The sequence below is a fragment of the Faecalibacterium prausnitzii genome (assembly GCF_003287405.1).
In the GTDB taxonomy this organism is placed as follows: Bacteria; Bacillota; Clostridia; order Oscillospirales; family Ruminococcaceae; genus Faecalibacterium; species Faecalibacterium intestinale.
In genome coordinates this window covers 115344-227765 of the sequence record NZ_PRLD01000001.1, presented here as the reverse complement: position 1 = coordinate 227765, position 112422 = coordinate 115344, and the positions used below count along the sequence as shown (strand labels likewise).

At 54.0% G+C, this 112422-nt stretch carries 132 protein-coding genes, 3 tRNA genes, 1 pseudogene and 1 other annotated feature (2 of these 137 running past the window's edge); of the genes and pseudogenes, 100 read left to right on the top strand and 36 right to left on the bottom strand.

Going from position 1 to position 112422, the window contains the following annotated elements; all coding sequences use genetic code 11:
* The 61 genes from C4N24_RS01170 to C4N24_RS00895 all read left to right on the top strand — a co-directional run.
* Nucleotides 1–31, top strand: the 3' portion of a protein-coding gene (locus C4N24_RS01170; protein WP_112089968.1) for a DUF7694 domain-containing protein. It extends 524 nt beyond the left edge of the window; the window shows 31 of its 555 coding nt (coding positions 525–555); its start codon lies beyond the left edge, outside the window; it ends in the stop codon at nt 29–31.
* A gap of 6 nt (nt 32–37) precedes the next feature.
* Nucleotides 38–184, top strand: coding sequence for a hypothetical protein (locus tag C4N24_RS15230; protein WP_022257359.1), 147 nt, complete (start codon nt 38–40; stop codon nt 182–184).
* A complete protein-coding gene (locus C4N24_RS01165; RefSeq protein WP_112089967.1) occupies nt 171–356 on the top strand; it encodes a hypothetical protein in 186 nt (61 codons plus the stop codon). Before C4N24_RS15230 ends, C4N24_RS01165 begins: the two co-directional genes overlap by 14 nt.
* The gene (locus tag C4N24_RS01160) at nt 349–600 is read left to right on the top strand and encodes a hypothetical protein (protein WP_022257357.1); all 252 of its coding nucleotides are present in this window, start codon (nt 349–351) and stop codon (nt 598–600) included. The genes C4N24_RS01165 and C4N24_RS01160 overlap by 8 nt, the downstream gene beginning before the upstream one ends.
* Nucleotides 593–1072, top strand: a complete 480-nt coding sequence (locus C4N24_RS01155; RefSeq protein ID WP_112089966.1) for a hypothetical protein — start codon at nt 593–595, stop codon at nt 1070–1072. The genes C4N24_RS01160 and C4N24_RS01155 overlap by 8 nt, the downstream gene beginning before the upstream one ends.
* Entirely contained in the window at nt 1059–1586 is a 528-nt protein-coding gene (locus C4N24_RS01150; RefSeq protein WP_112089965.1) for an HNH endonuclease, read from the top strand. Before C4N24_RS01155 ends, C4N24_RS01150 begins: the two co-directional genes overlap by 14 nt.
* Nucleotides 1587–1597: 11 nt before the next feature.
* A complete protein-coding gene (locus tag C4N24_RS01145) occupies nt 1598–2269 on the top strand; it encodes a hypothetical protein (protein WP_112089964.1) in 672 nt (223 codons plus the stop codon).
* Entirely contained in the window at nt 2262–2897 is a 636-nt protein-coding gene (locus C4N24_RS01140) for a hypothetical protein (RefSeq protein WP_112089963.1), read from the top strand. Before C4N24_RS01145 ends, C4N24_RS01140 begins: the two co-directional genes overlap by 8 nt.
* A complete protein-coding gene (locus C4N24_RS01135) occupies nt 2894–3118 on the top strand; it encodes a hypothetical protein (RefSeq protein WP_181573021.1) in 225 nt (74 codons plus the stop codon). The genes C4N24_RS01140 and C4N24_RS01135 overlap by 4 nt, the downstream gene beginning before the upstream one ends.
* 254 nt (nt 3119–3372) lie before the next feature.
* Entirely contained in the window at nt 3373–3525 is a 153-nt protein-coding gene (locus tag C4N24_RS15225) for a hypothetical protein (protein ID WP_181573020.1), read from the top strand.
* Between the two features lie 415 nt (nt 3526–3940).
* Nucleotides 3941–4342: a hypothetical protein gene (locus C4N24_RS15110; protein WP_146746780.1), complete on the top strand. Its 402-nt coding sequence runs from the start codon at nt 3941–3943 to the stop codon at nt 4340–4342.
* Nucleotides 4343–4443: 101 nt separating this feature from the next.
* Nucleotides 4444–5010: a hypothetical protein gene (locus tag C4N24_RS01125; RefSeq protein ID WP_112089960.1), complete on the top strand. Its 567-nt coding sequence runs from the start codon at nt 4444–4446 to the stop codon at nt 5008–5010.
* A gap of 194 nt (nt 5011–5204) precedes the next feature.
* Nucleotides 5205–5792: a ParB N-terminal domain-containing protein gene (locus C4N24_RS01120; protein ID WP_146746779.1), complete on the top strand. Its 588-nt coding sequence runs from the start codon at nt 5205–5207 to the stop codon at nt 5790–5792.
* A 38-nt stretch (nt 5793–5830) separates the two neighbouring features.
* The gene (locus C4N24_RS01115; RefSeq protein WP_146746778.1) at nt 5831–6538 is read left to right on the top strand and encodes a hypothetical protein; all 708 of its coding nucleotides are present in this window, start codon (nt 5831–5833) and stop codon (nt 6536–6538) included.
* On the top strand, nt 6531–7376 hold the full coding sequence (locus C4N24_RS01110; RefSeq protein WP_112089957.1) for a class I SAM-dependent methyltransferase: 846 nt from the start codon (nt 6531–6533) through the stop codon (nt 7374–7376). Before C4N24_RS01115 ends, C4N24_RS01110 begins: the two co-directional genes overlap by 8 nt.
* On the top strand, nt 7369–7680 hold the full coding sequence (locus tag C4N24_RS01105) for a hypothetical protein (protein WP_112089956.1): 312 nt from the start codon (nt 7369–7371) through the stop codon (nt 7678–7680). Before C4N24_RS01110 ends, C4N24_RS01105 begins: the two co-directional genes overlap by 8 nt.
* Before the next feature lie 13 nt (nt 7681–7693).
* Entirely contained in the window at nt 7694–8155 is a 462-nt protein-coding gene (locus C4N24_RS01100; RefSeq protein ID WP_181573019.1) for a QueT transporter family protein, read from the top strand.
* A gap of 112 nt (nt 8156–8267) precedes the next feature.
* A complete protein-coding gene (locus C4N24_RS01095; RefSeq protein WP_112089954.1) occupies nt 8268–9110 on the top strand; it encodes a helix-turn-helix domain-containing protein in 843 nt (280 codons plus the stop codon).
* Nucleotides 9091–10488: a DEAD/DEAH box helicase family protein gene (locus C4N24_RS01090; RefSeq protein WP_242983149.1), complete on the top strand. Its 1398-nt coding sequence runs from the start codon at nt 9091–9093 to the stop codon at nt 10486–10488. The genes C4N24_RS01095 and C4N24_RS01090 overlap by 20 nt, the downstream gene beginning before the upstream one ends.
* Nucleotides 10489–10508: 20 nt before the next feature.
* Nucleotides 10509–12857: a phage portal protein gene (locus tag C4N24_RS01085; RefSeq protein WP_181573018.1), complete on the top strand. Its 2349-nt coding sequence runs from the start codon at nt 10509–10511 to the stop codon at nt 12855–12857.
* Nucleotides 12850–13047 (top strand): CPCC family cysteine-rich protein, encoded by a 198-nt coding sequence (locus C4N24_RS01080; RefSeq protein WP_112089951.1) that lies wholly within the window; start codon nt 12850–12852, stop codon nt 13045–13047. Before C4N24_RS01085 ends, C4N24_RS01080 begins: the two co-directional genes overlap by 8 nt.
* 65 nt (nt 13048–13112) lie before the next feature.
* Nucleotides 13113–13188, top strand: a tRNA-Gly gene (locus C4N24_RS01075).
* Between the two features lie 3 nt (nt 13189–13191).
* Nucleotides 13192–13264: transfer RNA gene (locus tag C4N24_RS01070), tRNA-Gln, on the top strand.
* A gap of 7 nt (nt 13265–13271) precedes the next feature.
* A tRNA-Thr gene (locus C4N24_RS01065) sits at nt 13272–13348 on the top strand.
* 285 nt (nt 13349–13633) lie between these two features.
* On the top strand, nt 13634–14554 hold the full coding sequence (locus C4N24_RS01060) for a phage head morphogenesis protein (protein WP_112089950.1): 921 nt from the start codon (nt 13634–13636) through the stop codon (nt 14552–14554).
* A complete protein-coding gene (locus tag C4N24_RS01055; RefSeq protein ID WP_112089949.1) occupies nt 14551–15924 on the top strand; it encodes a DUF2213 domain-containing protein in 1374 nt (457 codons plus the stop codon). The genes C4N24_RS01060 and C4N24_RS01055 overlap by 4 nt, the downstream gene beginning before the upstream one ends.
* A gap of 3 nt (nt 15925–15927) precedes the next feature.
* Nucleotides 15928–16416 carry a structural cement protein Gp24 gene (locus C4N24_RS01050; RefSeq protein ID WP_112089948.1) on the top strand — a complete coding sequence of 163 codons (489 nt, stop codon included), beginning with the start codon at nt 15928–15930 and terminating at the stop codon, nt 16414–16416.
* Nucleotides 16417–16427: 11 nt separating this feature from the next.
* Nucleotides 16428–17492 (top strand): DUF2184 domain-containing protein, encoded by a 1065-nt coding sequence (locus C4N24_RS01045; RefSeq protein ID WP_112089947.1) that lies wholly within the window; start codon nt 16428–16430, stop codon nt 17490–17492.
* A gap of 17 nt (nt 17493–17509) precedes the next feature.
* Complete coding sequence (locus C4N24_RS01040; RefSeq protein ID WP_112089946.1) at nt 17510–17734, top strand: hypothetical protein; 225 nt, start codon at nt 17510–17512, stop codon at nt 17732–17734.
* Nucleotides 17734–18117 (top strand): DUF4054 domain-containing protein, encoded by a 384-nt coding sequence (locus C4N24_RS01035; protein WP_112089945.1) that lies wholly within the window; start codon nt 17734–17736, stop codon nt 18115–18117. Before C4N24_RS01040 ends, C4N24_RS01035 begins: the two co-directional genes overlap by 1 nt.
* A 12-nt stretch (nt 18118–18129) precedes the next feature.
* Nucleotides 18130–18660 (top strand): hypothetical protein, encoded by a 531-nt coding sequence (locus C4N24_RS01030; RefSeq protein WP_112089944.1) that lies wholly within the window; start codon nt 18130–18132, stop codon nt 18658–18660.
* Nucleotides 18657–19019: a hypothetical protein gene (locus C4N24_RS01025; protein WP_112089943.1), complete on the top strand. Its 363-nt coding sequence runs from the start codon at nt 18657–18659 to the stop codon at nt 19017–19019. The genes C4N24_RS01030 and C4N24_RS01025 overlap by 4 nt, the downstream gene beginning before the upstream one ends.
* 22 nt (nt 19020–19041) lie before the next feature.
* A complete protein-coding gene (locus C4N24_RS01020) occupies nt 19042–19596 on the top strand; it encodes a hypothetical protein (RefSeq protein WP_146746777.1) in 555 nt (184 codons plus the stop codon).
* Nucleotides 19597–19610: 14 nt separating this feature from the next.
* A complete protein-coding gene (locus C4N24_RS01015; RefSeq protein ID WP_112089941.1) occupies nt 19611–20654 on the top strand; it encodes a DUF3383 family protein in 1044 nt (347 codons plus the stop codon).
* Nucleotides 20655–20671: 17 nt separating this feature from the next.
* Nucleotides 20672–21097 (top strand): phage structural protein, encoded by a 426-nt coding sequence (locus C4N24_RS01010; RefSeq protein ID WP_112089940.1) that lies wholly within the window; start codon nt 20672–20674, stop codon nt 21095–21097.
* Between the two features lie 16 nt (nt 21098–21113).
* Nucleotides 21114–21629, top strand: a complete 516-nt coding sequence (locus C4N24_RS01005; RefSeq protein ID WP_112089939.1) for a phage tail assembly chaperone — start codon at nt 21114–21116, stop codon at nt 21627–21629.
* A 17-nt stretch (nt 21630–21646) separates the two neighbouring features.
* Nucleotides 21647–21799: a hypothetical protein gene (locus tag C4N24_RS15220; protein ID WP_181573017.1), complete on the top strand. Its 153-nt coding sequence runs from the start codon at nt 21647–21649 to the stop codon at nt 21797–21799.
* On the top strand, nt 21800–23734 hold the full coding sequence (locus tag C4N24_RS01000) for a tape measure protein (RefSeq protein WP_112089938.1): 1935 nt from the start codon (nt 21800–21802) through the stop codon (nt 23732–23734).
* 6 nt (nt 23735–23740) lie between these two features.
* Nucleotides 23741–24304 carry a phage baseplate protein gene (locus C4N24_RS00995; protein WP_112089937.1) on the top strand — a complete coding sequence of 188 codons (564 nt, stop codon included), beginning with the start codon at nt 23741–23743 and terminating at the stop codon, nt 24302–24304.
* Nucleotides 24305–24320: 16 nt separating this feature from the next.
* Nucleotides 24321–24644, top strand: coding sequence for a phage baseplate plug family protein (locus tag C4N24_RS00990; RefSeq protein WP_181573016.1), 324 nt, complete (start codon nt 24321–24323; stop codon nt 24642–24644).
* A gap of 3 nt (nt 24645–24647) precedes the next feature.
* Nucleotides 24648–25544 carry a hypothetical protein gene (locus tag C4N24_RS00985; RefSeq protein ID WP_112089935.1) on the top strand — a complete coding sequence of 299 codons (897 nt, stop codon included), beginning with the start codon at nt 24648–24650 and terminating at the stop codon, nt 25542–25544.
* A gap of 1 nt (nt 25545) precedes the next feature.
* Nucleotides 25546–26289, top strand: a complete 744-nt coding sequence (locus C4N24_RS00980) for a Gp138 family membrane-puncturing spike protein (protein WP_112089934.1) — start codon at nt 25546–25548, stop codon at nt 26287–26289.
* On the top strand, nt 26289–26669 hold the full coding sequence (locus C4N24_RS00975; RefSeq protein WP_112089933.1) for a hypothetical protein: 381 nt from the start codon (nt 26289–26291) through the stop codon (nt 26667–26669). Before C4N24_RS00980 ends, C4N24_RS00975 begins: the two co-directional genes overlap by 1 nt.
* Nucleotides 26644–28158 carry a hypothetical protein gene (locus C4N24_RS00970; RefSeq protein WP_112089932.1) on the top strand — a complete coding sequence of 505 codons (1515 nt, stop codon included), beginning with the start codon at nt 26644–26646 and terminating at the stop codon, nt 28156–28158. Before C4N24_RS00975 ends, C4N24_RS00970 begins: the two co-directional genes overlap by 26 nt.
* Nucleotides 28155–28388: a hypothetical protein gene (locus tag C4N24_RS00965; protein WP_112089931.1), complete on the top strand. Its 234-nt coding sequence runs from the start codon at nt 28155–28157 to the stop codon at nt 28386–28388. Before C4N24_RS00970 ends, C4N24_RS00965 begins: the two co-directional genes overlap by 4 nt.
* Nucleotides 28388–28969, top strand: coding sequence for a DUF2612 domain-containing protein (locus C4N24_RS00960; RefSeq protein WP_112089930.1), 582 nt, complete (start codon nt 28388–28390; stop codon nt 28967–28969). The genes C4N24_RS00965 and C4N24_RS00960 overlap by 1 nt, the downstream gene beginning before the upstream one ends.
* Before the next feature lie 16 nt (nt 28970–28985).
* The gene (locus tag C4N24_RS00955; protein ID WP_112089929.1) at nt 28986–30017 is read left to right on the top strand and encodes a hypothetical protein; all 1032 of its coding nucleotides are present in this window, start codon (nt 28986–28988) and stop codon (nt 30015–30017) included.
* A 1118-nt stretch (nt 30018–31135) separates the two neighbouring features.
* Nucleotides 31136–31720 carry a hypothetical protein gene (locus C4N24_RS00950; RefSeq protein WP_112089928.1) on the top strand — a complete coding sequence of 195 codons (585 nt, stop codon included), beginning with the start codon at nt 31136–31138 and terminating at the stop codon, nt 31718–31720.
* 14 nt (nt 31721–31734) lie between these two features.
* On the top strand, nt 31735–32025 hold the full coding sequence (locus tag C4N24_RS00945; RefSeq protein WP_112089927.1) for a hypothetical protein: 291 nt from the start codon (nt 31735–31737) through the stop codon (nt 32023–32025).
* Complete coding sequence (locus tag C4N24_RS00940) at nt 31964–33358, top strand: radical SAM protein (RefSeq protein ID WP_112089926.1); 1395 nt, start codon at nt 31964–31966, stop codon at nt 33356–33358. Before C4N24_RS00945 ends, C4N24_RS00940 begins: the two co-directional genes overlap by 62 nt.
* An 11-nt stretch (nt 33359–33369) precedes the next feature.
* Nucleotides 33370–33957, top strand: coding sequence for a hypothetical protein (locus C4N24_RS00935; RefSeq protein WP_112089925.1), 588 nt, complete (start codon nt 33370–33372; stop codon nt 33955–33957).
* Nucleotides 33958–34034: 77 nt separating this feature from the next.
* Nucleotides 34035–34211, top strand: coding sequence for a hypothetical protein (locus C4N24_RS15215; RefSeq protein WP_022257309.1), 177 nt, complete (start codon nt 34035–34037; stop codon nt 34209–34211).
* A gap of 12 nt (nt 34212–34223) precedes the next feature.
* On the top strand, nt 34224–34487 hold the full coding sequence (locus C4N24_RS00930; protein WP_022257308.1) for a hypothetical protein: 264 nt from the start codon (nt 34224–34226) through the stop codon (nt 34485–34487).
* Between the two features lie 15 nt (nt 34488–34502).
* On the top strand, nt 34503–36230 hold the full coding sequence (locus C4N24_RS00925; RefSeq protein ID WP_146746776.1) for a hypothetical protein: 1728 nt from the start codon (nt 34503–34505) through the stop codon (nt 36228–36230).
* Between the two features lie 516 nt (nt 36231–36746).
* On the top strand, nt 36747–37991 hold the full coding sequence (locus C4N24_RS00920; protein ID WP_112089923.1) for a hypothetical protein: 1245 nt from the start codon (nt 36747–36749) through the stop codon (nt 37989–37991).
* Nucleotides 37988–38320, top strand: coding sequence for a hypothetical protein (locus C4N24_RS00915; RefSeq protein ID WP_022257305.1), 333 nt, complete (start codon nt 37988–37990; stop codon nt 38318–38320). The genes C4N24_RS00920 and C4N24_RS00915 overlap by 4 nt, the downstream gene beginning before the upstream one ends.
* Nucleotides 38320–38460, top strand: coding sequence for a hypothetical protein (locus C4N24_RS15210; RefSeq protein ID WP_181573014.1), 141 nt, complete (start codon nt 38320–38322; stop codon nt 38458–38460). Before C4N24_RS00915 ends, C4N24_RS15210 begins: the two co-directional genes overlap by 1 nt.
* Before the next feature lie 168 nt (nt 38461–38628).
* Complete coding sequence (locus C4N24_RS00910; RefSeq protein WP_146746775.1) at nt 38629–39351, top strand: peptidoglycan DD-metalloendopeptidase family protein; 723 nt, start codon at nt 38629–38631, stop codon at nt 39349–39351.
* A 19-nt stretch (nt 39352–39370) separates the two neighbouring features.
* Nucleotides 39371–39679, top strand: coding sequence for a hypothetical protein (locus tag C4N24_RS00905; protein WP_112089921.1), 309 nt, complete (start codon nt 39371–39373; stop codon nt 39677–39679).
* Nucleotides 39680–39768: 89 nt separating this feature from the next.
* Nucleotides 39769–40161, top strand: coding sequence for a hypothetical protein (locus C4N24_RS00900; protein WP_112089920.1), 393 nt, complete (start codon nt 39769–39771; stop codon nt 40159–40161).
* Nucleotides 40162–40320: 159 nt separating this feature from the next.
* A complete protein-coding gene (locus tag C4N24_RS00895) occupies nt 40321–40593 on the top strand; it encodes a helix-turn-helix domain-containing protein (protein WP_112089919.1) in 273 nt (90 codons plus the stop codon).
* 413 nt (nt 40594–41006) lie between these two features.
* Here the strand turns inward: C4N24_RS00895 and C4N24_RS00890 are convergent, their stop codons facing one another.
* Nucleotides 41007–41510 (bottom strand): helix-turn-helix domain-containing protein, encoded by a 504-nt coding sequence (locus C4N24_RS00890; RefSeq protein ID WP_112089918.1) that lies wholly within the window; start codon nt 41508–41510, stop codon nt 41007–41009.
* A gap of 333 nt (nt 41511–41843) precedes the next feature.
* On the opposite strand from C4N24_RS00890, the gene C4N24_RS00885 reads away from it, so the two are divergent.
* From C4N24_RS00885 to C4N24_RS00860, 6 genes and pseudogenes are all read left to right on the top strand, one after another.
* The gene (locus C4N24_RS00885; RefSeq protein ID WP_015538532.1) at nt 41844–42029 is read left to right on the top strand and encodes a hypothetical protein; all 186 of its coding nucleotides are present in this window, start codon (nt 41844–41846) and stop codon (nt 42027–42029) included.
* Between the two features lie 4 nt (nt 42030–42033).
* Nucleotides 42034–43110: pseudogene (locus C4N24_RS00880) on the top strand (tyrosine-type recombinase/integrase).
* Nucleotides 43107–43436, top strand: a complete 330-nt coding sequence (locus tag C4N24_RS00875; protein ID WP_015538530.1) for a plasmid mobilization protein — start codon at nt 43107–43109, stop codon at nt 43434–43436. The pseudogene C4N24_RS00880 and the gene C4N24_RS00875 overlap by 4 nt, the downstream one beginning before the upstream one ends.
* Complete coding sequence (locus tag C4N24_RS00870; RefSeq protein ID WP_112089917.1) at nt 43433–44557, top strand: AAA family ATPase; 1125 nt, start codon at nt 43433–43435, stop codon at nt 44555–44557. Before C4N24_RS00875 ends, C4N24_RS00870 begins: the two co-directional genes overlap by 4 nt.
* A gap of 85 nt (nt 44558–44642) precedes the next feature.
* On the top strand, nt 44643–44876 hold the full coding sequence (locus C4N24_RS00865; RefSeq protein WP_097780362.1) for a complexin-2: 234 nt from the start codon (nt 44643–44645) through the stop codon (nt 44874–44876).
* Between the two features lie 253 nt (nt 44877–45129).
* Nucleotides 45130–46398 carry a plasmid recombination protein gene (locus C4N24_RS00860; protein WP_431733120.1) on the top strand — a complete coding sequence of 423 codons (1269 nt, stop codon included), beginning with the start codon at nt 45130–45132 and terminating at the stop codon, nt 46396–46398.
* Between the two features lie 56 nt (nt 46399–46454).
* Here C4N24_RS00860 and C4N24_RS00855 read toward each other — a convergent pair whose 3' ends face one another.
* Nucleotides 46455–46997 (bottom strand): hypothetical protein, encoded by a 543-nt coding sequence (locus C4N24_RS00855; RefSeq protein ID WP_112089915.1) that lies wholly within the window; start codon nt 46995–46997, stop codon nt 46455–46457.
* A gap of 285 nt (nt 46998–47282) precedes the next feature.
* Between C4N24_RS00855 and C4N24_RS00850 the strand changes: the two genes are divergently transcribed.
* The 12 genes from C4N24_RS00850 to C4N24_RS00800 all read left to right on the top strand — a co-directional run bounded on the left by C4N24_RS00850 (nt 47283) and on the right by C4N24_RS00800 (nt 61403).
* Entirely contained in the window at nt 47283–48845 is a 1563-nt protein-coding gene (locus tag C4N24_RS00850) for a type I restriction-modification system subunit M (RefSeq protein ID WP_112089914.1), read from the top strand.
* A 1-nt stretch (nt 48846) separates the two neighbouring features.
* A complete protein-coding gene (locus C4N24_RS00845; protein WP_112089913.1) occupies nt 48847–49887 on the top strand; it encodes a virulence RhuM family protein in 1041 nt (346 codons plus the stop codon).
* 16 nt (nt 49888–49903) lie between these two features.
* The gene (locus C4N24_RS15105; RefSeq protein ID WP_146746774.1) at nt 49904–50536 is read left to right on the top strand and encodes a hypothetical protein; all 633 of its coding nucleotides are present in this window, start codon (nt 49904–49906) and stop codon (nt 50534–50536) included.
* Between the two features lie 10 nt (nt 50537–50546).
* A complete protein-coding gene (locus C4N24_RS00840; RefSeq protein ID WP_181573013.1) occupies nt 50547–51830 on the top strand; it encodes a restriction endonuclease subunit S in 1284 nt (427 codons plus the stop codon).
* 13 nt (nt 51831–51843) lie between these two features.
* Nucleotides 51844–52404: a restriction endonuclease subunit S gene (locus C4N24_RS00835; protein WP_242983156.1), complete on the top strand. Its 561-nt coding sequence runs from the start codon at nt 51844–51846 to the stop codon at nt 52402–52404.
* Nucleotides 52401–53081: a GIY-YIG nuclease family protein gene (locus tag C4N24_RS00830; protein WP_112089910.1), complete on the top strand. Its 681-nt coding sequence runs from the start codon at nt 52401–52403 to the stop codon at nt 53079–53081. The genes C4N24_RS00835 and C4N24_RS00830 overlap by 4 nt, the downstream gene beginning before the upstream one ends.
* A 15-nt stretch (nt 53082–53096) precedes the next feature.
* Nucleotides 53097–56264, top strand: a complete 3168-nt coding sequence (locus C4N24_RS00825) for a type I restriction endonuclease subunit R (protein WP_112089909.1) — start codon at nt 53097–53099, stop codon at nt 56262–56264.
* Nucleotides 56261–57259, top strand: a complete 999-nt coding sequence (locus C4N24_RS00820) for a hypothetical protein (RefSeq protein ID WP_112089908.1) — start codon at nt 56261–56263, stop codon at nt 57257–57259. The genes C4N24_RS00825 and C4N24_RS00820 overlap by 4 nt, the downstream gene beginning before the upstream one ends.
* A 530-nt stretch (nt 57260–57789) precedes the next feature.
* On the top strand, nt 57790–58566 hold the full coding sequence (locus tag C4N24_RS00815) for an AzlC family ABC transporter permease (protein WP_112089907.1): 777 nt from the start codon (nt 57790–57792) through the stop codon (nt 58564–58566).
* Nucleotides 58556–58861 (top strand): AzlD domain-containing protein, encoded by a 306-nt coding sequence (locus C4N24_RS00810; protein ID WP_005925791.1) that lies wholly within the window; start codon nt 58556–58558, stop codon nt 58859–58861. The genes C4N24_RS00815 and C4N24_RS00810 overlap by 11 nt, the downstream gene beginning before the upstream one ends.
* Before the next feature lie 22 nt (nt 58862–58883).
* Entirely contained in the window at nt 58884–59720 is an 837-nt protein-coding gene (locus C4N24_RS00805) for an SDR family oxidoreductase (protein ID WP_112089906.1), read from the top strand.
* Between the two features lie 333 nt (nt 59721–60053).
* Nucleotides 60054–61403 carry a uracil-xanthine permease family protein gene (locus tag C4N24_RS00800; RefSeq protein ID WP_173015355.1) on the top strand — a complete coding sequence of 450 codons (1350 nt, stop codon included), beginning with the start codon at nt 60054–60056 and terminating at the stop codon, nt 61401–61403.
* A gap of 3 nt (nt 61404–61406) precedes the next feature.
* Here C4N24_RS00800 and C4N24_RS00795 read toward each other — a convergent pair whose 3' ends face one another.
* The gene (locus C4N24_RS00795) at nt 61407–62066 is read right to left on the bottom strand and encodes a nucleotidyltransferase family protein (RefSeq protein ID WP_112089904.1); all 660 of its coding nucleotides are present in this window, start codon (nt 62064–62066) and stop codon (nt 61407–61409) included.
* Between the two features lie 103 nt (nt 62067–62169).
* Here C4N24_RS00795 and C4N24_RS00790 point away from each other — a divergent pair, with 103 nt between their 5' ends.
* Genes C4N24_RS00790 through yqeB form a run of 10 tightly spaced genes read left to right on the top strand, consistent with a single transcriptional unit; the run spans nt 62170 to nt 71353 of the window.
* Entirely contained in the window at nt 62170–62973 is an 804-nt protein-coding gene (locus tag C4N24_RS00790) for an FAD binding domain-containing protein (protein ID WP_112089903.1), read from the top strand.
* A complete protein-coding gene (locus C4N24_RS00785) occupies nt 62974–63444 on the top strand; it encodes a (2Fe-2S)-binding protein (protein WP_112089902.1) in 471 nt (156 codons plus the stop codon).
* A complete protein-coding gene (locus tag C4N24_RS00780) occupies nt 63441–65729 on the top strand; it encodes a xanthine dehydrogenase family protein molybdopterin-binding subunit (protein ID WP_112089901.1) in 2289 nt (762 codons plus the stop codon). Before C4N24_RS00785 ends, C4N24_RS00780 begins: the two co-directional genes overlap by 4 nt.
* 6 nt (nt 65730–65735) lie before the next feature.
* Entirely contained in the window at nt 65736–66437 is a 702-nt protein-coding gene (yqeC, locus tag C4N24_RS00775) for a selenium cofactor biosynthesis protein YqeC (protein ID WP_097783944.1), read from the top strand.
* Nucleotides 66434–67471 carry a selenide, water dikinase SelD gene (gene selD, locus C4N24_RS00770; RefSeq protein WP_097783943.1) on the top strand — a complete coding sequence of 346 codons (1038 nt, stop codon included), beginning with the start codon at nt 66434–66436 and terminating at the stop codon, nt 67469–67471. The genes yqeC and selD overlap by 4 nt, the downstream gene beginning before the upstream one ends.
* Before the next feature lie 14 nt (nt 67472–67485).
* A complete protein-coding gene (gene yedF / locus C4N24_RS00765; RefSeq protein WP_242963220.1) occupies nt 67486–68100 on the top strand; it encodes a sulfurtransferase-like selenium metabolism protein YedF in 615 nt (204 codons plus the stop codon).
* Nucleotides 68097–69245, top strand: a complete 1149-nt coding sequence (locus tag C4N24_RS00760) for an aminotransferase class V-fold PLP-dependent enzyme (RefSeq protein WP_112089900.1) — start codon at nt 68097–68099, stop codon at nt 69243–69245. Before yedF ends, C4N24_RS00760 begins: the two co-directional genes overlap by 4 nt.
* The gene (locus tag C4N24_RS00755; RefSeq protein ID WP_097783940.1) at nt 69236–69466 is read left to right on the top strand and encodes a DUF3343 domain-containing protein; all 231 of its coding nucleotides are present in this window, start codon (nt 69236–69238) and stop codon (nt 69464–69466) included. The genes C4N24_RS00760 and C4N24_RS00755 overlap by 10 nt, the downstream gene beginning before the upstream one ends.
* Before the next feature lie 19 nt (nt 69467–69485).
* Nucleotides 69486–70541, top strand: coding sequence for an XdhC/CoxI family protein (locus C4N24_RS00750; protein WP_097783939.1), 1056 nt, complete (start codon nt 69486–69488; stop codon nt 70539–70541).
* Nucleotides 70538–71353, top strand: a complete 816-nt coding sequence (gene yqeB / locus C4N24_RS00745) for a selenium-dependent molybdenum cofactor biosynthesis protein YqeB (RefSeq protein WP_097783938.1) — start codon at nt 70538–70540, stop codon at nt 71351–71353. Before C4N24_RS00750 ends, yqeB begins: the two co-directional genes overlap by 4 nt.
* A 73-nt stretch (nt 71354–71426) precedes the next feature.
* On the opposite strand, the gene C4N24_RS00740 is transcribed toward yqeB, so the two are convergent.
* The 3 genes from C4N24_RS00740 to C4N24_RS00725 form a co-directional block, all read right to left on the bottom strand.
* A complete protein-coding gene (locus C4N24_RS00740) occupies nt 71427–71621 on the bottom strand; it encodes a DUF3873 family protein (protein WP_015538508.1) in 195 nt (64 codons plus the stop codon).
* A gap of 160 nt (nt 71622–71781) precedes the next feature.
* Nucleotides 71782–72285 carry a DUF2812 domain-containing protein gene (locus C4N24_RS00730; protein WP_112089899.1) on the bottom strand — a complete coding sequence of 168 codons (504 nt, stop codon included), beginning with the start codon at nt 72283–72285 and terminating at the stop codon, nt 71782–71784.
* Nucleotides 72282–72599 carry a PadR family transcriptional regulator gene (locus C4N24_RS00725; protein WP_055184367.1) on the bottom strand — a complete coding sequence of 106 codons (318 nt, stop codon included), beginning with the start codon at nt 72597–72599 and terminating at the stop codon, nt 72282–72284. The genes C4N24_RS00730 and C4N24_RS00725 overlap by 4 nt, the downstream gene beginning before the upstream one ends.
* A 252-nt stretch (nt 72600–72851) precedes the next feature.
* Here C4N24_RS00725 and C4N24_RS00720 point away from each other — a divergent pair, with 252 nt between their 5' ends.
* From C4N24_RS00720 to C4N24_RS00695, 6 genes are all read left to right on the top strand, one after another.
* A complete protein-coding gene (locus C4N24_RS00720; RefSeq protein ID WP_097780335.1) occupies nt 72852–73847 on the top strand; it encodes a PhoH family protein in 996 nt (331 codons plus the stop codon).
* 23 nt (nt 73848–73870) lie between these two features.
* Entirely contained in the window at nt 73871–74362 is a 492-nt protein-coding gene (ybeY, locus tag C4N24_RS00715) for an rRNA maturation RNase YbeY (protein ID WP_112089898.1), read from the top strand.
* A gap of 43 nt (nt 74363–74405) precedes the next feature.
* Nucleotides 74406–75341 carry a GTPase Era gene (gene era / locus C4N24_RS00710; RefSeq protein WP_242983148.1) on the top strand — a complete coding sequence of 312 codons (936 nt, stop codon included), beginning with the start codon at nt 74406–74408 and terminating at the stop codon, nt 75339–75341.
* Between the two features lie 218 nt (nt 75342–75559).
* Entirely contained in the window at nt 75560–76309 is a 750-nt protein-coding gene (recO, locus tag C4N24_RS00705; protein ID WP_112089897.1) for a DNA repair protein RecO, read from the top strand.
* Between the two features lie 15 nt (nt 76310–76324).
* On the top strand, nt 76325–78739 hold the full coding sequence (locus C4N24_RS00700) for an endonuclease MutS2 (RefSeq protein WP_112089896.1): 2415 nt from the start codon (nt 76325–76327) through the stop codon (nt 78737–78739).
* Between the two features lie 197 nt (nt 78740–78936).
* Nucleotides 78937–79713, top strand: coding sequence for an N-acetylmuramoyl-L-alanine amidase family protein (locus tag C4N24_RS00695; protein WP_242983147.1), 777 nt, complete (start codon nt 78937–78939; stop codon nt 79711–79713).
* Between the two features lie 671 nt (nt 79714–80384).
* Here the strand turns inward: C4N24_RS00695 and C4N24_RS00690 are convergent.
* The 7 genes from C4N24_RS00690 to queA form a co-directional block, all read right to left on the bottom strand.
* Nucleotides 80385–81593, bottom strand: a complete 1209-nt coding sequence (locus tag C4N24_RS00690; RefSeq protein ID WP_112089895.1) for a tyrosine-type recombinase/integrase — start codon at nt 81591–81593, stop codon at nt 80385–80387.
* A gap of 15 nt (nt 81594–81608) precedes the next feature.
* A complete protein-coding gene (gene radA / locus C4N24_RS00685; RefSeq protein WP_015538502.1) occupies nt 81609–82955 on the bottom strand; it encodes a DNA repair protein RadA in 1347 nt (448 codons plus the stop codon).
* A 132-nt stretch (nt 82956–83087) separates the two neighbouring features.
* A complete protein-coding gene (locus tag C4N24_RS00680; RefSeq protein WP_112089894.1) occupies nt 83088–83834 on the bottom strand; it encodes a hypothetical protein in 747 nt (248 codons plus the stop codon).
* A gap of 41 nt (nt 83835–83875) precedes the next feature.
* A complete protein-coding gene (locus C4N24_RS00675) occupies nt 83876–84274 on the bottom strand; it encodes a TIGR04086 family membrane protein (RefSeq protein WP_112089893.1) in 399 nt (132 codons plus the stop codon).
* A 66-nt stretch (nt 84275–84340) separates the two neighbouring features.
* Nucleotides 84341–84658 carry a preprotein translocase subunit YajC gene (gene yajC / locus C4N24_RS00670; RefSeq protein ID WP_005925879.1) on the bottom strand — a complete coding sequence of 106 codons (318 nt, stop codon included), beginning with the start codon at nt 84656–84658 and terminating at the stop codon, nt 84341–84343.
* 74 nt (nt 84659–84732) lie between these two features.
* The gene (gene tgt, locus C4N24_RS00665) at nt 84733–85878 is read right to left on the bottom strand and encodes a tRNA guanosine(34) transglycosylase Tgt (RefSeq protein WP_112090165.1); all 1146 of its coding nucleotides are present in this window, start codon (nt 85876–85878) and stop codon (nt 84733–84735) included.
* 110 nt (nt 85879–85988) lie between these two features.
* Nucleotides 85989–87017 carry a tRNA preQ1(34) S-adenosylmethionine ribosyltransferase-isomerase QueA gene (gene queA, locus C4N24_RS00660; RefSeq protein WP_055184386.1) on the bottom strand — a complete coding sequence of 343 codons (1029 nt, stop codon included), beginning with the start codon at nt 87015–87017 and terminating at the stop codon, nt 85989–85991.
* A 166-nt stretch (nt 87018–87183) separates the two neighbouring features.
* Between queA and asd the strand changes: the two genes are divergently transcribed.
* The 5 genes from asd to C4N24_RS00635 all read left to right on the top strand — a co-directional run bounded on the left by asd (nt 87184) and on the right by C4N24_RS00635 (nt 91894).
* On the top strand, nt 87184–88266 hold the full coding sequence (gene asd, locus C4N24_RS00655) for an aspartate-semialdehyde dehydrogenase (protein WP_112089892.1): 1083 nt from the start codon (nt 87184–87186) through the stop codon (nt 88264–88266).
* A 45-nt stretch (nt 88267–88311) separates the two neighbouring features.
* On the top strand, nt 88312–89205 hold the full coding sequence (dapA, locus tag C4N24_RS00650; protein ID WP_112089891.1) for a 4-hydroxy-tetrahydrodipicolinate synthase: 894 nt from the start codon (nt 88312–88314) through the stop codon (nt 89203–89205).
* Between the two features lie 72 nt (nt 89206–89277).
* A complete protein-coding gene (gene dapB / locus C4N24_RS00645) occupies nt 89278–90036 on the top strand; it encodes a 4-hydroxy-tetrahydrodipicolinate reductase (RefSeq protein ID WP_112089890.1) in 759 nt (252 codons plus the stop codon).
* A gap of 42 nt (nt 90037–90078) precedes the next feature.
* Nucleotides 90079–91371, top strand: coding sequence for a CapA family protein (locus C4N24_RS00640; RefSeq protein WP_112089889.1), 1293 nt, complete (start codon nt 90079–90081; stop codon nt 91369–91371).
* Nucleotides 91372–91426: 55 nt separating this feature from the next.
* Nucleotides 91427–91894 carry an ACT domain-containing protein gene (locus C4N24_RS00635; protein ID WP_112089888.1) on the top strand — a complete coding sequence of 156 codons (468 nt, stop codon included), beginning with the start codon at nt 91427–91429 and terminating at the stop codon, nt 91892–91894.
* Between the two features lie 134 nt (nt 91895–92028).
* Here the strand turns inward: C4N24_RS00635 and tyrS are convergent, their stop codons facing one another.
* From tyrS to C4N24_RS00520, 23 genes are all read right to left on the bottom strand, one after another.
* Complete coding sequence (gene tyrS, locus C4N24_RS00630) at nt 92029–93249, bottom strand: tyrosine--tRNA ligase (protein ID WP_112089887.1); 1221 nt, start codon at nt 93247–93249, stop codon at nt 92029–92031.
* Nucleotides 93250–93312: 63 nt separating this feature from the next.
* Nucleotides 93313–93567: a binding site (T-box leader), on the bottom strand.
* A gap of 73 nt (nt 93568–93640) precedes the next feature.
* Complete coding sequence (gene recN / locus C4N24_RS00625; protein WP_112089886.1) at nt 93641–95311, bottom strand: DNA repair protein RecN; 1671 nt, start codon at nt 95309–95311, stop codon at nt 93641–93643.
* 18 nt (nt 95312–95329) lie between these two features.
* Entirely contained in the window at nt 95330–95818 is a 489-nt protein-coding gene (locus tag C4N24_RS00620; RefSeq protein WP_112089885.1) for an arginine repressor, read from the bottom strand.
* A 21-nt stretch (nt 95819–95839) separates the two neighbouring features.
* Nucleotides 95840–96691, bottom strand: coding sequence for an NAD(+)/NADH kinase (locus tag C4N24_RS00615; protein WP_112089884.1), 852 nt, complete (start codon nt 96689–96691; stop codon nt 95840–95842).
* Between the two features lie 30 nt (nt 96692–96721).
* Complete coding sequence (locus tag C4N24_RS00610) at nt 96722–97525, bottom strand: TlyA family RNA methyltransferase (protein WP_112089883.1); 804 nt, start codon at nt 97523–97525, stop codon at nt 96722–96724.
* Entirely contained in the window at nt 97522–99402 is a 1881-nt protein-coding gene (gene dxs, locus C4N24_RS00605) for a 1-deoxy-D-xylulose-5-phosphate synthase (RefSeq protein ID WP_112089882.1), read from the bottom strand. Before dxs ends, C4N24_RS00610 begins: the two co-directional genes overlap by 4 nt.
* A 105-nt stretch (nt 99403–99507) precedes the next feature.
* Nucleotides 99508–99975 (bottom strand): divergent PAP2 family protein, encoded by a 468-nt coding sequence (locus tag C4N24_RS00600; RefSeq protein WP_112089881.1) that lies wholly within the window; start codon nt 99973–99975, stop codon nt 99508–99510.
* A gap of 18 nt (nt 99976–99993) precedes the next feature.
* A complete protein-coding gene (locus tag C4N24_RS00595; protein ID WP_112089880.1) occupies nt 99994–100875 on the bottom strand; it encodes a polyprenyl synthetase family protein in 882 nt (293 codons plus the stop codon).
* Nucleotides 100875–101105, bottom strand: coding sequence for an exodeoxyribonuclease VII small subunit (xseB, locus tag C4N24_RS00590; RefSeq protein ID WP_242983146.1), 231 nt, complete (start codon nt 101103–101105; stop codon nt 100875–100877). The genes C4N24_RS00595 and xseB overlap by 1 nt, the downstream gene beginning before the upstream one ends.
* A complete protein-coding gene (xseA, locus tag C4N24_RS00585) occupies nt 101083–102306 on the bottom strand; it encodes an exodeoxyribonuclease VII large subunit (protein WP_112089878.1) in 1224 nt (407 codons plus the stop codon). The genes xseB and xseA overlap by 23 nt, the downstream gene beginning before the upstream one ends.
* Nucleotides 102294–103235, bottom strand: a complete 942-nt coding sequence (locus tag C4N24_RS00580) for a glycoprotease (RefSeq protein ID WP_112089877.1) — start codon at nt 103233–103235, stop codon at nt 102294–102296. The genes xseA and C4N24_RS00580 overlap by 13 nt, the downstream gene beginning before the upstream one ends.
* Complete coding sequence (gene nusB / locus C4N24_RS00575; protein ID WP_112089876.1) at nt 103232–103678, bottom strand: transcription antitermination factor NusB; 447 nt, start codon at nt 103676–103678, stop codon at nt 103232–103234. Before nusB ends, C4N24_RS00580 begins: the two co-directional genes overlap by 4 nt.
* Before the next feature lie 83 nt (nt 103679–103761).
* The gene (locus tag C4N24_RS00570) at nt 103762–104136 is read right to left on the bottom strand and encodes an Asp23/Gls24 family envelope stress response protein (RefSeq protein ID WP_112089875.1); all 375 of its coding nucleotides are present in this window, start codon (nt 104134–104136) and stop codon (nt 103762–103764) included.
* 274 nt (nt 104137–104410) lie between these two features.
* The gene (locus tag C4N24_RS00565; protein WP_112089874.1) at nt 104411–105034 is read right to left on the bottom strand and encodes a SpoIIIAH-like family protein; all 624 of its coding nucleotides are present in this window, start codon (nt 105032–105034) and stop codon (nt 104411–104413) included.
* A gap of 61 nt (nt 105035–105095) precedes the next feature.
* On the bottom strand, nt 105096–105608 hold the full coding sequence (locus C4N24_RS00560; RefSeq protein WP_112089873.1) for a stage III sporulation protein AG: 513 nt from the start codon (nt 105606–105608) through the stop codon (nt 105096–105098).
* Nucleotides 105605–106084, bottom strand: coding sequence for a hypothetical protein (locus tag C4N24_RS00555; RefSeq protein WP_112089872.1), 480 nt, complete (start codon nt 106082–106084; stop codon nt 105605–105607). Before C4N24_RS00555 ends, C4N24_RS00560 begins: the two co-directional genes overlap by 4 nt.
* Entirely contained in the window at nt 106085–107143 is a 1059-nt protein-coding gene (locus C4N24_RS00550) for a stage III sporulation protein AE (RefSeq protein ID WP_112089871.1), read from the bottom strand.
* Nucleotides 107140–107523 (bottom strand): SpoIIIAC/SpoIIIAD family protein, encoded by a 384-nt coding sequence (locus C4N24_RS00545; RefSeq protein ID WP_112089870.1) that lies wholly within the window; start codon nt 107521–107523, stop codon nt 107140–107142. Before C4N24_RS00545 ends, C4N24_RS00550 begins: the two co-directional genes overlap by 4 nt.
* Entirely contained in the window at nt 107520–107714 is a 195-nt protein-coding gene (gene spoIIIAC / locus C4N24_RS00540) for a stage III sporulation protein AC (RefSeq protein ID WP_005925971.1), read from the bottom strand. Before spoIIIAC ends, C4N24_RS00545 begins: the two co-directional genes overlap by 4 nt.
* Before the next feature lie 27 nt (nt 107715–107741).
* Entirely contained in the window at nt 107742–108206 is a 465-nt protein-coding gene (locus C4N24_RS00535) for a hypothetical protein (protein WP_112089869.1), read from the bottom strand.
* Nucleotides 108203–109093: an ATPase, T2SS/T4P/T4SS family gene (locus C4N24_RS00530; RefSeq protein WP_242983145.1), complete on the bottom strand. Its 891-nt coding sequence runs from the start codon at nt 109091–109093 to the stop codon at nt 108203–108205. The genes C4N24_RS00535 and C4N24_RS00530 overlap by 4 nt, the downstream gene beginning before the upstream one ends.
* A 149-nt stretch (nt 109094–109242) precedes the next feature.
* Nucleotides 109243–111258 (bottom strand): NAD-dependent DNA ligase LigA, encoded by a 2016-nt coding sequence (gene ligA, locus C4N24_RS00525; protein WP_112089867.1) that lies wholly within the window; start codon nt 111256–111258, stop codon nt 109243–109245.
* A gap of 418 nt (nt 111259–111676) precedes the next feature.
* A protein-coding gene (locus C4N24_RS00520; protein ID WP_112089866.1) for a DUF3794 domain-containing protein crosses the window boundary here: on the bottom strand, nt 111677–112422 show its end. It continues 772 nt past the right edge of the window; only the last 746 of its 1518 coding nucleotides appear in the window; the start codon falls outside the window, past its right edge; it ends in the stop codon at nt 111677–111679.

The following is a 112422-nucleotide window of genomic DNA, read 5'->3' as shown; positions in this document are numbered from 1 at the left end:
GTATATGATGAAAAATCTTCTGGGAGGGTGATGCAAAATGTGGCTTTGGATTGTGCTGGTGGTTCTGGCGGTGATGGCTGCACTTCTGATTTATGCGGCGTGCTGCGTGGATGGTGATATAGACCGCCAGAGCGAAGCGCACCCGCCGAAACCAGAGAAAGGACGAGACGATGGCAAAGTATGAGATGCTTATCGCTGCATCCGGGAAACGTGGCTCTGCACTCCTGCCGTGCGTTGTTGTCGATGAAAAGGGCATTAAGCGTGCTGCTGTACGGGCTAAGGCGATGGCTAGAGCTTGCTACCCGGAGTATGAAAAATTCAATGTGGTGAAGATGAAGGTGATTTCAGATGAATGAAAAGGGATTGATGGAACAGTCGAACGCAGCGATTAAAGCGGCGCTGGAGCTGTACGCGGCTGACCATGGGAAGTTGAACGATGGTGACAGCTTTACGACAAAGCTCAATAACTGTGTGCTCACCATTTCGCTGAAAGATGGGAGCTTGGACGTACAGTTTGACCCGGACGCAGACGTCGCGGTGGACACCCCGTACACACTGGACATGAAGCTCGACATTTATGAGGAGGAAGACAATGGATGAGTACATCAATCGTGAGGACGTATTGAAATGCCTGGAGTATAACACGATTCAGAAGCCGAGTGCGAATGATGTTGTTTCTGCGACTCTCCGGGTAGCGCGGGAAAAGGTCGAGAAACTTCCTGTTGCACAGGAAGGAGTGCTACTTTCTTTCTGGCGCGACCCCGACAAGGATCCTCCGAAAGTTGAGACGGAAGTGCTGATTCTGTACCGAAACGAAATTGACGGGTACGGAATAACGACGGCGCACTATGAAGACGGGAGCGTTTTTTTACAAGATAGCGTATGGTATTGGGAAGACCTTCCCGATTGGGGGACATACGACGAGGAGCGGGACGACTACAAAATCCCGAAAGGCTGGTGGGAATACCGCCACTTCAACCCGGACGAGGTTTACAACAACCGGATTGACCGGCCTGTTGTTGGTTGGATGCCTTTGCCACCGAAGGAAGTGACACAGAATGGCAATCAATAAGAAAACCCGTGAGGCGGTATACCGGAAGTACGGAGGTCGCTGCGCATATTGCGGCAGGGCGATTGCCTACAAAGATATGCAAGTAGATCACTTCCGACCGTTGCGGGTGTGGGATGAAGTAGATGGCGCGGCAGATGATATTTCAAACCTTATGCCCGCCTGCCGGATGTGCAACCACTACAAGCGCGCAAACTCCCTGGAAGCATTTCGCCGGTATATTGCCGAGATTCCCCGTAAGCTGCGTGATAACTATATTTATAAAATTGGCGTAGCTTACAGGAATATTATTGAAAACGAAAAGCCGATTAAGTTTTTCTTCGAAACTGAGGAGGCGAAGACCAACCCTGAATATGCTATTACGAGTCCGGAGGAAATGGCCCGTTATTTGATGGGGTTTTGCCGTTGCCGTTTGGCGACCGGAAATGGTTGCCCGGGCTGCCCGTTTGATAAACCGACCAGCGACAACGGGGATGGAGAGTGCCGTTTATATGTCCCCGACGACTGGGATTTTTGAGGAGGTATAGAATGGATAAGCAAAAGATTAAGAGTGTTCCGAGGCTGACGACCAACAACCCGGGGAACAATTTTCAGACTGCCCTCAACTTTACTGACGTCAGCGAGGACGGCTGGGTATGGCTGCGGCAACCCGAAATAGCGCTGACCGAGTACGCGCGGCAGCTCGTCAAGGGCCATGGCAGCAGCATCGATTTGAACTGCAACGATATGGAACTCTCCGAAAGCCTGACCGATCACCTCTTCGATGACCCAAAGCAGAGCATCGATGGACTGATTGCAGAGCATTACACGATTTTGTGGGCCTACGCGACCCTGCGGGAAAAACTCAAATGGTACGAGGATGCAGGAATCCCGGTCATTCCTAATTACGGTCTGAGTACCATCCGGCGGGCGATCAATCGGTACGGCACCGCCCCTCAGCTCCAGATGGCGATCAAGGAAATGTCAGAGCTCACGAAGGCGATCTGCAATCTCCAGCGGGCCGTAACCTTCAACTACCGCAACGGTGCGAAGATCAAGGTCGCCCACGAGAGCGTCAGGGAAGAAATCGCGGATGTTTACATCATGCTGGCGCAGCTCGTTGAGATCGTCGGCAAGCCTGAAGAGGTACAGCAGATCGTGCTCGAAAAGCTCGAACAGCTCAAAGGCGACCTGGACGGCGGGGAGGTGCAAAGTGAGTAAAGCTGTTTTACTGAGCATCCGGCCAAACTGGTGCAAGCTGATTTGGGCTGGAATGAAGACCGTAGAGGTGCGTAGAACTTGCCCGAAGCTGGAGGCGCCGTTCAAAGTGTATATCTATTGCACCGGTCATGATGGCTGGATTATGAAATCGCGCAGGGCTGGAGTGCAGAAGATGGATAGCAGAGTTATCGGCGAGTTTATCTGCGATGAAATTTATAAAATTGACCGAGACTGCAATGGGTTTAACTTCACTGCTCCGAGTCTGGATCTGCCGGTTTACACCCTGCCGGAAAATAACGATGAAGAACGCAACGCCAAGAGAGAAGAACTTATCACTTGCATGACCGATGAACAGCTTTCCGAATATCTCGGCATTCATCCCGGCTACGGTTGGCATATCACGGAACTAAAAATTTACGATGTGCCTAGGCCGATTCGTGACTTTATGTGCCCGTGCGCCAAAAGGTATGCTGATGCAGATGGAAAATGGCGCTGCAAAAATGCTGATAAAATGAAAAATAAAAACGGCAGTTTTGAAAACGACGGGTGTATCTGCACTGACCTTGACAGGCTGAGCCGACCGCCTCAAAGTTGGTGCTATGTGGAGGATGCAGAATGTACGTCATGAACAAAAAATGGGACTCTGTCACGAACATTGCCCAGTGCACCAGCGTGTATGTGAGCCCTGAACACGAAATCAAGGCGGTTCCTACGGGCGGCGGTGCGGTATATCGTCTGGGCCAGTACGAAACGGCAGAAATTGCCCGCGCTGTGCTGAATGACCTGCGACTGGTTGCACCTACCAGATGCCGAATGACCAACGAGCACGGGTGCTGGTCCGCGGCATGAGCGATGAACGGCCTGAAAAGTTTGCTGGGAACGGCAAGAAGCCGGTGCGTAGGGGAGGATCCTGATGGCAAAGAAACATCATTGTGGTCGAAAAGACAGGCCGCAGAGGGCATGTAATCCTGATGCTTGCCCCAATTGTATGTACGTCGGAGAGGGTGACAGCTGGTGCGACAAAATCGGAGAAATCGTTCTTTCTGACTGGGAGCCTACAGAGTATTACATGGGGTGCTGCAAGAAAGGAAAGGAAACGAAAAATGAATCTGATTCGTGAAATTTTCTTTAGCCCGATGGTCGTGGATGCGGCCGGAATTATCCTGATTGTGGCTGCATTGCCTATGGTAGGTTGGTCTTGGGCTGTAAGCCACATGGCTGGACCGAAGGTCAAAAATGCAAAGGAGGGCACATGAAAGCACATCTGTCGTTCCTGTGCAATGGTCAGTGTCGGTGGTGCAAGAACTACTGGGATTGCAGTAAGTACAAAAAAATCCTGGCAAAAATTTTCGGATGCAAAGATTGGAGATGGCAAAACAGATGAAGGACATTCGCCAGCAGTGTGTCGATGAGCAGGACAAGGCCGCACAAATCTTTACTTGGTGCATGGTGGTGGCTATGCATCAGGAAGAAGGCATTGGAGCCACGCGCCTGACCCGGGCTTGTAATGAGATGCGGGCATTTCAAGCCCGCCACAAAAGTAAAATTGACTCTGGGAATCGGAGGAAGGCTACTGAAGCTATGCGGGACGTTTTAAGGGGAATCTGTGATTTCACGGTGCGTCTGCCACAGAATCGCGCTCCGCGTAATTATAGGGAAGAACGGCTTCGTATGGCGCAGGACGAGGGCGCCGAAATCGCATGGCTGGTTATGGCCGCGACGGTGCATCTGACGTTTGGCTTTGGCAAGGAGCGCCTTGCACGGTTGAAGAAAGAAGCCATAGACGGCTATCGACAGTACATCGGCTGGGTCAAGACAGACGGCGAGGACTGCGCCGAGGAATGGCTGAAGCGCTGCGTGGAACAGGCCTTGCAGGAAGAACTTGAAATGAACGACATCCAGAGCGGGAGCCACCCGCCAAAGCTGTACTATTCGTCTGGAGTGAACGTGGAAGATATGATTCGCGTGATGAGTGCTGTGTCTGCGAAGATGGCGGCAGAGCGGGGCATCAAGCGTGTGCCGCTGGCTGTTTTGAGCCAGAGTGAAATTTCTCGTCGCATGAGTGCCATTTGAGTAAACAAAAAGAGGACTGCTTGCGCAATCCCCCGAGAAAAGCAACTCTATTATACCTAAATTGATGGATTTTGGCAACGTAGAACAGGAGGATGCGCAAAATGACTATCCCGGAAGATATGATGGCGTTCATCGAAGAAACTGCCCGCAAAGCTGCCCGCGAGGGTGCAAAGGAAGTTGTGGCCGAGCAGGCCCGTAAAGCCGCAGGCCGGTGTGACCGCCGGTTGCGGAACACGAAGTTGCTCCTGAAGAACTATCGGATGTTCAAAAAACATTGCACGGGTGCGGTCTATACGGACGAGGCTGGCGAACATGATGGTCAGGAGGAAGAAACCGCACTGGAACTGCTGGACATGATGCTCCAGCGGAACAATGCCATTACGGTTGAATCCATCCGCAACAGCTGTCGGCGCACTAAAATCATGATTCGCCATATCGATGCAATGCTTGGCTTGTACGAAACCTACTGCGCCCAGAGCGACAATGAAGCTCTGAAGCGGGGCCTGCGCATCATCAAGGCCATGTACATTGACGAGACCGCCAAGCCTGTGGAGCAGATTGCGATGCAGGAAAACGTGAGCGCCCGGCAGGTTTACCGTGACCATGATGCAGCAGTGGATAAAATCTCAATGCTGATGTTTGGTATCGACGCATTGGAAATGTCTTAGCTCGATGTCAAAAAGATGTCATGGACGCGTCACGGCAAAAGTGGTACAATAATACCGTAAAATTCTAATCATAGCGCATTGCCCGCCCGGTTTCGCCACCGGACGGGTATTTTTATGCCCAGAAAGGAGGAAAGATACCGCCGCTCCCTAATTTGTTCCGCAACGCCAGCGGAAAAGCAAAGAAGGGAGAAAAAATGAATCAGCAAGTAGTGTATCAGGAGATTTCGCAGATCCATCCCTATGAGAACAACCCCAGAAACAACGAAGCAGCCGTTGGTCCGGTAGCCCAAAGCATCAAGGAATTTGGATTCCGGGTGCCCATCTTGATTGATGGAAAAGGCACGATCATTGCCGGACACACCCGCTATGAGGCCGCAAAACGGCTGGGCATGGACAAAGTGCCCTGCATCCGGGTCGATGACCTGACGGACGCGCAGATTAAGGCATACCGCATTGCAGACAACAAGGTGGCAGAGGCATCCTCTTGGAATGATGATGTGCTCCGCGCCGAAATGGATGCACTGCAGGCGCTGGATGTGGATCTGAGCAGCACCGGCTTCAGTGAAGTGGAACTTGATGGCCTGCTCCGGGATGTGGACGATTCCGATTTTGAGGAGTTCTTCACAGAGCCTGTCCAACAGCCGCCCAAAGCGGCCGATACAGGCCCGGGCCCCGAAAGCCAGCAATCTGGACAGCCTGCACCCTTTCAGCCCGCTACGGCGCAACAGAGCGGCTCTAAGCTTATCCAATGTCCGCACTGCGGAGAATGGTTTGAAACATGAGGCTGTGTTTGGCGGGAACCTTCCCGTCGGAGAAGATTGTGCGGGAAAACAGGCCGGAGTACGTTCTGGAGAGCTTTTTCTATATCAAGCCGTGGCAGGTCGAGGAAATGCCAAAATGGAAGATGTTTCTGCTCGACAGCGGGGCATTCACGTTTATGCACGGGGTAGAGGCTTCGTCAAAGCCGGTGGATTGGGACGGGTACCTAAGCAGGTATATCGACTTCATCAACCGCCACGATGTGCAGCACTTCTTCGAGTTGGACGTAGATATCATCGTAGGCTATGATGCCGTAAAGCGCATGAGAGCCCGCCTTGAAGCTGAGACGGGCAAGCAGAGCATTCCAGTCTGGCATCGCTCCCGCGGCCTTGACGAATTTAAAAGCCTGTGCAGGGACTATCCCTATATCGGCATCGGTGGCTTCGCAATCAAGCACATTCAGCCCAGCGAGTACGGCTACATCAAACGGCTGGTGCAGTATGCGAACGCCTGCGGGGTGCGGGTGCACGGTCTGGGCTACACCAAAAAGGACGCGGTTGACTTTGGCTTTTATAGCGTGGACAGCACCACATGGACTACACAGGTCAATTTTGGCGGCTTGTCCTACTTCAACGGCTCAGAAATGGTTGTGGTCAGACCCCCGAAGGGCATGATAGGCGCAGACTACCGGATTCGCCGAGAGTATGCGCTGAAAGAGTGGATCAAATACCAGAAGTACCTTGATACGAAAGGAAAATGGCGTGGATAAAGATATCGTATACCGCGTTGAGGATGGCATGGACAGAGAAAAAATTCTCTGCACCACCTACCAGATGCGGAATTTTTATATGCAGTTCAGAGACGGCTTCTTCACTAATCTGGACGTAATGAACTATATCCAGCACCTTGCCGCCGCCCACATGGCGAAAAAGGGCATGAACGTGCTGGATGTGTGCTGCGGCCGCTCTCTGATGCTCCCGCTGCTGCGCTACTACGCAAAGGATATTGCATCCTATACCGGCGTAGACATCAGCAAAGCGAACATCAAAGAGGCTATGCGCGGCGCAACCGCAAAGAACCTTGAACCTAAAGATCTGACTTCCTACTACCCGTTCCGGGTGGGTTGGAAGCTGGGCAACGTTGCTGAGATGTCGAAAGTCATCCCGGCGGGGTTTGCCGATTTTGTGATTTACACCTCTGCCATTGAGCATATGCACCCTACGGACGGCGCAAAAAGCCTTGCAGAATGCTACAAGGCGATGAAGCCGGGTGCAAAGATGTTTCTCTCCTGTCCGAACACCCCGGGCAATGGGTACCAGACCCAGTACCGCGCTCATGTCTATGAATGGGGCTACGATGAACTGAAAGCTAAGCTGGCCGAAATCGGATTCAACATCGTGCAGGAGGTTGGTCTGGTCACTAGCGTCCGGGAGATGGATGAGTTCTATTCCAAGCAGGAACCGGCGCTGCGGGACTTCTACACCCGTATGAAAGCCTATGTCCCATCTGCATTCCTCACAGCTTTTATGGCAATTCCGTTCCCGCGTGAGGCAAAAGAGCTGCTGTTCATCGTTCAGAAGCCGAAAGGAGAAGAAAACAATGGCTAAGTTTGAAAATCGCTACGGCGTGCGCAAAATCGTCTATAAGCAGAAATGCCGGTGCTTCTGCCCCATCGGAAAGACAGACTACACCAATGAATTTACTGTGACCATGGAGCCGGCAGAGATTATTCCGGACTACTGCGAAATCGACAAGTTCATCCGTGAATGTCTGGAAGGTGAAAATCTCGTCATCGAGGAAGCAGCCAGCAAGCTGAAGAAGAAGCTTGCTGAGGATGTGCACCCCAGCTGGATCATGGTCGAATCTGCGGTGAACGACGCATCCCACGGCAATGTGGTCGTTATGGTATGAGGGGGCATGGAATATGAGAAACACCAAAGCCCTATGCCAGACCGCAGTTGTCGCGGCTCTATATGTCGCATTAACCACCCTGAACCCGCTGTCATGGGGAGTCGTCCAGTTCCGGGTGGCTAATATGCTGTGCGCTCTCCCGTTCAAGGATAAGCGGTACGCCCCGGCGGTTCTGCTGGGGATTGCAATCGCAAATGCAACGAGTCCTTTCGGCCCGGTCGATGTGCTCTTTGGCCTGCTGGCTGAGGGGACTGCATACGCACTGGTGGTCTGGGGACCGTGGAAAAGGCTGGGGATTCTGTGGAAAGCAGTCATCCTCTCCCTGTCCGTGGCTCTGTTCATCGGCGTGGAACTGTCTATGATGGTCGGCGCACCGTTCTGGTTAACAAGCACTGGCCTGTTCGTGGGCACATTCCTGGCCGTGGAACTGGGAAACTTGATGATCTCCAAAACCGCTCTCGCAAAGGTCGTGTGAGAGGGGCGCGGCGCTGGCTCTGCAAAGGGCCGGCGCTTTTTCTTTGGAACAACACAACAGCCCGGGCAGATACCGGGACAGAAAATGAAGAAGGATAGTGGTGGCGATGTAGATGGAAACGCGAGATAAGGCGTTCACCCTTTATAAGAAAGGGATGGGATGCACCGAAATCGCAAAGAAGCTGGGCATATCGCTGAACACTGTGAAATCGTGGAAGAAGCGCTATTGGGATGCACAAAAGGGTGCACCCAAGAAACGCACCCCGCCGCACCCCAAGGGTGCATCTTCCAAGTGCACCCAGAAAGCCCCGCAGGATGGCAAGCCAAAGTCGGGCGCACCGCTTGGTAATGTCAATGCAGTTGGCAACCATGGAGGCGCGCCGCCGGGTAACCAGAATGCCTTGAAACACGGTGGCTGGTCTGCGGTGATGTTTGGCTCTTTTTCAGAGGAAAACCAAAAAGCCATTCAGGACTGCACGAAGGATGTTGATGCAGAAGACCTGTTGATACAGGAACTCCAACTGCTGACCGCCCGGGAGGCTTTTCTACTTCAACGCATTTCCGCTGTTCAAGAGAAAAAACAGCACATTCAGTCGGTGCATACCTCCAAGTCTGGCAGATCGTTTACTCGCTTGGACGAGGATAAGGAAAAAGAAGCCCGCGACAAGGAGGTTTACATTGAGCGGATAGATGCTAAAGTCGATCGGGAAGAAAGGCTCCCCGGCACCACCGTGGAAACATCAACCACCATCGAATCAAGCTACCTTATCGTGGAACGCTTAGAGCGGCTATTGACCGATGTACAGCGCCAGAAGTCCAAGGTGATACAACAGCTTGCCGACCTGCGCAGAATGAGCAACAGCGGCAAGAATGAGCTGGTAGACGATTGGGTTGCGGCGGTCGAGGCGGCAGACACGGAAGCGGAGGATGCGAACGATGGCACTGAGACAACGTGAAGTCTTTGCCAAGCGGATCCCGCTGTACCGTAAAGACCCTTGCTTATTCTTCAAAGAGGTCACTGGCTTCAAGCCTGATCCGTGGCAGAAAGAAGCCGCCACAGCTATTGCACAACACCGCAAGGTTTCGATTCGCTCAGGACAGGGCGTTGGCAAGACTGCCTTTGAAGCAAACCTAGTCCTTTGGTTTCTGTCCTGTTTCCCGTATCCGCGCGTGGTGTGCACGGCTCCGACCCGCCAGCAGTTAAACGATGTCCTCTGGGCTGAAATTGCCAAGTGGCAGGAACGCAGCCCTGTCTTGCAGGCTATGCTTGTGTGGACAAAGACTCGTGTTTACATGAGAGGACATGAGAAACGCTGGTTCGCCGTGGCTCGCACAGCCACCAAGCCGGAGAATATGCAGGGCTTCCACGAAGATAATATGCTTTTCGTGGTGGACGAGGCATCTGGTGTTGCTGACCCCATCATGGAGGCTATACAGGGTACGCTTTCCGGCGATAACAACCGTTTGCTGATGTGCGGAAACCCAACGCAGAACACTGGCACATTCCACGATTCGCATACCGTGGACGCCCAGTCCTACTACTGCATGAAGGTGTCCAGCAGGGACAGCCCCCGCACGAATAAGCAGAATATCGCTGACTTGGAGCGGAAGTTCGGCAAGAACAGCAATGTAGTCCGTGTCCGTGTTGACGGAGAGTTCCCGGAGAATGAGGACGATGTCTTTATTCCGATGGCACTCGCCACAAAGGCTGTCAATACTGAACCTCTGGAACATTGTACTCCAGTCAGGATCGCCATCGGGTGTGACGTTGCCCGCTTTGGCAACGATGATACGGCCATTGCACAGAACATTGATGGAGATATCCAAAAGCTGGTCACACGCCATGGTCAAGACCTGTACGCTACGGCAGACGATATCATTGCGATATATAAAACCCTGCGTGCAGCGTATCCGCAGTACCGCGGTCTTATTTATGCGGTCATTGATGATACCGGCGTTGGTGGAGGCGTGACCGACATACTCAACCGAGAAAAGATTCGGCAGAAGCTAACCAGGCTGATGGTCGTGCCGGTAAACTTCTCCAGCGCTGTGCCGGACAAGGAAGCCGCCGGGCGCTATGCAGATATCGCAACGTGGATGTGGGCGGTCCTACGGGATATGGCCACGGCGGGCACCCTGCACATCCCAAATGATTCAACCCTGATAGGGCAGCTTACCACCCGTAAATATATCTTTAGCGGCGCTCCTGCAAAGTTGAAACTTGAAAGCAAGGATGCCTTGAAGAAGCGTGGCCTGACCAGCCCTGACCGCGCTGATGCGGTAGCCCTTGCGCTATACGAGGGAGGCATCTTTGATGTACGCAGTCTGATATGATAGCCGGAAAGGAGAAAAAGGTGAAAAGAGTTATCCCCGGAAAAATCAAAACGCAGCTTCGCCTCGACGGCTATTACAACGTTCTGAACAAGTATGGCACCCAGCACGACAGCACTGAGTATTACCAGTGGGCAACCGGTGCAGCTGTGACGGATGCGGAATTGGCCGACCTTTATGCAGGAAACGGGCTATTCTCGACCATCATTGATGCCCCGGCAGACGATGCCACCAAGAACGGTATCGACCTTGGCATCAAGGATAAGGATTTGCAGAAGCGTCTTGACGACCATCTGCAGACCATCCATTACCAAAGCAAACTCGCGAAAGCGTTAAAATGGGCACGGCTGTTTGGCGGCTCTGCTGTTGTTATGCTGGTGGATGATGGTAGACTTCTTCAGGATCCGCTGAACTGGCGGGATGTTCATGGCGTGGAAGAACTGCTGGTTTACGGACGGAATGAGGTATTTCCGCTGTGGATCAACGGCTACGAAAACAATCCGGCAGATGAAGATTATCGCAAGGGCGGAACTGGCATCCCGGAGTTTTATCAGATAAACAGCGTGTACGGCAGCTATGTAGTGCATTCCTCGCGATGCTTAGTGTTTCACAACGGAGAAATCCCCGAAGGCTCCACGATGTCAAATCTCTACCGCACATGGGGCATCCCGGAGTATATGCACATCCGCGAAGAACTTCGCAATGCCTGCATCGGTCCGGGCTACTCCATTCGCCTGCTGGAACGGCTGTCAATGGTGACATACAAAATGAAGAACCTCGCAAACGTCCTGTCTACGGTAGACGGTGACGATACGGTTCTTCAGCGTATGGAAATGCTTGACCTTGCTCGTAATCTGTTGAACATGGTCTTCATTGATGCAGATGGCGAGGACGTTGGCATTCAATCCCTGTCCGTGGCGGGAGTCAAGGACATTCTGGACAATGCCTGTGCTATGCTGTCCGCTGTGAGCCATATTCCGCAGACAAGGCTCTTTGGACGCTCCCCGGCTGGCGAAAATGCCACGGGTGAAGGGGATATGGAAAACTATAAGGAGGCCGTGTCCGGCATCCAGTCCGGTGACCTCCGGGACAACACCCGCACGCTGGTCGAACTGATTCTGCGCGGAATGGCGTGGAACGGTGAAATCAATGAGGTGCCAGAGTATACCATTACCTACAAGAGCGCTTGGAGCTTGTCTGACGATGAAAAGGCTACGCAGGATCAGGCGAATGCTGCAGCCCAACTTACCAGAGCACAGACGGCTTCCACATACGTTACTGCTGGCATCTTGGAAACCGACGAGGTTCGCCGGTCTCTGGCACAAGATGAACAGTTTGACCCTGAAAACATCATCACGGAAGTGGATGTCAATCAGGATTGGGGGATGGCTGCAGCTGGGAATCCTCAGAATAAGATTTTCACTACTGGAGATTTTGACCGGTATAAAAAGAACATCGTCACGGATGAAGGTGACTGCGGTTACGTTGCCGGCTTCGTTCTGAATGATGGGAAAATCCTCTGCGGCCAACGCTCCGATGGGCAAGGCTGGTGCGGCCCCGGCGGTCATATTGAACCCGGGGAAACGCCGAGTATGGCATTCCGCCGGGAAGCAAAGGAAGAGTTCAATATTGACGTAGGGGACATTACCTATCTCGGTAACTGCAAGGGCAAGCCGGATGAGGTGCTTCCCGTTCAGATCTATCTCGTCAATGGCTTCGATGGCGTTCCTCGGTGCGACCAAAAGGAGATGTTCACGGCAACATGGATGCCCCCTGAACAGATTTTGAAACAGGACGTGCCCGGTGGTCTGGTGTTTGAACCGTTTCTCAGAAGCGTGAAAGAGTACCTTGACCAGCTGGGCATTACGTTGGATGATTTTGACGAGAGCAAGCACAACCGCGATGAAGATGGAAAGTTCTCCAATTCTGGCGGCTCTACATCATCAAAAGATGCATCGAGCAAGGAAAATTCATCAAAAGACTTGAATGATTCTCGAAGTCATGCTAAAATAAATTCTAACGCAGTTTCGGCAAAAGGCGCGAACACTTTCAAGGTGAAAGGATTCCACAACAAGCAGAAGCTGAACAACCACTGGCAGAATGGCAGAACCCACGCCGCTGAGTACGCTCCCGATGGCATTACGACAAAGGAACAGTACGAAAAACGGGCGGTTCAACTTTTGGAAAGCTCGTGCGGAAACGGCATAAAAGGCTACAAGACAAAAGAGGGCCTTGTGTGCCGGTATGACACGAAGAAAAATGACTTTGCAAAAGGTTCCCCAGAGAAGGGTGTAAGGACGATGTTCAAGCCTGACGATGGGGAAGATTACTATAAACGTCAGCTTGAATTGGAAGGAATCGAAGATGACTGAGAAAATCATCTGCCCGGTATGTGGGCAGCATAGCTTTGATGAAGACAACGATTTTGAGGAATGCCCTGTGTGCGGCTGGGTGAATGATGGCGTACAGAGAGCGGATCCTGATTATCGCGGCGGTTATAACCGCATCAGCTTGAACGAAGCTAAAAAGAAGTTTGCCGAAGGCAAAAAGGTGTTTGACTAAAATATTGGCATTGAGAGCCTTTGCAGGTGACGTGAAAGCGTCCCTCGCAAAGGCTCTTTTTGTTTGCAGTCATAGCTCAGTTGGTAGAGCGCTTGCCCTCCAAGCAGGATGCCGCGGGTTCAAGCCCCGTTGACTGCTCCATATCGAGGGTTGGCCAAGTTGGATAAGGCATGGGCCTTTGACTCCCAGACCGCCGGTTCGAGCCCGGTACCCTCGACTTTTATGCTGGTGTAGCTCAATAGGATAGAGCAGGCGACTTGTAAACGTCAGGCTGTGGGTTCGATCCCCACCCCCAGCACCACCCGCCGTACACCGTAATCGGCACCTCGATGGCATGAGGGGGCACTGACCTTGCTCCCAACAGACCGCTGCGAAGTGTTCTGGCCTGCTCCATGACAGAGCCAGCGCGGAGCCATAAACCGCGTTCCTTCCGCTTCGCGCTTGGACGGATGCGCGCTGTAAGCAAAAGGTCAAAATTCAAGTGCTGCATGCCATAAGAACAAAGACCCTGCATCAAGGTGGAGATGCAGGGTCTTTTTGATGCCTGCAAAGGGAAGATGGTTCCCAGAAAGATAAAGAGGTGGATATGCCTGTGAAGAATAATGGGCCTGGCATGACCGGGCGCTCTTCAATGACGAAAAAATCAAAGATCGAGCCGGAGTATCCGCAGTGGGCAGAAAGCAAGATGCGCGCAATTGAAAATCGGCGGTTGAAAGAACTGCAGAAGGTTGTGCGAGAATCTATGCCTGAAATCCTTGCTATCGTTGCGGAAGAACAAAAAACCGGCTCCGACAGCATCAGACATGATGGATACAGCGACATGGTTCGCCGCATCCAGAACAGGTTCCGCATTATGCGTGACCGGCTCAGTCGGCGGCTGAAAACCGATCCGTTGGAACGGGATGTTCGCCGGTGCGCTGACTACACCGACCGGCGGCAACTTAAAGAATGGCAGCGCAGCGTGCGCGCCACGCTGGGAGTGGATATCCATGATGATTTCTTTCTCGGCGAAAGATATGACCTGATGCTTAAAAGATGGGTTGAGCAAAATATCAGCTTCATTACCAGCATTGAAAGCGACTGCTTCGATGATATGGAGAACGTCATTATTGAGGGTTTTGCAAAAGGCCGCACCCCGGCGGCGATTTCCAATGAAATTCAACGCCGGTTTGATGTGACAAAGTCGAAAGCAAATCTTCTTGCGCGTGACCAAGTGGGCACTCTGAGCGCGAATCTGACCCGTACAAGGCAGGAATCCGCTGGGGTAGAGGAATATATCTGGAGTTCATCAGGCGATGAACGTGTGCGTGAATGCCACCGTGAACTTAACGGTCAGAAATTCCGCTATGATGACCCGCCGGCCATGTGGTACATGACAAAGCACGGCAAAGTGTACAGCGGGCGGCATTGCAATCCCGGAGAGGACTACCAGTGCCGCTGTGTTGCAAAACCTGTCTTTAACTTCGATAGGCTGAATTCTGTAGCCTTTAAGGAGAAAAAACAATGAAACAGAATACCCCGCCGCTAGTCCTTCGGAGCGAAATGCGAACCGACAGTGTACCTGTCGATGAGCATTACAGCGCCGAGGGATATTTTTATGATAACCCCATTCTGACCCGCACGGGCATCTTTAAGTACACGCTGGAAGATGGCTCGGAGCGTCGAGAATTGCGTAGACCGGAAGATGTGTTTGACCCGGAAAGCCTTGCAAGCTATGAGGGAAAGCCCATCATCATAACCCACGATGCGCGAGTGATCGACAAGGACAATGCCCGCCGGGAGAGAGTGGGAACAATCCTGACCCCCGGACAGCAGGACGGAGAAACCGTCCGAGCAAGAATCGTAATTGATGATCCCGATGCCGTAAAGGCATCGGGTCTGCGGGAACTGTCTGTCGGGTACTATCAGGATCTTATCATGGAACCCGGAGAATGGAATGGAGAGCCGTATGATGCAATCCAGACCAATATCCGTGTGAATCACCTTGCGCTGGTCGCTGTCGCCCGCGCAGGTGATGATGCACGCTTGAACATGGACAGCCAAGATAACAATGGAGGTACACCCCCTATGGACGAGAACGAGAAGATGAACAACCCCACGCAGGACGATGATACTACTGTGGAAACCACAAAGCCCACTGCCGATGATGGCGAGACTCCCAGTGCTCCTGCGGCGGCTCCTGCCCTTGACCCGGCAGGCCTTGAAGCAGCACTCAAAGCCTATATCGCGGCCACCAACGGTGCTACCGCTGACGATGAAAACGACCCGGCGGCTGGTGACACCACTGATAAGCCCACCAAGGACGAGGGCGAAGGTGACGACCCTGCGAAGCCGGACGTGCTGGCAGACATTACCGCCCGCCGTGATGCTATGGAAGATGGCCCGGCCAAGGCGGACATCAACACCCTGCTGTCTATGCTGGATGCCGCAAATGCCCGCGCTGATGCTGCAGAGGACGACACCAAGCCTACCGAAGATGAGGATGATACCTCGGACGATTCCAGCAACCAGCTGAACCATGACAGCGCCGCATCCATTGCCGCGCAGGTCAGCCAGCGTGTGGAACTGTGTCGGCTGGGCGATAAGCTGCATCTGGATGGCATGGAATCCATGCCGGTAATGCAGGCAAAGAAAAAGGTCGTTCATGCCGTTATTCCGGGCATGCGTCTGGATGGCAAGAGCAAAGCCTACATCAACGCGGCTTTTGATATCGCAAAGGGTAAAATCAATGGTCGCAAGACTGTGGCAGACCAGCGTCGTCAGGTGTTCAATGCCGATTCCGCAAATGCGGCAGTCCGCAATGTGGGCAAGAAGAACAACCCTGACGAGGCCCGCGATCGTATGATCCAGCGTCATGCTGGCGAGAAGGAGGACTAAGCTATGAGCAATATGGCAGTACAGATGAACTACGGCGAGCCTAGCCGCGGTATGCCCGGCCTGCTTTATGACCGTGCGAATTACGATGCAGTCACCCGCCGGAACAGCGCAGAGGATGGCAAGCTGTTCTTTGGCTGCGGCGTTGTGCAGGGTGCGGAGCCCGGCAAGGACATCACTCTTCCTGCAACCGGCGCGACCGCCGAGAAGTTCGAGGGCGTTGTGATGTACAGCGCCAATACGGAGATGGACGATGATGGTGCTGTGCTCCTGCACAAAGGCCAGATTCTGGATGTCTGCCAGACCGGCAAGATGTGGGTGCAGCTGGCCGATCAGGCGGAACCTGCTTATGGTCAGCCGGTTTATCTTGTGATTACCGGCGACGATGCAGGCAAGTTCACCCCGACCAAGGGCACCAATCTGGCAGTTAAGGCCCGCTTCATCGGTGCGGCCCAGAACGGCATTGCACCCGCCCAGTTCGCAGAGCAGATCTAAGGAGGTTCAATATGGCTAAGTACAATCCTTTCGACCCCGCCAACGGTTACAGCGAGGAAGACCGCCTTGCCTTGAACGGCAAGTGTGCCTCCCTGATTAACCAGGCATATAAGAACCCGTTCCCCGGCACGAAGATTCGTCTGGATGGAGCCGACAATGCAGGCATCTTCTTCGCCAAGCAGCTGGCGCATGTCAAGACCAAGGCGTACGATAAGGACTTCCCGGAACTGTCCGGCCTGAAGATCTTCCCTCAGACCAGCGAAACCGATGAGGGAGCTGCGTATATCGAATACTACAGCTATGAGCCGGTTGGCTTTGCTGATGTTATCGCCAACTACGCCAGCGACCTGCCCCGTGTCGATGTGAAGGGCACTCCCCATCGTGCGGAAATTGTCAACATCGGCGACAGCTACGGCTACAACGTGCAGGAACTGCGTGCCTGCCGCCGCAATGCGGTGCTGGGTATTATGAAGTCTCTGGACTCTGCGCGTGCTGAAGCGGCCCGCCGAGTGTACGATGTCAAGGTGAATCACCTGATTTGGCACGGCGACGAGAAGACGGGAATCATCGGCGTTCTGTCCTCCGGCAATAACATCCCCATCTATACACTGCAGAACGGCGCAGCCGGTAAGGCCGACTGGGCATCCAAGACCGCAGACGAGATTGCGGCCGACATTGCCGGCATCCTGAACTACATCGACACCCTGACCCAGAATGTGGAGCACCCGGACAGCTGGGTCATGCCTAACGACCTGTACACCAGCCTGAACCTGCGCCGCATCGATGGCACCGGCGAATCTGTTCTGTCCTACATCAAGGATCACACTCCCCAGATTAAGAACTGGGAAGTTGCCGGCGAACTGTCCAAGGGCAACAAGGACTATAACAGCACCGGCAAGAACATCGGCCTGCTGTATACCAAAGACCCGGACAAGATGTCCCACGAGGTTCCCATGGCTTTCCTCCAGCACGCGCCGCAGGATCGCAATCTGGAAATCGTTATCAACTGCGAGGGCCGCGATGCAGGCATGATGATTCCTTATCCGCTGTCTGCTTGCCTGGTCTACGGTCTGTAAGAAAGGAGAAACCGACTATGAAGGTCAAAAACATTTCGGTGAAGCCCATCTGCATCGGCTCCATCTCTCTGCTCCCCGGCGAAACTGCGCAGGTCGATGCAACCTATGATGATGCAATGGCATTTTACATCAGCATGGGCCTGCTTCAGGAGGTTCAGGAGAAAAAGGCGCGCGGAAAGAACGCAAAGGCCGATTCCGAAGCTGACGCTCCTGCCGATGCTCCTGCGGGCGGTGAATCTTGATGGATTCTCCTGACGTGACCGCCATTACCAAAATTGTAAAGAAGGTTGGCACCGAGTTCGAATCCGCTTCGGACGAGGACATTTCTTTTTGGATCGACCTGCAAGCGCCGGTCATTTCCAAAAAGAAGTTCGGCGCAGATTACAATCTGGCGGTGGCGTTGCTGGTCTGCCATGCTATGAAAATGGCTGGCAATGGTGACAGTTCTCTCGGAACTATCGCAAACACTGGTCGCTTAGCCAGCGTTTCCGAAGGTGGCGTGAGCATTTCCTTTGCCACCAGCACCGCCGGGACCACCGGAGATGCTGAGTACCAGCTTACTTCCTACGGCTTGCAGTTTATTTCGATTCGGAACCGGCATATCGTGCCTATCATGATTCGATAAGGAGGCCTGCCCATGGCGATAGCCAATGACATCGGCCTTGATCTGACGCCAGAGGGCAGGGCGGCGATGGATCGCCTGAACGAACTGTCCAGTGTGACCATAGAGGTTGGGTATCAGGCAGACCAAAAGGCGGCCGACGATGAAACATCGCTGGCCGAGGTCGCCTACTGGAACCACTACGGAACCCTCCACAAAGACGGTTCGGTGATGATTCCTGCCCGTCCTTTTATGGACACCATCAAAAAGCACTCGGAAGAACTGGCAGAGTTTTCGCAGCAGGCTCTGTCCTCATTGGAAACAGCCGATTCAGTTGTCAATGCGATTGGTTCGCAGGCAAAGTCTATGATTCAGGATGCAATCAAAGATGAGGAATGGGCACCCAATGCGCCCATCACCATCGAGGGCGGCTGGATGATGAACGAATATGGCAAGAAAGGCCCGGTGCCTGTGCATATTAAAGGGAAGAGTTCCACGAAGCCCCTGATTGATACAGGTGCCTTGCGTCAGAATTGCCAGTACGTTATCAAGAAAGGAAAGAAATGAACATCTTTAAGCAGATGTACACCGTGCGCCGCTACAAGGGTACCAGCTGGGATAGTGGTACGTCCGAAACAACTTACTCGGATATGCAGCTTCCACTTGATGTGCAGGCCAAAACGCGCCGCAATCAAGATGATGCTTCCGGCCGCTCTACGACCGGCGTTCTGACTGTGTATAGCGATGCCCAGCTTCTTCCTACGGAACCGGATAAACAGACAACGGGAGATCGTCTGCTTTACATGGGGCAGTGGTACGCCTGCAAATCGTCCATCTACTGGGGAAACACCATCCTGAAGCACTGGATATCAGAGTTTGAAGCTGTTGAGGGCGAGAAAGGGGAGAATGCCAATGACACCAGCTGAGTGCCGCGAGGCGGTTCGGCTCATGTTTGTGGAACTGTACCCCCATTGCACAGTGATTTACAGCTATCCCAATTCCGTTCGTCCACCGCTTCCGTATGTCGTTCTTGACTTTGAACGCATCGAGCCGGTGAACTCGTTTGAGTACGTCAAGAACGGGATTCTTTGGCAGGAAAAATGCAAACGCATTCCGTTTTCTGCTGAACTGGTCACCGAGAGCAAGACGGAGCACGCTGCCGGGGTGAAAAAAGTTAGTTTGTCAACGGTCGTGGACGACCTTGAACAAGCTATTCAGTTTTTTGATAGCCAATACGCAGGTGACAAAATGCGCGCCATGAATATCACGGTATGCACGGAAGGGTCACCTGAACCAATCCATAACAGCGCGCCCGGCGTAGAGAGGGCGCGCTGTTCTTTTTATGTGGATTTTGTGCAGCGTACTAAGGAGTACGCCGCCTTGGCTCCGATTGACGGCGAGTATTCGGAAGACCATGCCAGTGCAGCATCCAAAAAAGTTGCAGACATGGAAGCCGGATGGTTTGACGAAGTCGAAGTCAAAAAAGAAATCCGAAATGAGTAAAGGAGCGAGACCACATGAATATCGACAAAATCGTTGAGGTCAATATCCAGATCTCCGAAGCGATGTCCATTGATGGTGGTTATGACACCATCCTCATTGTCGGCCCTCTGCCTAAAGCCCCCGGCGGTCGCGTTACACCTGATGTTGCCGGTTATGCGAGCTTGCAGGACCTCAAGAGCGCCGGATTCGCAGCGGACGACCCTGTGTACATTGGTGCCAGCAAGGTGTTTGGGCAGTCCCCAAAGCCGCCCGCGGTAATGATCGCAGTGCAGAAGCTGTCCAGCGGCTCCACCGAAAAGGTGGATGTGACTCTTGACCGAGCCATCGGTATGCCGGGCTGGTACTGCATCTGCCCGGCGGGCATCAAGGAGGACTTCTACCAGAGCATTGCCGACTGGACAGAAGCCAATGAAAAGCTGTGTATCTGCGAGACAACCGGCATTTCGTCCTCTCCGGTATCGGATGCAATGCTTCGCACCGCGGTCATTCACGCTACCGCCGAGAACGACTGCGTGAACTGTGCTTACGCCTCCCGGTTCCTCTCCTATGACCCGGGCAGTGAGCAGTGGTGCTTTAAGTCCCTTTCCATGGTGTCTGCACAGGGACTGTCCACCACGGATATTGCAAGTCTGGAAACACGCAATATCTCGTATTACACAACTGTTGGCAGCAAAGCCATGGTGCAAGGTGGCAAGGTGAGCGGCGGCGAGTGGATCGACACCATTCGTTTCCGTGACTGGCTGAAGACCGAAATTCAGTCCAAGGTGCTGAACTTGCTTCTGGGCTTGCCCAAAGTGCCTTATACCGATCAGGGCATTGCGCTGGTGCAGAATGCTGTCATTGATGCGCTGGAAGAGGGCGTGCGTGCTGGTGGCATTGTGCAGGATGCTTCTTCCGATGATGGAGAAGCGTCTCGTGCATATACCGTCACTGTGCCGCGCGCGGCCGATTTGGATGCCGCAACTCGTAAGAGCCGCCGTCTTACCGGTGTGACATGGACAGCACAGCTGGCAGGTGCCCTGATCGCCGCGAAAATTGGCGGCACACTGAATTACTGAGAAAGGAGAACCGCTAAATGCGTGGAGATGTAACCGTTTACTCCCCGAAAAACGTTCTGTGCACCATGGGCATTCACATCGCGTCTGGTTTTACGGAGGATGGCTTTATTACCATTACTCCGCAGGGTGATGGCGTGACGGATGAAGCCGGTGCAGATGGCGAAGTGGTCATTTCGATTCCGGATGATCCTCGTTATGAAATCAAGCTGGTCCTGCAGTACGGCTCCAAAACAAACAACTGGCTGCTGAAGCAGTACAACAATAACAAGCGGATCCCGGGCAGCGGCCTTTTCAATATGCAGATCAAGGATCTGGGCTCTAACCCGGATTTCACGGCGTCCAAGGCATGGGTTTCCAAGCCTGCCCCGTGCGCTTACGGTAAGACCGGCCAGAGTCAGGAGTGGACACTGCGGGCTGTTGGCAAGATGGAACCGAAGAACTGAAAGGAGAAAACCTGATATGAAAATGAAACGCATGGAGATGCGCGACATCACGGTTGGCGAATACCAGTTCAAGGTTCGTCCATTCGGTGCCAAGGATGCCACCTACATTTTTGGCGATGTTGCATCTATCATCCTGCCGATTCTGGGCACCGTGTCGGTTGCTAGCGACGATAAGGATGCTGTCAACATGGAAATGTTTGACGGGATGGACATGGACAAAGACTCGCTGGTCAAGGCACTTGCCCGCATCAATGGCAACGCATTGAGCAAACTGGTGAGTGAGCTCCTGCTGGATCACAGCAACATCCGCGTTTTGGATCCTGAGAAAAACACTTATGAGGTCATGGGCGAGGATGATTTTGATGAAATTTTCTGCCAGTACCTCGCCGGAATGCTCAATCTTTGTGCTGAGGTCATTCGCTTAAACTTCAGCGGTTTTTTCAAAGATGCGAGCACCCTCTTTGGAGGCCTTATCAAAGTGCGCCGGGCGGGCAGCTCGAACAGTACGGAGAGTTCGACAACGACAGAGTAACGAACCTTGAATGGATTATGTATACCCTGATTCGTGAGCGGGTGGCTTCGATGTACGAACTGACCTATGTTTATAATCTGGATGAAATGCTAAAACTCTACGACCTGATTATGATGCAGCGGGACATTGAGTACGCCAAAAGCCAAGAGGACAGAAGGGGGGATACATAAGTGGCGGCGAAGGAAACTGTAATCGGAAAGTTCGTCAATCAAATTCTGTTCAAGGTCGATAAAAGCTCTGTTGATGACGCAAAAAGCGCTATCAGCGAAGTAAAAGGCTTTGCAGCTAAAGCACTTGGAGCAATCGGCATCGGCTTTTCCTTTACTAAGCTTGCTAGTCTTGCAGAGGAATTTGGCAGTATCAACGATACCATCCGCGGGGCAACCCGCGAGATGGGAGATCAAGCGGATATTCAGCAGAAGATTCTGCAAGGGGCTCAGGATTGCCGTGAAGAATACGGAGCCATGGCCGGAGATGTGACAAAGCTGGTGCAGTTGAACAGTAAACTGTTCCCGGTTGATGATGCTGTGAAGTTTGTTTCGCTTGTCGAAAAGCTGGAAAAGGGCTCCGGCAGAGAAGCAAATCTTGACAACACCATGAGTGTACTGCAAAAGGCTATGTCTTCGGGCAAGCTGGACAAATCTGGCTTCTCCAACTTAAAAACAGCTGCCCCGGAGGTGGTGAAAGCCATTTCGTCTGCAATGGGAGTGTCCGAAAAGCAGCTCCAAAATCTGGCAGAGAGCGGAAAACTTTCCGCAAAGCAACTGAAAGAAGCGTTCTTTGCGGCGGAAAGCGACATTCAAAAGAACTTTGATGAACTCGGTTTCGGCATCGGGGACGCTCTTACTTATGTCAGAAATCAGTGGGGGCTTTGGCTTGCAGGCGCAGATGACATGCTTGGCATCACAACCAGTATTGGCAAAACAATAAAAACCATAAGCGATTTCCTGATAGGAAAAGCACAACGGCTGACTTCGTGGCTGAAAAATATTGCCGAGAAACTTGGCGGCGTAGAACAGTTGTTGAAGCTGATTGCGATGGTCGCCGCAGCTCTGTTCCTTGCAACCAACGGAAACAAGATTCTGTCTTTCCTAGTGGGCGCAGTGAAACTCCTGCAAGGATTTAATCTGCAAACTGCCCTTGCGGCCGCAAAATGGCTCTTACTGTTCCTTGTGCTGGAAGATGTTTTTACTTTCCTGCAGGGCGGCGATAGCGTCTTTGGGCGACTCCTGAGCGAGGCTGGTGTTGACGTTGACGCATTGAGAGAGAAAATCAGTGCGTTCTTCGAGGGGGCAAAGCAATTTGGCCGAGACGCTCTTGATTCGCTGGGTCAGTTCTGGGAGGAACACAAAGGTGCGATTTTAGTTGTTCTGCAAGCCCTTTGGCAAGGACTAGTTGACCTGACCGCAGACATCATCACACTGGGCGGGCACCTATTCGACCTTCTGGCTGGCTTGATTACCGGCTTTCAGACCGGTGATTGGACGCAATTCCTGACAGGCTGTAAGGAACTGTGGCAAGATTTCCTCGATATTCTGAATGGTTTGGGACGCGCTGCTTTTGGCGAAACATGGGAGCCACTGAAAGAAAGCGCACAGGCAATTTGGGATTGGCTGAAAGGATTCTTTGACTGGTTCGGCGATAAAATCACCTGGGCTAAGAACCTGTGGAACGGCGTAAAAAATTTCTTTGCCGGTGGAAATGGCGGTGATGTCGATGATTCTGATGGCGGGGACGGTCCTGATAAGAATTCGCCTGGTTTTAGAGGCATGGGAGGCGGAAAATCCTCTGGTGGCAGCGGCCGCACAAGCAATGGTAAATCACCGACAGGGACGCAGACTTCCTCTGGGAGCACTGCCACAAGTAGAAATGCTGCCAGTGCATTTATTTCGGGAGGAAGGCCGGTGTCTACAACAACGGCATCACAGCGGCCGATTGCTCAAACTACGAACACCAAAAACATCACTGTAAAACAGGAAAACCGACAAAGCTACACGTTCCAAGTGTCTGATCGCAATGCCGCATCCAAACTGCAGTCTACCGTGAGTTCGCAGTCCTCGCAATCTACGAAAGATTTGACGCATGCGCTTAATTACGGGAGGTGATGCCTGATGGAAGCGACACAGCCCGCACGCTTGGGAGATTTTGAATTCGATGCTATCATCAAACGCCCGGAAACATTGTCCAGCAAGATCCCGGACTACGCAACGGAAGAAGGGTATAGCGCCAGTGACCACATCTGTCTGGAAGCGGTGACGCTTGATGTCACAGCTGTGATTTCTAACGCGCCGATTACATGGGCGGACCGGCACCCGGCATCATCGAGCCGGGTACAGAGTGCTGTCGAGGAGTTGCGGCAGTTGTGGGAGAAAAGAACACCGATGACCTTTACGGCCGGCGGTGACAGCTATGAGAATGTCTGCATCGAGAGCGTGACGTTCCCCAAAGAGGAAAGTAACTGCGAACGTATTGAACTGAAATTGAAGCAGGTGTCTATCAATTCGACAGAAACTGCAAATATCAGCATAAAGTACGCTCGCGGAGGAACGTCTAAAAAGAATACCGGTGCGAGCCAGAAGAGCACCTCCACGGCAAAATCTTCCAGCAGCGGAAAATCTTCTTCCCGCAGCAGTATTCTTTGTTCTGGGGCAAAAGCCATAGGATTGTTTAAGTGAGGTATAGGCGATGGATTTGGAATACTATGAAATCTCTGTGCCGGACCGAAACGATTCCATCATGCGCGTGAACCTTGATGAAGTGTACTACAATCTCCGGCTGACATGGAACGCATACGGTGGCTTTTGGATGCTCAGTATATATGACGCAGAAATGAATATTATCCTCGGCATGGCGCGGCTCGTGCCGGGGACGATTTGGAATTTCTACTATCAAACCCAAGGAGGTCCACCGGGCGTTCTTGGCGTTGAAACGGAGCAGGAAACAATTGGCCGCAACGATTTTGTGGATGGAAAGGCAAAATTGTTATACCTTCCTGCAAAACAGCTTGGAGTGTAACAGATGGACATCTGGGATAGACAGTACCGAGTAAGAATCGGGAAAAATAATTCTGTTGGCCGCGAAATCGGAAAGCCTAACGAAAAAACGAAGAGGGTTATCCGATGTTCCTTTTCCTGTGAAATTGGCGATAGTTCAAGTTCTAATACAGGGAAAATCACACTTTGGAATCTGGCGGATGAAACCTTGCGCCTTTTGGAGCAGGAAGATTGCCTGATTGAACTGCGTGCTGGATATGGCGATGACCTGCCTGTTATTATGGGCGGTTCTCTGACGTGTTTTGAAACCGAAACAAACGGCGCGGATCGACAGACCACAATTGAGTTTGTGGATAGCTTTACATCCGCACGAGATACAACGGTGAGCCTGAGTTATTCGGGTGTTGTGAACGGAGAAAAAATCGTCAGGGATGTTGCTCAAGAAATGGGGTGCGAAGTTAAGCTTTCTCCCAAGGCTAAAATGATCGACTTTAAGAATTTTGCTTTTGTTGGCACAGGAAAGACGCTTATCGGGCGACTGTGTGATAGAAGCAAGCTTCGTTGGAGCGTTCAAAACGGAATCGTTCAAATATGTGCTCTGGATGAACCTCTAACGATGGCGGCTTATGTCCTTTCGGCTGATTCCGGCATGATTGGTTCACCGAAGCCTTTCTTTGAATCCGCATCGACCAGTAGCAAATCTTCAACGAGCAAGAACGCGAGTTCTAATACGACCAAAAGAAAGGCCAAAAAAGGCATTGAAGTTACATATTGCCTAAATGGCCATATTCAGATTGACGATTATGTGAAAGTGGAATCCAGAGAGTACAAGGGGAACTACCGAGCGTCAAAAATCAGGTTCACCGGCGATACGGAGGGCGACGATTGGCAATGCGTTGGGCAGTTTGTGGAGGTGAAGTAGCGTGGATCAGGACTTCCGCGATGCAGTCGTGAGCACCATCGACCAGTACATGAGGGATAATATCCACACCTCGGCACCTGCTAAGGTCGGTAACGTGTCCGAAAACTTCACTGCTGAATTAACGCCGGATTTGAAAGTAACGACCGATGATGATAGGGAAGTACCCTACCCTAAAATTTCGGGCACGGCCATCCTGATGCCTACCGGAGCAGGCGGCACAATCGGGTTTGCGTTTCCTGTGCATTCCGGGGATGGATGTGTGGCTATTTTCGGAGAGGGCGGCTCTGGAACAGACTTGAAGTGGGACTTATCCAATGCAACCTTGCTGCCGGGCTTGCCTGCATCGTCTAGCGAGCAGGTTAAGCGTGCCGGCAGTGAGGACGCAGCAGTTGTTTTTGCGCCGACTGCGACCATCACCGTCAAGAAAGACAGCATCGAACTAAAGAAGAAAGATACTGTTGTCACGATGAAAGATGACTCTGTCACTGTAAAAAGGGGAGCGTCGGAAATCAAGGTGACCAACGGGAGCATTAAGTCGAAAAACGGAGGCACTTCGGTTGAGAAACTTCCTGCAAGTGTGAAAATCACCACAGCGACCGTTGATGTGACTGGCAATGTGAAAATAAAAGGAAATGTTCAGGTTCAGGGCAATGTGGATATTTCTGGAACGCTGACACTTGGCGGCATCGTGATGAATACGCATACTCATGCGGGTGTGCACGGGTTGACAGGAGGGCCGCAGTAATGGCATTGAAAGACCTTGCGCTTGCGGCTGATGGAGATTTGTTCATCAACGAAACCGGCGATTTTGAAATCATCGATGCCGTTCGGCAGGGTGTGCAAATTCGTCTGCGCTGGATAAAAGGAGAATGGGTGTTCAATACCGCTATGGGCACGCCTTACTTTGAAACAATCCTTGTGAAGGTTCCGAATCGAGCCTTGATCGAGAAGGCCCTGCGAGACCAAATCCTCGCCGTTGATGGCGTAACAGGGGTGGGCACCATCAACCTTATAAAGGATGCAAAGACTAGAACGCTCCGAGCGTCTTTTACCGCGACCACCACTGAAGGAGAAATAGAAAGTGAGGTGGAACTGTCCCATGTCGGACTACGGAGTGACAGATAAGGGCTTTCAAATGCGCCGACTGGATGAAATTTACACCGACATCTGCAAAAGGTTTAAAGACGAGGTTGGAGTTGACCCATCGGAGAACCCACAAAGCGTGATGAACATCCTGTTTACAATTTTTGCGGATGCCCCGGCGGAACTCTGGGAGGCTTATGCTGCTGCATATCAGCAGCTTTTCCCCAATACGGCCTGCGGCGTTGCGTTAGATAACGTGATGCAGGTGGGCGGGGTGAGCCGCATTGGACAGGCCAAAACTAAGTATTTTATCTCTTGTACTGGCCAAGAGGGAACGGTCATTCCAGTTGGCGCTTTGATTCAGTCGAGCAGCCGACCGCAACGTACTTTTCAGGCGGTCAGCGCATCCATAATCTCCAGCGCAAACTGGAGAAAGCTGGCAATTCGTCCAATTGAAAGCATTGCAGGAACATTTACGTTTGATTTTGGCGTTTCTCGCAATGCGACCAGTGGAGAAGTTGGAACCTATGCAGAAAGTTCCAGCGTCACAAAGAAAATGACCGTGTCCTCGTATGACGATGCGTACTCGCAGATGCTTGCGGCTGTCAAGTCTTTTGATGCTTTGGTAAAGCTCGGCATCACTGTTTCGGACGAAACCGACGATCAAGGAGAGCATTCAATTGTTTTGACTGCATCGGGCGCCGCTGACAGCTTTTCGGCAACGTTGTGCAAGTACATTACGGTTACGGAAGTGACCAGCAATATCCAGTTTGAAAGCGCGGAATATGGCAGCTATGTGCTGGCTGAGGGTGTTATCACACAGATTGTTACTACCGTGGACGGTTGGACAGCCTGCACCAATGATATCACGCCGATTAAGGGTCGGCTGACCCAGACAGATGCCGAAGCCAGAACAAGTTATACAAACCGCGTCGCAAGCCGCGGCACCGGCACGGTTGCGAGCATCGTTTCGCTTTTATACAGCGATGTGGAGGGCGTGACCTTTGCAGCCGGATACGAAAACTACAATGATACGACCGATGCAGAGGGTAGACCACCGCACAGCATTGAAATCGTGGTTCAGGGCGGCACTGACGAAGATGTGGCCAATATCATTTGGAAGAACAAGGCGGGTGGCATCCGCGCATACGGAAAGCATTATGCTTACGCTACCGATGTCAACGGCAATCGGCAATATTTGGAATTCACTCGCGTGAATGACGTTTATCTACTGCTTTCTATTACGGTTACGAGTTCTGGCGGGCTGGACGATGATTATGTAGCGAGAATCAAATCTTTGCTGATGGAGGAAAATCTTTCGGCGGGCGCAACGATTCGCTTGCAAAAATTCATTCGTCCCATTATGGAGAACGTGTCCGGTGTTGATTATATCGAAATCCGGGGCTTGCTGAGTGAAAAGCCTGAAATTGAGACGGTTGCCGATAGCTCTATGCTGACCGGCATAGTACCGGTTCAAATCAATCAGCAGCCAATCATTAGCATGAGCGGCATCCGGGTGGTGAAAGCATGATTGACGCTTACAAGGAAATGTATGGTAAGCTGCCAATGCAGTTTCAGCTGGAATCCTTTGAAGAAAGCAAAATGGGCGATTATATCTGCGACACCGTAGATGATCTGAAGAATCTGCCTGAAGATTGTGAGATGGGGAGCATCGCCAGAGTTATTGCCCCGCCTGCAATCTATCGAAAGAATTCGGACGGGAAATGGATTTTACAGTTTTCCAGTAAGGGGGTGTCCTGATGGGCTATGAAGTCCTAAAAGAAACACCTCTCAGTGTTGAAAAAATGTCAAATCTGGACGGTATCATTTGGGCTGTTGCGCCGGAGTACGAAAATGCTTCTTTGTTCCTTGGAGGTCTGGAAAATCTGAATGATTTTGATAGCTGCACGGGCGTTTGGCTTGATCGGCTTGGACAATTAGTCTGTCTGACCCGTCAGCAGGCCGGAGCGATGATTGGAAGCCGAGAACTTGCAGACGATGATAATATTTATCGCGTTTGCCTGAAGTATAAGGCTTTTGTCAATTCCTGCCGATGCACGCCGGATGAAATCATCGAAGCAACCAAAATTATTTTCGGTGCAACACAGGTGGTTTATAGTGAACGACGAGACACGCCGGCAACAATCTTTCTTTCGATTTCAGCACCGTTTTCCGATATGGTCATGTCTATTCTAGGAACGCATGACCTTATTGTGCGTCCTGCGGGCGTAAAGGTTCGCGTGGACTGCTCGACAGAGGATGCGGAAACCTTTGGCTTTGTGGATCTCAATCCGCGAGTTGCAGGTTTCGGCGAAGGAAAGTTTGCACAGTCCATCAATTAACTGGGGGTGATTTATTATGGCAGAAGGTCGCGCCGGGGCGCTTGAAGATTATGCAACTGTGGCGTTTTCGATGTCTGGCGTGAAGCAAGACATTTCGCTGGAGGATTGGAAAGGCGGCTGGGCTTCTATTGTCGGTGGTCTGAACGGAAAACCGACAAGCCAGCAGTTCAACATGGTCACATATATTTTGAGTGCCCTGCTGAATCAGGCCATTTCCGACCTGTCTACTGTTAAGGGGACAGCAAACAGCGCATTGCCTAAAAGCGACTTTACGGCGAAGCAGATTGTGGCTCTGCTGGCAGCATACGGGCTGATGGAAGGCTGCGATGCCGATACGATCGATGGTAAACACGCGAATGCTTTCGCACCGTCTACGCATGAGCATTCGGCAAGCCAGATCGCAAGCGGAAACCTTCCGATTGAACGCGGTGGTACAGGTTCTGGCACCTCCGCTGATGCCTGCAAAAACCTTGGCGCAATGCGCAATGCGGGCGGCACGTTCACCGGAACGGTGTATTTTGCAAACGGCACGGTACATTATGTGACATCCGCAGGTGATGCACACTTTAAGTCTTTGTCGGTGTCAGGCGATATTTCCGCGCAGCGTGTCTACGATGCGGTCTACAACGACTATGCGGAGCTCATGCCGCGTGGCGAGCAGACCGAACCCGGTGATATTATCGCTCTGGATACTGGGAGCCAGATGGAACGGTATATCAAGGCCACGAACCTATCTAGCCGTATCGCAGGCATCCACACGGATGAGTACGCTATGCTCATTGGTGGAAATAAAGTGGCTGAAGGGCAGGATTTCCTTGAGGAAAACCTGCCCGATTTTATTCCGGTGTCCTTAGCAGGACGTGTTCACACGAAAGTGGTTGGTCCTGTCCATACGGGCGATTACATCGTTCTGTCCAGCACGCCCGGCGTTGGGCGCGCGGTCGGCTCGTGCGAATCGTACCCGGCGAACAAAATTGTGGGATACGCCTGTGAGAGTGATAACCGCACGGATCTGCGGCTTGTGAAGGTGAGAGTAGGTGGTGTGTGATGGCTCAAAGAAGCACAAAGGTTTACTCGGCCGACTACACAGAACTTAAAAAACAGCTGGACGCTGAACTTAATCGTCGCGGAAAAAGCGAAGGGAAAGGACAGGGCCAGAGCGTTGGAAGTGTGGCGGCTTATATCAGTTCTTTTTCTGTCGCCCCTGCGGCCGGTAGACAAATTACCAATGAGCACATCCAGAAAATTACACAGCCTATCTCGGCGATTACCGGAAGCGCTATCACACCGGAAAACGGCTCCAAGGTTGCTGCAGATGTGCTCACCCGGGCGGCTGCACTGCTTAGCCAATTGAGCGCGATTTCTGAAACTGCCACATCCAGCGGCTGCGGCGGGGCTTGCTCGGGGCTCTGCACTACGGGTTGCTATTCAGCCTGTTCCAGCTGTACCGGTTCATGTACGGGCGGTTGTACTGGCTCGTGCACAAAAAGCTGTGCCGATGATTGCACTGGTTCTTGCACCGGCTCTTGCGTGAGTACTTGCACAGGAACCTGCACCGGGTCTTGCACTAAGTCGTGCGCCAATGATTGTGCCAGCACCTGCACAGGAACCTGCACCGGGTCTTGCACTGGCACCTGCACAGGAACCTGTACACAATCGTGCGCCAATGACTGTGGAGGGAGCTGCACGGGTACTTGTACAAGCACTTGTACAAGTACCTGCACTGGTTCCTGCACAGGTGGATGCAATACAACTTGTACCAAAAACTGTGCAAACAATTGTTCCTGAGGTTGTTCTGGGTCATGTTCTGGAGGATGCGACGGGAGTTGCTATGGGTGTTCTAGCACATGCGAAGGCGGATGCAGCGAGAATTGCAAAGATGACTGCTCGTCCCAGTGCGTATCATCTTGCAAGTCAAACTGTGCAAAAGACTGCGGTGGAACGTGCCAGCTTTCATGCGTTCTTAGTTGTGGCAAATCTTGCAATAACACTTGCAATAACACCTGCGGAACAACTTGCGGGGAGTATTGTAAAACTGCCTGCGACACCGCTTGTACCAGCTGCACTGCCACCTGCGCAGATAACTGCGAGGGTACATGCAGCGGAGGTTGTACTAGTTGCTCTGGCTTTCTTTGGTCCAAGAATTAAGGATAGGGGGAATAGTAAATGGAAGCCGTTCTTCATTTCGCACATAATGCTGACTCTGAGGCGGAGGTATCATATCTCAGAAACCTGCCAATCTTGAAGGTTCTCCAGCAGGAAAACGTAGAAGTGACAGATTGGGATGAACTTCTTGCTTCCGCACCGAGTGGAGAGGACAGCCTTTTCTGGTGCCTGGGCTATGCTGGCACTCTTTGCGCCCTCGATGCAACGGACTTCGATAGCTGGTTTGTCTACTGCCTGACGGTTGTGGATTCGGCGCTGGAAGCCTGCAAAATTGAAAATGCGCCCGATGAGCGTAAGAATCTGCTGGCGCTTGGCCTGGCGGCACGGACGTTCAACTTCTCTGCAAACCCTGTCACAAGGCAGTTGAAATGCGGGGATACACTGCGGAGCGCCGGGGAGTATGTCTGTTCTGAAGACGCAGATATCTTCGCTATGTGGTATGTTCTGCGTACCTTGACCGAATATTTGCGTCTGGACTTCAACAACAATCTTCGCGCACTAACTTCTGCGCTTGGAACGATGAACAAGATCCGCGCACGTTACACGCGGATTGTGGAAAGACTTCCCAAGATGGACGCTTGCTGAGAAAGGAGTAGGCTGTGAAAGTTATCGAGCTGAAACCCGAAGAAAGCGAAACCTTGGAACGGGCTTTCTATGAAGCAGACTCTTACGAGAGGCTCATTTCTGTCCTTGGCCGGAATCTGAATGCAGAAGCAAGTGCCGATGCTAAGGAAATCATCATCCACTATGCAGAGTTGTGCCGTGCGTCTCAGATGAAACTCAAAATGGTGCAGGATACGATTATTTCTCGCTATACGGAGCCTGAGGATGAAATTAAAAGATTCTGGTTCGATATCGCCAGAGGGGAGGTACATCTCCTTGATCCGTAAAAGACATGAAGACTACTCCAACATGGTACAACGGTTATACGCGGGCGATGATATTTCTGTAAATCACGCGCTCTGCAGAAATATCACCTTTCAAGTAACAAGCGGGTGCAATCTGCGGTGTTCATATTGCTATGAGCACCACAAAGGTGCTGAGCACATGAGTATCGAAACGGGTCGAAAGATCGTTGACTATCTGCTTGACCTGTACGAACAGAATACTTCGGATTTCATCAACCGCCGCACGAAGGCCGTGGTTTTGGATTTTATTGGCGGCGAGCCTTTGCTGGAGGCGGCGCTGATTGAAAAAATCTGCGACTACTGGTTTGCTGAGTGCTTCCGCAGGGGTGTTCCGCTTGCGCCGTTTACCAGAATTTCCTTTGCCACAAACGGAAAATTGTGGTTTTCCCAAGAGGCCCAGCACCTTTTTGAAAAGTACCATGAACTGATGTCTGTGACCATCAGCATCGATGGCATTCAGGAACTGCACGACCGATACCGCATTGATGCGGACGGAAACGGCAGTTTTTCTACTGCATGGGCGGCATTTCAGGATGCAAAGAGTAAATACGGCTGGTTGAACTCGAAAATGACCTTTGTGCCTGGTTCTTTCCGGTATATCGCTGACAGCATCAAAATGATGCTGGACGAAGGATGTACGGACATTGCGTGCAATTACGCATACGAGCCTGTCTACACACCTGCGGATGGCTTGGCTCTGTATGAGCAAATGAAATCCGTTTCGGACTACATTATCTCCAAGCAACTGGATGTCTCCATCACCATGCTGGATGATATTCTCGGCGGGAAAGCTATGAATAATAATAATTTTTGTGGCGGAACCGGAGCGATGATGTCGTTTGCGCCTGATGGATCCGCATACCCCTGTATTCGGTATGCCCCCATCAGCATTGGCAAAGAAAAATCGGAAAAGGTTCGCTTTGGCAGCGTTTACGATGGGCTGTACGTCATGGATGCCCAGCGCCAGGCAAAAGCAGAACTTGACGCAATCACTCTTACATCGCAATCCTCGAAGGAATGCTTGGAATGTCCTGTTTCTGCCGGTTGTGGTTGGTGCTCTGGCTTGAACTACGAGATGTACGGAACAGCCAATAAACGCTTTACAGGCATCTGCTGGGCTCATAAAGCCCGCGTTCTTGCAAGCGCATACTATCACAACCGGCGGTACATCGAAATAGGGGATTGCCTTCCCATCAAGGCTGAACTGCCAAAAGATGATGCTCTCGAGATACTTCCCGCTGCCGACTATGAAGAGTTTCTTAAAATCGAAAGAGCAACCCTTCTGAAATTCGCTGATGAAAATGGAATCGGCTGAAAGGAGAATGTATGGCGATTCTGATTGCGAGTACCCTGCTGGAAACCGAGACCGAAGCGTGGTACTCATTCTATGTGGACACGATGGAAGATGTCAAAGGACTGCCTACGAGCAAAAGCACGGGTTCATCGTACAAGGTCAAGAAATTCGCAAAGCCGGCCAGTCAGGCATACTGCATCGAAATGGCCGCGCAGTACGTTTTGGATGGGGCTGATGAATGGCGGCTGCTCTACGCAATCCGCGATGATGTGGCAGATGCAATTCTGAAAAACGTCGAAGAAATCAAGCGGCTGGTAGCCAATACCAGTGCTTCAGAGCAGGCCGCAGCGCAGAGTGCATCTGCCGCAAATGCCAGCGCAATCGCGGCCAGTAAGTCCGAAAGAATCTCCACGGAAAATGCGTCTTCTGCGGCAGCAAGCGAACGTGCATCGAGAGATAGCGCGGCAGACGCGCGAACATCCGAAGGAAATGCGCTGACCTACATGAACCGGACAGCGGACATTGCCAATCAAGTGGCGGGGTCAGCGGCATCTATCAATTTTGCGTTCGGACCGGATGTCGATGGCCGTTTCTCTTTTTTTGTCCGCAGGAGCAGTTAAAATCACGGATTCCGTGATTTTCTAACAAAAATCAGATTTACAGATGTTGCATGGCTATAATCTGGAAAGGAGTTTCTATGTTCAAAGTTATGCAGCAGTATGGCACCGCAGCCCAGCCGGCCACGGTGTACTACTGCGACGATGAAGCAGACCTGCAGAATATCAAATCTGCACCGATGGGGGCGCAAGCACTGGTTATCCACACAGGCAATATCTACATCGCCGATTCTACCGGGAAGTTCTACCCGATGTAAGGATGGTGGCGTATGATTGATATTTTGACCTACGCAATCGCCCGCAGGAAATCAGCAGCAAAATTGGATGAACTGTATAGTCAGACAAAAGCTGTTGCGGATGCGGCGAAAGATAGTGCAGAGACCAGCAAGGCCGCTGCCGAGACATCGAAGGATCTGCTGAACAAGACGACGGCTGCGGCCCAGCAGGCTGCGGCAAGCGCTGCTTCTGCAAGCTATGCACTTGGCCCGGACGAGAGCGGCCGGCTGTCGTTTTTCATCAAGAAAAGCACCTAAAAGGGGGTATAAGAAATGGCTGACACATGGGAACTTATCAATCATCCTATGAGCGACGAAACCGGTCTGGAACTGGTCGCTCAGATGAAACGCCAAAATGACATTTTGGCAGGCATTGCTGCTGGTACTGCCGGCGCGGAATTCGTGGATGCAACATTCCGCGGTCTGCTGGATGGCAAAAATACCACAGAAATCTTCTGGAGCTGGTGGCCGCTGTCTGCCGGTGATGGCGTGACGAAGTATCAGCGCCTGGAACGCTTTGCGAAAATGCTCGCAGAGAGCGCTCGCAGCAAAACCTACACCGTTCGCTTCTACAGTGATGATGTGAGTGGTGATTACACCGGCACCCCGCTGGATGATCTGGCAGACGGGCGTGAAGCGGCTCCGCTTCTGACTGACACCAGCCCGGAAACCGCAGACTGGTCGGAAGAGGATCCTTTCACATGGTACATTCGCGCCAATGCGCTGTCCTTGGAAGATGGCACCATGAACGTGCTGGCAGTTGAGGGTGAAACCGGGTTTGACCTTTCCGGCGAAACCGCACCCGTTTACTGCTTCGCTCTGTCCTTGATGCTGAAGGAGTGGGAGGATGGCGCCTACATCTATAACAGCTGGCGCACCTTCTCCGGTGGCGGTTATGAACCTATGGCTGGTGATGTAGCCCCGGATAAGAGCCGCCGCTGGCTGACATGGCATCCTGCTTTCTACGGCGGTAAAAATTCCAAGGGCGGCATGACCAGCGGTGCTGGACTGCCCCCGATGCCGTGGACAAGCGCCAACGCCGCTATCCCTCTGGCTCGTAAAATCACTGCTTATGATGCCCTGTGGACTGACTGCGACCAGCAGTATGTTCTGGCTCAGTGGCGGCTGCGCCATTGGACGCTGAGCAACAGCGGAAAACTGGAGGGCTGCACGGCCTACTATTCCCAGTACACCCTCGCTGCGGCAGAAACCAGCGTAAAGCGTGTGCTTGTGACGAAAGCACAGGGGGCAAATTTCCTCGTGGGCTCTGCTGTGTGTATGGGTGAGCGTGGCGAGAATACAGGGACAGACCGCAACGCGGACTACAATCACAATATCTTCAGCTGGGCAAAGATTTCCAGCATTACCAATGTGACCGTGAACGACACCGAGTATGCGGCTTTGAACCTTGAACTGGACGCTCCCATCAACACTACGACCACGATGCTGGTATCTACTATGCCGTGGGAGTCCGGCACGACAGAGTGCGTGCCGGGTCATAGCGATGGATGCCGCGGGAGTCTGACCAACGGCAAATATCCGTATCGCGTGGCTGGAATCGAGATGCAGATTGGTGCCTACATCGAACAGCTTGACCCTCTGTGGAAGGCCAGCATCGTGGATGATGACCACTGGCACTATGACGTGTTCTCCTGCAAGAGCGGTGAAAAGCAGGTCGGTTCTATTTCTTCTGACTATGCCCAGACTGGCTCCTTCGACCTGAACGACAAGGTAGCTTGGTCGTGGCACTATATCCGTAAGCTGGGCAAGTTGGGCGCGGAAGCCATGATGTATGAAAAGTTCAATGGCAGCGGTTCCACCTATGTACGGGCTGCGTTTTTTTCGCCCGGTTCGGCTGGCCTGTCCGCCCCGTGGCGCGGTGGCGGCCTTGGTGACGGTGCTGGCTGCGGCCTGCCTTGCGCGTTTGGCTGCGTTTCCCCGGCGAGCTCGGACTGGTGCGGCGTGCCCCGGCTTGCTGGCTCGGGCAAAAAGAGAGGGTGAATATGTGCCGTAGGCACATAGAGGGGGTGTAACCCCCTAATCCCCGTTCACGTTTCCCAGCTTGCGCCGATGGTTTACCATCGGCGCAAGCCGATTATTTTATGGAGCAATGAAGCGGCGTGTGGCTGCGTTTAATTCGCCCAGTTCGGCTGGCCTGTACGCCCCGTGGCGCGGTGGCAACCTTGATGACGGTGCTAACTGCGGCCTGCCTTGCGCGAATGGCAACAATTCCCCGGCGAACTCGAACTGGAACGGCGTGCCCCGGAATGCTGATGATAAATAGCCCTCAAAAGGGCATAAGCGTTTCATTGCGCCTGTGGCTTGACCACTAAGATCATGTTATACCGACACCATGCAGCTGAGCGTTTCGAGATATACGGACGCATTGGTGAGAGCGTGGCCGCAGTTTTTGGGACTGCGTGGCGGTGAGTAGTAGAAATCCGTTTTGCCTGATTTAAGGCCAGAAGCGGCAACCGAAATCCGTTGAACATCAGCAAGTTTGGAGGCTTTAAGGATATGAAAACAAAGAGGTACTTGTCGCTCAATCATGAAATGTGCGAGCGTGCTGTCCTTGAAGCTTTTGATAAGAAATGGTTCCGCCGGGATTACCTCGCTACGGTGGAAAAATATGGAGGTGTAAGCCGTGCACAACTATCGAGCGCCGCCCGCGTAAACGACTGGAACCCGCGTTTAGAAGCCGTAAATGGGATTGCTCTTGAAATGGAGCAACGGATAGAAGATTTGTTGGACGGAGAAACAGACGACCTTGATCTTGACCCTGTGAGCGTGTTCTACAGAATTGATGGAATCAGCATGAAACGGCGGGAACTGTCTAACTGCTGCCCAATGCACCAAGCTTTTGGGCATTTGGCGGTACTTGGACTTCGCCCGTTGCTTCAGGCAAAACTGTTGCCGTATCAATTTGCCAGCATTCCCGGCAAGGGACAAATCGCTTTGAAACGTCAAGTCGAGCGTTGGCTTCGCAGAAAAAGTCTTGGCATACAGTATGCAATAAAGCTGGATGTGCAGGGGGCATACGCCCACACAAAACAGGAACTTGTGATGAAGATCCTGCAGAAAGAAATCCCGGGAGCAACATGGCTTCTGGCTGTTGTCAAATGTCTTTTAGCAATGGCTCCTGGTGAGGGATTGCTTATCGGCGGCTATCTTGAAGCGTGGCTTTTTAACCTTGTTGCCAGCTATATGCTGGTCAAGGTCATGAGTTATGCAAAGATTCGCCGTGGAGCATCCACGCGATTCGTGATCCGCAGCGGTAGCTATATGGATGACCTTGTTTTGTTTGGCCGGCGATGGGCTGACATACAGAGCGCAGCCCGAAAATTGACTAAGTGGGCGCTGACCGAACTGGGATTGACAATAAAAAACGAGTGGGTTCGTGTTGACTTCCTTAGCGCCGCTGAAGAGCATCAACGCAGACACCTAACGGGAGCGGCAAAAGGATGCCCGGGTTTGGATATGGCTGGCTATGTGATGCACCGTACCTACACCACGATACGCCCCCGAATTTTTCTGAGGGCTCGGCGGCAGTACATTCGAGCCAAGGCTGATGTTTCACGAAATGGATATGTGCCGGTCTGGCGGTCATACAAGCTGGTCAGCTATAACGGCTATTTTGACTGGACAAAATCTCGTGCAATCAGCGAAGCCCTAAAACAGAAAAAGCTGTTCACGGCCGCAAAAGTAGCAATCCGCGTAACGACACAAAGAAATGCAATGAAGAAAGTGAGGATAGCAGCATGATTTTTACCGAGAACCTTGACCATAATCCGCAGGCGGTAACGCTGGAAAAACTGCCGGACGGTACGGCTTGGCTGTACCTGCGTAAGGACGCTCATGAGGTACGAACCGAGGCTCCCGAAGGAGAGCAGGGCGGTACTTCGTGGGAGTGCACCACGGCTCTTTGCAAGTTGGGTTCCGATTATGCAGAGGAAACCGTGGAAAGCATCACGGCGGCGGCTGATGATTGGTGGGTCTATGCAGAAGCATGGACGACCGCTGATGAAGCTGCGCCCTCTCTGGAAGAGCGTGTGAGCGTGCTGGAAACTCTGTTTATGGGAGGTGAGCTGTAATGGGCAAGGAACAGTTTTATCGCACTATGTACCGCATGAAGAAGATCACCGCTGCAGGCGTGTGGGAAAAGGTTGACGAGGGCGAGTTGACCAAGGCGCAGGCCTTGCGTATCTGCGGTCCGCGACCGAAGGAATCCTGATGGAAGGTGCTTTTATTTGAGCCGAGAACAAAAGCTCGAAGTTCTGTTAGCATCGGCGGTTCATCTTCTGGATTGCTGGGAGGACATTTCAGCTGAAACAGGAGAAGAGCCTGAAAATTATGGTGAGCAGAGAGCAATCCTGCAAGCCGAATACGATGCTATAAAGTGTTGAGAGAAGCCGTGCTGATGGTCAGCGCGGCTTTTTTGTTTGGAATAGAGGTGGATTTTTTGATTTCTCCGTATAAGGGCACTTTCAGAGTGTCGCAGGCATACCGAAACCTGCGAGCAAACGGTACATATCACCAAGGATATGATCTCGTGGGCATTGGAGACAAAAGCATCTATTGCCCGGTTTACGGTACGGTTATTCGTGCTGGATGGGAGTGTGCAACGCTTCCGAAGAAAGGTTTTGGCCAACGTGTTGTGGTTCGTATCGGCAGCACTGCCTACTATATGTATTTTGGGCATCTGTCCAAAATCAACGTGGCCGTTGGGCAGAAGCTGAAACCGGGAGATCTGATTGGTGTTGAGGGCAGCACCGGCCACAGCACCGGAAGTCACCTGCATTGGGAAATTCGCATCAACGATATTTCTACTGGGTATGTATCGGTGCATCAGTACGCAGGCATCCCGAATGTGGCAGGCTCTACTGCATACACGTCCAACTGGGTCGCAGAACTTTTCGGACCCAGCAACCTGAAAAAGTCCACCAGCGGCTTCCCGCAGCGCTTGTACAATTCGGTGCTGCAGGGTGCACTGGGAATCGACAAGGACGGTATCTTCGGGGCGAATACCGAAAAAACAGTCAAGGAGTTCCAGAGTGCTCACGGTCTGACAGCTGATGGCATTGCTGGAGCAAAGACAAAGGTGGCTCTCGCTAAGCTGCTTTGAGAGAAAGGGGTTATAATCTATGAGCGTTATGAATATTGTTACCGCCTGTATCGTGATTCTGATTATGGCAGTTCTGTCCGTCGTGGCGATTCGCTTCGGCTATAAGGCGCTTCTGATCGAGTGGGCAATCGATGCTATCTCCAAAGCGGAGAAGGAGTTCGTTGGTACCAAACTGGGCGAGGCGCGCCTTGCGGTTGTTGTGTCTTGGCTGCGCGAAAAGGTGCCTGCACCGATTCGCTTCCTTGTGACGGACGACTTAATTCGCAAAGCAGTCCAGACATCGTTTAACGCTGCAAAGTCTGGGCTGGAGGTGCTGAAGAATGCTTAAGCGGCTTGTGAATTGGCTCTTGGATCGTCTTCCCGTAACGAGATGGATCGAATTGCTGACACAGCCGGAGGACTGAAAGGAGGATGTAGGTGCTTGCAGAGACAGCTGAAACAGTCACTGTCGCCGTTCCGGCGTGGCTTTTAGCGGTAGTTGCTTTTCTTGGAACACTTCTGGGTGGAGCGATTAGTTTTGCTGTGAATCAAATCCTTATCAAGGGAGCTGCTGATCGTGCCGCAAAGAAACGCGAAAAGGACGATGAGCAGCGCCGAGAACGGTATATTTTGCAGATGGACAGCCGAAAGGCTACATTTGACCTGCTATCCTGCATTTGTGCCGGCATTGAGCGAATGGAGACCGAAACGGGTCAGATTTATTGGAATGGAGAACTGAAAAGAAGCCTTGCACATCTGGAAGGTGTGGATGAGCGATATAGGGAATCCGACCAACGCCAGCTTGCCGACCTGAATACTCGGAGCAAATGATTACACCCCCGTTACCCACTTCGACTTATAGTCTGATGGGTAACGGGGGTGTTTTTTACTTTTTTACGATAAAAAATAACAAGATTCGTGATAATCTAACATTTTCCTGACTTTTCCAGTGGAAAAAGTTATCTTTTATTGTAAGGAGCGAGCGAGAATATGATTAGAATTTTACTGTCCAAGAGGCTAGGCGAGCTGAAATGGACACAAGCAGATCTGGCACGCGCCACGGGTATTCGCCCCACTACGATCAGCGATTACTACAACGAAATCGCCGAACGAATGAATCTGAATCACTTAGACCTCATTTGCGAAGCGCTAGACTGTAGCCCGACCGAGATATTGGTCCGGGAACCAAATCCTGAACCGCGGGTACGAAACCGGACTGGCTTTGAGAAGCCTGTGGCAGACCAAAGGAAAGATGGCGAGTGAGAGAGGGGACAGCGTAAAGCTGCCCTCTTTTTCTATGCCCATTGACGCTTCTTGCAAACAGGTGTATTATAATAATGTACCTAACACCTGAATGAACCACTTGATAGATAGCCAAAGACCCGTGACAGCAATTTGACAGCAATCCATTGTGCACTCAAAAACACACAATGGAAGCAACGGAATTTATGCACGCCAAAACCGGAAAAATGGACTTGGTATAACCAAAAACCTACTTTCCGGAATCGAGCTCGAGTAATCTGCAAACCCTGAAAAGTATTGATGCAATGCAATATTTTGAGAGTCAAAAGGCTCTGTGATACTGCTTTGATACTATCAGGCGATTATTCATAAAGAGAGACATGAGAATGCCCTCTGAGAAACGGTAAGTTTTTCGGAGGGCATTTTTGTGTCTTTTATTCTTTACGCCACTTTTTCTTCGGCTCGTACCGGCCGCAGCCGTCGGCGGTCTGAGGCCAGTTGAGCTTCCATTCCAGATACTCTTCCTTGGTGATCTCGCCCTCCCGGAGCTGCTTCTTACGGAGCTGCCACTCTTTTAAGAACTCATCCAGCAGACGATACCGGAAACTGACTGCCATGTGCTTTTCAGGGAGATCCGGGTCGGTGGTGTCTGTGACCTCGTAGAGCCGGGTGCCGGGATAGTGCTCATCCAGTTCGAACAGAGTGTACATCACATCCTCTGCGGCGTACAGGGTCGGCTCATAGAGGGAACGGTAGTTCACGTCCAGCACCTCCGCAATCTTGCGGAGCAACTCTTCTTTAGGAGTGCGGGTGTTGCTTTCGTATTGTGCGATGCGGATGTCTGCGCTCTTCTCCTCAAACCCGATGGCGATGCCCAGTTCCTTCTGGGTCATGCCTCGGAAGTTGCGGGCACGTTTGATGCGGTCACCGACTGCCATGCGATTGCCTCCTGACTTAAACATATTTGTTGAACCTAGTATAGCACAGAAAAATAGGAGGTGCAATAGAAAATAAACAAAAAAGTTTAAGATTTTACCTGAAAACCTCTTGACTTAACGGAATGTGTTTAGTATAATGAGAACACAAAAAGATAAGCAAAAATGCTTAGTAAAATTGAATGACCGCCAAACTGATTCAAACCGCCAAGACCTTCCGAAAGGAAGCGAGCGCTCCACAAGGGGACGGCACAGCACCGCAAAGGGGATATGCCTGCCGGAAGTCAGCGAGGATGAAGCGGCACCGAAACGAAACCGACAAAGAAAGGACAAAAAATGGCAAATAGCATTTTTATCAAGGCAGACGAGCTGGCAAAGGAGCTGGACATCTCGCAGGGTCTGGCGTACAAAATGATCGCCCAGTGGAACGAAGAACTGAGGGCCAAGGGCTACACGACCGTGGGAGGCCGTGTAAGCAGGAGGTACTATCAGGAGAAGATCTACGGGGCAGGAGAGGAGTGATAAGATGCCAGCCTACAAGGACAGCAAACAGGGCACATGGTACGCTTCCTTTTACTTCGAAAACTGGCAAGGTGTGAAGCAGAAGAAGCTGAAACGAGGGTTTGCCACCAAGAAGGATGCTCTGGCGTGGGAGCGGGAGTTCCTTCTTCAGCAGGCGGCAGACCTGACCATGACCTTTGAAGCCTTCGTGGAAATTTATATCACGGACAAGAAAAAGCGACTCCGGGAAAACACCTGGTCTGTCAAGGGGCATATCATCCGAACGAAAATCTTACCGTATTTCAAATAAAAGCGGCTCAGCGAGATCAAGCCGCGGGATGTGATCGCATGGCAGAACGAGATGCTGAACTACCGGGACAAAAACGGCAAGGCCTACTCGCCGACCTACCTCAAGACGCTGCATGGACAACTCAGTGCCATTCTGAATCACGCCGTCCGGTTCTACGGGCTGAAATCAAACGCAGCAGCCACAGCCGGGTGCATGGGGTCGGAAAAGCACAAGGAAATGCTTTTCTGGACAAAGGAAGAGTACCTCAAATTCGCAGAGGTCATGATGGACAAGCCGCAATCCTATTACGCTTTTGAGGTCCTCTACTGGTGTGGCATCCGGGAGGGCGAGCTGCTGGCTCTGACTCCGGCAGATTTCGACTTGGACAAGGGGCTGCTCTCCATCACCAAATCCTATCAAAGGCTGAAAGGCCGGGATGTGATCACCGACCCGAAAACACCCAAGAGCGTCCGGGTCATCCAGATGCCGCAGTTTCTGACGGACGAGATCAGAGACTATCTGAAATCCCTCTACAAAGTCCAGCCAGACCAGCGGATCTTTGAGGTGACCAAGAGCTACCTGCACCACGAGATGGATAGGGGAGCCAAGGCAGCCGGAGTAAAGCGGATACGAATCCACGACCTGCGGCACTCTCATGTATCGCTGCTGATCGAGATGGGCTTCTCGGCTCTGGCAATCGCAGACCGGGTAGGACATGAGAGCGTGGACATCACCTATAAGTACGCCCATCTCTTCCCCTCAAAGCAGCAGGAGATGGCGCAGAAGCTGAACATGGAGCGAAAGGAGAGATGAAAATGGAACGAGTGCTCGACCAGCAAGGCCGCTGGCGGAACAAGGTGGTAGCCTTCCGAATGTCCCCGGAAGAGGACGAGGTTCTGGAAGCCAAAGTAAAGCTCTCCGGGCTGACCAAACAGGAGTATATCATCCGCCGCTTGACCGACCGGGAAATCACCGTGGTAGGCAACCCAAGGGTCTACAAAGCCCTGCGAGACCAGATGAAGCTGATCTATCAGGAATTGCAGCGGCTGGCCGTGGATGAAGAAGTCCCGCCGGACTTGCTGGAGACCCTGCAAATGGTGGCTCTGACGTTGAACGGACTTAAGGAGGAATGCGAATGACGGACAATAGAAAAACGACCGTATCAAGTGCATCTGTTGGCGCAGATGCGGTACAGTCGTCCTCAAAAATCAACACCAATATTATAACAAATTCTGACAAGCAAATCAATCTGCAAGCCGCGAAAAAGTCAAACAATTTCGGGCTGAACACGGTATCAATGACCGAGCTGTACGACACGGTGTATCCACCCCGGAAGCCCATCGTGAACGACCTGCTGTACAGCGGCACCTACCTCTTTGTAGGAGCGCCCAAGGTGGGCAAGTCCTTCTTCATGGGGCAGCTTGCCTACCATGTGGCGATGGGGCTTCCGCTGTGGGAGTACGAGGTGCATCAAGGCACCGTCCTCTATCTGGCGTTGGAGGACGATTACGCCCGGTTGCAGCGGCGGCTCTCCCGGATGTTCGGGGTAGAGGAGACCAGCAATCTCTACTTCGCAACACAAGCCAAGTCCGTGAGCGAGGGACTTGACCAGCAATTGGAAGGCTTCATCCGGGAGCACCCGGATGTGCGGCTCATCATCATCGACACCCTGCAGAAGGTGCGGGAGATCGGCGGTGACCGATACAGCTACGCCAGCGACTACGAGATTGTGACCAAGCTGAAAACCTTCAGCGACAAGTACGGCATCTGCCTGCTGGTGGTCCACCACACCCGGAAGATGGAAGCTGAAGACAGCTTCGATATGATCTCCGGCACCAATGGCCTGCTGGGGGCAGCGGATGGCGCATTCATCATGCAGAAGAAGCGGCGCACGGACAACACCGCCCTGCTGGACATCGTAGGACGCGACCAGCCGGATCAGGAGCTGACGTTGGAGTTTGACCGGGAACGCTGCGTGTGGGAGTTCCAAGGAGCCGAAACGGAACTCTGGAAACTGCCGCCCGACCCGCTTCTGGAAGCGGTGGCAAAGGTGCTCACCCCGGAACAGCCGGAGTGGAGTGGTACGCCCACGGAACTGCTGGAACGGCTGTCGGGTGTGAGCATACAGGCAAACATCCTGACCCGGAAGCTGAACGTGAGTGCCGACAGGCTCTACAACGATTATGGAATTCGGTACGAAAGCAGGCGCACCCATGAGGGTAGGGTAGTCAAATTAACGCTGGAAAATTCTGGGGCGTGACGATTCGTGACGGTTGTGACGGTATTTTTGCTACTATGTAAAATACCGTCACAATCGACACAACCGACACGGGATGGTGATAATGATGAAAAATGTGCAAATTTCGCAGGAACTTTTCGTCGCCTTGCTGCATTATCATTTGAGCGGCGAAAATGAGTACGAAGAAGTTATTGAACAGGGCTTGGAGCAAAAACTGGATGCGATGCTGCGGCATGAGCTGTATGCCCAGTACAAGATAGCACCCACCGAGGAACAGCGGGAGCAGGCTCGGCAGGAGTATCTGGACAGACGAGGCGTGCCAGAAAGCTTCCGCTGGTGAGTCCCTCTATTGGCAGAGGACAGGAGCGTGACACGCTCCTGTGAATGCAATCACGCAGGAAGGTGGTGTTGGACCGGGCAGCGGCGAGGTACAGCGAAACCCCGTCCGCAGACGGAAGCCCCCGGCAGGGCGCAAAGGCATCTTTTGATGGACGGAACGTCTGTCAAAAGTGCTTTTGCGTTACTTTCGACGAAAGTAACAAAGCCTTTGTCGTGTCCGGTACCAGTTACTTCTACAGAGAAAGGACGTGCGATTGAAAAGAACTATTTCCGCAATGCGGGGTCCCGGCTCCCTCAACCATAACAGGAGAAGTTTCACCGCTGAAAACGTAGACCCGAAGCGCAGCAGTCTGAATGTCGTGTACCGTGATGAGCCGATTCAGAAGGTGTACCACGAACTGTTTGACGAGGCAGTGAAGCGTTACAATGCCAAGCAGAAGCGCAAGGACCGCTGTATCACCGACTACTATGAGCACCTGCGGACAGGCAAGCAGGAAAAGCTTTTCCATGAGCTGATCGTCCAGATCGGCAACAAAGATGATATGGGTGTCCTGACCGAGAATGGCGCACTGGCAAAGGAACTGCTGGACGAGTATATGCAGGGCTTCCAAGAGCGGAACCCGACACTGCGGGTGTTCGGGGCTTTCCTCCACATGGATGAAGCTACGCCCCATCTGCACATCGACTTCGTGCCGTATGTGTCCGGCTGGAAGGGCAAAGGACTGGACACCAAGGTCTCCCTGAAGCAGGCTCTGAAGGCCTTGGGTTTTGCAGGCGGCTCCAAGCGAGAATCCGAACTGAACCAGTGGATCAACGCCGAGAAAGAGCAGCTTGCTGCCGTGATGGAGCGGCACGGCATCGAGTGGGAACAGAAAGGCACCCACGAAGAGCACCTGTCTGTGCTGGACTTCAAAAAGCAGGAGCGTAGTAAAGAGGTAGCGGCTCTGGAAGCTACCAAGCAGGAGTGCCAGACCGACCTGACCGAGATGCAGGAACAGCTGGAAACAGCGCAGACAGCCGTAGAAGCCGCTGAACAGCGGGTACAGAAAGCAGAGCTGACCTACCAGAAGCAAAGCCAGAAGCTGAACAAGCTGGCTCCCATCATGGAGGGGCTGGAAAACCTGTCAGCGCAATACTCCCAGCGGCCAGAAGAATGGGTGCCAGAAGCAGCCACATTTGAGACCGCCAAGAGCTATCGGGAGAAGAAGGCCATGCCGCTGATCCAGAAGTTGGTGAAGGTACTCTTTGCCCTCCATCGGAAGTACTGGGAGGTTAAGAACGAGAGGGATAAGTACCAGTATTTCTATCAGGACGAGAAGAAAGCTACTCGCCATTTGAGCCAGCAGCTGGAACAGGTAAAAGCTGAGAATTCGCAGTTCTATGCGATGAAACGTGATTTCAGGCGAGTATGGAACTATTTCGGTGCCGAAAAGATGCAGCAGGTCATTGGACTTATGAGGGAGCGGGAGCAGACTGCGGATAGAAGCCAGAAGAAGAACAGGCAGAACAACGTAGAGCTATAAGTATAGCAGCCCCCGCCAGCGAATGTTGGCGGGGGTCTGTACATATAAGTGATATTTTACTCAAAAAGCTCCGGGGCAATATCCGTCAGAGCAAATCCGGGAATGTCTTTCTCGTCTTTGTAGGTGCCATCTTCAGCCAGAAACTCGACCTTTGCAAAGTCCGCAACTGGAATCTCAGATTCACAGACATACCAGTTCAGGTAGTCATTAGCGGTTTGTTTGAGGGTTGAGGCAACGCTGCGGTCAGCGTTGTACTTGTCGCAGAAAGTGCGCCAAGGCAGATACCGCCAGATTTTACCATTGGTCCTGATGGTAATGCGGCACATGATTTTGTCGTTGGACAGGCCGGTATTTTTGGCACCAGCATGGTCATTGGCAGTCAGCCAGACGACAGGGTGATAGTTTTCATATTTGTCAACGGATTTATAACCAATTTTCTGCCCATTAAAAAAGAGTGGTTCGTCATGGAGCGTGGCGTTGTCATATTTCAGATTGGAAGGTGTCAGAAGCAGTTTCCCAGTTGCAAGAATCATCCGATACTTGATGAGGCTGGTGTAATGATACAGATTTTCGGGCAGTTTGGTCTTTTTCGCTTTCATTGGCTTTCCTCTCAGTTCACAGGTGTTTGACGATACGAAACTCCGTCCGAGATACAGACAGTGGACAAGATTGAAAAAAGTGTACACTATCTCGCTGAAAAATGCAATAGAAATTTTTATCGGCTTGCAATCACGGAAAAGCTGTGGTACGCTTTACTAGGATAGTATAAAGGAAAAGTATATCCTTTTTGGGAAAAACACCATGGTGTACCAATAGTGGTACATTTACTATGTTAAAATGAAAGAAAACAATGCGGAAATCCGCATTTGATGGAGGAAATAAAAATGGTAGACACCAAAAAAGAGCAGGAACGCGAAGAACTGCACCGTGCAATCTGGGCGATTGCGGATGATCTGCGCGGCGCAGTGGACGGATGGGATTTCAAGAGCTACGTTCTCGGTACGATGTTCTACCGTTATATTTCGGAGAACATTGCCAGCTATATCAATCAGGGCGAAATTGATGCAGGTAACCCGGACTTCCGCTATGAAGATATGTCTGATGCAGAGGCAAAGCAGGCACGGGAAGGGCTGGTACAGGAAAAAGGGTTCTTCATCCTGCCCAGTGAGTTGTTCTGCAATGTGCGGGCAAAAGCGGCCAGCGATGAAAACCTCAACGAAACGCTGGAAACAGTCTTCCGGCACATTGAGGAATCCGCAAAGGGCAGCTCCTCCGAGGGGCAGTTTGCAGGGTTGTTCGATGATTACGATGTCAACAGCAATAAGCTGGGTGCGACTGTTGCCAAGCGCAATGAGAAGCTCGTGAAACTGCTGAACGGCGTGGCAGATATGAACCTTGGCGATGTGAAAGAGCATGACATTGATGCCTTTGGCGATGCCTATGAATACCTGATGACCATGTACGCCAGCAATGCGGGCAAGTCCGGCGGCGAGTTCTTTACGCCTGCCGATGTTTCGGAGCTGCTGACCCGGCTGGGTACGGTAGGAAAGAAGGAAATCAACAAGGTCTATGACCCGGCCTGCGGTTCCGGTTCGCTGCTGCTGAAGGCAGAAAAGGTGCTGGGACGGGATGCCGTGCGCAATGGCTTCTTTGGACAAGAAATCAACATCACAACGTATAACCTGTGCCGCATCAATATGTTTCTGCACGACATTGAATTTGACAAATTCGACATTGCCTGTGAGGACACGCTGACCAATCCGCAGCACTGGGATGATGAACCCTTTGAGCTGATCGTATCGAATCCGCCGTACTCCATCAAGTGGGCCGGTGACGAGAATCCGCTGCTCATCAATGACCCGCGTTTTGCTCCAGCTGGTGTGCTGGCTCCGAAGAGCAAGGCAGACTTGGCCTTTATTATGCACTCGCTGGCATGGTTGGCTTCCAACGGCACGGCGGCAATCGTTTGTTTCCCCGGCATCATGTACCGTGGCGGCGCAGAGCAGAAAATTCGCAAGTATCTGGTGGACAACAACTTTATTGACTGCATCATCCAGTTGCCGAGCAACCTGTTCTTTGGTACCAGTATTGCCACCTGCATCATGGTGCTGAAAAAGGGTAAAACGGACAACAAGGTGCTGTTCATTGATGCTTCTTCCGAGTGCGTCAAGGTGACCAATAACAACAAGCTCACGCCGGAGAACATCAATAAAATCGTGGACACTTTTGCACAGCGGGCAGAAGAATCACACTTCTCCCATCTGGCAGAGTATTCCGAGGTGCAGGAAAATGACTACAACCTGTCGGTTTCTACTTATGTGGAGGCTAAGGACACCCGTGAGAAGATCGACATTGTAAAGCTGAACGCTGAAATTGCGCAAATCGTAGCACGAGAAAACGAACTGCGGGCCGCCATTGACCAGATCGTGGCAGAAATCGAGGGCTGAAATGGAAAACGAAAAGAAGGATTCTGCATTGATACGTTCTTCTGCGGCGGAATACCTGACCTTTGTTGCCTCTACGGGCGAGGACAAGGACAGCATTGAGATGCGCTACGAGGATGAAAATATCTGGTTGACGCAAAAGATGATGGCGACCCTTTACGATGTGGGGCTTCCGACCATCAATGAGCATATCAAAAAGATTTATGCTGACCATGAGCAGGACGAGGCGGCAACGATTCGGAAATTCCGAATAGTTCAAAATGAGGGTGGCCGACAGGTTACTCGCAGCGTGAACCACTATAATCTGCAAATGATTATTGCGGTCGGCTTCAAGGTGAACAACCAGCGGGCGGTGCGGTTCCGTGTCTGGGCAAATCAGATCGTGGAGCAGTATACTATCAAGGGCTGGGCAATGGACGAAGAACGCCTGAAAAACGGTGGCACAGTCCTGACCAAGAAATACTTTGAAGAGCAGTTGGAGCGTATCCGGGAGATCCGCATTTCGGAGCGCAACTTCTACCAGAAACTTACTGACATTTACGCTACTTCGCTGGATTATGACCGCAATGCGCTGACCACAAAAGAGTTCTTTGCGAAGGTGCAGAATAAGATGCACTATGCCGTGCATCGCCATACGGCGGCAGAGCTGATCTATGAGCGTGCCGATGCCGAAAAACCGCACATGGGGCTTCACACATGGAAGGATGCTCCCAACGGCAAAATCAAAAAGAGCGATGTTTCGGTAGCGAAAAACTACCTGACCGAAGATGAAATGAAGTCCATGGAGCTGATCGTTTCGGCATACCTCGACCTTGCCGAGAACCGTGCCCGCCGTCATATTCCCATGACCATGGAGGACTGGGCTAAGCGGCTGGACATCTATTTGCAGGCAGATGATCTGGAAGTGCTGAAGGACGCGGGCAAAATCTCGGCACAGCTTGCAAAAATGCACGCCGAAACGGAGTTTGAAAAGTACCGTGTGGTGCAGGACAGACTTTACCAGAGCGATTTTGACAGATATTTGGTGGAAAATAGTGAAACTTGACATAGAGGAATAAAAAATGCGCCTGTCAGATGTATTATCAAAGGAACCTAACTTGGAATTCCAACAAGTCGATGGATTTCTGAAAAAGAAACTCCCGTGTGGTGGACAGCAAAGATTAGACGTAGGCGTTGTTTGCAGGGCCTTTTACTGTAAAAACTGTGGAAGCGATTTAACCTTTTCAATGGGAGATAGAGCTAAAATAGCATGTATCGGTGTCACAAATTATTTGGTAAGTATCGATTGTGTGTTGAAATGCCCCCGATGTGCAACAACTGTTCCTATTTGGTATCTGGTGGAAAGTAGGAATGAAGTTACAGATACTACGGTTTGGGTAAGAATCTTGAAAAGGACAGAAAAACTTCCAGAGAATGTTTCAATTTCACATGGTGCATACGGAAAATATACGGAGTATTTGGATAAGGCGGATAGGGCCTTTAGTGATGGGCTTGGAGCAGGAGCAATTGTCTACTTAAGAGAAATCATGGAAGGCATTACATATCAAGTGGCGCAAAATGAAAATATAAACTTGATAGGGCAAAAAGGAAAAAGGCGCCCATTCAAACAGTCGCTGGAGGAAGTTGATAAAAAGTGTCATATCATTCCAAAAGAATTCTCAGAAAAGGGATATAGGCTGTTTAGCGAACTGTAAGCTGGACGATTTGATTCAAAAACTTTGCCCGGATGGTGTAGAGTACAAGCCATTGTCGGAGATATTCAATACACGTAATGGGTATACGCCATCAAAAAAAGAAAAGAACTTTTGGGAAAATGGAACAGTACCATGGTTTCGTATGGAAGACATTCGGGAGAATGGCGGTATTCTCGACCATGCTATGCAGTACGTTTCCATAAATGCGATAAAGGGTGACCCTTTCCCGGAAAACTCTATTATTGTTGCTACGTCAGCAACAATTGGTGAGCATGCGTTAATTACAGTGCCATCAATTGCAAATCAGAGATTTACATATTTGATGGTAAAGGAACAATATAAGGATGATTATGACCCTAAATTTCTTTATTACTACTGCTTTAAGTTGGACGAGTACTGTAAAGAGTGCTTAAATCAGGGAAATTTTGCATCAGTTGATATGAAGAAATTTGCAAAATTCCAGTTTCCACGACTTCCTATTGAGATTCAGCGTGAAATTGTCCGTATGTTGGATAGCTATACTGAAAGTGTTGTAGAATTGCAGAGGCAACTTACAGCGGAGCTTACAGCCAGAAAGACACAATATGCGTATTATAGAGATAGTCTTTTATCAATGAAGTCTCAATGGTATCACGTTAAAATAATTGATATGCTTTCGCAGCCAATAACAGATGGCCCACATACAACGCCGCAATTTGTTCAAAATGGAGTGCCATTTATCTCGGTCGATTCAATTTGGGATGGAAAGATACATTTTGAAAAAATGAGAGGATACATTACTGAAGCGTTTGACGAAGAATGTTGTAAAAAATATAAGCCACAGAAAAATGATGTTTATATGGTGAAATCGGGTTCAACAACTGGGAAGGTGGCGTTTGTTGATACAGATATTAGATTTAATATATGGTCACCATTAGCGGCGATGAGAGTGAATGAGCAAAATTCGGCAAGGTTCCTTTTCTACCTACTTCAGACTGAAAAAGTTCAAAAACAGGTGAAAGCAAAAGCCAGTCATGGGTCACAACCGAATCTTGGTATGAGAGAGTTAGAGCAATTTGAAGTGGATGTTCCGCCCCTCGATGTGCAAAACCGAATTGTCGAGGTTCTAGACAACTTTGAGAAGATATGCTCCGACCTAAATATTGGTTTGCCTGCTGAAATTGAAGCACGGCAGAAGCAGTACGAGTATTACCGAGATAAACTCTTGACATTTGTAGAAACCGGCAACACAATTTTGAGCAGAGCAGAGCAGAGCAGAGCAGAGCAGAGCAGAGCAGAGCAGAGCACTGATTAAACTCTTGCAGTATGTGTTTGGCTACGCAGTTGTTACACTTGAAGATATTGCTGAAAATTGCGACAGTATGCGTAAGCCTGTCACAAGTGGTAAACGTGAAGCGGGAGAGTACCCGTATTATGGGGCTTCTGGCATCGTGGATTATGTAAAGGATTATATTTTTGACGGCGATTACCTGCTTGTGTCAGAAGATGGCGCAAATCTTTTGGCAAGAAGTACGCCGATTGCGTTTTCAATTTCGGGGAAAAACTGGGTCAATAATCATGCGCACGTTTTGAAGTTTGATTGCTACGAAACCAGACGGTTTGTAGAGTTTTATTTGAACTCGATTGATTTGGCTCTATATATTTCGGGCGGCGCACAGCCTAAATTGAACCAGAAGAATTTGAACCGAATCGAAATTCCGCTTCCGAGTCAGGAACGGCAAAAATATATTGTGGATATTCTTGACCGTTTTGATGCTATCTGCAATGATTTGACCAGCGGCCTGCCCGCTGAAATTGAAGCACGCCAAAAACAGTATGAATATTACAGAGATAAATTGTTGACATTTAAGGAGGTGGCTGCAACGTGAGTGCAGCAAAAAAGGCTGGTGTAATTTATATCCTGACAAATCCCTCTTTCCCGGATTATGTAAAAATTGGCTATGCGACCAATATCGAAAATCGACTGAAACAGTTAAATCGAAGCGAGTGCATCCCATTTGCGTTTCGGGTATATGCTACTTACGATGTTTCGGCTCCGCTACAAGATAAAGAACTGCATAGCCTGATCGACCGTTTGAATCCTGATTTGCGCGCTATTGATACGTTCGATGGCAAGACAAGAACAAAAGAGTTTTATGCAATGACAAAAGAGGATGCTTATGCGCTTTTGGAGAGCATTGCAAAATTAAGCGGCACAATGGACAAACTGCAGCGCCTTACCCCGGAAGGCCATGAGATTGCAGACGAAGAAGTTGCGGCTGAAATTCAGGAAGAAGCAAAAGAACGCAAAGCCCCGTTCTCATTTATTAAATGTGGTATTCCGATGGGGGCAGAGGTTGTGCTGCAAAATCATCCTGAGGTTGTAGCCGTTGTAAAAGATGATAGGCAAATTGAGTATCAGGGTAAAACCTATTCGCTTTCTGCGTTAGCTCAAAAAATCATGCAGACGACCTATCCGCTACAAGGGCCGGTGCATTGGCTTTATCAGGGAAGAAAACTGCGAGATATTCGAGTGGAACGAGAAGAAGCAGGTTTGTATGAGTAAAAGGCGGGTGTGAAAATGTCCTTTTTCAATATCGTTGCGGCTACCAATGAAGATACCGTTGTTGCTGCCTATGAACCCTCCAAGGTGCGCTCTGACAGCTACCAGAGTGAGGCAGAACTGGAGAAAGAATTTATCCGGCTGTTGTGCGAGCAGGGCTACACCTATCTGCCGCTGCATACCGAGGATGAACTGATTGCTAACCTCCGCAGCCAACTGGAAGAACTGAACCACTACCAGTTTTCCGATACGGAGTGGCAGCAGTTTTTCAGTGATGTAATTGCCAACCCCAACGAGCACATTCCCGAAAAGACCCGGAAGATTCAGGAAGATAATGTGCAGGTATTGCACCGGGATGATGGCAGTTCCAAAAATATCACGCTGATCGACAAGAAGAACATCCACAACAACCGCCTGCAGGTCATCAACCAGTACGAGGTGAAGCAGGCGGACGGTGCGCGGCATGATAATCGCTACGATGTGACGATTCTGGTCAACGGCTTTCCGCTGGTTCATGTGGAACTGAAGCGGCGCGGGGTGGCCATCCGGGAGGCGTTCAACCAAATCAACCGCTATCAGCGGGATTCGTTCTGGGCGGGCTGCGGCTTATATGAGTATGTGCAGATTTTTGTAATCTCCAACGGCACAAATACCAAGTACTACTCCAACAGCACCCGCTACAATGCCATCAAGGATGCCAAACACGGCAAGACGAAAAAGGAAAAGACCAGCAATAGCTTTGAATTTACCTCCTACTGGGCCGATGCGAACAACCGCGTGCTGACGGATCTGATCGACTTTACCCGGACATTCTTTGCAAAGCACACGATTCTGAGCGTGCTGACCCGGTACTGCATCTTTACCTCAGAAAAGATGCTGATGGTGATGCGCCCATATCAGATCACGGCAACCGAGAGGATATTGAACCGCATCGAGATCGCCAACAACTACAAAAAGTATGGCAGCATCGAGGGCGGCGGCTACATCTGGCACACCACTGGCTCCGGCAAGACGCTGACCTCCTTCAAAACGGCACGGCTGGCATCGCAGCTGCCCTGCATCGACAAGGTGCTGTTTGTGGTAGACCGCAAGGATTTGGACTACCAGACTATGAAAGAGTATGACCGCTTCGAGAAGGGCGCGGCAAACTCCAACACCAGCACCACGATTCTGAAACGCCAGTTGGAAAACCCGGAAGCACATATCATCATTACCACCATCCAGAAGCTGGCGACCTTCATCAAGAAAAATCCGGGGCATGAGGTCTACCAGAAGCATGTTGTGATCATCTTTGACGAGTGCCACCGCAGCCAGTTCGGTGATATGCACGGTGCTATCGTTCACAACTTCAAAAAGTACTACCTGTTCGGTTTTACCGGAACACCGATTTACGCAGCAAATGCAGGTACGAGCGGAAAACCCGGTATGAGGACAACGCCTCAGTTGTTTGGCGGTGAACCAAATGAAAAAGGCGAAAAGGTTCTACCACTGCATACCTACACCATCGTGGATGCTATCAACGACAAGAATGTGCTGCCATTCCGTGTGGATTACATCAAGACGATGGATGCAGAGCCAGATATGGATGACAAGCAGGTTTGGGACATTGACCGGGAAAAGGCGTTCATGGCACCCAAGCGTATTTCTCTGGTGACAAAGTACATCCTCGACCACTTCGACCAGAAAACCTATCGGGGAGACAAATCGTATGAGTTTAATCTGCTGACGAATGTGGCAGAGGTAGCCTCTGCCCAGCGTGGTACGGTGGAGGAAATCAAGCAAAAACAGCGCGTCAGCGGTTTTAATTCGATTTTTTGCGTGGCTTCTGTGCCGATGGCAAAGCTGTATTATCAGGAGTTCAAAAAACAGATGGCGGCAGACCCAACCAAGCGGCTGCGCATTGCTACCATTTACAGCTATGGAGCCAATGAAGCAGAAACAGACGGGATTCTGGACGAGGAAAACCCGGAAGATACCTCCAACCTTGACCAGAGCAGCCGGGATTTTCTGGATGCCGCCATTCAGGACTACAACGAGATGTTCCATACGAACTACTCGACGGATGGTGAACGGTTCCAGAATTACTACAAAGATGTATCGCTCCGCATGAAGAACAAGGAACTTGACCTGCTGATCGTCGTCAATATGTTCCTGACAGGCTTCGATGCCACCACGCTGAACACCCTTTGGGTGGACAAAAACCTGAAGATGCACGGTCTGATTCAGGCGTTCAGCCGGACGAACCGTATCTTGAACAGCATCAAGACCTTTGGCAATATCGTCTGTTTCCGCAATCTGCAAAAGCGGGTGGATGCGGCAATTTCGCTGTTTGGAGATAAAAATGCGGGCGGCATCGTTCTGCTGCGCAAATATGCGGACTACTACCACGGTTATATGGATGAGCAGGGAAAATACCATCAGGGCTATATGGACATGATCGATGACCTGACGCAGAAGTTCCCGCTGACAGAGCCGCAAATCATCGGGGAGCAGAACCAGAAAGACTTTATCGTGCTGTTTGGCGCACTGCTGCGGATGCGGAACCTGCTGTCCTCCTTTGATGATTTCAAGGGCAACGAGCTGATCTCGGAGCGGGATTTACAGGACTACTTAGGCCGCTATCAGGACTTGCGAGATGAATGGCGCAATAAGAAGCACGATGAAACCAAAGAGGACATCACGGATGATGTGGTGTTCGAGGTGGAACTGATTCGGCAGGTCGAAATTAACATTGACTACATCCTGATGCTGGTCAAAAAGTACCATGATACCCATTGCGATGATAAAGAAGTGCTCATCACGATTCGCAAGGCAATTGATGCCAGCCCAGAACTGCGCAGCAAAAAGCAGCTGATTGAAACCTTTATTGCAGGGGTCAACGATGTGGATGACGTGGTGGCAGAGTGGAACACCTTTGTGTCAGAACAGCGGGAGAAAGAGCTTGCAAAGATCATCCAAGAGGAAAAACTGAAGGAGCCGGAAACGCGCAAATATCTGGCCAATGCGTTCCGTGATGGCGAAATCAAGACTGTTGGCACGGATATTGACAAGCTGATGCCACCTGTTTCCCGCTTTGGCGGCGGTGGCCGTGCGCAGAAGAAGCAGGGTGTAATCGATAAGTTGAAGAGCTTCTTTGACAAGTTCTTTGGGATTGGTGGAAGCTCATTTGAGGAGGAAAAAACGTGACTAAAACAGAAAAGGCATTAGAAGCATGTGAGAAAGTCTTGAATGGTATAGAGGATAATGCCATAACGGTAACATCAGCACTGTTGCTATGTTTGAAAATTGCGAGATTGTTGAATGATACAGATGCGATAATCTGGCTTCAATATGAATATGGTGGGTACCCTAGAAATCAAGATGGCCATATTCAGCAAGATGCATGGCGGATAGCGTGGAAAAAAGGAAGGGGATACGTTGAGGACGGAAAAGAGCTTGTGTTTTCAGAGATAGCCTCAGAGCTTGAAGAGAAGATTGTGGCACAGCGTAGCGCGGTAAATAATTTTACTACTCAGGGAACTTCTGTTTCAGGAGAATGGGCAGCAATTGCAATGGACAAATTGACAATGACTGTATCAAATTCAACGGGAGCACTGGTTAGACAAATAGCATTGTCAGAAAAGCGTTTATCTATTCTGAAATCAAAGTATTATGATTTCGCACTCGAAAAACAGATTGAGATTTCCTTTGGAAATGTAGCAACAACAGTTTTTTCTGAGTATCGTGCAAGAGTAGAAAATGAATTCTCAAAAATTTCAAAGGAGAATCTTCTGAAGCTTCAAGCTATAGAAGATAAAATTAATTCGGATAATCCAGAGTTGTATTCGCAGGCGTTAACAACATGTCGGAGACTCTTTGAAGGCACGGCAAAAGAACTTTTTGACAAATACTTCCCAGACTATAAGGATAAAAAATATACAACGAAGTCTGGAAAGGAAATTGACGTTAGTGGAGAACACTATAAAAACAAACTTTCAGCGGTGATTGAAAGGTTAGAAGATAAGAGTCCATCTAAAAGTATGGTTGGAAGCAATGTGATTTATCTACTGGATTGGATGGATAATCTTACGGACTTGCAATGTAAGGGCGTTCATCATGAGGTGACAAGACAAGATGCGACACGGTGCATTATCCAAACCTATATTTGCTTGGGCGATATTTTAAGCCTTCAGGATGAATAATGGAATCATCCTTGATTTTGAATGAATCATCGGCTATAATACTCACAGAGATTCCACTGGTTGCGTGATACTATCCTGATACTAAAAAATCAGCAAGCCACATCTAGCACAGCAATCTCATGAAAAAGTGAACATTCAAGAATAGCCTTACTAAGCAAATTTGTTTAGCAAGAATCCGAACTTACCGAGCTCGAGTAATCCCCAATAGCACCATTACCCCGGAGGGTTCCGTTAAAACGAAACCTCCCGGGGTGTTTTTTCTTCTGGTACGGTCAAATAGACTGTAACGTTCAAAGTATCTCCTGTATCAGAGCAAACGCTAGCCCTTTTATAGCAGTTTGCATTTTTAATGCCCAAGCAACATCCGCAAACTGCATATCGCAAATATGCCGTTTTGATAGGCACTTTTTTGAAAATTGCGATAAACGCAGTATTTTACACAAAAAAGCCCTAAACCCCTTCCTTCTCCGCCCGCAGGGGAGTATAATAGGATCCGTTGTTTGCAAAATAGGAAAGGGGAAGTATCAACTATGGAATCGAAGCAGAGGCTTTTGGAGCCGCAGCTCGTCCAAACGGGAAGGGCAGATCAGTTCAGCCGCAAGGTGTTCTGCGATGGAATGCGGGATGGCGTGCCCATTGCGCTGGGCTACTTTGCGGTATCGTTTTCGCTGGGTATTGCGGCGCGCAAGGCGGGCTTTACGCCGTTTCAGGGGTTTCTTGTCAGCCTGCTGAACAACGCCTCTGCAGGAGAATATGCCGCATTTGCGCTGATCATGGCAAACGCCACCTATTTTGAGGTGGCAGTCATCACCCTGATCGCCAATGCGCGGTATCTGTTGATGAGCTGTGCACTGGCACAGCGCTTTGCACCGGAAACGCCCTTCTGGCATCGGCTGCTCATCGGCTACGATGTCACGGACGAGTTGTTTGGCATTACCATCGCCCGCCCGGGCAGCCTGAACCCGTACTATACCTATGGAGCCATCCTGCTGGCGGCACCGGCTTGGGCTTCCGGTACGGCGCTGGGCATTATAGCGGGCAACCTGCTGCCGCTGCGGGTGGTCAGTGCCCTGAGTGTGGCGCTGTACGGAATGTTTTTAGCCATCATTATCCCGCCGGCTCGCAAAGACCGGGTCGTTGCCGTACTGGTTATCATCAGCTTTGCGCTGAGCTTTCTGTGCAGCTATCTGCCGGGCATCTCGGCGCTCTCCGAGGGTACCCGCACCATTCTTTTAACGGTGGCAATCTCCGGCGCAGCAGCGGTGCTGTTCCCGGTCAGGCAGGAGGAAAACGAAGATGACGCATAACAATTATATCTATATTGCGGTCATGGCGCTGGTATCTTATGCCATCCGCATTCTGCCGCTGACGCTGATCCGCAAGCCTATCAAAAATCGCTTTATCCAGTCGTTTTTGTACTATGTGCCCTATGTGACGCTGGCTGTGATGACCTTCCCGGCCATCATTCAGGCAACGCAGAGCCCGGCAGCAGGTGCTGTTGCATTGGTAGTCGGCATTGCCGCCGCATGGTTTGGCGCAAGTCTGTTTCAGGTGGCTGCGGGCTGCTGTGCCGTGGTGTTCGTGCTGGAATTTTTCATCTGAAATCTTATAACAGGAGAACAAAATGAAAAAGATCCTTGTAACCGGTGCCGGCGGCTTTGTAGGATCCCGCGTGATGCAGCAATGGGCGGGGCGTTACGAGCTGTGCGCCGTTCCCAAAGGCTTTTTGGCAGCAGCAGGGGAGGATGCCGTGCGGCAGGCTATTTTTCAGCAGCGCCCGGATGTCATTCTGCATACCGCAGCTATTTCGGATACCGGTTACTGCGCCGACCACCCGGAGCAGGCTTACCGCGCCAATGTGGAGCTGCCGGTCTGGCTTGCCCGTGCCGCAGCGGAAACAGACGCAAAGCTGGTGGCTTTCAGCTCGGATCAGGTCTATGCCGGTGTAGAGCAGTCCGGTCCACTGCCGGAAACCATTCCGCTGCAGCCTGCCAATGTGTATGGGCAGGGCAAGCTGGAAATGGAGCAGCAGGTGCAGGCGCTCTGCCCGAGCGCCGTGTTGCTGCGCGCCACATGGATGTACGACCTGCCGGGCTACTGGCTGCCCATCCGGGGCAACCTGCTGCTGAACCTTTTGCGTGCGGCACAGCGGGGAGAATCTCTCCGCTTTTCTGTCCAGGATTTCCGGGGCATCACCTATGTCCGTCAGGCGGTGGCGCTGCTGGAGCCTGCCCTGACCCTGCCCGGCGGGGTCTATAACTTCGGCAGTGAGAACGCTGAAAATATGGTGTTGACCGCCCGGCAGTTTGCTAAGACACTGGGGATCACGGTCGATATTCAGGAAGCCGACTGGGCACGGAACCTTGCAATGGATTGCAGCAAGCTGCGGGCGCAGGGCATCGTATTTGATACCACACAGACCGGTCTTACGCGCTGTCTGCGGGATTATGGATTACGCTGACCTCAGAGAATCAAATTTTTCCGTATCGCACAAAAAACAGAGAAAAGCACGAAAAAAGCAGGGGATTCTGTATGCTGCCAGCAACATCAGGCTGGATAAATCATGCAGAAACCCTGCTTTTTTGCTTATCTGCCGGAGAAAAGTTCGCTTATAGGATGCAGCATTTCTTCATGTAAAAAGTCATACTTATTTTACATCTTATCTGCATTTTGCTATAATATTTTCGCTTTTTTGCAAAGCATCCGAACCGCATAAACCTTTAAAACCTTGAGGAGAGTGGAATTTTTGAAGGAAGTCAAGCTTGAAGAAGCGGCTTATCAGTTTGAAGCCAAAATGTCCCTGCGGCAGGCCATTCCGCTGGGCTTGCAGCACGTCTGCGCCATGTTCGTGGGCAACCTGACCCCGCTGCTGATCATCACCAGCGCCTGCGGCATTGCAGGCGGCGAGTTTGCAGACCTGCAGGTCACCCTGCTGCAGAGCGCCATGTTCGTGGCAGGTATCGTCACGCTGGTGCAGCTGTTCACCATCGGACCCGTGGGCGGCGCAGTACCTATTATTATGGGTACCAGTTCCGGTTTTATCGGCGTGTTCAACAGCGTTGTTGGCACGATGGGCGGCGGTGTGCTGGCCTATGGCGCGATTATGGGCGCATCTATCATCGGCGGTATTTTTGAAAGCGTGCTGGGCTTCTTCCTGAAGCCGCTGCGCAGGTTCTTCCCGCCGGTGGTCACCGGCACGGTGGTGCTTTCCATCGGTCTTTCGCTGATTTCGGTAGGTATCAACTCCTTCGGCGGTGGCAACAAGGCCAAGGACTTCGGCTCTGTGGAGAACCTGCTGCTGGCACTGTTCGTGCTGGTGGTCATCTTGTTCTTCAAGCACTGGACCACCGGTTTCCTCAGCTCCTCCGCCATCCTTATCGGCATTCTGGCCGGTTATGTGGTTGCTTTCATCATGGGGCTGGTACTGCCCACCACTGGCGTGACTGCTGATGGCGTAGAGTTCACCAAGGCATGGGTGCTCAACTGGAGTAAGGTGGCACAGGCTTCCTGGTTCGCAGTGCCCAAGCTGATGCCGGTCAAGGTGGTATTTGATGCCCGTGCGATCCTGCCGGTGCTGATCATGTTCATCGTTACCGCAGTGGAGACGGTGGGCGATATCTCTGGCGTGATGGAGGGCGGCATGAACCGTGAGCCCTCTGATAAGGAGCTGTCCGGCGGCGTCATCTGTGATGGTCTCGGCTCTACCTTTGCCGCACTGTTCGGCGTGCTGCCCAACACCTCTTTCAGCCAGAACGTGGGTCTGGTGGCCATGACTAAGGTGGTCAACCGCATGGCACTGGCTTCCGGCGCTGTGTTCCTGATCCTCTGCGGCCTGATCCCCAAGCTGGGCGCGCTGATTTCCATCATGCCGCAGGCCGTTCTGGGCGGTGCTGCCGTTATGATGTTCTCTTCCATCGTGGTCAGCGGCATCCAGCTGATCACCAAGGAAAAGATGACCCCGCGCCACCTGACCATCGTGTCCGTGGCACTGGGCGTGGGCTACGGCATGGGTGCCAACAGCGGCATTCTGGCACAGGCACCGCAGGCTCTCCAGCTGATCTGCGGCGAGTCCGGTATCGTTCCGGCTGCCTTTGTGGCGATTCTGCTGAACGTTCTGCTGCCCAAGAACGATATGGCAGAGTAAAACTTAGTTTTTTAGCCGGGCAAGGACTTCCAGCTGTTGCAACACCTGCGGGGTGTCCGCATCCAGCAGCTCCATAGGGGCTGCAATACAGACCGTGCGTACCTGCGCAGGGTACTTTTTGAGCAGTACGTTGCCGCCTTTGTTTTCCGGCAGGGTGAGCAGTTCCGAAAAAAAACTGCTTCCAAACAGAACGGGACTTCCGACAAGAGGTGTCGGGTCGTTATCGGCCACGGCACCCAGACGGAAGATCTCCCGTTCTGTTTCTTTTTGCCATTCTGCCGGGGATGTCTGTTCGTGGCAAAAGCGCTCTGTCATGGCTTCTACCGTCTCCCGGCGCAGCAGGGGCTGATCCCCGGGCAGAAACATACAGCCGCTCAGTTCCGGCAGCTGCTCCAGCAGCGCCGAAAGCCCCAGTCGAACGGTATCATTGCGGCCGGGCAAGCTGTGCAGCAGCACCGGGACACCCTGCGTCCTGCACAGTGCCTGTACATCTTCCGAGCGGGTCACTACGATGCGGGCAGCGATACCGGGTGTGGCAGTGGCGGCAAAAGCCCGGCAGAGCATGGGCTGGCCGCAAAAATCTGCCAGCAGTTTATTTGCGCCAAACCGGCGGCTCAGCCCGGAAGCCATGATCACACAGCCGACCGTAAGCGACTTCTTCATACAAAAACACTCCTTCAGCAGCATTTTATAATAGTATTATACCGAAAGCTGTGCTAAAATAAAAGAAGAGATATCGCAGCGATAGAAAAGAGAGGTACTGCACATGATGACGATCCGAGAATATAAGCGGGCAGAAAGTCTGGAGGAAGCGTGGCAGCTGAACCAGAAAAAGCCAAACCGCATTTTGGGCGGCATGATCTGGCTAAAGATGGAAACCATCAATGTCGGCACCGCCATCGACCTTTCCGGTCTGGGACTGGATACCATTGAGGAGACCGAGGACAGCTTTTCCATCGGCGCTATGGTCACCCTGCGCCAGCTGGAACAGCATCCGGGGCTTGCCGCCTATACTCATGGTGCTATGCGGGAGACTGTGCGCCATATCGTGGGCGTACAGCTGCGCAATCTGGCAACGGTGGGCGGCAGCATTTACAGCCGGTTCGGTTTTTCGGATGTGCTGACCATGTTCCTAGCCATGGACTGTGATGTAGAGCTGTACAAAGGCGGTATCCTGCCTTTGCAGGAATATGCCCAGCGCCCCTATGACCGGGATGTTCTGGTGCGGCTGATCGTAAAAAAGATACCGATGCAGCTCTATTACCAGTCGGTGCGCAACAGTCAGACCGATATTCCGGTGCTGACCTGCGCCGCCGCCCGGTTGGAGACCGGAGATTACCGCATCGTCATCGGCGCACGTCCGCTGCGCGCTGTGCGGTTCGAGCTCCCGGCAGAGCCTGCCCTTGCGGCAGAACAGCTTGCCGCACAGTTTGCGGAAAGCGTAAAGGCGCAGATCGTTACCGGCTCCAATATGCGCGGCAGCGCCGAGTACCGCAGGCATCTGGCAGGCGTGCTGACAAAGCGCGCGGTGCTGGAACTGGAACAGCGTAAAATGCAGGAGGAAAAGTAAATGCAGATCACACTTACATTGAACGGTGTCCGGGTATCCGAGGAGATCGCCCCGGATATGCTTTTGATCGATTTTGTCCGCGCACACGGCTGCAAGAGCGTCAAGCGCGGCTGCGAGACCTCCAACTGCGGTCTGTGCACCGTGTTTATGGACGATAAGCCTGTGCTGTCCTGCTCCGTGCTGGCAGCCCGCGCCGATGGACATAAGATCACCACGTTGGAGGGCTTGCAGCAGGAGGCCGCCGAGTTTGGTGCCTTTATCGCAGATCAGGGCGCAGAGCAGTGCGGCTTCTGCAACCCGGGCTTTATCATGAACGCGCTGGCTCTGTTCCGGGAGCAGCCGTACCCCACTGAAGAGCAGGTGAAGGAATACCTTGCCGGAAACCTGTGCCGCTGCTCCGGCTACGAAGGCCAGCTGCGCGGCATCATGAACTTTCTGGCATGGAAAAAGCAGAAGGAGGGCGCACAGTGAAAACCGTCAACAAACCGTTCCGCAAAAAAGACGCGATGCAGCTGGTCACCGGCCAGCCTGTTTATATGGATGATATCATCCCGCAGGACTGCCTGATCGTCAAGCTGCTGCGCTCGCCCCATGCAAACGCCATCGTCCGCAGCATCAACACCGCCGTTGCCAAAAAAGTGCCCGGCATCGAGGCTATCTTCACTTGGGAGGATGTGCCGCAGGATGCCCGCCGCTACACGCAGGCAGGTCAGACCTACCCGGAGGCCAGTCCATACGACCGACTGCTCATCGACCGTCATGTCCGCTTTGTGGGAGACGTGGTTGCCATCGTCGCCGGTAAGGACGAAAAGTGCGTGGACAAGGCACTCAAGCTTATCAAAGTAGACTACGAGGTGCTGGAAGCTGTTCTGGATTTCCACACCGCAAAGGATAACCCCATCCTTGTGCACCCGGAGGACAACTGGGAAAGCCTTGCCCCCGTGGGTGCCGACAACAAGCGCAACCTCTGCGCCCACGATGCGTGCGGCAGCGGCGATATTGACGCTGTGTTGGCCGGATGTGATGTGGTCATCGACCATGTGTACCACACCAAGGCCTGCCAGCAGGCTATGATGGAGACCTTCCGCACCTATTGCTCCATTGATACTTACGGGCGGTTGAATGTGCTCAGTTCTACCCAGATCGTGTTCCATGCCCGCCGCAACATCGCCAATGCACTGCACATTCCCAAATCCATGGTGCGTGTCTCCAAGCCCCGCATCGGCGGCGGCTTTGGTGCAAAACAGACCGCCGTCAGCGAGGTGTACCCGGCCTTTGTGACTTGGATGACCAAAAAACCTTCCAAGCTCATCTTCAGCCGGGTGGAAAGCCAGACGGCTTCTTCGCCGCGCCATGAGATGGAAATGCACGTCCGTCTGGGCGCTACCAAGGACGGTATTGTGAAGGGCATCGACCTGTACACCCTGTCCAACACCGGCGCTTACGGTGAGCATGGCCCCACTACCGTGGGCCTGTCCGGTCATAAGTCCATTCCGCTGTACGGCAAGGCCGAGGCCTTCCGCTTTGTCAGCGATGTGGTATATACTAACCATATGTCTGCTGGTGCATACCGCGGCTATGGTGCTACGCAGGGTCTGTTTGCGGTGGAATCTGCGGTGAACGAGTTGGCACACAAGCTGAACATGGACCCCATTGCACTGCGCCTGAAGAACACCGTGCAGGAGGGCGATGTGATGCCCGCCTATTACGGCGCGGTAAATACCAGCTGCGCATTGGACCGGTGCGTGCTCAAGGTGCGCGAGATGATCGACTGGGAGCACAAGTATCCTGCCCGGGATATGGGCAACGGTAAGATCCGTGCCGTGGGCATGGGTATGGCAATGCAGGGCTCCGGCATCTCCGGCATGGACGTGGGCAGCGCTACCCTCAAGCTGAACGATGACGGTTTCTATACCCTGATGATCGGCGCTGCCGATATGGGCACCGGCTGCGACACCACGCTGGCGCAGATCGCCGCCGAGGTGCTGGATTGCCCGCTGGATAACATTACCGTCTTTGGCGCGGATACGGATTCCTCGCCCTATGATTCCGGCTCCTATGCTTCCAGCACCACCTATGTCACCGGCAAGGCCACCGAAAAGTGTGCACTGAAGCTGCGGGAACAGATCTGCAAGCTGGGCGCAGAGCTGCTGGAATGCCCGGCGGATGCCGTGGAGTTTGACGGCAAGGTCGTGTTTGAAAGCGCCGATCCCACCCGGCAAAAGACTCTGTCCGAGATTGCCTTTGCTTCCCAGTTCGGCCATAAGATCCCGCTGGAATTTACCGAGACCCACACCTCGCCCTTGTCGCCTCCGCCGTATATGGTGGGCGCTGCCGAGGTAGAGGTGGATACCGAGACCGGCGAGGTGAGGGTGCTGGAATTTGATGCCTGCGTGGACTGCGGAACTCCCATCAACCCCAACCTGACCCGGGTGCAGGCCGAAGGCGGCATCCTGCAGGGTATCGGCATGACCCTGACCGAAAACATCACCTACGACAAAAACGGCTACCCGGAAGAGAATTCTCTGTTCCAGTACAAGATCCCTGCCCGCAACGATATCGGCCGCATCCATGTGGAGTTTGAGAACAGCTACGAGCCCAACGGCCCCTTTGGTGCAAAGTCCATCGGCGAAGTGGTCATCAATACGCCGCTGCCCGCCATCTCGGACGCCATTTACAACGCCATCGGCACCCGCTTCTACGAGCTGCCCATCACCCCGGAGCAGATCGCTATGGCAGTTGCAGCCAAGCAGTAAAGGCTGATGCTGAACGAAAAAGAACTTTCGTTTCTGGCAGAGAAAGGGCATATCGTTTCTCTGGTAGGCGGCGGGGGCAAAACCACCCTGTTGTATGCCATGGCAGACCACTGTGCCCGCAAGGGCTGGCGGGTGGTTGTGATGACGACCACCCACATCCGGCAATCGGTAGCCTACTATGCACCGGATGACGCAGCGCTTACAACTCTGTGGCAAACGGGTCACTACGCAGTGATCGGCACTCCGGCAGAAAACGGGAAGCTGACTTTGCCGCCGCAGCAGCTTTTGCGCCGGATGGCGCAGGCAGATGCGGTATTTATAGAAGCGGACGGCGCAAAGCACCACCCCTGCAAGGTTCCGGCGGCGCACGAGCCGGTGCTGCTGCCCCAAAGCGATATCGTTTTGGCGGTAGCAGGGCTTTCGGCGCTGGGCAAGCCCTTGCGGGAGGTCTGCTTCCGCTATGAAACCATCCGTCCGCAGTTTTTAGCGGCTGCGCCGGATGCGCCCCTTACGCCGGCCATGTTGGCGCAGCTGCTTGCAAGCACGCAGGGCGGCCGCAAGGCGGTGGGTGACCGGGAGTTTTACGCTGTGCTCAATCGGGTTGATACGCCGGAACTGCAGCAGCAGGGCATACAAATACAACAGCTTTTGCGTCAGCAGGGCATACCGTGCGTGCTGACGCATTTCAAAGAGGAAGAACGCGCATGAGCAAGGAAGATAAGATCATATTCTGTACCGGGGGTGGCTGCACCGCAAAGCTGGGTGCCGGGGCACTGAGCCGTATTCTGGAAAAGCTGCCCCGGGGCGAAAAAGACCCGGATCTTCTGGTCGGCTACGACAGCCGGGATGATGCCGCAGTCTACCGCATTACGGACGACATTGCACTGGTGCAGACCGTGGACTTTTTTCCACCGATGGTGGACGACCCCTACACCTTTGGGCAGATTGCTGCCACGAACGCCCTGAGCGATGTCTACGCCATGGGCGGCGAGGTAAAGACTGCACTGAATCTGGTCTGTTTCCCGGAGGATATGGATCTGAACGTACTGGGCGAAATTTTGCGCGGCGGCGCTGAAAAGGTGGCAGAAGCCGGCGGCAGCCTTGCGGGCGGGCATTCCATCGCGGACAGCGGGGTAAAGTACGGCCTTTCCGTGACCGGCCTTGTAGACCCGCACCGGATGTATACGAACGACACCGGTATGCCCGGCGACAAGCTGGTATTGACTAAGGCTTTAGGCGTGGGTCTGCTCTGCACGGCAAACCGCGTAGGTGAGGCCGCCCCGGAGGAGATAGAAGCAGCTATCCGCTCCATGACCACCTTAAACAAAACGGCGGCAGAACTCAGCCGCAAGTATCACGTCCATGCTGCTACGGATGTGACCGGCTTCAGCTTTCTCGGCCATCTGCACGAGATGATGGGCGGCAAACTTTCCTGCATCATCCACGCAAATGCCGTGCCGGTGCTGCCGGGCGCAGAAAAAGCAGCGAATGCGTTTTTGTACACTGCCGCCGGGCAGCGCAACCGCAACCATACCGGGCCGTTCGTCCGGTTTGAAAACGTAAGCTTTGCCATGGAGGAGGTCTTGTTCGACCCGCAGACCTCCGGCGGGCTGCTGCTGGCGGTAGACCCGGCGGATGCAGCGGCACTGGAGCAGGAATTGCGTGCCGCAGGTCTGCCTGCAAGCATTGTGGGAGAAATCCTGCCGAAGCAGGAAATCGAGATCACTGTAATAGACAAATGAGAGGAGTAATCAGCATGGCTGAGTTTATTAAAGTAGATGCACTGGGCGATGCCTGCCCGCTGCCTGTTGTCAAGGCAAAAAAGGCGATTTCCGAACTGCAGGGCGCGGGACAGGTGGAGGTACTGGTGGACAACGAGATCGCCGTACAGAACCTGACCAAAATGGCACAGCAGAAGTGCTATCAGTATAGTGCTGAAAAGCTGGAAGAGCGCAAATACCGTGTGCTGTTCACGCTGGGAGAAGCGGCAGACGCCCCGGCAGAGCAAGCCCCTGTATGCGCACCGGATGCCCGCACCGATACGGTGGTGGCTATTTCCGCTGCCGTTATGGGCGATGGCAGCGAGGAGCTGGGCAAGACCCTGCTCAAGGCCTTTGTGTTCGCACTGACCCAGCAGGACAAGCTGCCCAAGACCATCCTGTTCTATAACGGCGGTGCGGCGCTGACCTGTGAAGGCTCTGCCATGCTGGAAGATCTCAAGGCACTGGAAGCACAGGGCGTGGAGATCCTGACCTGCGGCACCTGCCTGAACTTTTACGGCCTTACCGAGAAGCTGGCTGTGGGCAGCGTGACCAATATGTATACAATTGCCGAAAAGCTGACGCAGGCAGGGAACGTGGTAAAGCCGTGATCTATCTGGACAACGCAGCCACAACTCTGCATAAACCACCGCAGGTGGAACAGGCTATTCTGGAGGCGCTGCACACGGCAGGCAACCCCGGGCGCGGCGCACACGAGCCTACCCTTCACGCCGCACGGATCGTGCTAGACACCCGTCTGGCGCTGGCAGAGCTTTTCCATGCGCCAGACCCCTCCTGCATTGTTTTTGCCGCCAACGCGACCATGGCACTGAACACAGTACTGAACGGCGTGCTGCATCCGGGCGACCATGTCATCACAACGGTATACGAGCATAACTCCGTTCTGCGACCGCTGTACCGGCTGCGGGCGCAGGGAGTAGAGGTCTCCTTTACCGGGGTGGATGACGCTGCACGGCTTTGCTACGACCAGTGGGAAACGCTGCTGCGACCAACCACCCGGGCACTGGTGGTGACGGGAGCTTCCAACGTGACCGGCAACGGCACTAACCTTGTCCGCGCAGCGGACTTTGCTCACCGGCATGGTCTGCTGCTGATCGTGGATGCTGCCCAAACTGCCGGTGCACAGCCCATTGATGTGCAGCAGCTTGGCATCGATGCCCTCTGCTTTACCGGTCACAAGGCGCTTTTGGGGCCGCAAGGCACCGGCGGCGCTTATGTGCGCCCTGGGTTACAGATCGCGCCGCTCCTTGTGGGCGGCAGCGGTGTGCACAGCTTTGACGAAACGCACCCATTGCAGATGCCCACCGTACTGGAGGCTGGCACGCTGAACGTGCACGGCCTTGCAGGGCTTTGCGCCGGTGTACAATGGCTGCTGGAACAGGGTGTAGAAAACCTTGCTGCCCGGGAAGCCGCCCTTGCCCGCCTGTTTTATGAGCAGGTGCGCACTGCGCCGGGCGTAACAGTGTATGGTGATATGACCATGCAGCACCGTGCGCCCATTGTGGCGCTGAACATCGGACAGGAGGATTCTGCCCGGGTGGCAGATATCTTGTGGGAGGACTACGGCATCTGCGTGCGCGCCGGGGCACACTGCGCTCCGCTGATGCACAAGGCCCTTGGCACGGCCGAGCAGGGCGTGGTACGGTTCAGCTTTTCTCATTTTAATACGGAGCAGGAGGTGCAGCAGGCGGCGCAGGCAGTCTGCGCACTTACCCGGGAGCTTTTATGCGAATAAAACGAAGCTATATCGTGCTTTCCTTCCGTACCACCTTAGAAGCTATGGAGTGGGAAAAGCAATGCCATGTCCGACAGGTGCCCGGGCGGCTGATTCCGCTGCCGCGTGAGATCTCGGCAGGGTGCGGGCTTGCATGGCGTATGCTGCCGGAGGACTGGCAAAGCTGGCAGGCAGAACTGGACGAAACACGGTTTGATAAGGTAACGCCTGTGGAGCAATAACAGAGGGAGAGAAACACCAATGAACAGACAAACGCTTGCAGACGTTCTGCAAGATACAAACCAGACCGGCAGCTATACGCTGGCTACCGTGCTGGAAGGCGCAGAGGCTGGCAGTCAGCTGCTGCTGCGGGACGGAGATGCCCTGTGGCAGACCCAGAGCGCCGGGATTTTGCAGCGTCAGCTTGCCGCTTTGCAAGACTGTACCGCTACGGGCTTTCTTACACTGGACGGGCAGCGGGTATTTGCCGAGCGTTTTGGTGCAGTGCCGCAGCTGGTGGTTTGCGGCGGCGGACATGTGGCTGCTGCCCTTGTAAAACAGGCAAAGCTTCTCGGCCTGCCGGTGCTTGCCATAGATGACCGGGAAGAATTTGCCCAGCAGCTGCGCGCCGCTGGAGCGGATACCGTGCTTTGCGCCCCCTTTGCACAGGCACTCCAGAATGTGTCCGGCGGAGCAGAGACCTATTTTGCGGTGCTGACCCGCTCCCACGCCTTTGATCTGGACTGCCTTACCCTGATCCTGCAAAAGCCCGCGGCCTATGTGGGCATGATGGGCAGTCGTGGCCGTGCCGCATTGGTGCGCCGTCAGCTGTTGGAGACCGGGTTGGACAGCCAGCGAGTGGAGTCGCTCTGCGCACCCATCGGCCTTGCCATCGGGGCGCAGACGGCTGCGGAGATCGCACTTTCCATTCTGGCGCAGATCGTGCAGGTCAAGAATGCCCGCCCTCAGACCGAGGGTTATCCTATCGCATTGCTGGATGCAATGGTGCAGGCAGAAAATGCCCGCACTCCGGCGGTGCTGGCGACCATTGTTGCACGGCATGGTTCCACCCCGCGGGATGTGGGCGCAAAAATGCTTGTTCTGCCTGATGGCAGTACCGTGGGCAGTGTGGGCGGCGGCATTATGGAGCATTACACGGTGCAGGCTGCCCGGAAGATGTTGGCACAGGCTGCGCCCGCCCTGCAATGCTTACAGCTTTCGGCTGACGGCAAAAACGAGGACGCGGCCATTGCTGCCTGTGGCGGCTCCATGGAGGTACTGTTGCAGACACTTTGCCCCGGGGAGGAAACGAAATGAAAAAGGACGCTTTGATCATCGTGCGCGGCGGCGGCGACCTTGCCACCGGTACCATCCACCGGTTGTGGAGCGCCGGGCTGCGGGTGCTGGTATTGGAAACTACAAAACCCGCAGCCATTCGCCGTCAGGTTGCCCTGTGTGAAGCAGTGTATGAAGGCGAAGCCACGGTCGAAGAACTGCGTGCCGTCCGCATTGAAGCTTTAGAGCAGGCACAGTCCGTCTGGGCGCAGGGCGCTGTTCCGGTGCTCGTTGACCCTGAGGGAGCCTGCATTGCCCGGGCAAAGCCGGAGGTCGTAGTGGACGCCATTCTGGCCAAGCGCAACCTTGGCACCCATCGGGATATGGCACCGCTGACCATTGCCCTTGGTCCCGGCTTTGTGGCCGGGCAAGACGTAGACGTCGTGGTGGAGACCAAACGCGGCCACCGGCTTGGACGGATCATTCGGGAGGGGAGCGCTATCCCCAATACCGGCATCCCCGGCGTTATTGGCGGGTATGGTGCAGAGCGGGTGATCCATGCACAGGCCAACGGCGTTTTTATGAATGTGCGTAAAATCGGTGATCTTGTGGAGAAGTGTGAGACCATTGCCACTATCCGAACTCAGGAGGGGACAGATATCCCGGTCACCGCACAAATTTCCGGTATCCTGCGCGGACTGCTGCGCAGCGGCTATCCGGTCACACCGGGTTTTAAAATCGCGGATATCGACCCCCGGCGGGAAGAGCTTTCCAACTGCTTCCTGATCTCGGATAAATCCCGCTGTATTGCCGGCAGTGTACTGGAGCTTGTCTGTGCGCAGGTGTGGCAGTAAAACCTATATAAAAATAACCCCTGCCGTTTTGCGGAAAGGTCTGCAAATACGGCAGGGGTTTTAAGGTTCTATGTTAGTTGCGGTAGCAGCGATCCTGCCCCACAAGCCAGTTTTCGCACAGGCGCTGGGCTTCCTCAAGACTGCGGCTCTCGCAGTCAAAGAATGCACCGCGCATAGAGCAGTAGGAGTAGTGCACCTTAGGAACACCGTTGCCATCCTTGAAGCGCTCGTATCGTTCTTCACCGGGCATCAGAAAAAGCTGTTCCATGGTTCCTTCTCCTTTGTTTTCAAGCAGTATAAACGGCCGCCGGGCGGCGGCACACAACGCTTGCTATTGTATCACGATGGAGATCGGTTTGCCATTGTCTTTTTATCCAAAGATACGCCAGCTTTTTCTCTGCGGTTGTGTCAAAGAAGGGCTTGACAAATCATTCGTGCAAACTGCGTTCCTTTTCCAGCGCTGCTTTCATGCCGTGGATACGCCCCAGTGCATAGGAGAGCATTGCTGCGCACAACAGGTTCAGCCAGCCGCAGCGAGCCTGATTCAGAGAGTTTGTTACGCCCATGATCAGGTTTGCCAGACAAATCAGGGAAAGCATCCTGTCGATGCGGCTCAGGTGCGTCAGGCGGGAGTCGATATCCGAGAGCAGCTCAAAGCTGCCAAGCTCCGCTTTCCGCCGGAAGTACACCCAGTTGACACAGCCGCCGATATACTCTGCACCCAGCTCCTTTACAAAGGCGCGGTAATCAATGCTGGGGTTCATCTCCAAGCGGATGATATACTCGCCCGGTTCGCAGCGTACAAAGGTATAAAAGGAAAACCCGGTGTTATCCAGTACCCAGCCCTCCTGTGCCATCTCGTTCAGCCAGCGCTCTTCTTTTTCAAAATCCCACACAAAGAAAAGCTTGAAAACGGTTTTCTTTTCCTTCATAAGGCTTCCTCCTTCAGGATGCTCTCACCATTGGCCACAAGCTGCTGCAAGCGGGCAAGCTCATGCTTTAAAACCTGTACACCTTCTGCGGTAAGCTGGTATTCCTTTTTGCGGCTGCCGCTCTCGGCAGGCAGGGGACGGATCCAGCCTTTATCGCACAGAGAGGTCAAGGCACCATACAGTGTCCCGGCGGCAAGATGGACTCTGCCGCCGGAAAGCTGCTCTGTCTGCTGCATGATGCCATAGCCGTGCTGCGGATGGTAAAGAGACAACAGGATATAATAGGTCGATTCTGTCAATGCAAGGTTTTCCATACTGAAATACTCCATGGATTCTATCGGACGTCTTTATATCGTCAACCGATATATCGTACTTAAAGTATATCGTCTCACGATATACGTTGTCAAGTGTTTTCAGAAAAAAGTCATCAAAAAGCTTTAAGACACAGTTCGTATGGAAAAACCGATGGAATGTAGGAAAATATTTTGTGCACTTTTCATAGTTTTCTTCTGAAGATTTTGGTGGTACAATATAATCATCAAATTCTGCAATTCGGGAGGAGCTCCATGGCGGAAAAGTGTATTGAACTGGATAGTGTAGAGATCGCAGCGGCTGTTTTTGGCAACTGCGACCGGAATATTCGCTTATTGGAAAAAGAGTTTTCTGTCACCGCCGTCTGCCGTGGCACACAGCTGCGCATTTCCGGTGAGCCTGCCAACGTGGCGGCAGCGAACCGAGCCGTGGAGGGAATGCTTCTTCTGATCGAGAACCGCACCCCGCTGGAGGATCAGACTGTGCACTACTGCATCAGTTTGGCGCACGATGGCGCGGAGAAGCGGGTAAAGGAGCTGACCGAGGATTTTGTTACTGTCACGGTCAAGGGACGCCCGATCCGCCCCAAAACGCTGGGACAGAAGGAATACCTGAGCGCCATCCGTTCCAATGCCATTACCTTCGGTGTCGGCCCGGCGGGTACCGGCAAGACCTATCTGGCCGTAGCCATGGCGGTAAAAGCCTTCAAGGCTAAGGAGGTCTCCCGCATTATCCTGACCCGCCCGGCGGTGGAAGCGGGTGAGAAGCTGGGTTTTTTGCCCGGTGACCTGCAGCAGAAGGTAGACCCCTATCTGCGGCCGCTGTACGACGGTCTGTTTGATATGCTGGGCGCAGAAACCTACGAGCGTCTGGTGGAAAAGCAGATCATCGAGGTTGCTCCGCTAGCCTATATGCGCGGGCGCACACTGGATGATTCCTTTATCATTCTGGACGAGGCGCAGAACACCACCCCGGAGCAGATGAAAATGTTCCTTACCCGTATGGGCGTAGGCTCTAAGGTGGTCGTTACCGGCGATGTGACCCAGATCGATCTGCCGGGCAGCACCCGCAGCGGTCTGGTGGACGCGCTAAAGGTGCTGAAGGATGTGAACGGCATTGCACAGTGCTACTTTACCGATAAGGACGTTGTGCGTCACCGGCTGGTGCAGGAGATCGTTAAGGCTTACGAGCGTGCCGCCCATCCGGCTGCCGAAGCGGAAAATAAAGAAAACAAAAAGAATTTTAAATAACCCTTTGAAAGGAGTGGACCGATATGTCCAACAAAGTTTTGATCACCAACTCCCAGAAAGCTGTCAAGGTGCCCTCCGGGCTTCGCATCCTCATCCGCCGCGCCTGCAACGCTGTGTTGGAGTATGAGCATTTTGACCGTCCCGCAGAGATCAGCGTTACCTTTGTGGACAACGCTGCCATTGCCGAGCTGAACAATCAGTATCGCAACAAGCCCATGCCCACCGATGTGCTGAGCTTTCCTCTGGGTGAGGACGGCAAGTATGATATCGACGAGAACAACGGCTGCATGATGCTGGGCGATATCGTCATCAGCATGGAGCGCGCCATGGAGCAGGCGAATCTGTATGGGCATCCGCTGCAGCGGGAGGTGGCTTTTCTGACTGTTCACTCCATGCTGCATCTGCTGGGTTACGACCACGAAAACGGCGGTCTGGAAGCTATGCGTATGCGCGAAAAAGAAGAGGCTGTGCTGCTGCAGCTGGGTCTGCCCCGCACGGTCAGCTACACGGAATGATATCCCTTTGCAACAGAACATAAAAACAAGACAGGAGTTCGCTTTGAGTACTACAATACCCGTTCAGGAGCATTACGACACCTCCTCTGTATTCGTTGCTGTCATCGGACGGCCGAACGTGGGCAAATCCAGCCTGACGAACCTCTTGGTCGGCGAGAAGGTGGCCATCGTCACCTCTAAGCCCCAGACCACCCGCACCCGCATTACCGGCGTGATCACCCGTGGGCCGCTGCAGTATGTGCTGCTGGATACTCCCGGTGTGCACAAGGCGCACAACAAGCTGGGCAAGCGCATGGATAAGACCGCCAGCGATTCCATTGCGGATGTGGATGTTTCCATGATGCTGTTCGAGCCCTACGGTGCGCTGAACGAATCTGAGATGGCGCTGGTGGAAGCGCTGCACCGCAGCGGCCCAGCCATTGCGGTCATCAACAAGACTGACCTTGTGAAAGACCCTGCCGATTTGGAAGCCCGCAAGGCAGAGCTGAAGGCATTGGGTGTGTTTGATGCAATCTACACCATCAGCGTGCGCAACAAAGAAGGCAGCGAGGAGCTGTTTGATGCTCTGAGCCGTTACGCCGTGGAAGGTCCCCATTACTTTGATGATGACGCCTACACCGATATGCCGGAAAAAGAGCTGGTGGCTGAGGTCATCCGCGAAAAAGCATTGCTCTTCATGCGGGACGAGATCCCGCACGGCATTGCAGTGGTGGTGGAGCGCTTCAAGGAGCGCCCGGGCACAGACCTGATCGACATTGATGTGAACATCTACTGCGAGCGGGAGAGCCATAAGGGCATGGTCATCGGCAAGGGCGGTGCGATGCTCAAAAAGATCGCCAGTGCTGCCCGCGCCGACTGCGAAGAATTTCTGGGCTGCCGGGTCAACCTGCAGTGCTGGGTCAAGGTAAAATCCGACTGGCGGGACAACGAGTTTTTGCTGAACAATTTCGGCTTTAAGCAGAATCCCTCCAACCGCTGAGCGCTGCCAAAGCAGGACAGTTTTCCCTTGTATGCTGTGCTAGAATCAGGCTGACACTATAACAAAAGCAGCCTGTGCACAGGAAAGGGAAGGAGTGCTGAAAATGGATGCTGCTGCAAGCTGGCAGGCCTTTGCCTGCACGGGGAATATTCTCCGTTATCTCGATTACAAACAACTGGTGCAGCTGCCCGCCGAGCATCCGGCAGGAGAAACGGATGATGGAACCATTTGTGACCATGGGTCTGGTACTGAAGGAGACCCGTTATAGAGAAGCAGACCGTATTCTGACGATCCTAACCCCGAAGCTGGGCGTTATCACGGCAATGGCTGCAAACAGTCTGCGGCTGAAAAGCAAGCTGTTCAGCGCCTGCGGGCTGTTCTGCTATTCAGAGTTTACACTGGTGCCCGGACGCAATATGTATACCGTGCGGGAAGCCGAGGTGCAGAACATCTTCCATGGCGTTTCTTCCTCCATTGAAGGGGTAAGCCTTGCTATGTATCTTACCGAGATGGCTGCTGCGCTTTCGCCTACTGGAGAGGAAGCAGCCCGGGAGCTGCGGCTTGTGCTGAACAGCCTGTATATGATCAGCGAGCACCGCACCGACCTGCGGGTGATCAAGGCAGTATTTGAGCTGCGCACCATGAGCGAGTGCGGCTTTATGCCGCAGATTGTCTGCTGCCGGGACTGTGGCACCTACGATGAAGGAGATGCCTTTTATCTGGACGCACAGGAAGGGCATCTGCTCTGTGCATCCTGTGCGGCAAAGGCGGGCAAGAACTGCAATCTGGACAAGGCTGCGCTGTTTGCACTGCGCCACATCTGCTTGGTAGAGGACAAAAAAATATTTGCATTCAAGATCTCTGTGGGCAGTCTGGCAAAGCTTTCCGCAGTGGCTGAAAACTATGCCCTGACGCATCTGGATAAGCCGCTGAAGAGTTATGCCTTTTTGAAAAGCGTGCTGCCCTGACCAAAAAGGAACAGTATGGAAACAAGCTACTTAAAAACATTAGAATTGGATAAGATCATTGCCCGAGCAGCGGAGGGCTGCGTGTGCAAGGAAGCCCGTGCTATGCTGCTGGCCATTGAGCCGCAGTGCGACCCGGACGAGGTGCGCTATGCACTGGAGCAGACAGATGCCATCAACACTCTGCTGATCAAAAACGGCTCACCGCGCTTTGGCGGAGTGGAGGGGGTCAGCCAGCTTGCCGCCCGTGCCGTAAAGGGCGGTGTGCTTTCCATGGGCGAGCTGCTGATGGTGGCTGGTGCACTGCGCAATTTTCAGCACCTGACCAGCTGGTACGGCTCCTCTGAGCACGACGCGCTGCCGACCGATGATCTGTTTTACGCGCTGGCACCGGAGCCGGGCCTTGAGCAGCAGATCTCAAGTGCCATTCTGGCACCGGACGCCATGGCGGATACCGCCTCCCGCACGCTGGCAGAACTGCGCAAGAAGATCCGAGCCACCGAAAACAGCATCCGCGACCGGCTGGAAAGCATGGTGCGCAACATGGATACCTCCAAATACCTGCAGGAGAGCGTGGTTTCCATGCGCAACGGTCGGTATGTTGTGCCGGTCAAGAGCGAATACCGCGGCGAAGTGAGCGGTATCATCCACGATGTATCCTCTACGGGCGCTACGGTGTTCGTGGAGCCGCAGGCTGTGGTGGAGGCCAATGCCCGCATCCTGCAGTACCGCGCACAGGAAGCGCAGGAGATTGAGCGCATTCTGGTGGCCTTTACCGCACAGGTGGCTGCCATTGAGCCGCAGTTTCAGTACAGCTACAAGGCCATGCTGGAGATCGACATCCTGCTGGCAAAGGCGCGGCTTGCGCTGGAGTTGAAGGCCTTTAAGCCCGCTGTGCGGACGGATTCTTCCTTTAATCTGATCCGCGCCCGCCACCCGCTGATCGACCCGCAAAAGTGCGTTCCTGTGGATATTGCACTGGGCGGGGAATACGATTCCCTTATCATCACAGGTCCGAACACCGGCGGTAAAACGGTCACCCTGAAAACCGCCGGTCTGCTGTGCGCTATGGCACAGTGCGGCTTTTTGATCCCGGCAGACGAGCGCAGTGAGATCTGTGTGTTTGACGAATTTCTGGTAGATATCGGCGATGAACAGAGCATTGAGCAGAGCCTATCCACCTTCTCCGGCCACATGAAAAAGATCACCGGCATTCTGAAGCTTGCCATGCCGCACACCCTTGTGCTGCTGGACGAGCTGGGTGCCGGTACCGACCCTGCCGAGGGTGCCGCACTGGCTGTTGCCATCATTGAGGAGCTGCGCCGCCGTGGCGTTCTGCTGATGGCGACCACCCACTATGCAGAGCTGAAGGTCTTTGCATTGGAAACAAAGGGCGTGGTCAATGCCAGCTGCGAGTTTGATCTGGAGACCCTGCGCCCCACCTATAAGCTGAGTGTGGGCGTACCGGGCAAGTCCAACGCATTCCTGATCAGCGAAAAGCTGGGGATACCCAGCCGTGTTATCGAGGCTGCCCAGCAGCATCTGTCTGCCGAGGACAAGCGTCTGGATGCGGTTCTGGGTCAGCTGGACGATCTGAAGCTGCAGCTGAAGGAAAGTCAGAACGAAGTGGAGCAGCTGCGCAACGAAGCTTCCCATCAGCTGGAAGCAGCCCGCAAAAAGCGGGATGAACTGATCCAGCAGGGCGAAAACGAATTGGAAGCCGCCCGTGCCAAGGCACGTACACTGGCACAACAGGTGGAAACACAGGCCTACGCGCTGACCGACGAGCTGCGCCAGCTGCAAAAAGATGAGCGCATGAGCGCCCAGCAGAAAGCGCAGCGTGCCCGCGAGATTGCCAAAAAGGAGACCGAAAAGCTGTTTGCCGGTACAGAGGTGGTGCATAACCCCGTTAAGGAGTTTGTGCCGCTGAAGGAGGTAAAGGTGGGGCAGGAGGTCTGCATTGCAGAACTGAACCAGCTGGCCACCGTTCTGGCGCTGCCTGATAAAAACGGCGATGTGCTGGTGCGCGCCGGTATCATTAAGACCAAGGTACCCCTCAAGGGCTTGAAGCAGCCGGAAAAGCTGGTAAAAGAACCAACTGCGCCCAAGACCAAAGCGCAGCAGCGGTACTCCCGCCTGACCGGTGATACAAACCGCCCCAACGGCAGGGTAGAGCGCGTACAGCGCACCGCCAAAATGGAGTGCAACCTGCTGGGGCTTACGGTGGACGAGGCGCTGTCGGAGGTGGATTCCTTTATTGACCGCGCCATCCTGAACGGGCAGACGGTGGTCTATCTGATCCATGGCAACGGCACCGGTGCACTGCGCACCGCCATCCATAAGCATTTGCGCGGTAACCGCATGGTAAAAAGCTTCCGTCTTGGTCGTTACGGCGAAGGTGAGAGCGGCGTGACGGTTGTAGAACTGAAATAACCCAGTAAGGACTGCCTTTTGAAAAATTGGCAGTCTTTTTTTGTTGCAGCGCAGGGAAAAGGCGAGTATACTCGTATTATAAATGTAAAACGAACAGGAAGTAAAACTTTATGCCAACCAGTCATCGCAGACCTGCAAATAAACATAGCAAACATAAAACACGCCGCCGCAAAACACAGCACCAGCTTTTACGCGGTATGCTGTTTGTTTTTGCGGTGCTGATGCTCGGCTTTGGCCTATTTTTATGGAAGGCGGCGCTGGAACTGAATGCACCCGCAGAACCCGCAGTCTCAGCATCAGAGGATGATTTTCGTCCTGTGGTGGGCGACCCGCCGTACCGGGTGGCAATAGACGCCGGACATGGCGGCAGCGACCCGGGCGCAAGGGGAGTAGTTGAAGAAAAACAGGTCACAGCAGCAACGGCTGCTGCGCTGCTTCAATGGTTAGAGCAGGATCCGAATTACATTCCGTTGCAGACCCGGGAAAGCTTTGATGAAACCGCGACACCTGCCCAACGTGCAGCCGCCGCCAGTGCCCAAAGCCCGCAGCTGCTGCTGTCCATCCACGGCAACTCCGCAGCCAACGGCTCTACGGCATCCGGCTTTGAATGCTATCCGGCAGTGCCCGGGCGCACATGGCATCAGGAAAGCTTTTATTTTGCCCGGCTGCTGGCCGGAGGAATGCAAAGCATCGGCGCAAAGCTGCGCGGACGTGGGGGAGTGCGGTACATTTATTATCTGGAAAACGACCAGAAACAGCTGGTGGAAAACACCTACACACAGGTGCGGAACGAGCGCAGCTTTACGCTGCTGGAAGATGTGGATTGTCCGGCAGTATTGTCAGAACAGTGCTTTGTGACAAACGCCGAGGATGTAGAGCGATTTGGCAGCGAGGAGGGCTGCAAGACTGTGGCGCGTATTTATTACGAAGCCATCTGTGCGTACTTTGGCACAGAACCACTGCCAGTGAAATGAGCATCGCATCACCAAAGCAGAAGAAGCGATACTGCTTATATAACATGACTGGTAACGCACCAGAACAGCCATCGCAGGCAGAAGTCAAACACTTGAACGTACTGGTAATACGTCCAGCGGTGTAGATGCAGGCGTATGCAAACTGAAACGCATCCACAGAAGCTGCCGGAAATCTGACAGAAAGAGAGAAGGGCAGCTTCTGTTTTTTGATTATAGTTATTTCGTATAATGCACGTTATGCGAAACTTAGGGAAGTGAAAAATACCCATTTCCCGGATTTTGGGCGTTTCAGCCCCGGCTGGATCATTTTTAGGCTTGATTCAACCGCTTTGCACATTCTGCACTTTTTACCATGTTTTATTGTTTTATTTGTCTCGCACTTTCAGATACTTTCCGTGTTATGCGCTGCTTCATTGGTTCGTTAGTAATTCATTTTGCTCCAGCAATTTTATTCCGGCAAGCATCTCTATGCGCTTGCTTTATAACATTTCATGTTACGGCTGTGGTTGTTCAGTTGCTTTTGTGTAGACATTACTTTGCGTGTTTCGACCAGATCGTTTCTTATGTAATGTAAATTATAAAGGCCTATGACTTTAATCCGGTCAAGCCGGATCGTGTCATAGGCCTTTGCATCGTTTCAAGCGCTATTCAGGTTATAAGATCTTAGTGGTTTAAGTATCGTTCGATGATTCGTCGGTTTCTTCGGCAGACATTGCCGAAATATCTGCCCGAAAGCCATCCTGTGCAGCGCCCTCAAAGGCCGCCATAGGGCCGGACGGCTCAGAATCGTCCTCTCCCGCCGGGGCATTTTCGGCAGATGTCTCCCCTGCTGCTTCTGTTGTATCCAAGCTTGCTTTTGCGGCTTTTATGGGCAGTACCTTGCCCAACGGGTTTTCTTCAATGGCAGAGCGCACCTGAAATTCTTGCAGGTGCGTATAAATTTGCGTTGTCCCAACGCTGCTGTGACCCAGAAGCTGCTTGAGGGTGAGGATATCCACATTGCCGGTTTGATACATCAACGTAGCGGCAGTATGGCGCAGCTTATGGGTGGAAAAGCCCTTCAGTCCGGCGGCCTTCATTGCGCCGGAGATCAGCTGTTCTACCCTGCGGTTTGAGATACGCTCCTTGCGCATCCGCGTAATGAACACGGCTTTTTCCTTGGGTGAAAGCCCTTCCATGGTGTTGCGTTTATGCAGATACAGCTGTATTGCCTCCACACAGGCATCATTCAGATAGACCATGCGTTCCTTATGGCCTTTGCCAAACAGGCGTATCTGCCGCTGCTCCAAATCGATGTCTCCAAGATCCATGCCTACCAGCTCCGCAAGACGCATACCGCAGTTGAGGAACAGCACCACCATGCAGTAGTCCCGCTCCGGGAAATCGCTCTGGGTCTGGGTGCTCTCCAAAAGCGAGATGGACTGCTCTGCTGTCAGATATTTGGGCAATACTTTATCCTGCTTGGGCGGGCGGATAGCCGCCGTAGGGTCCTCGGTTAAGCTGTTGACCTGATTGACCAGATAATCATAAAAGCCGTGCAGGCTGGCCAGCCGCCGGGCGGTAGAGGATTTTTTGTTGCCGCATTCCCGGTTCAGAAAATAAAGATACTCGTAGATGTCCTCTTTTGTTATGCTGCCCCAGAAGGCTGTGTCCAGCCCCTTGGGGTCAATTTCTTTAAATTCTGCATCTGTTGGCACAAGACCGCGGCGGCGCTTCATAAAGCGGCTGAAAGAGCGCAGGTCACAGTAATAATTGAAAGCCGTGTTGGCACTTTTACCGGCGATCACCTCAAGATACCGCACATATTCTACAATATCCGGGGCGGCATCCTCAAAGGGCGCGTGCTTACCGGGATTTCTTTCGTCCAGATAGATCGACATAGGTTCCTCGTTTCATCACAGGCGGTCGTTTTTCAGCGCATTGATGGCATCTGCAATATAAGCTGCGCCAACCAGCTTCATGCCGGGATAATCTGCGGCATTCAGATGCGCAAGACTGTGCTTAGGGATAACTGCCCGCTCAAAGCCGATACGCTCTGCCTCGTGCAGGCGCTGTTCCAGATTGGGCACACTGCGCACTTCCCCGCCCAGACCTACCTCTCCGATGGCGATAAGCTTATCGCTGACCGGGCGGTCCAGCAGCGAGGAGACCATGCTCAGGCAGACTGCAAGGTCGCAGGCGGTATCCCGCAACGCAATGCCGCCTACGATGTTAACGTAGACATCCAGATTGCCAAAGAAGTACCCTGCCCGCTTTTCCAGCACAGCGATCAAAAGGTTCATGCGGTTATAGTCGTATCCGCTGCAGGCGCGGCGGGGTGCCGGGAAATTTGTCTTGGTGGCAAGCGCCTGAATCTCGCTCAGGATGGGACGGCTGCCCTCCATGGTGCAGGCTACACAGTTGCCGGAAACGCCCAGCGGACGTCCTTCCAGAAGCATCTGGGAGGGGTTTTCAATCTCGGCAAGTCCTGTGCCGGTCATATCGAACATGCCAAGCTCATTGGTGGAGCCGTAGCGGTTTTTGGCTGCCCGCAGAATGCGGTACGGCAGCATCTTGTCGCCCTCAAAGTAGAGCACTGTATCCACGATATGCTCCATGACCTTGGGACCTGCGATCGCGCCATCCTTGTTCACATGACCCACGATGAACATGGGAATCTCCTGTTTTTTGGCAACTGCCAGCAGCCGCGCGGCGCTCTCCTTCACCTGACTGACTGTACCGGACGAGGACGAGATATCCATGCAACGCATGGTCTGGATGGAGTCAATGACCACAAGATCCGGCTTTTCCTTTTCAATCAGGCCGCAGATCTCATCCACGTCGTTTTCTGCCGCCAGAAAGATGTTGTCCTGCGGTACCTTCAGCCGTGCGGCGCGCAGTTTGACCTGCCGGACAGATTCCTCTCCGGTGATATACAGCACGCTGTGCTGGTTAGAGATGGCACCGCACAGCTGTAGCAGCATAGTAGATTTACCAACGCCCGGCTCACCGCTCAAAAGCACCACGCCGCCCAGCACGATACCGCCGCCCAATACACGGTCCAGCTCCGAGATACCGGTCAGGATACGGCTTTTTTCCTCAGTCGTGCTGATCTCTGACAGCCGCCGGGCGGTCAGGGTGGTCACGCCCTCCTGACGAGCCGCAGCAGCCTGCCGGGCAGCAGGAGTCCCTGCCTTTGGAGCTTCGGCAACAACGTCCTCGTTCATGGTATTCCAGCTGCCGCAGCTGGGGCAGCGCCCCATCCAGCGGGGGCTTGTCTCTCCGCAATTGGAGCATACATAGACGGATTTCAGTTTCATGTCTGTCCCTCATTTATTTATGGTCTTTTGTTATTGTAACACACTGTACCAAAACCCGCAAGAAAAGGATGCTGTTCACAGGCGGCTGCCCAGATACGAAAGCCCTGCCGCCGCACCGCACAGCGGCAGCAGTACCACCATGGTCAGCAGATACTGCCCCAGCAGTGCCTGCACCCCGGGGCGGGCTTGTCCACCGGAATGCTTGCGGAAGGAATAGGCGTGGATCCGGCTGCTGACCTGCAAAGCGCAGGCCCCGAAAAAGCACAGACAGCCACTTGCTGCTGCCGCCGGTAAGCCTGTCCACAGCAGTGCCAGAAGTACCGTTTTCCATCCGCCTGCCGTGCAAAGCTGTACCATGAGCAGACCGCTGCCCAAACCGTACAACATCATGCTGCCAAAGATCATTATAGGCCCAAGGGCAGACAGCCCTAATACCAGAAACAGGCTGACCACAAGGCCGAGAGCCAGATATTCCATGCTAAAAAGCTGTACCGTCCCTTGCATACTGCCCGGTGCAAACAGCCCTTGCCACGCTTCCAGATAATACCGCAGCAGTTCTGCCTGCTGGGCATCGCATACGGCCTGCAATACACCGGCTGCCGAACTCCCCAGCAGAAAGGCCGCAGCCAGCAGCCAGCAATCCCGGGTGGCGTGCCGCTTTGCCGGGATGCAGGGCTCTTTTGATGGCAATTGCTCTACGGGTTCCGGTGCAGTTTCCGGTACAGTCGGCAGAGCAGGCTCTGCTTTCTGCACCGGCAGGCTGACCGTCTGTGGCAGCAAGGACAGGTTTTCTTCCGTTTTTTCTTGTTCGTAGATCCACATACGCTGTTTTCTCCTCTGATGGATTCGATTTGCCGGATTGATCAACGAAGCGTGTGCTTGCGGCTGCGCAGGGTGACCCCAAACAGCCCTCCGATACAGCCGCAGAGCAGCACCGCCAGAATACGGCACACTACAGCCGGCGCGGCAGCGGTGCCGTTCCACACAGCGGAAAGCGCCAGCGGCACTGCCAGAAATGTACTTTGGAGCAGTCCGGTCAGCAGACCGCGCACCTTTTTACGGAACGCTGCCGCCAGTGCACACAGCGAACTACCCATGCACACGGCTGCTGTGGCAAGTACCGGCACGACACTGCCGGAGCAGCCGTGCCCGGCCATCAGATGCGCAAAACCAGCCAGCGCCGCCGCTGTTACGGCCACCCCCAGCGCCCCGAAAAGCGCAAACGAAAGAAGTTCCGCCGGGAAACCTCGAGATTCAGACATAACAAAACCGCCTCCCTGCACATAGTCTATGCAGGGAGGCGGTTCATGTATGCACGGTGTTAACGCTTACTTCTTGTCGGCAGGAGCCTTGTCCATGTTCAGCTTTTCGACCGAAGAGATAGCAGACTTGGTGAAGCGGATCTTCACGCGGTCAGCGCCGGTCTCCAGAACAAAGGTGTCGTCCTTGATGGCGACAACGCGGCCAATGACACCGCCGATGGTAGTGACCTGATCGCCGATCTCCAGACTGCTGCGCATAGCGGCATCCTTCTTTTCCTGCTTCTTCTGAGGACGGTAGATCATGAAGTACAGCAGGACCAGCATCAGTGCCAGCGTGAAGAACAGGCTGATATAGCCTTCGGACGTGGTAGTCAGAAATTGCATGGGGCAAAATCTCCTCTCAAAAATTCAGATAATGCTATTATACCCTCTTATCGGCCTTGTTGCAAGGCTAAAGTTTAAATTCGGGTATCCAGAAGCTTCACGTATCTGTCGTGGAAGGCGGTAAAGGTACCGGCATCCAGTTCATCCCGGATACGTTCCATCAGGTGGTTATAGAACCACAGATTGTGCATCACGGTCAAACGCATACCCAGCATCTCGTCTGCCTTGAGTAGATGCCGGATGTAGGCACGGGAGTAATTACGGCACACCGGGCAGCCGCAGGCGGGGTCGATGGGACGCTCGTCCCGCTCATACTTGGCGTTTTTGATGTTGATGATACCGCTCCATGTATTCAGATGACCGTGGCGGGCATTGCGGCTGGGCATAACGCAGTCAAACAGATCCACGCCGCGGGCAACGGCCTCGATGATGTTGCCGGGGGTGCCGACGCCCATCAGATAGCGGATCTTGTCCTTGGGCATATACGGCTCCACCTGACTGATCATCTCATACATCACTTCGGTGGGCTCGCCCACAGCCAGACCACCGATGGCGTAGCCGTCCAGCTCCAGCTCGGCGATCTGCTTCATGTGCTCCACGCGCAGATCTGCATAGGTGCAGCCCTGATTGATGCCGAACAGAAGCTGATCCGGGTTGACCGAGATGCCCTCGTGCTTCAGGCGTGCCATTTCAGCCTTGCAGCGCTTCAGCCAGCGGGTGGTGCGCTCACAGCTGTCTTTGGAGTAATCGTGCTGGGCGGGGTTCTCCACGCACTCATCAAAGGCCATGGCAATGGTAGAGCCCAAGTTTGCCTGGATCTGCATGCTCTCCTCCGGGCCCATAAAGATGCGGTGACCATCCAGATGAGAGGCGAAGGTCACGCCCTCCTCGGTGATCTTACGCAGCTTTGCCAGACTGAACACCTGAAATCCGCCGCTGTCGGTCAGGATAGGCCCGTTCCAGCGGGTGAACTTGTGCAGGCCGCCCATATCTGCCACCAGCTTGTCGCCGGGACGCAGATGCAGGTGGTAGGTGTTGCACAGCATGACCTGTGCGCCGATATCCTTCAGATCCTGCGCCGACAGGCCGCCCTTGATGGCACCGGCGGTGGCAACGTTCTGGAAGGCAGGGGTCTGCACCGTGCCGTGCACGGTTTTGAACTCGCCCCGCCGGGCGTTGTGTTCCTGCTTGAGCAGGGTGTAGGTCGTCAAAGAAGGCATGGTCTTTTCCTTTCTGCGCACGGAAAACAGCCGTGCAGCCTCGATGCAGGTAGCAAGCCTGCAAGTTATCAGAATGATCACAGCAGCATTATGCCGCAATTACAAAAAAATCACAAAATGAGCATAGCATCGCCAAAGGAGAAGAAGCGGTACTTCTCTGCCACGGCTACTTCATAGGCGTGCATGGTCTTTTCGTAGCCGTACAGAGCGGACACCAGCATGATCAGGGTGCTCTCCGGCAGATGGAAGTTGGTGATCAGGCCGTCGATGCAGTTGAACTTCACACCCGGATACAAGAAGATGGAGGTGTTGCCGCTGCAGGCTTTGATCTCGCCATACTTGGCAGCAGCAGCCTCCAGCGTGCGGCAGCTGGTAGTACCCACTGCGATGACCCGGTGGCCCGCGGCCTTGGTCTCGCGGATGCGGCGGGCGGTCTCCTCGCTGATGGAGTACCACTCGCTGTGCATCTTGTGGTCGCTGATCTCGTCCTCCTGTACAGGGCGGAAGGTGCCCAGACCAACGTGCAGTGTGACCTCGGCAATGCCGACGCCCATAGCGCGGAGGGTGTCCATCAGCTCCGGGGTAAAGTGCAGCCCGGCGGTGGGAGCAGCCGCGCTGCCCAGCTCCTTGGCGTAGACGGTCTGATACTGGCTCTGATCCTCCAGCTGCTTTGTGATGTAGGGTGGCAGCGGCATCTTGCCAAATTCATCCAGCTTTTCATAAAGCGTTTCGGTATCATAATAGAATGTAACGTACTTGTTGCCGTCCTCCATGGTCTCGTCTACCACAGCGGTCAGACTGCCGTCACCAAAGCTTACCTTCGTACCGGGCTGCATCCGCTTGCCGGGCTTTGCCAGACACTCCCACTGGTCGCCCTTCACCTGCCGCAGCAGCAGCAGCTCGCACACGGCACCGGTGGGCTGCTTGACGCCCACGATGCGGGCGGGCAGCACCTTGGAATTGTTTACCACCAAAAGATCCCCCGGCTCCAGAAATTCCGGCAGATCACGGAACACCTTGTGCCGGATGCTGTCGTCCTTTTGGCTCAGAACCATCAGCCGCGCCGCATCCCGCGGGGCTGCAGGCTCCTGTGCAATGAGCTCTTTGGGTAAATCATACCAAAAATCTTTTTTTAACATAGTGTGCATTTGCCTTTCCGATGATTGACACGGACAACGTATCAATGATATCATAGAATCTGTATAAACAGTATCTATTATATTGCATCGCTGTCCGGTTTGCAAGCCGTGTTCTTCGCAATACTAAGATTTGCTGTTTGTTTTTTTGAAAGGAAAGGTGCTGGAAATGGAAAGACAGTATAAAGTGGGTATTGTAGGCGCAACTGGCATGGTGGGTCAGCGTTTTGTGACTCTGCTGGAGAATCATCCCTGGTTCAAGCTGACCGTACTGGCCGCATCCGGCCGCAGTGCGGGCAAGAGCTATGAGGATGCAGTAGGATCCCGCTGGGCCATGACCACTCCCATGCCGGAGAGCGTGAAGAAGATGACCGTTCTGGACGCTTCCAAGGTAGAGGAAGTTGCTTCGCAGGTGGATTTTGTTTTCTGCGCTGTCAATATGCCCAAGGACGAGATCAAAGCACTGGAGGAAGCATACGCCAAGGCAGAGTGCCCGGTGGTCTCCAATAACAGTGCCCATCGTTTCACCCCGGACGTTCCCATGGTGGTTCCCGAGATCAATGCCGACCATATCGAGATCATTCCCGCCCAGCGCAAGCGTCTGGGCACCAAGCGCGGCTTCATCGCTGTCAAGTCCAATTGCAGCCTGCAGAGCTATGTGCCCGCCCTGCATCCCCTGATGAAGGACTTTGGCGTGAGCAAGGCACTGGTGTGCACCTATCAGGCTATTTCCGGTGCAGGCAAGACCTTTGACCGGATGCCTGAGATCGTGGACAATGTGATCCCCTACATCGGCGGCGAGGAGGAAAAGAGTGAGCGCGAGCCGCTGAAGCTGTGGGGCCATATCGAGGGCGACCAGATCGTCAATGCCGAGAAGCCGGTCATCACTGCACAGTGCTTCCGTGTGCCTGTCTCGGACGGTCACACCGCAGCCGTGTTCGTAAGCTTTGATAAAAAGCCCACCAAGGAGCAGATGCTGAAAGCTTGGGCGAACTTCCGCGGCCCTGCACAGGAACTGAACCTGCCCAGCGCACCCAAGCAGTTCCTGCACTACTTTACCGAGCCCGATCGTCCGCAGCCCAAGCTGGACCGCAACACCGAGAACGGCATGGCTGTGTGCATCGGCCGTCTGCGGGAGGACACCCTGTTTGACTACAAGTTTGCCTGCATGAGCCACAACACCCTGCGCGGTGCTGCCGGCGGTGCTGTGCTGCTGGCTGAGCTGCTGGCAGCAAAGGGCTATATGGACTAATGCCTGAATTTTTGCGCGATACACGCAGCAAAGGAGTTTTTTACTATGAAGAAGCCTGTCTTTACCGGCGCGGGTGTGGCCATCATCACCCCGATGTACGAGGACGGAAGCATCAACTTTGACGAGCTGGGCCGCATTATCGAGGATCAGATCGCCCGCCACACCGATGCCATCATCATCTGCGGCACCACCGGCGAGTGCTCTACCATGACTGATGAGGAGCAGCTGGCCGCCATCAAGTTCGCCGTGGATACGGTCAATCACCGCGTACCGGTCATTGCCGGTGCCGGTTCGAACGATACCGACCACGGCTGCGCACTGGCAGCAAAGTCTGCTGCCTGCGGTGCTGATGCCCTGCTGATGGTCACCCCCTACTACAACAAGACCTCGCAGGCCGGTCTGGTGGCACACTTTACCGCCATGGCTGAGGCTGGCGGCATCCCGGTCATCCTGTACAATGTGCCCTCCCGCACGGGTCTGAACATTGCGCCTGAGACCGCTCTGGAGCTGAGCAAGCACCCGCTCATCAACGGCATTAAGGAGGCCTCCGGCAACATCTCTCAGGTAGCCAAGGTTGCTGCACTGTGCGGTGATGCGCTGAACATCTACTCCGGCAACGACGATCAGGTAGTTCCCCTGCTGGCACTGGGCGGCAAGGGCGTCATCAGCGTGGTGTCCAATGTTGCGCCGGAGCTGGTGCATAACTGCTGTCAGGCTTTCTTTGACGGTGACACCGCCAAGGCCTGCGCTTTGCAGCTGGAAATGCTGCCGTTGGAGGAGGCTCTGTTCTGCGAGGTGAACCCCATTCCGGTCAAGTACGCCATGAACGTGCTGGGCTGGAACGCGGGTGAGTGCCGTCTGCCGCTGGTAGAGCCCAGCGATGCCCACAAGGCAAAGATCGAGCAGGCTCTGCAGGCTGCAGGTCTTATTAAGGAATAAAAAGCTTACAGAATGCCCGGGAATTTTCAGCTTCCGGGCATTCTGCCATATTATAGAAACGAGGAAACAACAATGACAGAGATCGTGATTCAGGGCATTGGTGGCCGCATGGGCCATGTGCTGTGCGATATGATCGCACAGCGGGAGGACTGCCGTGTGGTGGCCGGTATCGATATGAAGGACGGCGAACAGAACGGCATCCCGGTCTACGACAGTCTGGAAAAGCTGAACGGCAAGGGCGATGTGATCATCGACTTCAGCTCCCCTGCCGCAGTGGAAAAGGCACTGCCCTACTGCCAGACCCACAAGCTGCCCATCGTGGTGTGCACCACCGGCCTTTCAGAGGAGTTGCAGCTGAAGGTAGTGCAGCTGTCCCGCAGCGTTCCGGTGTTCAAGAGCGCTAATATGTCCATGGGCATCAACGTGCTGGCCGAGCTGTGCAAGCGCGCCTCTGCCGTGCTGGGCATCAATTATGATATTGAGATCGTGGAGCAGCATCACCACAACAAGCTGGATGCACCCAGCGGAACGGCGCTGATGCTGGCAGACGCTATCAACGAGCAGAATGACGGCGCGTACCATTATGTGTACGACCGCTCTTCCGTGCGCCAGAAGCGCGACCCGAAGGAAATCGGCATCAGCGCTGTGCGCGGCGGCAGCATCGTAGGCGACCACGAGGTTCTGTTCTGTGGCCCGGACGAGGTGATCACCCTGCGGCACACCGCCTACTCCCGCAGCATCTTTGCCAACGGTGCCGTGAATGCTGCGGTCTATCTGGCAAAAAAAGAGCCGGGGCTGTACGATATGGGCGACCTGATCGCCGCCCTCTGAAAAATAAGCTGCCCCGGCATACGCCGGGAGAAGAGGTGAACGATGAAGCAGGAGCCTTTAAAGCGGCGGCGTCCGGCTGCCCGTAAGCGCGGCCGAAAGCAAACGCTCCGGGCGGTGGTGCTGTCGGTTCTTACGGTGAGCGTGATAGCGCTGTGTCTGGGAATCTGGACAAGACTGCCGGGAGAAGATGTACCGGTGGGCGGCATTGCGCCGCCGGAGGATACGCTATCCCCTGCTTCATCTGTTGCGGCACCGGAGCCGGAACCTGAACCACAGCCTGTGGTGGAGACCATCCGCTTTTCCGCAGCAGGAGATAACCTGATCCACTCTCCCATTTATAATCAGGCCGCCCGCCGGGCAGGCGAAGATGGAACGTACAGCTTTGATTACTGTTATGAGCATATCGCTCCTTTCTATGCTGAGCAGGATGTGAACTGGATCAATCAGGAGACCCTTTGCAGCGACACCCTTGCACCCTCCACCTACCCCAGCTTTTCCACCCCCGGCGACTGTGCGCGGGCGCTGTACCGCGCCGGGGTGCGGGTGTTCAGCCTTTCCAATAACCACACCTACGACAAGGGCGCGTCCGGTATTGCCGCCACTCTACAGTTCTGGGAGTCCATGCCGGAGGATGTTGTCACCACCGGTCTGTGGCGCGGCGAAGAGGACTATGACCGCATCCCGCTGCAAACCGTCAACGGCGTCACCATCGCGTATCTCTCCTATACCGAGCACACCAACGGCATCCGCCAGAACAAGAATATGACGGCCAATATCATCTACACCAGCCAGACCGATGTGATCGAGCGGCAGGTGCGTTTGGCACGCCAGCAGGCGGATTTTGTAGTGGTTGGGGTTCACTGGGGTGTAGAGGATAGCCACGCCATCGTGGACAGCCAGCGCACACTGGCGCAACAGCTGGCAGACTGGGGTGCGGATGTCATTGTGGGCACTCACCCTCATGTGCTGCAGGATGCCCAGTGGCTTACCGCAGCAGATGGGCGGCGGAGTTTTGTGGCCTACTCGCTGGGCAATTTTCTCAGCACTCAGAGCCGCCCGGATCAGCTGGTGGGCGCTATCCTGACCTTGCAGCTGCAAAAGACCACACAGCCGAACGACTCAGTGCAATGTGAAGTGCTTGCGCCGCAGCTGCACCCCACCGTGACACATTACGATGCAGGAAAAGCCAATGTGCGCACCTATCTTTTGCGCGATTACACGCAGGAATTGGCGGCAGCGCATGGTGTGCGGGCAAATTATTCTGATTTCAGCCTTGACAGGATACAAAAAATCGCGCAAAATAATATCAGCGCATCCTTTTTAGCACTTACATAAAAATGTGAAATGATTGAGCGTTGTCCGGCAACTCGGGCAGAACGGAGGACTTTTTATGTACGGAGTATCGAAGATCAATATCGAGACTGACCTGATGATGATCAGCGTGCAGGACGTAGCGTTCCGTGGCAACAGTCTGTCCCGCTATCTGGATATCTTTGCAGAGACCGGCGTGGTGGTGGACATGATCAGCCAAAGCGCCCCACATGGCACTACCATTGATTTCAGCTTTACCGCATCCAGCAGCGATCTGCCGCTGGTGATGAAGGCGATCTCGGCGGCAAATCTGGATAAGGACGCCAAGGCTTCTCCTCTGATCAGCGTGGGCTACTCCAAGCTGAATCTGTTCGGCGAGGATATGGTCACCAGCTGCGGCGTGGCTGCGCGGGCGCTGAACGCACTGGCTATGGCTGGTATCGAGGTATTGCTGATCACCACCAGCGATCTGGATATCTCTCTGCTCGTCCACGCTGAAAACGAAGATGCTGCCTATGAAGCACTGAAAAAGGCGTACGAGCTGTAACAGCAATAGGCCGGAGGGGGCAGTTGCGTTTCCGGTTCGATTTGCAGGCCATCAGCGGCTGTTACGCGCTAAAATGTAAAAAATGGTCCAGAAACGCCTACAGACGTTTCTGGACCATTTTTAATAATGCTTTTTTACAGCGTTACCTTGTGGTAGATCTTTTTACCCTTCTTGATCACGATACCCTTGGCCAGCTGCTCTGCGGTAAAGCTGACAGTGGGAGCAGCGACCTTTTCGCCGTCTGCCAGCACACCGCCCTGCACCACCAGACGGCGTGCTTCGCCGTTGGAAGTAGCCAGACCGGCCTTGACCATCAGGGTCAGGATGCCGATAGCGCCGTCCGTCAGGTCAGTCTCGGTCAGCTGGGTGCTGGGCATATGCTCGGTATCCATCGCGTTGCCGCTGAACAGTGCACGGGCAGCATTCTGAGCCTTTTCGGCCTCCTCCTTGCCATGCACCATGCTGGTCATCTCGTAAGCAAGGATCTCCTTGGCTTCGTTCAGGCGCTGATCCTGCCAAGTGCTCATCTCTTCGATCTGCTCCAGCGGCAGGAAGGTGAGCATCCGAATGCACTTCATCACATCGGCATCGCCCACGTTGCGCCAGTACTGGTAGAACTCGAAGGGACTGGTCTTGTTGGGATCCAGCCAGACAGCGTTGCCGGCGGTCTTGCCCATCTTCTTGCCCTGAGAGTCGGTCAGCAGGGTCACAGTCATGGCGTAGGCATCCTTGCCCAGCTTGCGGCGGATCAGCTCAGTGCCGCCCAGCATATTACTCCACTGGTCATCGCCGCCGAACTGCATATTGCAGCCGTAGTGCTGGAACATATAGTAGAAGTCGTAGCTCTGCATGATCATGTAGTTGAACTCTAAGAAGGACAGACCCTTCTCCATGCGCTGCTTGTAGCATTCGGCGCGCAGCATATTGTTCACGGAGAAGCAGGCACCCACCTCGCGCAGCAGCTCAACGTAGTTCAGATCCAGCAGCCAGTCGGCGTTGTTCAGCATCAGCGCCTTGCCTTCGGAGAAATCAATGAACTTCTCCATCTGCTTTTTAAAGCAGGCGGCATTGTGGGCGATATCGTCCTTGGTCAGCATCTTGCGCATATCGGTGCGGCCGGAGGGGTCACCGATCATGGTAGTGCCGCCGCCAATCAGGGCGATGGGCTTGTTGCCTGCCAGCTGCAGACGCTTCATCAGGGTCAGTGCCAGAAAATGGCCGGCGGTCAGACTGTCGGCAGTGCAGTCAAAGCCGATGTAAAAGGTAGCCTTGCCATTGTTAATCAGGTCGATGATCTCCTCATCGGTGATCTGCGCTACCAGACCACGAGCTTTCAGTTCTTCGTACAGCGTCATGGGAAAAACCTCCTGTTTTTGGGGCAGAGGAAACAAAAACGCCCTCTGCCAAAAATAAATTTGGCAGAGGGCGAGATAACTTCGCGGTACCACCTCTGTTTGCCGTTTCCTCACAGAAACGGCCTTACGAGTGCACACCCCAGAGTAGAGTGACACTCCTGCGTCTTTAACGCTCGCACGCGGCACAGCCTACTAGCCTTACGCATTCAGCCTGCAGCTCCGGGAGGTATTTCCCCTGCTGTTCTGTGATCCCTTGCACCAACCGGGACTTCTCTGGACAGAACGCTTCAGGGTACTTGTTCCCTTCATCGCCATTAACAGTGTCTACTCTATCACAAGACCGCCGCCTTGTCAAGAGCTGTCTTTTTCTGCATAAATGCATTCCTATGAATCAACCGCTGTGCTTGCGCTCCTGCAGCATTTCCCGTGCATTGGCGCGGGAAAGTTCGGTGACATGGTCGCCAGAGATGAGACGCGCCAAGGCTTCTACGCGGCCATTTTCGTCCAGCGGATGGATTTCGGTATAGGTGCGCTCGTTGGACACGTTTTTCTGGATGAGCAGATGACAATCGGCCAGTGCTGCGATTTGCGCCGTATGGGTGATGCACAGGATCTGATGTCCCTGTGCGCTCTGGCGCAGCACCTCACCGATGCGTCCCGCCGCCTTGCCGGACACGCCGCTGTCGATCTCATCATAGATCACGGTTGGCACAGCGTCCTTATCGGCCATTGCGTTCTTGATGGCAAGGGTGATACGGCTCAGCTCGCCGCCGGACGCGATTTTAGCCAGCGGCTTAGGCGCTTCCCCGGGGTTTGTTGAGATGTAGAATTCAACGCTGTCCTGCCCGTGGCTGGCCAGCGGACCGCGGGTGTGCCGCAAGGTCATGCGCACGCCCGGCATATTCAAAAAGTCCAGCGTGCCGGAAATGCGGGTGTTCAATTCCTCAAAGGCTTTCAGCCGGGTCTGGGTCAGCACCTCTGCTTTTTCCCGCGCTTTTGCGTAAAGACGCAATTTTTCTGCCTGCAAGGCATCATAGCGCTGCTGGGAATGCTGGATGCTATCCAGATCCTCCCGGGCCTTCTGCCCGAAAGCGATCACGTCCTCCACCGTGCTGCCGTACTTGCGCTTCAGCCGGTACAAAAGATCCAGCCGCTGCTCCACCTCGTCCAGCTCTGCATCGTTGGTGTCGTAGGCATCCAGCCGCCCGATCAGATCTGCGGCCACGTCCTTGGTATTATAATATAAGTCCAGCAGCTGCCCAGCGGCGGCTGTAAGCGCAGGGTCCAACTGCGCAGCGGCATCCATTGCGTTAGAGGTTTCCCCCAGCAGATCCACCGCACCTGCAGCGTCATCACTACCGGATAGCAGCGCATAGCTTTGTGCCAGACGATCCCGGATGGCAGATGCATTGGACAGCACCTTCCGGCGGTTTTCCAGCGTCTGCTCCTCACCGGCAGTCAGTCCGGCATCCTCAATTTCCTGCACCTGATATTGCAGCAGATCGATCTTGCGCTGCTTTTCAGCTTCGTCGGTGATCAGAGCATCCAGCTCCCGCTTGACCTGCACCAGTTTCCGGTACAAGGTATAGTACTCCTGAAAAACAGTGCGATTCTGCGCATAATCATCCAGAATCCCCAGATGGTGCGCCGGATTGAGCAGACCTACGGAATCGTGCTGACCGTTGATGTTGATCAGACCGCCGCACAGATCCCGCAGAACAGCTGCCGTAGCCGGCATTCCGTTGATGCGGCAGCTGCTTTTACCCTCAGCGGTGATCTCGCGGCTGAGCAGCAGTGCTTCGGAGCGCTCGTAGCCGGACTGCTCCAGCTTATCCAGCACAGCAGACGGCACCTGTTCAAAGGCGGCGCGGATCACCGCCTTTGAAGCCCCGGTACGCACCAAGTCTTTAGAGGTGCGGTTGCCAAGGATCGCATTGATGGAATCGATCAGGATGGATTTGCCCGCACCGGTCTCGCCGGTCAGTACGTTCAGCCCCGGTTCAAAGTGCACCTCTGCCTTCTGGATCACGGCAACATTTTCAATTTGCAGGCTGCTCAGCATGGCTTCGTTCTCCTACCGTCATCTCTGTCCCACATAACGGGTCAGCTCCGAACAAATGGTCTTGGCATCGCGCTCAGAGCGCGCAACGATTAAAAAGGTGTCATCACCGGAAAGGGTGCCAACAACGTTTTTCCACTGCAAAGCGTCAAAAACCTCGCAGGCGGCATTGGCCATGCCGGAATAGCATTTTACCAGCACAACGTGCCCGGCATAATCCACCTCCAGAACAGACTCGTGGAAGATGGTCTCAAAGCGCCCTTGGGTCTTGGGGTTGAAGCTTTCGTTCCGGCTGGAAACATAGCGATAGCCCTCAGTAGTAGCTGCCTTTACAAGGCACAGCTCCCGGATATCGCGGGAAACGGTGGCCTGCGTCACCTCAAAGCCCTCGTTCCGCAGGTGCTCCAGCAGCACCTCCTGTCGGCTGATGGGATGCTCCTGCACCAGACGCAGGATCGTCTGCAAGCGTTCCGCTTTTGTTTTTGTATCTTCTTTGCGGTTGCGTGCCATCTTAAAAAATCGCCTCCCGTGTTATTGTCTTTTACGCAGTTTCTGGTCAATGGCCTGAAACTGGTCTGCCCGCCCAAAAGTGATAAGCTTGACGTTCTGATCAGACAGGCGGATCTCTGCGGTGGCACCCGCCTTGAGGGGATAGCCCACACCACCGTCACAGCTGATAAACACTTCATCATCTGCCACCTGTCCCACACAGACATTCAGCTTGCGCTCCTGCGCAAACACCATGGCCGGACTGGCCAGACTGTGAGGGCAGATAGGGGTCACTACAACGCCCTTGGTCTGCGAGTCCAGAATCGGGCCGCCGGCTGCCAGCGAGTAGGCCGTAGAGCCGGTGGGGGTCGCCACAATGACACCATCGCCCCGGTAGTGCTCTACCAGAATATCATCGCAGTAAATGCTGAAGTCGATGGCCTGCTGCAAGCGCCCCTTGGTCACAACTACATCGTTGAGGGCATGACCTTCCCAGCCATCCTGACCAAGCACCCGGGCATATAAAAGCATCCGGTTGTCCAGCTGAAACGCGCCACGTGCCACGGCGGCCAGCTTTGTTTCCATTTCGCCGATCTCGCAGGTGGCCAAAAAACCGCAGCGTCCCAGATTGATGCCGAGGATGGGCTTTGCGTACCGGAGCGAAAGATTTGCTTCGTGCAGGATGGTGCCATCCCCGCCGATGGTCAGGATCACATCCGTGCGTTCCAGACACTGCTCCAGCGGCAGATAAACGACCCCTGCCGTGCTGCAGCTTTCCCGCAGAGCATCGCTCATCAGCACAGCGGCACCGTGGGTCAGCAGGATCTGCGCCGCACGCAGCGCGATCTCGCTTGCGGAGGTCTTGCCCGGATTGGGCGAAATGTAGATCGTCATACCGGCTTCTCCTTTGCTGATGGCTGAGCCTCAGCGATCCAGTGTGGTATGGCTTGCCGCCACCACCTGTGCGGCAGCTTCATCATCCAGCACTGCGGGCTGATCGCTCTTCTGCACAAACATCAGGTACTCGATATTCCCCTCCGGCCCCTTGACCGGGCTGTAATCCAGCCCGCGCACCACAAAGCCGTTTTCTGCAGCATAAGACATGGCATTGTGCAGTACCTCACGATGCACCGCGGGGTCGCGTACCACACCATTTTTGCCCACCTTCTCGCGGCCTGCCTCAAACTGCGGCTTCACCAGACAGACGCCCATAGCGTCCGGGGTGGTGATGCGCTGCGCCACCGGGAAGATGTGATGCAGAGAAATAAAGGAAACATCCACACTGAAAAACTCAATGGGCTCTGCCAGATCCTCCGGCGTGACATAGCGGATGTTCGTGCGTTCCATGTTTACCACGCGTTCATCCGTCCGCAGGCTCCATGCCAGCTGACCGTAGCCAACATCCACGGCATACACCTTCACTGCGCCATTTTGCAGCATACAGTCGGTAAAGCCGCCGGTGGACGCACCGATGTCCATGCACACTTTGCCGTCAGGGGTAAGCGGGAAGCACTTCATAGCCTTTTCCAGCTTCAGGCCGCCGCGGCTGACATAGCCGATATCGTGGCCGCGCACCTCGACAACTGCGTCCTCCTTGATCATCTCGCCGGCCTTGTCCACTTTTTGCTGGTTGACAAAAACCACACCGGCCATGATCAAAGCTTTGGCGCGCTCCCGGCTCTGCACAAGTCCGTTCTGCACAAGATATTGATCCAACCGAATTTTCACAGCTCGTTTTCTCCTTTCGTGAGGGCAGCCCGGACTGCCTGCACAATATCCGCAGCATCCAGACCGGTGCATTGCTTGATCTGCGGGACGGTTGCATGGGGCAGGCAGGCTGTGCGGACAGCACAGTGCAAAAAGCGGCCATTCCAGCCGTTTTGCTGCAAAGCGTAAGCCAGATGCTCACCGATCCCGCCGGCAGCAACGCACTCCTCTGCAAACAGCACGATTTTATATTTCGACACAGCATCGATAAGTTTACCTGTAAAGGGATATAACTTTACAAGTTTTAGAACATCCGCATTTTGCGATGCAGCGTTCAATTGGTCGGCAGCATCCAACAGATCCTCCAGCTCGTCTGCATAGCTGACCAGAAGGATCTCTGCCCCGGGTAGCTGCTGCAAAAAGTCGTACTCCTGCTTTGTGCAGGGATACTGCGCCAGCTTTGTGTTCTCGCCGCCGCGGGGGTAGCGGATGGCACGAGGGCCGGAGATCGTATCCTGCAGCAGATAGTGCAGCCAGTATTGCAGTTCTTCGTAGTTGGAAGGCGCATAGACCGGGATGTTAAGCTGGCTGAGGAAGGCTGCATCGTAGATGCCCTGATGGGTCTCGCCGTCTGCGGGAACAAAGCCCGCACGGTCAATGGCAAAGAGCACATTTTCCTTTAGCAGATTGACATCATGGATGATCTGGTCATAGGAGCGCTGCAGGAAGGTGGAGTAGATGCACACCACCGGCAGCATTCCCTGACTGGCAAGGCCCGCCGCAAAAGTAACAGCGTGCTGCTCTGCCATACCTACATCAAAAAAGCGCTGCGGGTGGCGGTGGGCAAAGAACTGCAGTCCGGTGCCGTACTTCATGGCAGCAGTGATCGCACAGAGCTTCGGGTTTTGTGTTCCCTCCTGCACCAGCAGCTTACCGAAAACTGTGGAGAAGGACTCCTTCGGCGCAACCTCCGGGTCCGGCATTCCATCCGGGTCAAAGGCAGATACACCGTGATAGTTGCCCGGATTCATCTCTGCCGGCTGATAGCCCTTGCCCTTTTTGGTCACAACGTGCAAAAAGTGCGGACCCGGCCGCTGGTAGATCGAGCGCAGAGTGCGCTCCAGCTCTTCCACATTATGGCCGTCTACCGGGCCGATGTACTCAAAGCCCATATCCTCAAACATGGTGGAGTGGTACATAGCGCGGCGCACCAGTGTTTTTGCGCCCATCAGCGATTTTTTCATCGGCGGGCCGATCAATGGCACACCGTCCAGAAAGCTGCGCACATTGTCCTTGGCATCGTAATATGCCGTAGTCGTGCGCAGATGGGTCAAATACCGCGCCAGCGCACCTACATTTTTGGAGATGGACATCTTGTTATCATTCAGGATCACAAGCAGATTGTCCAGCCCGCCGATGTTGTTCATGCCCTCGTACACCATGCCGCCGGTAAAGGCGCCATCACCAATCAGTGCCACCACAAGTCCGGGCTCATGCTTGATCTTTTTTGCCCATGCCATGCCAATGGCCAGCGAAAGTGCTGTATTGCCATGTCCGGCAATAAAGGCATCGTGCACACTTTCGTTGGGGTTTGGGAAGCCGGAAATGCCATCCAGCTGCCGCAAATGGTCAAACTGCTTCCGGCGTCCGGTAAGCAGCTTGTGGGTGTAGCACTGATGTCCCACATCAAATACGATCTTATCCTTCGGCGTTTCCAGCACTCGGTGCAGTGCCACGGTCAGCTCTACAGTGCCAAGATTAGAGGCCAGATGTCCACCGGTCTTGGAGATATTCTCCAGCATAAAATGCCGTATCTCCGCGCAAAGCTTCTCCACCTGCTGTGCATTCAGCTTTTTAAGATCGCTGGGCTGATCGATCTTGTCCAGCAACGATTCCATATTCACACGTCCTTTATGCGTTTGTTCTTTCGCTTTTTCTACCGCAGCCATTCTGCGCTGCTCTGTCTCAAATACAAAGCAGCTTCTGCAGAAGGCCGCATTTCATCACACAACTGGGAACAAAAAGCCCACCAGCGAGCCGAGCAGCACGCCTGCCACGACCTGCAGCGGCGTGTGGCCGACCATTTCCTTCAGATGCATATTCTGCAAAAAGGGAGCGTTTTTCTCGCTCACATCGATCCACTGGGCGATCATCTGGTTCAGCACCTTTGCCTGCTCGCCAGTCTCGTGCCGGACGCCCATAGCATCGTGCATGGTGATAATAGCCACCACGCAGGCCACCGCAAAAATGGGCGAGGAGACCCCGGCGCTGCGCCCGGTAACAATGGCCATAGCACAGACGGTCGCACTGTGTGCGCTGGGCATACCGCCATCGCCCCACATCCGCTCCAGCTGAAACTTGCCCAGCAGAATAAAGTTGATGATCGTCTTTAATACCTGTGCAACGAACCAACTGAGAAGCGATGCGGTCAAGATCTGATTGACCAATAAGATGTTTTGAATAAGCTGCATATCCGTATTCCTTTTTCTTTAGTTTTTGCGCACCAGAAGCTGCTGTGCCAGCTGCTGCAGGAAAGCCGCCTTTGCACCAAAATGCTGCTGCAGATCACTACAGATCTGCTCGTTCAGCTTTTGCGCCAGCGCCATTGCACCGTCCACTCCGTACAGAGTGACAAAGGTGGTCTTACCGTTTTCACTGTCGCTGCCAATGGGCTTGCCCAGCTGCTCTGGAGTGCTGGTAACATCCAGCACATCGTCCACGATCTGGAACACCAGTCCCAGCCCGTATGCGTAGGATGCCAGTATCTCACACTGCTGCGGTGCTGCACCGGCCGCAGCAGCGCCCATCTGGACGGCGGCGTTGATCAGCGCACCGGTCTTGTTGCGATGGATAAGGCGCAGCTGTTCCTCGGTGGCTGCCAGCGCTTCATATTTCAGATCCAGCTCCTGTCCGTAGACCATGCCGCGGCTGCCGGCACCTGCGCCCAGCGCACGGGCGGCTGCTACGCAGATCTGCGGTGCAGCGGGCGCATTGGCGATCACCTCAAAGGCCTCGGTCAGCAGCACATCACCGGCAAGCATTGCCGTTGACTCGCTGAAGGCTTTGTGGCAGGAAGGGCGTCCCCTGCGCAGATCATCATTGTCCATGCAGGGCAGATCGTCGTGGATCAGCGAGTAGCAATGCAGCATCTCCACGGCTGCTGCAAACTGTGCAGCTGCCTGCATCTCGCCGCCCAGCATATCGCAGACGCTGAGCGTCAGAATTGCGCGGATGCGCTTTCCGCCGCCCAGCAGACTATAGCGGGCTGCTCTGCACACCTCCGATTCCTCGGGCAGAAAACGGGCACTGGCAGCATCCAGTGCAGCCGTAGCCTGCAGCAGATATTCCTGATATTGCGCCTTGTATTCCATTATTCTTCCTCCTGCTCCTGTGGTGCTTCTACGGTCTGTGCGAGCCTTGCATTGATCTCCTCGATCTGCAGCGACGTTTTTTCCAGTGTCGCGTGGCAGTACTGCATCAGGGTGGCAGCTTCCGCATACAGCTTGACGGAATCTGCCAGCGAGGTATCCTCCTGCTGCATCTGCGCAAGGATCGCGTTCAGCCGATCCATTCCTTCTTCAAAGCTTTTGGGTGCTCTCATTGATCTCCTCCACCGTTTCTACACGGCATCGTGCCTGATATTGCCGGCTGCGCACGCAGATGGTCTGCTCCGGCTGCAGCTGCTCCATGGTGCAGACCTTGCCTTTTGCATCGGTCACCAGAGCATAGCCGCGAGCCAGCACACGGTACGGATCCAGTGATGACGCCAGTGCAGCCGCGTGCTGCAGCTGCACGTTTTTATCATTCATACGCACTTTTTGCCGCGTCTGAATGGCCTGTTGCATCTGCTGTAGACGGCTTGAATACTGCTGTAAGATTTTATCCGGCGCGTTCTGCTCCAACAAAAAGTTGTATTGTTCCAGACCATTATAACACAACGCGAGCCGTTTTTGTATATTTTTGTGAATATTTTCTTCAATATTTTTTAAAATGCGCTGTTGCTCTTCCCGATCCGGCACTGCAAGCTCTGCGGCAGCGGACGGTGTGGGTGCACGCTGGTCGGCCACGAAGTCCAGAAGAGTGTAGTCGATCTCGTGTCCGACAGCGCTGATCAGCGGCGTTTTGCAGCGAAACGCCGCCCGGGCGATCTCCTCAGCGTTGAACACCCACAGGTCCTCCCTGCTGCCGCCGCCCCGTGCCACAATGATCTCGTCCACCCGCCCGCTCTGATCCAGTGTGTGGATGGCGGCAGCGATCTGCCGGGCGGCTTCAAAGCCCTGCACCGTTACCGGGCACAGCAGCAGCCGGACAGACGGCCAGCGGCGGCTGATCACGTTGCGGATATCCTGCAGCGCCGCCCCGGTTTTACTGGTGACGACACCAATACATTTGGGGTACGCAGGCAGCGGCTTTTTATGTGCGGGGTCGAACAGACCTTCCTTTTCCAACCGAGCCTTCAGCTGTTCCAGCGCAAGCTGTGCCGCGCCCAGACCGTCCGGGAACATTTCGTTCACATAGACCTGAAACGCGCCGTCCCTCTCGTAAAGGGTAGCACGGCAGCGCACCACCACCCGCATCCCTTCCTCTGGGCGAAACGCCATACGGCGGGCATCGGTGCGAAACATCACTGCTTTTACGCTGCAGGCTTCGTCCCGCAGAGAAAAATAACAGTGTCCGCTGCGGGCGTTCTGCACAAAGTTTGCGATCTCGCCGCGCAGGGCAAGATCAAACAGACCGTCGTTGACGTCCAGAAGCGTTTTGACATAATGGTTCAGCTCTGATACCGAGATCACATCAGCCATAGCCCGGCCTCCCGCGCAGCAAGAATGGATACGCCGATGGCGTTATCGCTGGAATACTGCCCCGGCACAAAATAGACCTGCGGCAGACGCTGCTGCACCCATGTGCGGATGATATCGCTGCTCATCACGCCGCCGGCACAGACCACCGGCAAGCCGGGGTATTCCTTCTGCGCAGCCTTCGTCATGCGGGCAACAGTATCCGCTACGCAGAGCAGGCAGTACTTGCAGACGTATTCCGGTGCTTTTCCGGCCGCAAGCAGGGCGTTGCATTGGTTTTCCAGCCCGGAAAGGCTGCATTGCAGCCCCTTTACGCTGGATTTTGGGCGGATCTCCTCGGTGCACTGCGCAGCAAGGCGCGAGACCTCGGCACCTGCGGGGAAGCCAAAGCCCAGTCGTACGCCTACGCGGTCCACCGCCTGACCGGCGTACAGATCGGTACTGGTGCCAAGGGTGGTGATGGTACGCACCTGATCGCACAGCAAAAGATCCGTGGTGCCGCCGGAGATATGGAACAACAGCACCTTCTGGGAGAACAGCGCCTCGCCCTTTGCGGCATACAGCGCCGCCGCAGCGTGTCCCTGCTGATGGGTGGTGTAGATCAGCGGAATGTCCCGCGCCGCCGCAAAGGCAGTTGCGGCGCTGACACCAGCCAGAAAACAGGGCATATAGCTGCCCTCCACCGGGCGTGGCTTTTGCGAAACGCCTACGGCATCTATTTTTGTCAGGTCGAATTCCTGCGCCAATTCCTGCAGCATCTCCGGCAGAGCCGCCGTATGATGGAACAGTGCATCGCTCTGCCGCAGGCCAAGCTGTCCGGCTTTTACCGGCAAAAAGCGCTTTTTTGCGCAAACAACCTCCCCGGCTGTATCAAAAACTGCCAGAGAGGTTGCATAGTTGCTTGTATCGACCCCGAGCGTATAACGGCTCACTGTTCAGCCGACTCCGCGACGGCTTCATCACTCAGACCATGGTCGCGTGCCACAGTACCCAGCAGGCCATTCACAAACTGGTAGTCCTCGCCCGCGCCGTACTTCTTGGTCAGCTCCACAGCCTCATTGATGGCAACGCCGGGCTTGTTCTCGCCGCCGAACAGCATCTCGGCCACAGCCAGACGCAGCACGGTCAGGCTGACGCGGGGCAGACGCTCCATGGTCCAGTTACGCAGATGGGCACGGATCTCGTCATCCACCTCTGCGGAATGATCATAGTAGGCATTCAGCAGCAGACGGCTGAATGCATCCACAGGATGTTCTTCATCGTTCTCGGCATGGTTGGACAGTGCCTCGGCAAGAGGAATGTCACCAAAGGTCTGCGAAAACGCCAGCAAAAAGGCGTTTTCACGGGCTTCTCTACGGGGCAGAATATTTTCCATAATGTTCCTTTCGCAATACAAACCCTCCCCGCCGGGCGTGCCGGGAGGAGGATCGTTTCTGATATGATTTTTTGCTGAATTTGTTACTGCGCTTCGGTAAGGCCTGCAATGACCAGATCCACGCGGCTGACCGTCACATTGGTCATGTTCTGTACAGCAGACTTGACGTTCTCCTGTACCTTTTCAGCCACAGAGGGGATCCGTGCGCCGAACTGCATCATCAGGTGCAGGGTGATGCTGGCTGTGCCGTCCCGCATCTCCACCACCACAGGCGGCTGGATGCTGGCAGATTCCAGCAGGCTTTTCAGCTTTTTGTTCTGCACGCCGCAGGATACCTCGGCAACGCCATCCACTTCCAGTGCGGCGCAGCGGGCGATCTTACCCACGACCTCGGTCGAAATCTGAAGGCTGCCGCCCTGAAGATCCATGTTCTGTAAATCCATTGTGCTGTCCTCCATCCAAAGGCTGCTCCGGCGGCGGTCTCAAATTGTTGGAACCGGTCTGCCGTGCCCGCCTTTTGTGTTCAAACGCGCCCTTGTGCGGTGCATAAAGGCACGCAGCATTCATTTTTGATAGAGTTATTATACCATCAATGCGGGGGCAATTTCAATACTTGTTTGGAAAAGAAGATGGAAATCAGCACGGAATGGCATCCCGGCAGCGCATACAGCTTTCTGCCTGCAAGAAAAACTGCACCTGCGCCGCCGGGGTGTCCGCATAAATAGAGTGCGATTACTTTACCTCCACCACCGTGATATTCTGGGCGGTCACACTGCTTTTGTTCATCACTACATCCCGGATCTGCGCCACCTGTGCCGCCGTAAGCGGCTCGCCTGCCGTCATCACGGTCAGGTCTGCCCTCCCTGCTTGTAAAAAGCACAGGCAGTCCGCAAAGCCCTTGGCGCGCACCAGTGTCTCGATCTCATTTTCTGCGTTCAGATCTTCCAGCCCTGCCGCCATTTGTGCGGTGTACTCCTTTTTCTCCTCCGCTGTCAGGGAGGAGGACTTCAGACTCTTTTGCAGGGTGTCCATGGCTTCATCGTGTGCCTTTTCCCGCTTGAGACGGGCCTGTTCAAAAAAGCGGGTGCCGCTGTCGTTTGCAACGCTGACAAGCTGTGCTTCGCCGTAGTTTTTGCTGGCACCGGAGGCCGCTTCTGCTTCTGTGGGCAGCGCATCCGTGATGGTGGTCTCGGCATCTGCTTCCACCGGCTCTGCCGAGACCATGAGGGTGTCGTCCTCTGTCTGCGGGGTGATGTCCGCCCGGGCATACTGCCAGTTTAAGTAGACGGCAATGACCAGTGCCGCCGCCAGTGTCAGGGCGGTGACCCTGCGGGTGTTTCTGGAAAGTGCTCTCATAAAACGCTTCCTCCTTTGGGTTTTCGGTAAAACTATTTCGGTACTTGATCAAAGCAGCGGCTCAGCGCTTGCGCTGTTCCACACAGATGCGGTTCGTGGGCAGATTCAGCAGCGAATGCAACAGCTCGGTGATGCGGGCTGCAATGCGGACATCTCCCCCGCCCTCACACAGCACGGCGACCCCGCAGACCTGCGGCAGATAGGTTGTCTCGGCAAGCGCAGAGCCATCCTGCAAAAGAACATGGGTCTCCTGCTGCTGCAGCTCCCCGGTCTGGGTGTCCACCGCATAGACGGTCTCCTCTCCGGTGGTCAGGGTGACCATGACCGTGGTGCGCCCCGCTCCCTGCAATTGACTGATAAGCCCTTCCAGTTGCTGCTCCAGCTGGGTCTGATACTGGCTGACGGTGGCTGTTTGGGCGGTGGATGCCGCTGCTTTCTGCGTATCGCCACCGGGTAAAAGTTCCGACAGCAAAAGCAGCAGCATTGCCAGTACACCGACAGCCACCGCCAGCGAAGTGCGGCCCTTGCTGCTTTGCAGAGAGCGAAAAACGGAAAGCAATTCGTTCTTTTTCATGGTGTGCTCTCCTCCGCTGCCGTTGGAGCACCCAGCGTCTGCTGCAAAAAGCTGAGCGCTGCCTGCTTTTGGGCTGCGGTGCAGCCCGCCGGGAAAGCAGCAACAGCCTTTTTTACCACGACCTGCTGCCCGGCTTTTTCCAGTGTGACTGTCACACGAATATCCAGCCCGAACTGTTGACGGCACTGTACGGCGCAATACTCCTCCAGCCGGGCTTTGGTCTGGGTCAAGATCTCCGTTTCCAGTACATCCGACTGTATAGCAGACAGAGCCGCCGGGGCTGTATTGCCCGAAAAAGCGGCCGCAACCCTGCCCGGCAGGTGCGGCAGCTGCGCAAGAAGGACTGCTAAAATATATAGCCCGGCTACGGCTTTTATGCACCGGCCAGCCCAGCCTTGTCCGCCAAAAAGACTGACCAGCTCCGCCCCGATGCACGCCATGCAGAACACTGCCGCAGCCCGCTGAAATGCCTGCATCTAACCACCCCCTGTCAGCATCAGCAGCACGATGCCCACCACAAACAACATGAAAAACAAGGCCGTGACTGCCGCCATACAGCGCGCGGCTTCAGCAAAGCATTGCAGCAGCTTATGGCATTGCTCCAGCCCGCCGATCCCGGCAAGCCAGCTACAGCAGGACAGAAAAAACAGATGTACCAGCAGCCCGAGATACAAGGGCGCAAACTCTGCCCCGATGCTGAGCAATGCGGCAATACCAAGGGTGCTTTTGAGCAGCTGCATCCCGGCCAACACCGCGTCTGCCGCGCTGCTCAGCGCCTGCCCCACGATGGGCACGCTGCCGGTCAGCAGCTGCCCCAGACGAGAGGTAGAACGATCCAGCTGCACCGTTACCACGCGCTGAATACTCATCAGGGCGGCAAACGCTTTGCCCGCCCAGCCGATGGCCTGCCGCAGCAGCCGCCCGGTCAGGGTGCAGCCCTCGGACAGGCTTTTGCGGGAGCTGATGCCGCAGGCCATGCTGATGGCAAGGTAGCTGCGCAGCAGCGGCTGCAGCCAGAGAGTGACCGCCTGTGCGATAAAACACAGCACCGTGAGCAGAAAGCCGTTTGCAGCCGCTCCGGCGTTCCACTCCCCGCCAGCCGCCAGTACGCCGCTATATACCGGCAAAAAGCCCAGCAGATAGCTTTTCCACCCGGCCATCCGGGTACACAGCGCGGCGGCAAGCTTGTCCAGTTCCTGCCACAATAAAACGCCACAGCCACCGGCAGCAGCCAGTTCCAGCAGTGCTTTGTCGGCAGTGTCCTGCAAGAGAAATGCCAGCCCGGCTGCAAGCGATAAAAAAAGCAGAATAGCGGCATATTGTTGCAGCGCATCCCGCAGCAATTGCACCGGCTCGGCGGCAAACAAACGCAGCAGGGTGCCCAGCGGGTCTGCCGCAAACTGCTCGGCCTGCACAGGTGCTTTTTCGAGATAAGTCTGCCACGGTGCGACTTCTGCAGCCGCAGCTTTCAGAGTAGTTTTGCTGCACAGAATGCTCAGTATTACCACGCAAATGATAAGGCTGCGTTTTTTCATCCCACCAGCCCCCAGATCGTCTGGAATATCTGTTCCAGCAGCGGCCATACTGCCGCCAGTACAAGACACCGCCCCGCCAGCCCGGCGCACCATGCAAGGGCATCCGCTCCGGCTTCCTCGCAGAGAGTACGGACGTAATCTGCCAGCAGCAAAATCCCAGCGCTGCGCAAAAGGCAGGAAAATGCTTGCGCATTGGTGCGCTGCCCCAGCTGCACGAATGCTTGCAGTACCCCGCGCAGCGGCTGTGCCAGACGGAGCAGCAGCCACACCGCAGCACCCAGCGAAAGCAGCAGTGTAAACGCCGGGGAGTACCGCTGCAATAGAATGCCTGCAAAGGCTGCCAGCAACAGCGCCGTCAGTACCGGAACTGCCGCGCTCATAGCGCAAACAAAGACCGGATGGTAGCAAACAGGGTACTGATCTGCTTGACGAGAATGGAGAGCACCACTACAAGCCCGGCCAGCGTGGTCATCATGGCCTGATCCTCCCGCCCGGAGCGGATGAGCAGCTGATTGAGCACCGCGACTATGATGCCGATGGCCGCAATTTTGAACACAAGCTCGATATCCATCCGTTTCTCCTTTGTCCCATACAGCCTTTACAAAAAGAGCAGCGCCAGCATCATGCCGCCTGCCAATCCCAGACGGTGCGGCAGACCGGCCTGCCGCTGTGCTGCGCGGCGTGCCTGCTGCAAATAGTCCTCGAACCGCGCCGTATAGTAATCCAGCCGTTCGCATTCCTGTGCGGCCTCTGCACGGCCAAGACCGCCAAAACATTCTGTGAAGCAGGCGCGTTCTGTCGCCGAAAGCTGCCCCGGTGCAGGCAGCTGCTGCAATGTGCCATCGTGAGTTTGCGCTAACACCCCCTCGCGGCAAAGCTGCCGGTAGAGGCTTTGCAGGTCTGCCCGGCGGTACTGTATCTCCTGCCGGATGCGCTGTAATAACGCGATGGTGCGCTGCAAGGCGGCAAGATGCAGGGTGGTTTTGGCTTGTACTGCGTCCCCCGCCAGCCAGCCGCACAGCGGGAGCAAAAGCAGACTAAACCCGCGCAGAAGGCTGCTCATACGGCACGCACCTCCCGGATGCAGCCCGGCGTCTCCCGCCCGGCAAGGACGACCAGCTGCCGCAGCATCCCGCGTTGCAGCAGGGTCTGCACCTGTGGGCGGCACTGCGCCTGTGCGGCATCCGGCGCATGGATGCTGGCAATAAAGTCCACCCCGCTGAAAAAGCCCTGTTCCAGTGCCATCGTTTCCTCCAGACTGCCCAGCTCGTCCAGCAGGATCACTTGCGGTGCCAGTGTGCGCAGCGCCATCTGGACGGCACGGGCTTTATCCACCCCGCCAATGCGCTCCAACGGCGGCAGGGGCTGCTCCGGCGGGAAAAGTTCCCCCCGCTCGTCCACCACTGCCACCAGACGCTGCCGCTCGGCCAGCGTCAGGGCGATGGTGCGCAGCAGGGTGGTCTTGCCGCTGCCGGGTTCTCCCACCACCAGCAGCCCGGTAAAATGCTGCTCCAACAGCTTGTCCAGCGCGGGCGGCAGGCAGATGGCGCAGCTGCGTGCGATTCGCAGGTTGAGCGAGGTGACCTTTTGCAGCGCAATGCTCTGCCCTTCCCGCTGCACGAACTGTCCCGCTACGCCCACACGGTTGCCGGCGGCAGTGGTCAGGTAGCCCTCGGCAAGCTCCCTTTCATGGGTGTGTACCGAGCCGTTGCAAAGGGTGTGGAAGATCTCCTCTATCTGCAGCGCATCCAGCCGCATTGCAGCCAATGCCGGTGGACAACCCGGCAAAACTGAAGCAGCGCATTGCCGTCCTTGTACGGCAAAAGTGACCGCACAGCCTATACGCAGCCGCAGCTCCTGCACGCGCACTGCCGTTTGTGCAGGCAACTGTGCCAGCGGTGCTGCCAGCCAAGCGGGAAGGGCTTTGACAGCCCGGTAATACTCGTCCACTTTGGTTTCTCCTTCCACGAAAGCTTTGTGCTAGCATTGTATGCGCTTTGCGCGTTCTTAGAACTGGGAACAATCAAACAAAAAAGCCCCTGCAACAGCGTTGCAGAAGCTTTTGAAATTATTTGTATTTTGACATTCGGAAGGTCACTTTAAGTCGTTTCCTGTTCTGCCGGGGCATCTTGCATCATGGCAAGGAACTCCTGCTCGGTCAGCACCGGCACGCCCAGCGCCTGCGCCTTGGTCAGCTTGGAGCCCGCCGCCGCACCAGCCACCACATAGGCCGTTTTTTTGGAGACAGAGCCGCTGGCTTTGCCGCCGTTTTTCACGATCAATGCTTCGGCTTCGTTGCGGGAGAGGGTCTCCAGCGTACCGGTGACCACCAGCGTTTTGCCCGCCAGCTTGTCCCCCTTCGGTTCGCCCTTCCACTGCATATTGACCCCGGCATCTGCCAAGCGGTGTACAAGGTCGGTGGTGCCTTCCTTAGCAAAGAATTCCACCACGCTCTGCGCCATCACGCCGCCAAAACCGTCGATCTGGCTGATCTGCTCTGCGGTGGCTTCCCGGATGGCCTGCAGCGTGCCGAAATATTCTGCCAGCAGCGCGGCTGCCTTATCGCCAATGTTGCGGATGCCAAAGCCGAACAAAAGCTTATCCAGATTGTTCTGCTTGGAAGCCGTAATGGCCTGTAACAAGTTGTCTGCGCTTTTCTCCTTGAATTTGTCCAGTTCCAGCAGCTGTTCCCGGGTCAACGTGTAGATATCCGCTGCAGAATGCACCAGCTCTTTTTCCACCAATTGGGTGGCCACTGCCTCGCCCAAGCCATCGATATCCATGGCGTCCCGGGATGCAAAATGGATGATATTGCGCAACGCCTGTGCCGGGCACTCCGGGTTTACACAGCGCAGGGCAGCCTCGTCCTCCAGATGCACCACCGGCGCACAGCAGGAGGGGCAGACCGTGGGCATGGTGTAGGGTTCAGCGTCCTCCGCATGATGGGTGACCCCGATGACCTCCGGGATGATATCGCCTGCCTTACGTACCTGAATGGTATCCCCGATGCACAGCCCGAACTGCCGGATGAAGTCCTCGTTGTGGAGGGTGGCGCGGGCTACCGTGGTGCCTGCCAGAAATACCGGGTCAAAGCAGGCAGTGGGGGTAAGCACGCCGGTGCGTCCCACAGCTACCTCGATGCTGCGCAGGGTGGTCTCCTTGACCTCCGGCGGGTACTTGAAGGCAATAGCCCAGCGCGGGAATTTGTTGGTAGAACCCATCAACTCCCGCTGGGCAAAATCGTTCACCTTGATAACCGCACCGTCCATGTCAAAATCCAGCTTGGCACGGTTCTGGCCGATGTTCTCGATCTCGGCAATGGCGTCCTCGATATCATGCACTACATGGTAGCGCGGCGAGACCGGCAGGCCAAGGCTCTTGAGGTAATCCAGACTTTCGGAGTGCTTGGTCAGGGTCTTGCCACGGATCTGCTGCACGTTGAACACAAAGATGGAAAGTCCCCGGCTACCGGTGATACGGGCATCCTTCTGCCGCAGAGAACCGGCCGCTGCATTGCGGGGGTTTTTGAAGGGTGCAGCGCCCTGCAATTCCTGCTCGGCGCACAGGTGCTGAAAGGCCTCATGGGGCATATACACCTCGCCGCGCACCTCCAGAAACTCCGGTGCATCTTTAAGGGTCTTGGGGATGCTGCGGATGGCACGCACGTTTGCGGTAACATCCTCGCCCACCACGCCGTCACCGCGGGTAGAGGCGCGGACAAGCTGCCCATTCTCGTACTCCAAGCTGCAGGAAAGACCGTCGATCTTAATTTCCACAACATATTCCGGCTCTACCCCGGCTTCGCGGACGCGGCGGTCAAAGTCCCGCAGCTCATCAAAGGAAAACGCATCCAGCAGACTTTCCATCTTAACGGCATGGGTCACCTTGGGCAGTTTACTGCTGGCGGTGCCGCCCACCTTCTGGGTGGGCGATGTCGCTGTGACAAGCTGGGGGAACTGCGCTTCCAGCTCCTTCAGCTCCCGCGTCAGGGCATCGTATTCAAAATCTTCCAACTCCGGTGCATCCTGATCGTAGTAAAGCCGGTTGTTTTTCTCAATAACTGCGCGCAGTTCTTCCACGCGCTTTTTAGCCTGTTCCAGTTCCAAATATTCCACTCTCCCGCGATATGATTTTATTTTCTGCCTGCTGTGCTCAATGCAATCTACCGAGCGCAGATCGACCCGGGCAGAAAACATTCTGATTCTATAAACTGTACTTCAGTATACCACATCCATGGATGGTCTGCAAAGTGTAAAATACAAATCGTATTTTTGAGTGTTCTTACGTATTGAAATCGATATCAGTGCAGTACTTGCGTTGATTTCAAATCACCTGTCGAAGATACTAAACGTATACTTGTTATATTTTGCAGCGTTGATTCGTTTTATTTTTGAATTTCTTTTATTGGATTCACCAGTAATTCTTTGTACTGTATTTTCTGCGCAGCACGAACAAAAAACACCCCTCCCCGGCGCGGTAGCTTATGCTGTCCGGGAAAAGGGTGCGTTTTTTCGATTATTTACAGCCTTACGTTCAGGTGACTGGGATCAGCAGCCGCTGTGCCTGCGGCAGGCTGGTAAGCTCTTCCTCCAGCTGGTTTGCCGCAAGGATCTGCGCCGGGGCCACATGGAACCGCCGGGCCACCGCAAACACCTCCTCCCCCGCCTGCGCGTAGTAGATGCGCAAGGCGATCTCGGGGTCGGTGTCGGGCAGCGGGTCACCAAGGATGATACTGCCGATGACCGGGCTTGTGGCACAGCCTAAGATCGTGCCCTCTGCCCGGACTGTAATCGTTGCTTCCAGCGTACCGCCCGCACAGGTGCATTGCACGTTCTCAGTGCTGAGCCAGCATTCCGGCACAAGCATAGTTCCTTCCGGCGGTGTGATGGGCAGCGGGATATTGACCTCCAAGGTTTTCTCGTAGCTTTCCAGCTCGCCGAGGGTATTTTCTGCGAGGGCTGTTACCACTGCTTTGGCGGTAAGCACCCAGCCCTCCCCTTTTTGGACGGTCTGCTGCGGACCGTAGTGCACAAAGCAGGCCCGCAGCTGCGCCCCTGCATCCGGCAGCGGGCCGGAGCCTGTGGCGGTGGCGGTATCGTTCAGGGTGCAGAGCAGCTGCTCCGTGACAAGCGGCTGCGGTGTGAGCTCCGTTTCAAACCGGGTGGAAAAAGCATCCACCGCTACTTGCAGCTGATAGCTGCGCCATGCCCGCAGATGCAGCATGACGTTTGCCGTCAGCTGGGCAGCGGCGCTTTCTGCCTGCGACAGGGTAAACCCCA

Coding starts and splice junctions, on each gene's coding strand:
- C4N24_RS15230 (WP_022257359.1), top strand. CDS start 38: ATGTGGCTTTGGATTGTGCTGGTGGTTCTGGCGGTGATGGCTGCACTT.
- C4N24_RS01165 (WP_112089967.1), top strand. CDS start 171: ATGGCAAAGTATGAGATGCTTATCGCTGCATCCGGGAAACGTGGCTCT.
- C4N24_RS01160 (WP_022257357.1), top strand. CDS start 349: ATGAATGAAAAGGGATTGATGGAACAGTCGAACGCAGCGATTAAAGCG.
- C4N24_RS01155 (WP_112089966.1), top strand. CDS start 593: ATGGATGAGTACATCAATCGTGAGGACGTATTGAAATGCCTGGAGTAT.
- C4N24_RS01150 (WP_112089965.1), top strand. CDS start 1,059: ATGGCAATCAATAAGAAAACCCGTGAGGCGGTATACCGGAAGTACGGA.
- C4N24_RS01145 (WP_112089964.1), top strand. CDS start 1,598: ATGGATAAGCAAAAGATTAAGAGTGTTCCGAGGCTGACGACCAACAAC.
- C4N24_RS01135 (WP_181573021.1), top strand. CDS start 2,894: ATGAACAAAAAATGGGACTCTGTCACGAACATTGCCCAGTGCACCAGC.
- C4N24_RS15225 (WP_181573020.1), top strand. CDS start 3,373: ATGAATCTGATTCGTGAAATTTTCTTTAGCCCGATGGTCGTGGATGCG.
- C4N24_RS15110 (WP_146746780.1), top strand. CDS start 3,941: ATGGCGCAGGACGAGGGCGCCGAAATCGCATGGCTGGTTATGGCCGCG.
- C4N24_RS01125 (WP_112089960.1), top strand. CDS start 4,444: ATGACTATCCCGGAAGATATGATGGCGTTCATCGAAGAAACTGCCCGC.
- C4N24_RS01120 (WP_146746779.1), top strand. CDS start 5,205: ATGAATCAGCAAGTAGTGTATCAGGAGATTTCGCAGATCCATCCCTAT.
- C4N24_RS01105 (WP_112089956.1), top strand. CDS start 7,369: ATGGCTAAGTTTGAAAATCGCTACGGCGTGCGCAAAATCGTCTATAAG.
- C4N24_RS01100 (WP_181573019.1), top strand. CDS start 7,694: ATGAGAAACACCAAAGCCCTATGCCAGACCGCAGTTGTCGCGGCTCTA.
- C4N24_RS01095 (WP_112089954.1), top strand. CDS start 8,268: ATGGAAACGCGAGATAAGGCGTTCACCCTTTATAAGAAAGGGATGGGA.
- C4N24_RS01090 (WP_242983149.1), top strand. CDS start 9,091: ATGGCACTGAGACAACGTGAAGTCTTTGCCAAGCGGATCCCGCTGTAC.
- C4N24_RS01080 (WP_112089951.1), top strand. CDS start 12,850: ATGACTGAGAAAATCATCTGCCCGGTATGTGGGCAGCATAGCTTTGAT.
- C4N24_RS01060 (WP_112089950.1), top strand. CDS start 13,634: ATGCCTGTGAAGAATAATGGGCCTGGCATGACCGGGCGCTCTTCAATG.
- C4N24_RS01055 (WP_112089949.1), top strand. CDS start 14,551: ATGAAACAGAATACCCCGCCGCTAGTCCTTCGGAGCGAAATGCGAACC.
- C4N24_RS01050 (WP_112089948.1), top strand. CDS start 15,928: ATGAGCAATATGGCAGTACAGATGAACTACGGCGAGCCTAGCCGCGGT.
- C4N24_RS01045 (WP_112089947.1), top strand. CDS start 16,428: ATGGCTAAGTACAATCCTTTCGACCCCGCCAACGGTTACAGCGAGGAA.
- C4N24_RS01040 (WP_112089946.1), top strand. CDS start 17,510: ATGAAGGTCAAAAACATTTCGGTGAAGCCCATCTGCATCGGCTCCATC.
- C4N24_RS01035 (WP_112089945.1), top strand. CDS start 17,734: ATGGATTCTCCTGACGTGACCGCCATTACCAAAATTGTAAAGAAGGTT.
- C4N24_RS01030 (WP_112089944.1), top strand. CDS start 18,130: ATGGCGATAGCCAATGACATCGGCCTTGATCTGACGCCAGAGGGCAGG.
- C4N24_RS01025 (WP_112089943.1), top strand. CDS start 18,657: ATGAACATCTTTAAGCAGATGTACACCGTGCGCCGCTACAAGGGTACC.
- C4N24_RS01020 (WP_146746777.1), top strand. CDS start 19,042: ATGTTTGTGGAACTGTACCCCCATTGCACAGTGATTTACAGCTATCCC.
- C4N24_RS01015 (WP_112089941.1), top strand. CDS start 19,611: ATGAATATCGACAAAATCGTTGAGGTCAATATCCAGATCTCCGAAGCG.
- C4N24_RS01010 (WP_112089940.1), top strand. CDS start 20,672: ATGCGTGGAGATGTAACCGTTTACTCCCCGAAAAACGTTCTGTGCACC.
- C4N24_RS01005 (WP_112089939.1), top strand. CDS start 21,114: ATGAAAATGAAACGCATGGAGATGCGCGACATCACGGTTGGCGAATAC.
- C4N24_RS15220 (WP_181573017.1), top strand. CDS start 21,647: ATGTATACCCTGATTCGTGAGCGGGTGGCTTCGATGTACGAACTGACC.
- C4N24_RS00995 (WP_112089937.1), top strand. CDS start 23,741: ATGGAAGCGACACAGCCCGCACGCTTGGGAGATTTTGAATTCGATGCT.
- C4N24_RS00985 (WP_112089935.1), top strand. CDS start 24,648: ATGGACATCTGGGATAGACAGTACCGAGTAAGAATCGGGAAAAATAAT.
- C4N24_RS00975 (WP_112089933.1), top strand. CDS start 26,289: ATGGCATTGAAAGACCTTGCGCTTGCGGCTGATGGAGATTTGTTCATC.
- C4N24_RS00970 (WP_112089932.1), top strand. CDS start 26,644: ATGTCGGACTACGGAGTGACAGATAAGGGCTTTCAAATGCGCCGACTG.
- C4N24_RS00965 (WP_112089931.1), top strand. CDS start 28,155: ATGATTGACGCTTACAAGGAAATGTATGGTAAGCTGCCAATGCAGTTT.
- C4N24_RS00960 (WP_112089930.1), top strand. CDS start 28,388: ATGGGCTATGAAGTCCTAAAAGAAACACCTCTCAGTGTTGAAAAAATG.
- C4N24_RS00955 (WP_112089929.1), top strand. CDS start 28,986: ATGGCAGAAGGTCGCGCCGGGGCGCTTGAAGATTATGCAACTGTGGCG.
- C4N24_RS00950 (WP_112089928.1), top strand. CDS start 31,136: ATGGAAGCCGTTCTTCATTTCGCACATAATGCTGACTCTGAGGCGGAG.
- C4N24_RS00940 (WP_112089926.1), top strand. CDS start 31,964: ATGAAATTAAAAGATTCTGGTTCGATATCGCCAGAGGGGAGGTACATC.
- C4N24_RS00935 (WP_112089925.1), top strand. CDS start 33,370: ATGGCGATTCTGATTGCGAGTACCCTGCTGGAAACCGAGACCGAAGCG.
- C4N24_RS15215 (WP_022257309.1), top strand. CDS start 34,035: ATGTTCAAAGTTATGCAGCAGTATGGCACCGCAGCCCAGCCGGCCACG.
- C4N24_RS00930 (WP_022257308.1), top strand. CDS start 34,224: ATGATTGATATTTTGACCTACGCAATCGCCCGCAGGAAATCAGCAGCA.
- C4N24_RS00925 (WP_146746776.1), top strand. CDS start 34,503: ATGGCTGACACATGGGAACTTATCAATCATCCTATGAGCGACGAAACC.
- C4N24_RS00920 (WP_112089923.1), top strand. CDS start 36,747: ATGAAAACAAAGAGGTACTTGTCGCTCAATCATGAAATGTGCGAGCGT.
- C4N24_RS00915 (WP_022257305.1), top strand. CDS start 37,988: ATGATTTTTACCGAGAACCTTGACCATAATCCGCAGGCGGTAACGCTG.
- C4N24_RS15210 (WP_181573014.1), top strand. CDS start 38,320: ATGGGCAAGGAACAGTTTTATCGCACTATGTACCGCATGAAGAAGATC.
- C4N24_RS00905 (WP_112089921.1), top strand. CDS start 39,371: ATGAGCGTTATGAATATTGTTACCGCCTGTATCGTGATTCTGATTATG.
- C4N24_RS00895 (WP_112089919.1), top strand. CDS start 40,321: ATGATTAGAATTTTACTGTCCAAGAGGCTAGGCGAGCTGAAATGGACA.
- C4N24_RS00890 (WP_112089918.1), bottom strand. CDS start 41,510: ATGGCAGTCGGTGACCGCATCAAACGTGCCCGCAACTTCCGAGGCATG.
- C4N24_RS00885 (WP_015538532.1), top strand. CDS start 41,844: ATGGCAAATAGCATTTTTATCAAGGCAGACGAGCTGGCAAAGGAGCTG.
- C4N24_RS00875 (WP_015538530.1), top strand. CDS start 43,107: ATGAAAATGGAACGAGTGCTCGACCAGCAAGGCCGCTGGCGGAACAAG.
- C4N24_RS00870 (WP_112089917.1), top strand. CDS start 43,433: ATGACGGACAATAGAAAAACGACCGTATCAAGTGCATCTGTTGGCGCA.
- C4N24_RS00865 (WP_097780362.1), top strand. CDS start 44,643: ATGAAAAATGTGCAAATTTCGCAGGAACTTTTCGTCGCCTTGCTGCAT.
- C4N24_RS00855 (WP_112089915.1), bottom strand. CDS start 46,997: ATGAAAGCGAAAAAGACCAAACTGCCCGAAAATCTGTATCATTACACC.
- C4N24_RS00850 (WP_112089914.1), top strand. CDS start 47,283: ATGGTAGACACCAAAAAAGAGCAGGAACGCGAAGAACTGCACCGTGCA.
- C4N24_RS00845 (WP_112089913.1), top strand. CDS start 48,847: ATGGAAAACGAAAAGAAGGATTCTGCATTGATACGTTCTTCTGCGGCG.
- C4N24_RS15105 (WP_146746774.1), top strand. CDS start 49,904: ATGCGCCTGTCAGATGTATTATCAAAGGAACCTAACTTGGAATTCCAA.
- C4N24_RS00825 (WP_112089909.1), top strand. CDS start 53,097: ATGTCCTTTTTCAATATCGTTGCGGCTACCAATGAAGATACCGTTGTT.
- C4N24_RS00815 (WP_112089907.1), top strand. CDS start 57,790: ATGGAATCGAAGCAGAGGCTTTTGGAGCCGCAGCTCGTCCAAACGGGA.
- C4N24_RS00810 (WP_005925791.1), top strand. CDS start 58,556: ATGACGCATAACAATTATATCTATATTGCGGTCATGGCGCTGGTATCT.
- C4N24_RS00805 (WP_112089906.1), top strand. CDS start 58,884: ATGAAAAAGATCCTTGTAACCGGTGCCGGCGGCTTTGTAGGATCCCGC.
- C4N24_RS00800 (WP_173015355.1), top strand. CDS start 60,054: ATGTCCCTGCGGCAGGCCATTCCGCTGGGCTTGCAGCACGTCTGCGCC.
- C4N24_RS00795 (WP_112089904.1), bottom strand. CDS start 62,066: ATGAAGAAGTCGCTTACGGTCGGCTGTGTGATCATGGCTTCCGGGCTG.
- C4N24_RS00790 (WP_112089903.1), top strand. CDS start 62,170: ATGATGACGATCCGAGAATATAAGCGGGCAGAAAGTCTGGAGGAAGCG.
- C4N24_RS00785 (WP_112089902.1), top strand. CDS start 62,974: ATGCAGATCACACTTACATTGAACGGTGTCCGGGTATCCGAGGAGATC.
- yqeC (WP_097783944.1), top strand. CDS start 65,736: ATGCTGAACGAAAAAGAACTTTCGTTTCTGGCAGAGAAAGGGCATATC.
- selD (WP_097783943.1), top strand. CDS start 66,434: ATGAGCAAGGAAGATAAGATCATATTCTGTACCGGGGGTGGCTGCACC.
- yedF (WP_242963220.1), top strand. CDS start 67,486: ATGGCTGAGTTTATTAAAGTAGATGCACTGGGCGATGCCTGCCCGCTG.
- C4N24_RS00755 (WP_097783940.1), top strand. CDS start 69,236: ATGCGAATAAAACGAAGCTATATCGTGCTTTCCTTCCGTACCACCTTA.
- C4N24_RS00750 (WP_097783939.1), top strand. CDS start 69,486: ATGAACAGACAAACGCTTGCAGACGTTCTGCAAGATACAAACCAGACC.
- yqeB (WP_097783938.1), top strand. CDS start 70,538: ATGAAAAAGGACGCTTTGATCATCGTGCGCGGCGGCGGCGACCTTGCC.
- C4N24_RS00740 (WP_015538508.1), bottom strand. CDS start 71,621: ATGGAACAGCTTTTTCTGATGCCCGGTGAAGAACGATACGAGCGCTTC.
- C4N24_RS00730 (WP_112089899.1), bottom strand. CDS start 72,285: ATGAAGGAAAAGAAAACCGTTTTCAAGCTTTTCTTTGTGTGGGATTTT.
- C4N24_RS00725 (WP_055184367.1), bottom strand. CDS start 72,599: ATGGAAAACCTTGCATTGACAGAATCGACCTATTATATCCTGTTGTCT.
- C4N24_RS00720 (WP_097780335.1), top strand. CDS start 72,852: ATGGCGGAAAAGTGTATTGAACTGGATAGTGTAGAGATCGCAGCGGCT.
- ybeY (WP_112089898.1), top strand. CDS start 73,871: ATGTCCAACAAAGTTTTGATCACCAACTCCCAGAAAGCTGTCAAGGTG.
- recO (WP_112089897.1), top strand. CDS start 75,560: ATGGAACCATTTGTGACCATGGGTCTGGTACTGAAGGAGACCCGTTAT.
- C4N24_RS00700 (WP_112089896.1), top strand. CDS start 76,325: ATGGAAACAAGCTACTTAAAAACATTAGAATTGGATAAGATCATTGCC.
- C4N24_RS00695 (WP_242983147.1), top strand. CDS start 78,937: ATGCTGTTTGTTTTTGCGGTGCTGATGCTCGGCTTTGGCCTATTTTTA.
- C4N24_RS00690 (WP_112089895.1), bottom strand. CDS start 81,593: ATGTCGATCTATCTGGACGAAAGAAATCCCGGTAAGCACGCGCCCTTT.
- radA (WP_015538502.1), bottom strand. CDS start 82,955: ATGGGGCGCTGCCCCAGCTGCGGCAGCTGGAATACCATGAACGAGGAC.
- C4N24_RS00680 (WP_112089894.1), bottom strand. CDS start 83,834: ATGTGGATCTACGAACAAGAAAAAACGGAAGAAAACCTGTCCTTGCTG.
- C4N24_RS00675 (WP_112089893.1), bottom strand. CDS start 84,274: ATGTCTGAATCTCGAGGTTTCCCGGCGGAACTTCTTTCGTTTGCGCTT.
- yajC (WP_005925879.1), bottom strand. CDS start 84,658: ATGCAATTTCTGACTACCACGTCCGAAGGCTATATCAGCCTGTTCTTC.
- tgt (WP_112090165.1), bottom strand. CDS start 85,878: ATGCCTTCTTTGACGACCTACACCCTGCTCAAGCAGGAACACAACGCC.
- queA (WP_055184386.1), bottom strand. CDS start 87,017: ATGTTAAAAAAAGATTTTTGGTATGATTTACCCAAAGAGCTCATTGCA.
- asd (WP_112089892.1), top strand. CDS start 87,184: ATGGAAAGACAGTATAAAGTGGGTATTGTAGGCGCAACTGGCATGGTG.
- dapA (WP_112089891.1), top strand. CDS start 88,312: ATGAAGAAGCCTGTCTTTACCGGCGCGGGTGTGGCCATCATCACCCCG.
- dapB (WP_112089890.1), top strand. CDS start 89,278: ATGACAGAGATCGTGATTCAGGGCATTGGTGGCCGCATGGGCCATGTG.
- C4N24_RS00640 (WP_112089889.1), top strand. CDS start 90,079: ATGAAGCAGGAGCCTTTAAAGCGGCGGCGTCCGGCTGCCCGTAAGCGC.
- C4N24_RS00635 (WP_112089888.1), top strand. CDS start 91,427: ATGTACGGAGTATCGAAGATCAATATCGAGACTGACCTGATGATGATC.
- tyrS (WP_112089887.1), bottom strand. CDS start 93,249: ATGACGCTGTACGAAGAACTGAAAGCTCGTGGTCTGGTAGCGCAGATC.
- recN (WP_112089886.1), bottom strand. CDS start 95,311: ATGCTGAGCAGCCTGCAAATTGAAAATGTTGCCGTGATCCAGAAGGCA.
- C4N24_RS00620 (WP_112089885.1), bottom strand. CDS start 95,818: ATGGCACGCAACCGCAAAGAAGATACAAAAACAAAAGCGGAACGCTTG.
- C4N24_RS00615 (WP_112089884.1), bottom strand. CDS start 96,691: ATGACGATCTACATTTCGCCCAATCCGGGCAAGACCTCCGCAAGCGAG.
- dxs (WP_112089882.1), bottom strand. CDS start 99,402: ATGGAATCGTTGCTGGACAAGATCGATCAGCCCAGCGATCTTAAAAAG.
- C4N24_RS00600 (WP_112089881.1), bottom strand. CDS start 99,975: ATGCAGCTTATTCAAAACATCTTATTGGTCAATCAGATCTTGACCGCA.
- C4N24_RS00595 (WP_112089880.1), bottom strand. CDS start 100,875: ATGGAATACAAGGCGCAATATCAGGAATATCTGCTGCAGGCTACGGCT.
- xseB (WP_242983146.1), bottom strand. CDS start 101,105: ATGAGAGCACCCAAAAGCTTTGAAGAAGGAATGGATCGGCTGAACGCG.
- xseA (WP_112089878.1), bottom strand. CDS start 102,306: ATGGCTGATGTGATCTCGGTATCAGAGCTGAACCATTATGTCAAAACG.
- nusB (WP_112089876.1), bottom strand. CDS start 103,678: ATGGAAAATATTCTGCCCCGTAGAGAAGCCCGTGAAAACGCCTTTTTG.
- C4N24_RS00570 (WP_112089875.1), bottom strand. CDS start 104,136: ATGGAGGACAGCACAATGGATTTACAGAACATGGATCTTCAGGGCGGC.
- C4N24_RS00565 (WP_112089874.1), bottom strand. CDS start 105,034: ATGAGAGCACTTTCCAGAAACACCCGCAGGGTCACCGCCCTGACACTG.
- C4N24_RS00560 (WP_112089873.1), bottom strand. CDS start 105,608: ATGAAAAAGAACGAATTGCTTTCCGTTTTTCGCTCTCTGCAAAGCAGC.
- C4N24_RS00555 (WP_112089872.1), bottom strand. CDS start 106,084: ATGCAGGCATTTCAGCGGGCTGCGGCAGTGTTCTGCATGGCGTGCATC.
- C4N24_RS00550 (WP_112089871.1), bottom strand. CDS start 107,143: ATGAAAAAACGCAGCCTTATCATTTGCGTGGTAATACTGAGCATTCTG.
- C4N24_RS00545 (WP_112089870.1), bottom strand. CDS start 107,523: ATGAGCGCGGCAGTTCCGGTACTGACGGCGCTGTTGCTGGCAGCCTTT.
- spoIIIAC (WP_005925971.1), bottom strand. CDS start 107,714: ATGGATATCGAGCTTGTGTTCAAAATTGCGGCCATCGGCATCATAGTC.
- C4N24_RS00535 (WP_112089869.1), bottom strand. CDS start 108,206: ATGAGCAGCCTTCTGCGCGGGTTTAGTCTGCTTTTGCTCCCGCTGTGC.